The sequence below is a fragment of the Bariatricus sp. SGI.154 genome, assembly GCF_050313795.1.
GTDB lineage: Bacteria > Bacillota > Clostridia > Lachnospirales > Lachnospiraceae > CAMBRQ01.
The window spans coordinates 173,015-288,357 of record NZ_JBNPMC010000001.1 but is presented as its reverse complement, the minus strand read 5'-3'; the positions used below and the strand labels follow the sequence as shown (position 1 = coordinate 288,357).

The following is a 115,343-nucleotide window of genomic DNA, read 5'->3' as shown; positions in this document are numbered from 1 at the left end:
GAATGATTAAGAGTGGAAGAATGGCATCTACCATTGGAACTGCCTGCCATCTGACTTGTGCATTGGATGCGCCGCTGTATGATCCGTCGCTTCGGACGAATACCTGGTGCCATGGCGGGGAGACGTTATGGAGTATCATGGGAGCGCATCTAAGCGGAGGAGTTGCACTTAAGTGGCTTAAGAATAACATTTTGGAGTACGGAAGTTTTGATGATATGACGGCAATTGCAGAGAAGATTCCGGCGGGAAGTGAAGGGTTATTATTCCTTCCATACCTGAATGGTGAACGGACACCGCACAACGATCCGGATGCGAAGGCCGTATATCTTGGAATGACGCTGAAGCATACGAAGGCACATCTGATTCGCAGTACGATGGAGGGAATTGTCTATAGCATGAAGGAGTCGTACGCGATCTTCCAGTCGCTTGGAATTACGGCGGATCGTGTGATTGCAGCGGGCGGCGGGGCTAAGAGCCCGTTGTTCAGACAGATTCAGGCGGATATGTATAATTGCCCGATCTATACGAATCAGGGGAAGGAGCAGGCTAGTATCGGGGCTGCGATGACGGCTGCGGTAGGAAGCGGGTATTTCCGGGATTATGAAGAGGCTTGTGAGAGTATGGTGAAACTGAATGAGGAAGTTACGGAGCCGATTCTTGAAAATGTGAAGAAGTATGAAGAGGAATTTTTAAGATTTAAGGAAATCTATCATGCCAATAAGAGGTTGTTTTAGAGGTTATTTTTATATTTGACAAGTGGACGCAGTTCTGAGAAGCGAGATATTCCACGCAAACGGGATAACATTCCGGCGAACTAACTGCTAACTGCGACTAAAGCACTCAGGAGAGCCTTCGTGCTTAAGTCTTCGTAAGCAGTGGATTTCGCCTCCATTAAGAGCACCCCTGAATTGTTTGCTTAGGAACATCTCGCTTCTCAGAACTGCTGTTTATTAGCAAAGGATATAATAATAACCTTAAAGGGGACAACGAGAAAGAGAGTGTGTGGGGGAGTGGGATTGTCGAGGAAAACTTTGGGGGAGTGGGGAATTGTTTGGAGTGGGGAAGAGTGGTATTATGGGGGAGATAGTATGGGGAGAAGGAGTGGAGCATGTGTATGGATAGAACTGCGTGGAGCAAGCGTATCATGCAGGAGTGCTGCCTGTGTCCGCGAAACTGCAAAGTGAACCGCAGGAAAGGACAGAGAGGATATTGCCAGGAGACAGGGGAACTTGTGGTTGCGAGGGCGGCGCTGCATATGTGGGAGGAGACCTGTATCTCAGGAAAAGAAGGATCGGGGACAGTGTTTTTCTCCGGGTGCAATATGGGATGTGTCTTTTGCCAGAACTATAGCATTGCCAGGTCGAAAGTGGGAAAGCCTATCAGTGTAAAACGGCTTGCCAGGATATTTTTGGAACTGCAGGAGCAAGGGGCAAATAATATCAATCTGGTAACGCCGACACATTATGTCCCCCAGATAACTGAGGCGCTCGATATGGCGAAGCAGGAGGGCTTGAGGCTTCCGATCGTGTATAATACGAGTGGATATGAGAAAACGGAGACGATTCAGATGCTTAAAGGGTATGTAGATATCTACCTGCCGGATTTTAAATATATGGAAGAAGAACTGGCGAAGAAGTATTCTCATGCGCCGGATTATCCTGCATATGCAAAAGAGGCGTTGGAAGAGATGGTAAGTCAGGTGGGAAGCCTGAAGTTCGATGAGAAGACGGGACGGATGAAGCGTGGCGTCATTGTCCGTCATCTCGTGCTTCCAGGGCATGTGAAGAACGCTAAGGCGGTGATCCGGTATCTGTATGAGACCTATGGTGAGCGGATTATGATCAGCATTATGAATCAGTATACGCCTATGGAACAGGTAAAGGATGATCCGTTGCTTGCAAGAAAGGTAACCAAGAGAGAGTACGAACGAGTGGTGGATTATGCCATGGAACTAGGCGTCGAGTGCGGATTCATCCAGGAGGGGGAAGTGGCATCGGAGAGTTTTATCCCGGAATTCGATGGGGAAGGCGTATAGAAGCAGATTCGTAATAGATTACGAATCTGTGTGTGTTATATTTATCGCATGAATTCGTTAATCACATGCAGTACTCCGTCTTCATCATTAGACTTCGTAATATAATCAGCTTTTTCCAACACCGGAGGCTGTGCATTCGCCATCGCTACGCCCAAGCCTGCAGTCTCGATCATAGTAAGATCATTATATCCATCTCCGCAGCAGATCATCTCATCGGAAGTCAGTCCGATACTGGCAAGAAGTTTCAGCAGGGAATGCGCTTTATCAATTCCCGGTGGCATGATCTCCAAGAAAAATGGATCGGAGCAATAGATATACAGGTAAGAGTGGAAGTAATCGATGGCTTCTTCTTTCACGCGTTGGATAATCTGTGGCTCGCCGGTAAGTAGGAATTTATTCGGGGATTTTTCGAAATAAGAAGGAAAGTCTTCCACCCGAATAATCGGCATATGGTTGATTCGGGACTCCAGTTCGCTGTACTGGTTCGGATTGATTCCGGACAGTAGGGAGTCGGAAGTATAGCCGATGATATCGATTCCGGTATATTTCTTCGCAATATGGAACAGAGGGGCGGCAACATTTTCAGGAAGAACTTTATTGTAGATCACCTGACCGCTTCGGCAGTCCGTGATGCGTCCGCCGTTAAAGGACAGGATATAACTTCCGTATTCCTCCAGATGAAGTTCTTTGGCAAGGGGAAGGACGCCGTTCGTGGGGCGTCCGCTTGCAAGTACTACTTTTTTCCCGTTTTTTTGTATATCGATCAATGCTTCTAACGTGGGCCTAGAGATCTCTTTCTTAGAATTGGTAAGAGTGCCGTCTAAGTCCAGTGCGAGAATCTGATAATCCATAGCAATAACTCCTATTACATGTTTTTCAAGGCATCTACAATCTCTGGGAATTCCATGCCATGAGAAGCCTTTACAAGAACATTATCCCCATCTTGGATAATATCATCCGCAGCCGCGAGGAAATCAGCCTTTGTCTCGAACCAGAGTCCCTGAGTGGAGGAGTTGCTTTCGGTCACACCTGCAATCAGGTCTTTTGCAAGGCCGCCAATTCCGCATACGAGATCAATACCTTGTTCGGCAGCGTATTTGCCGACTTCGCGGTGAAGTTCCTGCTCGTTATTCCCAAGTTCGCCCATGTTGCCAAGGATAGCAACTTTACGGCCGATTGCCATATTCAGGACATCAATGGATGCTTTCATGGAGATTGGATTCGCATTGTAGCAGTCATCCAGAATAATCAGTCGTGCAGTCTTAATGATATTGTTGCGTCCTGGAATGGAAGGAAGCCCTTCGATACCAGCTTTTATCTCATCTGGTGTCAGCCCAAGTGTATAGCCGACTGCCGTTCCGGCAAGTGCATTGGATACCATATGGATACCCGGCAGCGGAACAACGCAGTCAAAAGAAGCGCCATCCGGCAGGTGAATGGTACAGGCGGTTCCGCGAAGGCCTAAGGGTTCAATCCGGTCGGCACGGAATTGATTGTTATCGTCAAGTCCGAAGAAGATAGGAGTAACGCCTTTGATAGGACCTGTCTTTGACAGAAGATCATCATCTCCGTTCAGAATGATGGTTCCGCCATCTTTCATGTCCTGGATCATCTGAGTCTTCTCCTGATAGATTCCTTCTCTCGTCTTGAAGAACTCCAGATGTGCAACTCCGATATTTGTAATGACACAGATATCCGGGCTTGATACAGAAGAGAGGCGGCGCATCTCTCCAAAATGATTCACACCCATCTCCAGGATTGCTACCTGATGTTCTTCGTTCATCTCGAAAATGGTAATCGGAAGTCCCCATTCATTATTGAAGTTGCCTAATGTCTTATGTACGTTATATTTCTGAGATACAACAGAAGCGATCATCTCTTTTGTACTCGTCTTTCCAACGCTTCCGGTAATACCGACTACCTTAATGTCGAAGGAGTCACGGTAGAGTTTGGCAATATCGAGAAGTGCCTGCCCGGTAGATTCCACCAGGATATAAGGATAGTCAGTCTCACCAAGATCCTCGTGGGATACTACGCAGAGTGCGCCTTTTTCGATGGTGTCAGGGATGAATTTGTGGGCGTTGAATCTGGCACCGTCAATAGCAACGAAGAGATATCCTGGCTTTACCTTGCGGCTGTCGATTACAACCCCTTTTACTTCCTGACCAAGAAGGCTATCGTTCCCGCGATAGGTGCCATTACAGGCTTTTGTAATATTTTCTAAAGTGAGGTTTTTCATAATGCTGCTTTCCTCCTTGAAATCGTGTATTTTGCGATATTATTTTTAATAAAAATGTCAGACCAAAGAAGTATTCTCACATCTTTGGCCTGTTGTCTGTAAAGGGTTTACTGTAAAGGGTTCAGCGATAGCGTGCCTTGTAGGATTCCTCAATAATCCTGTCGCATAAGTCGCCATACTCAATTCCGGCAGCTCTTGCAGCCTTAGGCATCAGACTTGCCGGTGTCATTCCCGGCAGTGCATTCATCTCAAGACAGTAGAATCTGCCATCGGCATCATCAACGATGAAATCAGCACGAGAGTAAACATCCATTCGAAGTGCTTCGAATGCTTTCTCGCCGGCAGCCTGGATTGCTTTCTGTGTATCTTCGTCTATGGATATCGGAGGGCAGATCTCCTGAGCGCCGCCGTCCTGATATTTGTTCTCATAATCGAAGACGCCATCCTTCGGGATGATCTCAACCAGAGGGAGGGCTTTGCCAGCCAGGATACCGCAGGCGAATTCACGTCCTTTGATGTAAGGCTCAATCACAACTTCGTCCTCGTGGTTCACATCGAAGGATTCATGAATTGCATTCGTATATTCTTCTTCTGTGTGGACAATATATACGCCGATACTGGAGCCTCCGGAGCAAGGCTTTACAATCAAAGGAAGGTAATAGCCAAGTTCGCTAAGAGGAGTATCCTTCGTCTCCTGAGTAAGGGAAGTTCCGCGCGGTGTAGGAACGTCTGCAGATTTGAAGATCTGCTTGGTCACAAGTTTATTCATAGATACGGCACAGCCCAGGGAATTCGGTCCGGTATACTTGATGCCAAGGATATCGAAAGTTGCCTGTAATTTGCCGTTCTCTCCTACGGAACCGTGAAGTCCCATGAAAGTAATGTCTGCCATGCGGCACAGTTCGATGACATTCGGTCCTAAGTAACAGTCAGACTGGTCCGGACGGGATTTTTTCAGTGCTTCAAGGTCCGGAGCAGTTGTCTTGATGCCTTCTGCAATTTCAAGACCGGCACCCGGCAGATCGAAGACTTCTTCCAATTTACCAGAATCATAAGGGAATCCGAAGAAGACATCCATTAAGAATGCCTGATGCCCCTTTTCTCTTAAGGTTCTGCAGATCCCAGCACCTGAGATCAATGATACGTCACGTTCAGGACTGAGTCCGCCTGCTAATACAATAATCTTCATATGATATAGTCTCCTTTTATTCAGTAATACTCATTTGATCTAGTAATGATTTCTTCACTTCGTAAAGTTTTGGCGACAGATCCACGTATACCTGGTGAGGATAGAAGAGTCGTTTGGTTTCCTCCCACAGAGTCTTCTTCTCCTGCTTGCAGTATTCGGCGATCTCTCTCACAGAAGGTGACTTATAGATGCATTCTCCATTCTTGAAGATCGGGACAAGAATCTCCCGCATCGTATAAGAGCCGCCCGGAAGTTTGGTCTTCTTCCATGTCTCGATTGGATCAAACAGAAGTAGATCCTCGCTGGTATCAAATGTCTCTCCTGCGAAACAGATCAGGTCGGCTTTTACTTTGCCCGTTGTTTTATCATAGATCCGATAGATCGTTTTGTTACCAGGATTTGTGATTTTTTCTGTATTTTCGGATATTTTAATCTTCGGTACGAATACGCCTTCTTCGTTCTGGATCGCAGCCAGTTTATATACGCCGCCGAAAGACGGGTTGTCCTTGGAAGTGATCAGATTCGTGCCGACACCCCAGGAGTCGATTGCTGCACCCTGCATCTTAAGGTCGTGCAGAAGATGCTCGTCCAGGTCATTGGAAGCGCAGATCGATGCATCGGTGAAGCCGGCCCCGTCCAGCATCTTACGGGCTTCTTTGGACAGATATGCAAGGTCGCCGCTGTCCAGGCGGATTCCGTACTTCTTAAATGGTTTTCCGGCATCTCTGAATTCCTGGAATACACGGATGGCATTCGGAACTCCGGACTTCAATGTATCGTAAGTGTCAACCAGCAGTGTACAGTTATCAGGATACAGTTCCGCATAGTATTTAAATGCGGTATATTCATCCTTGAAACTCATGATCCAACTGTGGGCATGGGTTCCCATCACAGGCACATCGAAGAGTTTGCCAGCCAGGACGTTCGACGTTCCGACACAGCCACCAATGATGGCAGCTCTGGCACCGTACAGTCCGGCATCCGGTCCCTGGGCTCTTCTTAAGCCGAATTCCATGATTCCGTCCCCGTCGGCAGCGAATACGACACGGGATGCCTTGGTAGCGATCAGAGACTGGTGGTTGACAATATTAAGGATTGCTGTCTCTACGAGCTGGGCTTCCATAATCGGTGCAATGACCTTAAGCAGAGGTTCTTTTGGAAATACGACCGTTCCTTCCGGGATGGCGTAGATATCTCCGCTAAAATGAAAACCGCTCAAATAATGAAGAAAATCTTCGCTGAATATTCCGAGACCTCTCAGATAATCGACATCATCATAAGTAAAATTCAGATTCTTAATATAGTCAATGACCTGTTCCAGTCCGGCACAGACGGAGTAGCCATTGTTACAAGGATTCTGCCGGAAGAATACGTCAAAGATAACTTTTTCGTTCTGTCCTTTGGCATAATAGCCCTGCATCATGGTAAGTTCGTACAAGTCTGTCAGCAAAGTTAGATCTTGTCTGTTCATTTCTTTTTATTACTCCTTTGATTTGGCAGTACAAATGACTGCATAATAGTATGAATGTAAATTCTGTTTTATTATAGCACCAGAACGGATAAATGTAAAAGAAAAAGTAAGACAGGCGCTTATACAAGCGCCTGGTTCTTATGAATGGTTTCCCGAATAATGTTCTGACAGTATTCTCCGATATGTTTCTTTGTCTCTTTGTCAAGATCTTTCATATAGATTGGTTTCCCGTACTCCAATACTACATGAGTCTTTTTGATCCGTGGCAGATGACCTTCGAAGATATCGATGGTATTGTTCATGGACATAGGCACAATCGCACATCCTGATTTCTCCGCAATTTTAAATGAGCCATTGTGGAATGGCAGCAAACTGAGTTCTTCGCCATCGTTGCGGGTTCCTTCCGGAAAGATACAGATGGATATGCCATTCTTCACATAATCAATCGCTTGAAGAATCGTCTTCAATCCCTCTTTCGGATTGTCACGATCAAGGAAGAGACAATAGAGCCGTTTCATCCAGTCACGAAGAAGCGGGTAACGCAGCATCTCTTTCTTGGCAACATATCCGGTCAGGTGCTTGCATCGTGAATAGGTCAGCAGGATGTCAAAATAACTTCTGTGATTCCCGATAAAAAGCACTGGCTCGTCTGGTACATTCTCTTCTCCGATTACAGTTACTTCTACGCCGGCAATCTTAAGAATCACCTTGAATGCCCACTGAACGATGCGAAGGCTCTGATAATCACTGGCTTCTTTGTTGAACCTGCCGATGATCCATTCAATTCCGAGTACCGGAATTCCAAGCAGCAGGAAAAGGAATAAAAATAATGCTACGAATATAATTCTTATCATCGGTATGGTTCCTCCTGTCTAATATCTTCCATATAATCTGGACATATCTTTTAGTTTTTTGGCAAGTTCCGGTGTGAGTACACCTTCTTTATAACGCCAGCTCCAGTTGCCGGCCGCAACGCCCGGCGTATTCATACGTGCAGAGGAACCGTATCCAAGCACATCCTGCATCGGGAAGATGGCATAACGTGCAATACTTCCAAGTGCGGTGCCGATCAGGTCGTGGCTAATGTACGCAACATCCGTGCAATGTGTATAGCGGCATACTTTATCCTGGCATTCTGGATTCAGCGTCATGTACCAGCCAAGCGTAGTGTCATTGTCATGGGTTCCTGTGTAGCATACGCAGTCAGGATTCGTGAACTGGTGCGGAAGGTATGAGCCTTCTCCTGTGGAGTCGAATGCGAACTGCAATACCTTCATCCCTGGGAAATGGAATGCTTCGCGGAGCGCATCCACTTCAGCCGTAATAATACCTAGATCCTCCGCAATGATCGGAAGATCATCACCCAACGCATTCTGAATTGCCTGGAATAATTCATAGCCAGGTGCTTTCACCCATTCGCCATTGATCGCGGTCTCTTCGCCGTAAGGGATAGACCAGTAAGCCTCGAAGCCGCGGAAATGATCAATTCTAAGGATATCCAGTGAACTTAACTGATGGCGGATACGTGAAATCCACCACGCGAAGCCTTCCTGCATATGGGCATCCCACGCATACAGCGGATTGCCCCATAACTGTCCGGTTGCTGAGAAATAATCCGGCGGCACGCCTGCAACTTTTAACGGATAGCCTTTGGAATCCAACTGGAACAGGTGCTGGTTCGCCCATACATCAGCGCTGTCCATTGATACGAAGATCGGAATGTCCCCAATAATCTGAACTCCGTGCTTATTGGCATAAGATTTTAACTGCAGCCATTCATCGAAGAAGATAAACTGCAGGAACTGATAGAAGCCGATCTCATATGACATAGTATCTCGAAGGTGCGCCTTGAATTCTTCTGTAGGGAGGCGGTATTCATCGTCCCACTCCAGCCAGCTCGCACCGTTATTGGCATCTTTGCATGCCATGAATAATGCATAATCATTCAGCCAGTAACGCTCCTCTTCGATAAACTGACAGAAGGCGCGTGCCAGTGGTTCATTGTGATAATCCGGAGCAGCGAAACGTGAATAGGCAGTTTTAAATATGTTCTGCTTCCATGGGATAATGCTTCCGTAATCGATATGCTCTGGGCCCGAGACAGGGCAATCAGCCAGGACGGAAGCGTCGATCAGTTCCAGTTCTTTCAGATGGGAAAGGCTGATCAAAAGAGGCTGTCCGGCAAAGGCAGAGAAACTCTGATAAGGAGAATCTCCGTATCCAGTGTGTGTCAATGGGAGAATCTGCCATAGATGCTGTCCTGCCTCCGTAAGAAAATCTACAAATTCGTATGCTGCTTCGCCCAGGTCTCCGATTCCATATGGGGAAGGAAGGGACGTTGGGTGGAGCAGGATACCCGAAAGTCTTTGGTTGTTCATAATAATTCTCCTTCACATTATTTTCCATAATATAAAAACCATTATACTACAAAATTGGAATTTTTCCTAGAGTCGGTGTGTATGATATTAGGGGAAGAGGTGTGTTTTTTATGTGACAGGGGGAGGCAGTGGAAAAAAACAGCGGTTGGTGGAGTGAGGATGAAAAAGTGAGGCTGAGGGGGATGTTAAAGGATGGATGCTGTTAATTTAGGAGGTGTCAGGTCGTATGGCAAAACGTGGGTTTAAGAAGGTTTTTTGCAGGATGAAGCTGCTGGGAGGGATGGCGATTGTGGTGAGTTGTCTGGGGGTGGCTGGGTGTTCGGTGGAGAAGGTGGAGGCGGAGAAGGTGAGAGACGTGGAGTTTACGGTGGTGGACCGGGAGGATGTGCCGGAGGAACTGCTGGGGGAGATTGAGGAGGCCAAAGAGGAGGAGATGAAGTTAAGTTATGGGGATGACGGGTATCTGTATGTGGCGAGAGGGTATGGATGCCGGGAGACTACGGGGTACAGCGTTGAAGCCACGGAGTGTTATGAGACCAAGGATAGTGTCCGGGTTAAGACCAGGCTTCTGGGACCGGGGAAGGAGGAGAAGATTCTTGACAGGGAGACGTATCCTTATGTGGTGATCAAGATGGAATATGTGGATAAACCGGTGGTGTATGATTGATGGATTGTAAGATCATATGAAGCGAGAGGCATATGAATTGTTCAGGCGATGTTTGAGATCTGACGGTGATAATATAGGAGGTTCAAGAAGATGGAATATGTAACAAAACAGATGCATACTTACAGGACGGGGAAGACGATTACGGATCAGTTCTATATAGATGATGATTATAATGTACCGGATGCCAAGAGCGATGTGAAGAGAGTGATTCTAGGAGAAGGCACTCTGTCTGTAGAGGACATGAAAGTTGTGGAGAATTACATAAGGGTTGCGGGAAAACTGAATTTTAAGGTGTTGTATGTGACGGATGAGGGAGAGGCACGTCTTTCAAGTCTGGAGGGGCGGATTCCTTTTGAGGAAATGGTCTATCTGGAGGAAGAACCGGTGGGGAATCTTTTCATCCAGTCTTCCAGTGTGGATCTGACGGTGACAGCAATTCATTCCAGAAAATTGAATATTAAGACGTTGGCGGAACTTGCCATCTGTTCCGAAGGAAAGCGGGAGGCAGAGATTACGGTGGATGTTGACGGAGATATCTCGTTGTATAAGAGATTCGAGAACAAAGAACTTTTGAAAGTATTTGCGACGAAGAAGGATACTTACCGGATTAAAGAAGAAGTATCGATCGGAGGAACGAAGGAGAATATAGGGACGCTGCTTTGGACGGAAGTGACCAGCAGAAAACTGGATACCAGACTTGAGGCGGATGAACTAAAACTGCAGGGAGAGTTGCTGTTGTTCTGTTTCTATGAATCGCTGGATGGGAAGACGGACTGGATTGAACAGACAATTCCCTATGAGGGACGAATAGAATGTTATGGAGCGCAGGATAATATGTATCATCAGATCTATCCGGAACTTGCAGATGTGAATATTGATGTGAGGATGGACGAAGATGGTGAGATGCGTCTGATTGGAGTGGAAGCAACTCTGGAGGTGCGTTTGATCGTATATGAAGAAGAACGCCTGGATGTGCTTGCGGATGTCTACTCTCTGAAGCAGACGTGTACGCCGAAACTCTCAGAAGAAATGATGGAACAGCTTCTGATGCAGAATCATTCCAAATGCAAGGTGACCGAGCAGTTGTCATTGCCTGAGATTAAGGATGACATTCTGCAGATTTGCCATAACAGTGCAAGAATTCAGATCGAGCACACTGAGGTGGCAGAGGGCGGAATCCAGATAGAAGGGGTGCTGCATATCAGTTTTCTGTATGTGAAAGCGGATGATGAGATTCCGTTTGATACCTGGCAGGGAATGATTCCGTTCTCATACCTGTTGGAAAGCAATGAGACATCGGAGGATATGACTTATGGATTGACCTATGCCGTGGAGCAGCTCTCGATCGGTCTGCTTGGAACAGACAAAATAGAGATCAAGGCGGTGCTGGCGTTCCATAGTTTCTTGAAAAAACCTGTACGACTTAAGAATATCGGAGAGATTGATTTCCAGCCGATTGACATGGAGGAGATGGAGAAACGTCCCGGAATCACAGGATATATTGTGCGGGATGGGGATGTTCTGTGGGATCTGGCGAAAAGATATCATACAACGGTAGAAGGGATCAAAGAGGTAAATGAACTTGACACGGATGAGATAAAATCTGGCGATAGGATATTGATTTTTAAAGAAAATATGAGTATACTATAAGTACACTGTATACAAGATACAGAATGTAAAGTGCAGGATATAGAGCATAAGGCATATTACAAGGAGCGCACATATGGATAAATTAGAATTAAAAGCACTGGGAAAGATCAATCTGGGGTTGGATGTGTTAGGAAGAAGAGAGAATGGCTATCATGATGTACGCATGGTAATGCAGACGGTCTATCTCTACGATCAGATACGGATTGAGAAGACGAAGCAGCCGGGAATCCGTCTGTTTACCAACCTCTTCTATCTTCCTGTGAATGAGAATAACCTCGCATATAAGGCGGCAAGTCTGCTGATGGAGGAGTTTCAGATTAAGGAAGGCGTGAAGATTACGTTGGATAAACATATTCCGGTTGCGGCAGGAATGGCTGGGGGCAGTTCGAATGCGGCAGCAGTCCTGTTCGGAATCAATCGTATGTTTTCCCTGGGACTATCCCAGGAGGAATTGATGAAGCGTGGAGTGGCACTGGGAGCGGATGTGCCTTATTGCATCATGAGAGGAACGGTGTTGGCAGAAGGAATCGGCGAGATTCTGACACCGCTTCCGGCGATGCCGAAGTGCTGCGTGCTGATTGCCAAACCGCCAATCAGTGTATCTACGAAGCTTGTGTATGAGAAACTGGATTCTCACGAGATCACAGATCATCCGGACATTGATGGAATCCTCGCAGGGCTTGAGGAAGAGAATCTGGAACAGATTGCATCGTGTATGGGTAATGTGCTGGAGAAGGTAACCATAGAAGAATATCCGATCATCGAGGAGATTAAGATGGTGATGAAGAAGGAGGGTGCCCTGAATGCAATGATGAGCGGCAGCGGTCCTACAGTATTCGGTCTCTATGATGATAAGCAGAAGGCGAAACATGCAGCACAAAAGATAAAGGAATTACGATTAGCAAAGCAGGCGTACGTAACCAGCGTACATAATGCAAGGAGGAAATAAAAGATGGAACCGAATTTTAAAGTCAATATGAATGAATATCTGCCGCTTAGAGATGTGGTGTTCAATACGCTTCGCCAGGCAATCTTAAGAGGCGAGTTAAAGCCGGGAGAGAGACTGATGGAGATTCAGTTGGCGAACAAACTTGGAGTCAGCCGGACTCCAATCAGAGAAGCAATCCGAAAACTGGAACTGGAAGGTCTGGTGCTGATGATTCCAAGAAAGGGAGCAGAGGTTGCAGACATCACAGAGAAAAGCATGAGGGATGTTCTGGAGGTTCGCAAAGCCTTAGAAGAACTTGCCGTTCAGCTTACCTGTGATAAGATTACCAAAGAACAGATCCGGGAACTGGAGGAAGCAGCAGAAGAATTCAAGAGGATATTGGAAAGCAGTGATGTTACAGAGATTGCGGAAGCAGACGTGCATTTCCACGATATTATCTATAAAGCAACCGATAATCAGAGATTGATTCAGCTTCTGAATAATCTGGGAGAGCAGATGTACCGTTACCGTGTGGAATATCTTAAGAATCCAGAAGCATATCCGCAGCTGGTCGCGGAGCATGAAGAGATTATCCGTCATATTGAGAGAAAAGAAAAAGAGAAGGCAACTGAGATTGTGTGTAAGCACATTGATAATCAGGTAGAAGCGGTGATCGATGTGATCCGTATGAAGAATAATTAATATAAATATGAATAAAAGCCATTTTATATGTCAAGACTCCTGATAACAGTTTAAAGGAGGCGCAGTACATATGAATTGGGAGAAAGAATTTGCAAAGAGATATAGAATCAAGCAGGCGATCTGTGTTATACTGGGAGTCTGTATTGCGTGGCTGCTTACAGTGGTATTGGTGGAACGTGGGATGATGCGGGTGGATGCCAAGATGTCTGCGACTCAGCAGGGACTGGCAGAAGAAGTGTTCCGCTTCCATGTTCTGGCAAACAGTGACAGCGAGGAAGACCAAGCGGTAAAATTGAAGGTCAGAGATGCCGTAATTGCGTATATGAAGGATAGCATGGCGCAGGAACTGGAAGAAGAACCGGATGGGAAGGCAACGAAGGCATGGGCGGGAAGCCATCTGGAAGAATTTGAAGAAGTGGCAGACCGGGTGATCAGGGAGGAAGGGTATTCTTATACTTCCAAAGCCTCTGTGGAGTTCTGTTATTTCCCGGATAAACGATATGGAGATATCGTATTCCCTCAGGGGAATTATGAGGCTCTTAGAATCAAACTGGGAAGTGCCAAAGGGCATAATTGGTGGTGTGTTCTTTATCCGAATCTATGCTTCACCAATGCAACTTGTGCGGTGGTCAGTGAGGAAGGAAAGGAAGACCTGAAAGAAGCGCTGACAGCCGAGGAATATGAGATGGTTACAGCCACGTCAGACTTTAAGATAAGATGGTTTTTCTTTGGAGATGTCGCCAAAGAAGAATAGAGAAAACATGGAGGCAGTTTTTCATGACTGAATTTTTGGTAAGACATTTTGTAAAGGATTATGAAGAGATAGAGAAGGTGTCTGTCAGAACCGCCTATGGAGTGTTGGCGAGTGTGGTAGGCATCTTTTGTAATGTGATTTTATTCATAGTAAAATGGATCATTGGCTATCTGCTGCACAGTATCTCTGTTATGGCAGATGCATTCAATAATCTGTCAGATGCAGGCTCTTCGATCATCGGGCTGGTAGGTGTGAAGATGGCGAGTAAGCCGGCAGACAGAGATCATCCGTTTGGGCACGGAAGAATCGAGTATATCGCGGCGCTGGTCGTAGCATTTTTGGTATTGCAGGTGGGATTTACATTCTTCAAAGATGCGATTGGGAAGATCCGGCATCCGGAGGTGCTGAAGTTCCAGGCTGTGTCTGTCCTGATTCTGGTGCTGTCTATCGGCGTAAAATTATGGATGAGTTATTTTAATCGGAAGTTGGGAAAGAAGATTGATTCCAAAGTGATGCTTGCGACGGCGGCGGATGCTATGGGAGATGTGATCACGACATCAGCAACCATCGTATCGATTATCTTTTTCGGTGTGACCGGGATTAATATTGATGGTTTTGTAGGGCTTGGAGTATCGTTGGTGGTCATGTGGGCTGGCGTTGGAATTGCGAAGGATACACTGGAACCGTTGATCGGAGAAGCGGTGGCACCGGAAGAATATGCAAGGATCTCGAATTTCGTAGAGGGATATAAAGGGATTATGGGAAGCCATGATCTGATTGTACATAATTATGGACCTGGCAGGAGTATGGCTTCGATTCATGCAGAGGTGCCCAATGATGTGGATATTGAGGTGTCTCATGAGATTATCGACCGGATTGAGCGGGATGCAATTAAGAAGTTAGGTATATTTCTGGTGATCCATATGGACCCGGTGGAAACGAAAGATGTGCATGTCATTCAGGTACGTAAGCAAGTAGAGCAGATCTTAGATGCGGTAGATCCGGTGGTAACGATTCATGATTTTCGGATGGTAGATGGGAAAGAACAGATCAATCTGATCTTCGATATGGTGGTGCCTTTTGAATATGATAAGAAAAAACAGGATGAATTACGGACGACACTGATCAAACTGTTGCAGATCGCGGATCAGAGGTATCAGTGTGTCATTACGATAGAAAGGAGTTACGTAGCCAGTGCAAAGGAATAATCAGTATACATTCGACAGCAGAATCCGGTTCAGCGAGGTGGATCATACGAAACGGATCACACTGCCGGGAATCATCAATTATTTTCAGGATTGCAGTACGTTCCATTCAGAGAGCCTGGGTATGGGAATCGATTACTGTACAGAGCATAAGAGGGCGTGGATATTGTCTTCCTGGCAGGTGGTGGTGGAACGCTATCCGGAACTTGGAGAATCGGTTCAGGTCAGCACTTGGGCTACGGATTTCAAGGGCTTGTATGGAATCCGTAACTTCTGTATGAAGGATGAGGCGCATCAGAATGTTGCATATGCCAATTCCATATGGGTTTACATGGATGTGGAGAAGGGAAGACCTGTGAAACCGGATGCAGCAGAGATCGAACTCTACGGCATCGGGGAGCCTCTTGAGATGGAGTATGCGCCAAGGAAGATCACGCTTCCGGAAGAAGTCCGGCAGCTGGATGCATTTCCGGTAAGGAAATATCATATTGACACGAATGAGCATGTGAATAACTGCCAGTATGTGCAGATGGCATTGGAAGTGCTGCCGGGGGAGATGGAAGTTCAGAATCTTCGGGTTGAATATAAGAAGTCAGCGATATATGGGGATATGATTCATCCGAAACTGGCAGTTGAGGATGAGCGGACGGTTGTGGAACTGTGTGATGAGGCAGGGAAGCCATATGCAGTTGTAGAACTGAAATAGATATCAGATACAGTGGAACTGAAAACAGTAGAGAAAGGAAGCAGAGATGGCATTAGCAGATAATTTGGGAAAAAAAGTAAGATTGATGGTAGTAAAAGAGGTGGAATTCGGTGTCTACCTGGGAAATAGCCAGGAGAAGGTTCTCCTTCCAAAGAAACAGGTTCCAAAGGGAATTGAACTCGGTGATCCGGTGGAGGTATTCTTATATAAAGATTCTTCGGACAGGCTGATCGCTACCACTAATGAGCCGAAGATCACTTTAGGAGAACTGGCGGTACTGAAAGTTGCAGATACGGGAAAAATCGGCGCATTCTTAGACTGGGGGCTGGAAAAAGACCTGCTGCTTCCATTCAAAGAGCAGACTGCAAAGGTAAGAAAAGGAGATGAGGTACTGGCTGCCTTGTATATTGATAAATCCGGCAGACTCTGTGCGACCATGAAGGTATATGATAGACTGCGTACAGATTCTCCATACCAGAAGGATGATCAGGTGACGGGAATTGTCTATGAGATCAGTGATAATTTTGGTGTATTCGTGGCAGTGGACAATTGCTATTCTGCATTGATTCCGAAGCGCGAGGCATTCGGGAATCTGAAAGTGGGAGATAAGGTACATGCCAGGGTTGCTAAGGTGAAAGAGGACGGGAAACTAGATCTTGCTGTGCGTGAGAAAGCATTTATGCAGATGGATGCAGACGCGGATATGGTCATGAAGAGAATCGAAATGTATGGCGGCAGGCTGCCATTTACCGATAAGGCAGACCCGGAACTGATTCAGAAGGAATTTGGATTAAGCAAGAATGCATTCAAACGTGCGGTAGGTCGTCTGTTAAAAGAAGGAAAGATAGAAATTTGTGAAAAAAATATTGAAAAACGAAGCAGATAGGTTATAATTAAGGCGAAGGAATGAAATCAAAAAAGGAGACTGTTGAAGATGAAAGTACAGAACATTACGAACATTGATAAGTTTTTTAGCGTAGTTGACGATTGCAAAGGTAAAGTAGAGTTAGTTACAGGTGAAGGAGACAGACTGAACTTAAAGTCTAAGTTATCTCAGTACGTATCTATGGCTAATATCTTCTCTAACGGAGAGATCCCGGAATTAGAGATTATTGCATATGAGAAGGAAGATATCGACAGACTGATTAAGTTCATGGTAAATGGTGATAACTAATTCAGAGTGAATGTGGACCAAGAGAAGGTGTTCCTTATGCGGGAGCACCTTTTTGTGTATCGTAGACGAGCCGAATTATGAATGGCATGTACGAACACTTGTCCAATAACAATTAAGAAGGAGTAATTATGAGTTTTGCACATCTTCACGTCCATACAGAATACAGTCTGCTGGACGGCTCTAATAAGATAAAAGAATGTGTATCCAGAGTAAAAGAACTGGGAATGAACAGCGTGGCGATTACAGATCACGGTGTCATGTTCGGAGTCATCGACTTCTATCGCGCGGCGAAGGCGGCAGGGATTAAGCCGATTCTTGGCTGTGAAGTCTATGTGGCTCCAGGCTCTCGGTTTGATAAAGAAGCAACGGGAAGTGGTGACGACCGATATCACCATCTGGTTCTGCTTGCCGAGAATGATCTGGGATATCACAATCTGATGAAAATCGTATCCAAAGGATTTACCGAAGGCTATTATTATAAACCTCGTGTGGATCTGGAGGTGTTAAAGGAATTCCATGAAGGAATTATCGCATTAAGTGCCTGCCTGGCAGGAGAAGTACAGAAGAATATCCTGCGTGGAATGTACAGTGAAGGCAAAGAAGCGGCGCTGCGTTATCAGGAGATATTTGGAGAAGGGAACTTCTTTCTGGAATTGCAGGATCATGGGATGCAGGAGCAGAAGATGGTGAACCAGTCTTTGCTTCGCATGTCTCAGGAGACAGGGATCGAACTGGTGGCGACCAACGATATCCATTATACTTACGCAGAAGATGAGAAGCCTCATGATATCCTTCTGTGTATTCAGACGGGGAAGAAATTGTCCGATGAGAACCGTATGCGTTATGAAGGCGGGCAGTACTATATCAAATCTGAGGCTCAGATGAGGGAACTCTTCCCATATGCGCTTCAGGCTTTGGAGAATACGCAAAAAATCGCAGACCGCTGTAATGTGGAGATCGAGTTCGGTGTTACGAAACTGCCGAAATTCGATGTGCCGGAAGGATATACCTCCTGGGAATATCTGCAGCATCTGTGTTATGAAGGGCTGGAAAAGCGGTATCCGAATTCGGATTCTTCTTTAAAAGAGCGGCTGGAATACGAATTGTCAGTGATCAAGTCCATGGGCTATGTGGATTATTTCCTGATTGTGTGGGATTTTATCAAATATGCGAAAGATCATGATATTATGGTTGGTCCGGGACGTGGATCGGCGGCGGGAAGTATCGTCGCCTACTGTCTGGAGATTACCAGCATTGATCCAATTAAGTATCAGCTTCTGTTCGAGCGTTTCCTGAATCCGGAGCGTGTGTCTATGCCCGATATTGACGTAGACTTCTGCTTCGAACGCAGGCAGGAGGTCATTGATTACGTGGTGGAGAAATACGGAACCGACCGGGTGGTTCAGATTGTTACTTTCGGTACGCTGGCAGCAAAAGGTGTACTCCGGGATGTAGGAAGAGTTATGGACCTTCCTTATGCTTTCGTGGACAGTATTGCGAAGATGGTGCCAAAAGAATTGAATATCACGCTGGAACGCGCGCTGGAGATGAATTCGGAACTTCGCAAATTGTACCAGGAGGATGAACAGGTACGGGAATTGATTGACATGTCTAAGAGGCTGGAGGGTCTGCCAAGACATACTTCTATGCATGCCGCCGGTGTGGTCATCTCTCAGAAATCAATTGATGAATATGTGCCGTTATCTCTGGGATCGGATGGTGCCGTGACGACACAATTTACCATGACAACGTTGGAGGAGTTAGGGCTTCTTAAGATGGATTTCCTGGGGCTTCGTACTCTGACGGTGATTCAGGATGCCGCGAATCTGGCAAGCGAAAGTGAAGGAAAGAAAATTGACATTCATAAGATCGACTATGATGACAAGAAGGTACTGGAGTCTATTGGAACCGGTAAGACGGATGGTATCTTTCAGTTAGAGAGCGGCGGTATGAAAAGTTTCATGAAGGAACTTAAGCCACAGAATCTGGAGGATATTATTGCGGGTATCTCCCTGTACCGGCCAGGACCGATGGATTTCATCCCGCAGTATATTAAAGGAAAGAACAATACAGAGAGTATTACCTATGACTGTCCGCAGTTAGAGCCAATCCTTGCGCCGACTTATGGATGTATCGTCTATCAGGAGCAGGTTATGCAGATTGTACGTGACCTGGCAGGATATACGTTGGGGAGAAGCGATCTTCTGAGGCGAGCCATGTCCAAGAAGAAGGGCGATGTCATGAAGAAAGAGCGCCAGAATTTCGTATATGGGAATACTGAAGAGGGAGTGCCAGGATGTATCGCCAATGGAATCAGCGAGAAGATTGCTAATAAGATCTATGATGAGATGATAGATTTTGCCAAGTATGCGTTCAATAAGTCGCATGCGGCGGCTTATGCAGTGGTGGCATATCAGACGGCATGGCTGAAATACTATTATCCGGTAGAGTTCATGGCGGCGCTTATGACCTCCGTAATCGATAATCCGGGCAAGGTGTCAGAGTATATCTATACCTGCCGGCAGATGGGAATTGAGATTCTGCCGCCGGATATCAATAAAGGAATGGGTAATTTCTCTGTAGATAATGGAAATATCCGGTATGGACTTGCTGCAATTAAGAGTATCGGAAGACCGGTCATAGGTGCAATCATAGAAGAGCGCAAGATCAGAGGGGAGTTCAAGAATCTGAAAGATTTTATTGAGAGACTCTCCGGTAAAGAGGTCAATAAGCGGACGATAGAGAATTTCATTAAGTCGGGAGCATTTGACAGTCTTGGAGGAACCAGAAAGCAGTTCATGATGATCTATGTGCAGATTGTGGATCAGGTGAATCAGGAGCGCAAGTATTCTATGACGGGGCAGATGTCTCTGTTCGACCTGGTGGGTGAGGATCAGAAGGCAGAATTCGATATCCCTCTTCCGAAGGTGGGAGAGTATGAGAAAGAGACGAAATTGGCATTCGAAAAAGAAGTGCTGGGCGTGTATCTAAGCGGGCATCCTATGGAAGAATATGAAGAGAAGTGGAGAAAGAATATTACCAGAACAACACTTGATTTCCAGTTGGATGATGAGACGGGAAGGACCAAGGTGCATGACGGAGCCAGAGAGATCGTGGGCGGCATGATTACGTCGAAGACCATTAAGTATACGAAGAATAATAAGACGATGGCATTCATTACGCTGGAGGATCTGGCAGGTTCCGTCGAAGTAGTGATATTCCCAAGGGATTACGAGAAGAATCAACAGTATCTGAATGAAGAGGGAAAAGTATTTATCAAAGGAAGGGTATCAGAAGAAGATGAAGCAGCGAGCAAATTGATCTGTGAGACGGTGATTCCATTTGAACAGACCAAGAGGGAACTGTGGCTTCAATATGCTGATAAGGCGGCATATCTTGCCCAGGAGCAAGAACTTTTTGATATGCTTAAAGATTCGGATGGACAGGATACTGTCGTAATCTACTGTAAAAAAGAGAAGGCGGTAAAACGGCTTTCGGCGAACAGAAACGTGAATGCTGACCGGATTCTATACAGCAAATTGACGAATTATCTGGGCGAATCTTGTGTAAAAGTAATCGAAAAACCCATTGAAAACATCTAGTAATTAATGTAAAATGTTGCTCGAGAGAGGTAGATAGTAAATTATCAAACTATGAATACGATGGAGGAATGATCATGGCAGGCAAAGTAATACGAACAATTGGTGTATTGACAAGCGGTGGCGATGCGCCGGGAATGAATGCAGCAATCCGTGCAGTAGTAAGGACAGCATTGGGAAAAGGTCTGAAAGTCAGAGGTATCAGAAAAGGATATCAGGGACTGTTAGACGAAGAGATTATTGATCTCTCCGCAAGAGACGTATCTGATACAATCCAGCGCGGTGGAACAATTCTGCAGACGGCACGCTGTCCGGAGATGCGTACCGAAGAAGGACAGCAGAAAGCAGCAGCAATCTGCAAAAAGTATGGAATTGACGGACTTGTAGTAATCGGAGGAGATGGTTCTTTCGCCGGAGCACAGAAACTGGCTCACTATGGAATTAACACAATCGGAATTCCGGGAACGATCGACCTTGATATTGCATGTACAGAATATACAATCGGTTTTGACACAGCCGTTAATACAGCAATGGAAGCAATCGATAAAGTGCGTGATACATCTACTTCCCATGAGAGATGTTCAATCATCGAGGTTATGGGTAGAGATGCAGGATATCTGGCATTGTGGTGTGGTATTGCCAATGGCGCAGAGAGTATCCTGATGCCGGAAGAGCATGACTTTGACGAGTCTGCAATCGTAGCTGATATTCAGGAATGCAGAAAGCGTGGTAAGAAGAATTATATCATTATCAACGCAGAAGGAATCGGCGGATCTATCGAGATGGCTAAGAGAATCGAAGAAGCAACCGGCATGGAGACCAGAGCAACCATCATCGGACACATGCAGCGTGGCGGAAGCCCGACATGTAAGGATAGAGTATATGCATCTATCATGGGCGCAATGGCAGTTGACCTTCTGATTGCAGGAAAGACAAACCGTGTTGTTGGATACAGACATGGACAGTATGTTGACTTCGATATCGACGAAGCACTTGGCATGAAGAAAGAGATTCCGGAGTATCAGTATGAAGTTGCGAAGGAACTCGCACTGTAGGGTGGAATTTATTGAGATAATGTGATGTTGGGAGCGGACGGCAGAGGGGAATGCGACAGGTGCGTATAGAACCGGAACATTTCGTTAAGAATCCGTTAGCAGGAAAAGAGCCATAACTTGGAAATCGAGTTATGGCTCTTTTCCTGCTAACGGATTCTAAAATTCCCACTTTTACCTTGAAATTATAGGACACAAACGTTACAATGATTAATACGAATGGATAGATAAAGGAGATCATTATCGTGGAGATGAATTCTAAGGGGACGGCTCCTATCGGAGTCTTTGATTCTGGGGTGGGTGGTCTGACTGTAGCAAGGGAGATTATGCGTCAGCTGCCTCAGGAGAATATTGTATATTTTGGGGATACGGCCAGAGTGCCATATGGAAGCAAGTCTAAGGATAATATCATCCGGTTTTCCAGACAGATTATTCGGTTTCTGGAGACGAAGGATGTGAAAGCAATCGTTATTGCCTGTAATACGGCAAGTGCTCTGGCGCTTGATACGGTGAAGGAAGAGTTCGATATTCCGATTGTTGGAGTGATCGTGCCGGGAGCAAGGGCGGCGGTTCAGGCAACGAAGAATGGGAAGATCGGAGTAGCGGGAACAGAAGCCACGATACGAAGCGAGACTTATACAAAGGTGATCCGGCAGATGAAGCCGGAGGCTTCAGTGATTGGAAAGCCCTGTCCACTGTTCGTGCCATTGGTGGAAGAAGGCTTTGCCAAGCATAAGATTACGGAGGAAGTGATTGATATCTATCTGTCGGATATGAGAAAGACGGATATCGATACGATGATTCTTGGGTGTACCCATTATCCGCTGTTAAGATCCAGGATTATGGAATATTTTGGAGAACGGGTACATATTGTGAATCCGGCTTATGAGACCGCAATGGATCTGAAGGCGGTCCTTGCAGAGCAAAATATTGCGAACGAGTCAGGAGAGTCCGCAACTTATGAATTCTATGTAAGTGATGCGGCAGAGAAGTTCGCGCATTTTGCCAATACGATCCTTCCTTATGACGTGACGGCAGCAAAACAGATCAATATTGAAGAATATTAGGTGATTCTATGACGAAAGATGTATTATTGAGTATATCGGGACTTCACTATGATACGGCAGGGATAACAGATGAAGATGAGAATGAGCCGATTGAAGTGATCACCCCGGCGATGTATTATTATAAGAATGGGAAGCATTACGTCATCTACGATGAACTGGTAGAGGGGATGCCAGGAACGATTAAGAATAAGATTCGGATTGCAGAGGACGGCAAACTGGAGATTATGAAAAGCGGTCTGTCCCATGCCCATATGATTTTTGAGAAAGATAAGATCAATATGACTCAGTATGAGACACCTTATGGTGAACTGCTGGTGGGTACTCATACCAAGGATATGCAGGTAGAGGTGACGGAGCAGAATATAGACGTTCATGTGAATTATGCATTGGACGTCAACAGCGAGATGATCGCAGACTGTAATATTACGATGAATATCAAGGCGTTAGAACATTAGACAGAAAAAACGGGTAAGAAACATTAGATGAGTCATCAGTTTCTTGCCCGTTTTAATACTCTTTTAAATCCAGTCTTGTTATTTTACTTATTACGTAATCTTGCGAAGAGGCCTTTTTTCTTCTGTGGTGTCTCAAGCGGTCCTCTTAAGCCTTTCACTTCGGTTATGTAGATACCACTTACAGTTGCCTTTACTTCCTTCTTAACAGGAATCAGTGGATAAATCTGCGCGTCACACATCAGAGTCATGATCTTAGGTCCAACCTTCGCCTTTACAACCGGTACCTTAGAACGACGAAGATACTTCGGTGTATTCTCCAGAACAACGGCCGGCAGATTGGCATCTTTCAGCTTCATCTTGCCTTTATCAATGATCAGCATCGATACAGTCTGTGCAACAGCATCTAACTGAGCCTGTTGTTCGGCCTGCTTTTTCTCTGCTTTTTTTCCTAAGAAATATAACACGACACATGCAATGATTAAGACGATTAAAATAACAAGCATTACAATAGTAACCTTACTCACAGCGAACCTCCTAAAAAACTATTTTTCTCAAATTACATTGTAACATTCTTTCTCAGCAAGTGCAAGAGATTTGCGATTTTAGGGTTACTTTTCCTGAAAAGAAAATGTATACTATATATGTAGGTAATGAACAGTTCATAATAAGGAGGGGGAGAAAGGTGCTTCAGACAATAGTAGGCGGAATTGTTGGAACATATGGATGGATGCTGGATCATCTGTTCCTTATTAATATAGTTTTTACGTTGATCATCATATTCTTTCAGCGGAGGAATCCCACAACGGTGTGGGCATGGCTTTTGCTTCTGTATTTTATTCCCGTATTGGGATTCGTGTTATACCTGATTCTGGGACAGAATTTCCGAAAAGACCGGATGTTCAAGATGAAAGAGATCGAAGGTGAGATTAAGTATGCCGTACGAAGGCAGGAGGAATCCATCTATCGGAAGAAGTTACGGCTTCGAGACCCGGAACTGGATCGCTTCAAGCGGCTGATCCTCTATAATCTGAACGAAGGAGAGGCAGTACTGACCGATAATAATGATATTCGCATCTATACAGACGGCAGGGAGAAATTCAACGCCCTGCTATCCGAGATGGATCATGCAAGGAATTATATCCACATGCAGTACTACATTATTCGCAACGATGAACTGTGGAAAGAGATTGAAGAGGTATTGATTCGCAAGGCAAGACAGGGCGTAGAAGTCAGAGTCCTGTTCGATAGTATGGGATGTAGAGGGATGCACCATTCTGACTGGGTGCGGCTTCGAAAAGCCGGAATTGAAGTGGCAGAATTCTTCCCGGCGGTTCTGGGGAAATTACAACTCCGTGTGAATTATCGTAATCACAGAAAGATTGTGGTCATAGACGGAAGAATCGGATTCGTCGGCGGTTTTAATATAGGGCGCGAATATCTGGGGAAGAACAGGAGATTCGGGTACTGGCGGGATACACATATCTGTATCGAAGGCTCGGCGGTCACATCCCTTGCAGTCCGGTTCGTGCTGGACTGGAATTATGCGGCTGGAGAGAATCTCTTTCTGGAGGACCGACTCTTTGAGATCCCGACATATCTGCGGGGTGGCCGTGATCCGGTGCAGATTATCTCAAGCGGGCCTGACTCCCATAGCCAGGAGATTCGTAACAATTATCTGCGGCTGATCCATATGGCAAGGAAGAGCATCTATATCCAGACGCCGTATTTCATTCCGGACGATGATATCCGGGATGCGCTGGAGATTGCGGCCAAGTCCGGCATTGATGTGCGTATTATGATTCCGTGCAAGCCGGATCATCCATTCGTATACTGGGCGACCTATTCTTATCTGGGAGAGATGATTGAGGCAGGAGCAAGATGCTACACGTATGAGAATGGTTTTCTTCATGCAAAATGCATGTGTGTAGACGGACTGGTTACCTGTATGGGAACAGCCAATATGGATATTCGAAGTTTCAGCCTGAATTTTGAAGTAAACGCGGTGATATACAGTACAAGGACGACAGGGAAACTGATGGAAGCATTTGAAAATGATATTACGAAGAGTACGCTGGTAACCCGCAAAAAATATGAACAGAGGGATTTTATCATCCGTTTTAAAGAGCAATTTTGTAGACTGTTCTCGCCGGTATTGTAAAGAAACGAGAAATTCGTAACAGTTCAGCCCGCGCCATTCGCAAAACGCATCTGCGATGCTTCTCCGCTGCTACGCAGCTCTTTTTGCTCATAAAATGGCGCTCTGCTCATAAGCCGGATTGTGTGTTCATTCATGCAAGCATGATTCGCCCACAATCCGGCTTATGGCTGAACTGTTACGAGAAATTCGTGAAATAAATGTGAAAAGTCTATGAAAGTTCCGGCGAATATGCTATAACATATTAGTATGTAACTATGTAACATGATGAGGTGTAAAAGAATATGAAAAAGAAAATAGTAATGATATTAACAGGCGTTGCAGCATCATCTATGATTCTGGCAGGCTGTTCTAAAAGTGCAGGATTGGAGACGGATGAACTGACAATCTCCAAGTACAAGGGTGTTGAGGTGGATCAGGTAGAGAAGCCGGGAGAGATTACAGATGAAGATGTTGAGAATGCAATCCAGGCAACCCTGCAGACCAATGCGACGACCATAGATGTTACCGATCGCGCAGTACAGGACGGCGATACTGCGACGATTGATTTCGTTGGTAAGATCAATGGTGAAGAGTTCGAGGGAGGATCTTCTACGGATTATCCACTTGTAATCGGCTCCGGAACATTTATTGACGGGTTCGAAGACAGTGTAATTGGTCATAGTATCGGAGAAACTTATGATTGGGCCGGTGCATTCCCGGAAGACTATAGCAATGCCGACTACGCAGGCAAAGAAGTTGTATTTACAATTACGGTAAAATCCATCAGTCAGCAGGAGGTTCCGGAATTGACAGATGAATTCGTGAAAACCGTATCAGAGAAATCTAAGACTGTGAAAGAATACAAGAAGGAAGTTAAAGCGCAGTTAGAGGAAGATGCCAAGACAAACTATAACAGTGATCTTAGCCAGAGTGTATGGCAGGCGGTTCTGGATAATACAGAGGTTAAGAAGTATCCGGATAAGGAAGTAAGTGAGATCTCAGATTCTTTGATCGAACAGTATAAGACGGCAGCAGAGTACTACGGACAGGAATACGAAGACTTTATCCAGACGAATATGGGATATGGTCTTGAAGAGTTCGAGAAGCAGGTGGACGAGGCTGCCAAGGCAAGCGTAAAGCAGACCATGGTAACAACTGCGATTGCGGATAAAGAGAAGATCAAGTTAAGCGATGAGGCATATGAGGAACAGCTTAAGCAGATGGCAGAGGATTATGGCTATGCCGATGTTGATGCATTGAAAGAATCTGCGGAAGAAGATGATCTGAAAGAGATTGCACTGAATAATCTAGTGAAAGAATGGCTGATTGAACATTGTATTCAGGTGGCAGATAAGTAGAATAATAGATAGAAAAGGAGATTACGTGAAAGTAATCTCCTTTTCTATTCTATGAGGAAGTTTTATTTTTGTAAACTATGTATGTAGTTAGTTGTAAATTGCATAAATGTTTGAGCCAATGGAGATACTATAGTTTTTTTTCTGTAAATAAAATCAATATATCGTGTGTAATTAAAATCTGGAATATCAATAATCTTTAATTCAGGTGAATAAAAATACTGATAGTGATCACGTGGAAGCATAGCAATTCCAAGATTTTCTTTTACGGCATTAATCAAAGCAAGTGCACTGCTACTTTCATAAAAAGAGGTTACAGATAGGTTGTGATTTGAAAAATATGCATTTACCATTTCACGTGTAGGACAAAGTTTTTCGCGCAGTAAGAGATTTTCCTGGATTAACATTTCGGCAGTTACATTTTTCTGATAAGCCAAAGGGTGGTCTTTATGACAGACAGCAACAATTGGAGAATGATATACTTCTTGATGTTGAAAGTCTGGTATGTGAGAAGTACCTTCCATAATACATATGTCGATTTCCCCATTTGCTAATAACGGTTCCAATATCTCGGAAGAATCAATAGTTATATTAAAAATACATTGAGGGTTCTGTCTTTTAAATTCTTTGATAATTCTAGGTAAATATAATTTCCCAAATGCAATGCCTGTACCAATGCGAAGAGTAGTATTTATTTTTTTATTGTTAATACTAGTAGTAATATCGTCAATTAAGGACAAAATACGAGTACCATATGCATAAACTTCCTGACCATATTCGGTTAGTGAGAGATGTTTTGATGAACGGTCAAAAAACTGGACGCCATATTCATTTTCAAAGTCTCGAATAGCATTGCTGATGGAAGGTTGAGAAATATAAAGTTTTTGTGCGGCAGCAGTCATAGAGCCATACTGGCATACAGTAATAAAAATAGTTAGCTGTCTGATATTCATAAAATGCCTCTTTTCAAGATAATTTCGATCTGAACTATAACTAAAAGGCTATAGTTCTAATTAAATAATAGTATTTTACATTGAGTTTTGCAAGAAGTAAAATGAAATTAGTTATAACAAGTAAATATTTCAATCAGATTTAGGAGAAAGGAAGGTCGAAAGAGAATGAAGAAACTATTAGCGGTTTTATTGGTAACGGTTATGTTGGTGTGTGGTTGTGGAACTTCGGGAGATTCAGATGGAGCAGACAGTACTGAGGCAAAAGATGAAGCAGCCGTAAGCATTTCAGAAGAAGAACTGTCAGAAGTATGGGATAGTGTTAAACCATACTTTGAGGGGATTGACGCACTTGATGAGGAAGTAACCATTCGATATGGAGATGGAGTAGGATATCAGTTGTCGGTTCCAATCTATGTTGCATGGAAATCAGGAGCATTGAAAGAACTTGGTGTCAATTTGGAATGGTATCCGTCTGCATCAGGTCCATTGCGTGTAGAGGCTATCGCTGCAGATGAAATTGATTTATTTGGTACAGGTTTTGGAGGAATTGCTATTGGATGTGCTCAGGGGTCGATAAAAATGCTTAACTACATTAACGACGACTCTGTTGTCCAAAAGTTTTATGTAAAAAAAGATGATCCGCTTGCCGCTGCTGATTATAATAAAGCGGGATTCAGAGGTTCAAAAGAGGATTGGAAAGGCAGAGAGGTATATATGCAGTCAGGAAGTACTCTTCAGTATCTGCTTGGTGATTCATTAAGTAAGATTGGATTGTCTCTGCAGGATGTTACTCCGGTTTATATGGATCAGCCAAACGTAAATGCAGCAATGTTTGCGGGAAAAGGCGAAACATGGGGAGTATGGAATTTTCAATGTTATGATGCAACTCTTGAAGAAGAAGGTTTTGTGCCGGTTATTGAAGGCTATGATGTGGGAATTAATCTTGTAACAGGTTACGGAACAAGTGAGAAGGCATGGTCTGATCCAAGTATTCGTGCAGGTATCGAAAAAATACTTGAAGCACATTATGCAATATTGGATTGGATGATGGATTCTGATGAAAATATGGAATTTGCTGCAAAAGCCTTGACTTATTGGGGAGAAGCAGAGGGGACAGCTGTGCCGTATGAAGAGAATCTAGCTTATCTGCAAGAGACACATTATTATACCTTGGAAGAAAACCATGAATATTTCACGGAAACAGTAGAGAATAATTATGGAACAATGTTCAAAGCATTAGATATGGCAATGGGAGCAATGGATTTTTATATCAGCCAGGGGAATTATCAGGAATCTGATAGAAAATATATGATTGAACATCAGGAAGATCTTTTTACTGCTGAAGGATTGGAATATGTAAATTCTGTTCGATAAAATTTAAGAAGGGGAAAAAATGAAAGTAAAAAGAAAATTTTTTGAAAAAAATGATCTCAAATATACGCTTATGACGGTGCTTACGTTTGTAGTATTTCTTATGCTATGGCAGGTGTTGGCTATGAATAATCTGATCGTTGGAGAGTATACACCTTCGCCGTCAGAAGTTCTGGAGGCCTTTATTTTCAAAATATATAACGTGGGACCGGATGGCAATCTTCTTATAACCAATATTCTTACAAGTCTGCAGATATCAATGAGTGGATTTGTTTTAGCAGTTATTATAGGTGTTCCGCTTGGACTGTTAATGGGGTGGTATCGTTTGCTTGATAGATTTGTAAGACCTATATTTGAAATTATACGCCCTATTCCGGCGGTATCCTGGATTCCATTGATGATTGTTTGGATTGGCGTTGGTACAGAAGCAAAAGCGGTAATTATTTTTCTTACAGCGTTTATCCCTTGCGTACTCAATTCATATACTGGAATTCGGCAGACCAGTCAGGCATTAATTAATGTTGCGAAGGTATACGGTGCCTCGAATTTTTACACCTTTTTACATGTTGGAGTTCCTTCAACAGTTCCGATGATTTTTGCAGGAATGCGTATCGCACTGGCGAGTTCATGGAGTTGTTTGGTTGCAGCTGAAATGCTGGCGGCTTCTGCAGGTCTTGGATATATGATTAATATGGGGCGTAATTTTGGACGGGCAGACGTGGTGGTTTTAGGAATGATTATAATTGGGTTTATAGGGTATATTTTTACAACAGTTTTTACGGTGATTGAGAAAATTGTTGTACGGGGAGGCACTATATGAGAATAAAAAAGGAAAAAATAAGTACTGAATATAAAATGAAATACAGCATTTGGTATCACGTCCTTCCCTTTCTTAGTATCGGATTGTTAATTGCCGTGTGGTATCTGGGAAGTTCCTCCAATCCTATGATATTTCCGACACCGAATACAGTGCTGCGAAGAATGATTGAATTAAGCCAAAATAAGTTGAGTGGCTATACGTTAATTGGGCATATGGGTGTCAGTTTATTGAGAGTAGCGGTTTCGTTAGGTCTGGCTATTATTATAGGTGTTCCATTGGGAGTTTTGATTGGATGGAGCCGTGGAGTAAGAGCAACAATAGGTGCAGTGTTTGAGTGCATACGTCCAATTCCGATGCTCGCATGGATTCCGCTAATGGTGATGTGGTTTGGAATTGGTGAGAAATCAAAGATTATTATGATTTTTATGGCAGCGTTAATGCCTATCGTAGTGAATTCGTATACAGGGATTAAGATGATTTCTCCTTTATACCTTGATGTGGGAAAGATGTTTAATGCATCTACTGAATGGCAATTGCTTAGGTCCATTGTTCTTCCGGCAGCATTGCCTACGATTTTTGCAGGAATAAGAAATGCGACCAGCATGGCTTTGATGGTGGTATTGGCAGCGGAAATGATAGCAGCGCGGGCAGGTCTGGGATTTTTGATTAACCGTGGAATGGAAGTATTTGATGTATCACTGGTTATGTCGGGCATGGTTGCTATCGGTGTGACGGGGGCACTGGTAGCAGTTTTGACAAACTTTATAGAAAGGAAGTTATGTCCATGGAACAGAAGTATTTGACGAGATTGAAAATATCTAATATTTCAAAATCATTCCCAAATAAAGAAGGAAAAAGAGAATTGGCAGTTGATAATATTTCCCTTGATGTTTATGATGGGGAATTTTTAGTATTATTGGGACCGGGACGCTGTGGGAAAAGTGTACTGCTGAATATGATAGCGGGTCTGATGAAACCAGATGAAGGAAAAGTGGTTCTTGACGGGGAAGAGATTACAAAGCCAAATCCACAGATGGGAATGGTTTTTCAAAAAACAGGACTGCTTCCATGGCTGACAGTAATGGATAATATAACATTTGGTCCAAGACAACGTGGCGAGAGTAAAAAAATATATACAGAAAGAGCGCAAAAGTATATAGATATGGTTGGATTGACCGGGTTTGAAAAAAGTTATCCATATCAGTTGTCCGGAGGTATGAAACAGCGTGTCGGGATTGCACGTGCTTATACGAATGAACCGAAAATTCTTATTATGGATGAACCATTCGGTGCTCTTGATGCACAGACACGCTATAGTATGGAGCAGGAAGTACAGAATATTGTGGAAAAGGATAGACGTACGATTATCTTTGTGACGAATAATATTGAAGAAGCATTGATGCTTGGTGACAGGATTATTTTATTCACGAATTATCCGGCCAGAATTAAAAAGATTTATGATGTAAATATTTCAAAACCTAGAGATACTATGGATCGTACATTTTTGATGTTGAGAAAAGAAATATCAGAAAATACAGATCTCGCTTTGTAAGAAATCGGAAAGGAGTTATATATGGCTGATAAAGTAAAAATAAAAGTTGACCATCTTACAAAAAGGTTTGGAGATCTTTTGGTGTTGGATGATATAAGTTTCGAAGTGAAAAAAGGTGAGTTTATATGTGTGGTCGGACCTACTGGATGTGGAAAAACAACATTTCTTAATCTTTTGACAAGAATCTACCAGCCATCTTCGGGAGAACTTTACATCGACGAAGAACCAGCGGATCCTAAAAAGCATAATATATCGTTTGCTTTTCAGGAACCGTCAGCAATGCCCTGGTTGACTGTAGAAGAGAATCTGGAATTTGGATTAAAGATTAAAAAGATACCGAAGGAAGAAAGAAAAAAACGTGTTGACAGAATTTTAAAATTATTAGGAATGGAGAACCTGCGGAACGCATATCCTAAACAGTTGTCTGTAAGTGAAGAACAGCGAGTAATCATAGGCCGTGCGTTCAGTACGTATCCAGATCTTTTATTAATGGATGAGCCTTATGGCCAAATGGATATTAAGATGCGATTTTACCTGGAAGATGAGGTTTTGAAACTTTGGAAAGAATTCGGAAGCACAGTAATTTTTATTACACATAATATTGAAGAAGCAATTTATTTGGCAGAGAGAGTGCTTATTCTGTCGAATAAACCAGCAAAGATTAAGGAAAATCTGGAAATCAATCTGTCACGGCCAAGAGATGTTACATCAGAAGAATTCATTGAATTAAGAAAATATGTTACAGATCAGATTAAGTGGTGGTAAGCTTATACTTTGGACGCTGACAAAATATTTTTAATAAGGAGAAGACTATGGCTAATCATGACAAAACAAAGCCTAATATTGTATTTGTTTTAACAGATGACCAGGGATACTGGGCTCTTGGATGTAATGGGAATTCGGAAATAATTACTCCTAACATTGATAAACTTGCAGAAGAAGGTGCAAGATTTGAAAATTTTTATTGCGTGTCTCCGGTATGTTCGCCGGCGAGAGCATCGTTGCTGACAGGACGAATTCCGTCACAGCATGGTGTTCATGACTGGATTCGAGAAGGCAATACGGGACCTGGTGCTATTGAGTATTTACAGGGCTTGAGAGGTTATACGGATGATCTGGTAGATGCAGGATATCAATGTGCACTTAGTGGAAAATGGCATTTGGGTGACAGTATAAATCCACAGAAAGGATTTAGTTATTGGTATACACACCAGATGGGAGGCGGAAATTACTATAATGCCCCAATGATTAAAAATGGAGAATTAATTAATGAAGAAGGCTATGTTACAGATGCAATTACAGATAATGCGCTATATTTTATGGAAAAAATGAATGAAAAAGAGGAACCGTTTTATCTGTCTGTACATTATACGGCACCACATAGCCCATGGCTCAATGGGAATCATCCAGAAGAGTTGACAGGTCTTTATAAAGACTGCAAGTTTGAATCATGCCCAAGAGAAGAGTTGCATCCGTGGGCGGTATTTTCTACAGCGCATGATGCAGTAACGAAAGAGCATGTGGCACATCCAGAAGAATGTATAAAGGGATATTATGCAGCGGTTACAGGTGTAGATCGTGGGGTCGGAAGGATTATGGAACAACTAAGGGTATTAGGAATTGATGATAATACTGTTGTGATTTATACGGCAGATAACGGATTCAACTGTGGTCATCATGGTATATGGGGCAAAGGAAATGGTACGTTTCCAATGAATATGTATGATACATCTATTCGTGTACCAATGATTATCTGGCATCCAGATAGAATTAAAGCAAAAACGGTTATAGATCATATGTTGAGTGCATACGATGTACGTCCTACTTTACTGGACTATATAGGCGTTCCAGTTTCAGATGGCCCAACGCTTCCAGGTTCGAGTTTTTTAGATATATTACTTGGAAAAGAGGAGGAAAAAGATAGTGACTGTATGGTTGTTGTGTTTGACGAGTATGGACCAGTACGTATGATACGAACAGAGATAGATAAGTATGTTTGTCGTTATCCGTATGGACCAGATGAGTATTATGATCTTATCCATGATCCTGAAGAAAAGAATAATCTGATAGGCTATGAAAAGTGTCAGGATAGAATATTTGAATTGAAGAGACAAATGGAATTATGGTTTGAAAAATATGTAGATCCTACAAAAGATGGTCGTGTAGAAAGAGTTACCGGGAATGGGCAGTTAGTGATGGCGGGAAAAAATGCTTCACAGTATACCGTATACGAGCCGATTAATTGTCAGTATCAGGTAAAAGCATAATAAAACGATATTACATATCATTAGATAAGGGTGAGAGTTTTGCCATTAAATATTACGTTTAAAGAAACATTAAGTTCTTATAATGAAATGATTATGAAGTCATTTGTGGAAAAATTGGCAGAATATAATAATACTTTAATAGAAATCCGATTGTATGAACCCAGTATAGCAACAGATTTTTCGAATTATTTCTGTAAATTAGAAGGTCTTTTAAAAAGACAATTAGAAAATGGAATAAAAATAAAATATGAGATTTGTACGGCTGGAGTTGGCTTGACGATGAAACAGGCTGGGTTTTTTAGGGAAAAGAACATAACTGTCTGCTTACTTATGGATGGACCGAAAAGTATTCATGAACACAATAATATTCTTTTAAATAGAATGGGTTCCCATGAACAAGCGGTTCATGCAGCCAGGCTTTTGACAACATATAAAGTGAATTTTTATATAGGTATAACAGTCACTTCTGTGGTTGCAATGAATATTCAACGCATTTTTTCATTTTTTATTGAAAATGGGTGGAATTCTCATGCTTACTGGCCTGTCATGTGTGAGATGCATCAGAAAATGCCGACAGAACTATTATCTGTGAGAGAGTATCAGTATTTTTTGGAACAATTGTTTTGGCTTTGGAAAGATAAGCGGATGAATAGGCAGCCTGTATATGTGAGGGAGTTTGAAAATCTTGCGGGTGTCATAAAAGGGTATGCCCCATTAGTTAGCAGTTTATCCGGGCAGTGTCCCTTTCAGAATGTATTTTTTTCTAATGGATATATTTATTCGAGGGGATGTCGGGAAGGGCATACAGAATATTTGTGTAAGCAATTAGAAGAGCAAGGTCTGTTGGTTATGAAAAGTGTTGATGTGAAAACAGAATGTAAGATGTGTAGATGGGTAAGTCTATGTCAGAGCGACCGAATGTGTTGTATGAATTCCTCGGTGTTTTGTGAAATATATAAAGATTTTTATTTGTCTATACTTCCTGAAATATTCGAGTTGCTTCGAAATCTTGGAAAATAGGATGATTTTCGTAAATCAGAAAATATTAGAAAGGCAGAAAATGAGGCAGTTTACAGTAATGATAAAACCGGCATCATCCTTATGCAATATGAGATGTCGATATTGTTTTTATAGCGATATTGCCAGTCGGCGGAAAGTATCTTCTTATGGAATTATGTCTTCGGAAACAGTAACAAGTATGCTCTCGAATATATTTTGCGATTTAGAAGCAATGGATAGGATCACTTTTGCATTCCAAGGTGGAGAGCCGCTGTTGGCAGGAATAGAGTTCTTTAATTTTTTTGTCCGTTCTGTCAATACTTTGCGGGGCGATGTATGTGTAGAATATACGGTTCAGACGAATGGTACGCTTTTAGATGAAACATGGTGTACTTTTTTTAAAAAATATAATTTCCTCGTTGGTCTGTCAATGGATGGTTCTAAAGAATTCCATGATGCAAACCGTGTGGATAAAGATGGAGAAGGAACTTATCAGCGGGTGGTTAAAACGAAAAGCCTGTTAGATGAGTATGGCGTAGAATATAATATTTTAACTGTATTGACGAATGAACTGGCAGAGCAGCCCGAAAAATTCTGGAAAACTATTCGAGAACTGGGAATCTCATATGTGCAGTTGATTCCATGTCTGGATGAGTTTGAGGGAAAAGGGATTCATCCGTTCGTCTTGACACCACAGCGGTTTGCATATTTCTATATCAAATTATTTGAATTATGGAAACGAGATTATAATAATAAGGAGATTGTAAGTGTCAAATTATTTGATGATTTATTAAATTTGCTTGTATATAAGATATGTACTGCTTGCGGCATAGTGGGATATTGTTCTCCTCAATTAGTGATAGAGGCTGATGGCAGTGCGTATCCATGCGATTTTTATGTATTGGATGAGTATAAAATTGGCGATATTACAAATCAGTCATTATTGAAGTTACTTTCGTCACGGCAGGCAAGCAACTTTTTAAAACGACCACGCATGCAGATGAATATGTGTAAATCATGTCGTTATAAACTCATTTGCGGTGGAGGATGTGTGAGAATGCAAAGAGAGGTATGTGGTTCGAAACATAGCATTTTCTGTGGATATAAATGCTTTCTTGATGCCAAAATGAATGAATTATGTGAGATGGCGGAACAAGTGATTGTAAAGCAAGGATAATGAAGTGAATGATTATGAAAATCGTTTATTATATGGCTGCAATTCTAGTGGGTCTACACCTTTTGGAATATTAGAAAGTGAATTGGAAGGTAGGATAAATTTTCAAAATATAATATTGTTTGTTATATGTAACAAGAAAAAAGATAGCGAATATTTTCGGTATCTTTTTTGTTAAATTGGCACGAAGAAATATTACTATGGTATTCTAAAGAAATATTTGTTAGAATAAACAAGATAGTATTCTAAAGAAAGTAATGGAGAGACTTAAGATGAGTAAGAATAATGAGAAAAGCAGAGATGAATTCCGTACCCGGATGGGATTCATTGTTGCATGCATCGGTTCCGCAGTGGGAATGGGCAATATCTGGATGTTCCCGTACCGTACCGGCAAGTTCGGCGGGGCTGCGTTCCTGATCCCGTATTTTATCTTTGTAGTATTACTGGGATTCTCCGGAGTAATCGGAGAGATGGCATTCGGAAGAAGCGCGAAGACAGGTCCGCTGGGGGCATTCGCAGGCGCGATGGAGATGCGTTATGGTAAGAAGGGAAGAACTGTGGGAACGGTCATTGGAATTATCCCGGTGCTGGGTTCTCTGGGAATCGCCATCGGATATTCCGTGGTTGTAGGATGGTTCCTTAAGTATCTGGTCGGTGCATTGACCGGAGGATTGATGAAGGTAGATGATTATGGAAGTTATTTTGGAGGACTGGCAGTAAAGTTCGGAAGTATCGGATGGCAGATGCTTGGTCTGGCACTGACATTCCTGATTATGATTCTGGGAGTAACCAAGGGAATCGAGAAGATGAATAAGATCATGATGCCGGTATTTTTCGTCTTCTTTATCATATTGCTGGTTCGTGTTGTGACCCTTCCGGGAGCAGCGGACGGATACCGTTATATGTTCGTGCCGAAGTGGGAACAACTTGGGGATGTTCGGACCTGGGTATATGCATTGGGTCAGGCGTTCTTCTCACTGTCGCTGGCAGGCTCGGGAACGATCGTATATGGAAGTTATCTGAAGAAGGATGAAGATGTGGTTGCCTGTGCGAAGAATGTGGCGTTCTTTGATACCGTTGCAGCATTGCTGGCAGGTATGGTGGTGATTCCGGCAGTATTTGCATTCGGGCTGGATGTAGCCAGTGGACCGCCGCTAATGTTCATTACACTTCCGGCAGTATTCCAGCAGATGCCGCTGGGAGGAGTATTTGCAATTATCTTCTTTGTTGCAGTGCTGTTTGCAGCGATTACCTCTCTTATGAACCTGTTCGAGACACCGATCGAGGCAGTGCAGAAAGAACTTGGGCTGTCAAGAGGGGCAGCGGTAGGCGTGATCGCGGTTATCTCAACTGCTGTTGGAATCTTTATCGAGAGTGGAGATGCGGTAGGAGCATGGATGGATGCGGTGTCTATCTATATTATACCGTTAGGAGCATTGCTTGCAGGGATCATGTTCTTCTGGGTGTGCCCGAAGGGCTACGCAAGAAGCCAGGTGGAGATGGGAGGCAAGAAGCCCCTTGGCAAATGGTTTGAACCGGTGACGAAGTACGTGTTCGTGGGAATTACGCTGGTAGTGTATGTGCTTGGAATCTTCTTCGGAGGAATTGGCTAGGAAGATATATGTTGAGTGTGTAAGAGGAATGTGTCAGGTCACATTCCTCTTTTCGTTGGTTCGACCAGAGGCGCACGTTTCCAACGGGTGTAAGTTCCGAATCCGCCCGGTAGTGGGAAGGATATAGCCGAAGGCAAGGGTGTCCATCGGAGGTGGAATCTGAAGGAAGCCGAATGTGGGGAATATACTAACCCACGGGCAAATCTCTGGTCTGACGAACAGAAAGCACATATGAGGTTATGCATGAGGGTAAGGCTGCCAAATAGGTGAAATGTGGTTGATACACCTAAGCCAAAAGGGCATGAGGTCAGGGCTGTGGCAGTTACTATGATGCCATGGAGAGAAAGACAGAGAACCTCCGGTCTATAGACAGAATCTAAGTACATCACAATTATTAAGGCGGCGGAACAAGGTAAACCTTATGCGTTCCCATTCATGGGTAGGTGCAATGGAGTATGGATTTAGCATTCTGTGTCGGAGTGATTCGCCACAATGGATACTTGAGAGGGATATAAAAGGCTGTTTTGACAACATCAGCCATGAATGGCTGAAAGAGAATATCCCAATGGATTCCAAAGTACTGAAAGAGTTCATGAAGTGCGGGTATGTATATAATAAAAAGTTATATCCGACTGCCGATGGAACTCCGCAAGGCGGGAGTTTGTCGCCTTTGCTGGCAAACGTCTATCTCAATGAGTTCGACCAAGAGTTTCTAAAGAGAGGTGTACCATGCATCCGATATGCTGATGATATCGTTTTACTCGCAAAAAGTAAACGGGCATCAGAAAGACTCTTGGAAAGCAGTACGAAATATCTTGAGGAAAAACTGAAATTAACAGTGAACCGAGAGAAAAGCCGTACGGTCAGTGTGTTTGCAATCCGAAATTTTAAATTCCTTGGCTTTGCATTGGGAAGGAACGGAAATGGTATTTATATCAGGGTTCATCCAAAGTCATGGAAGAAGTTTAAGTCAAAACTGAAAGACCTATCTTCCCGTAGGTCCGTACAGAGCATCAAGCCAAGTCTTGAGAAAATCAAGGTGTATGCGAGAGGATGGCTGAATTTGTGAGGGATTATAAGAGAAGAAGTCTTGTGCTGATGGAGGCAAGCGTTGTATAATATATTGAAATATGAAATAGAACGTAATGCCTGAGATGACAGATATGAAGGAGATACGTGTAATAGAGGTAAAAAGAAGTATCTTTGAGAACAATAATCAGGATGCAGATCGTCTGCGTAATCAGTTGAAAGAGGAGAAGATGTTTCTTCTGAACCTGATGTCGTCTCCGGGGCTGGCAAGACTACGACGCTATTGGCGCTGCTTAAAAGACTTCGGGATGAGATAAAGATTGGCATTATGGAGGCAGACATTGACTCTGCGGTAGACGCCGAGACATTGATTTCGGAGGGGTATGAATATCCAGTTACATACAGGTGGCATGTGCCATCTGTATGCGGATATGACGCGCCAGGGATTGCATGAGATTGACAGCGAAGAGTACGATATGGTGATTCTTGAAAAGGTTGGTAATCTGGTATGTCCGGCAGAATTCGACACGGGTGCGGTGAAGAATGCGACGATTCTCTCGGTGCCAGAGGGAGACGATAAGCCGCTGAAATATCCACTGATGTATGAAGTATGTGATCTTCTGATCATCAATAAGGTAGATGTATTGCCATATTTTGATTTTAATAAAGATAAAGTTGTAGAGTATGCGAAGAAGCGGAATCCAAAGATTGAGATTATCTTTATCTCAGCGAAGACCGGCGAAGGAGTCGATGAACTTGCGGATTGGATACGTAAGCAGGTGAGGGAATGGGTAAGCCCGGCATAAAAATAGAGAATTTGGAGAAATATATGAAAAAAGTTGAGTTGATCGCCCCCTGTCATTTTGGGCTGGAAGCAGTGCTGAAACGAGAGATACAGGACTTGGGGTATGAGATTGCGGAAGTGGAAGATGGAAGAGTTACATTCTACGGTGATGCGGATGCTGTCTGCCGTGCGAACATCTTTTTGCGTACTGCGGAGAGAATCTTGTGGAAAGTAGGTAGTTTTAAAGCGGTGAGTTTTGAAGAACTGTTCGATAAGACGAAAGAACTTCCCTGGGAAGATTATATTCCGAAGAATGGAAAGTTCTGGGTGGCGAAAGCGGCCTCTGTAAAAAGCAGATTATTCAGTCCTTCGGACATTCAGTCGATTATGAAGAAAGCTATGGTTAAGAGGATGCAGGAACATTACCATATGGAATGGTTTCCTGAGGATGGGGCATCCTACCCGGTGCGCGTATTTCTGATGAAGGATATTGTAACAGTCGGAATAGATACGTCTGGCGTGTCCCTGCATAAACGCGGATATCGGGAAGTGTCCGGCAAGGCGCCGATTACTGAGACGCTGGCAGCCTCGCTGATCATGCTGACACCATGGAGAAAAGACAGGATCTTGGTAGATCCATTCTGCGGAAGCGGAACATTTCCAATCGAGGCGGCTATGATGGCGGCGAATATTGCTCCGGGGATGAACCGTTCGTTTACAGCGGAGGCATGGACGAATCTGATCCCGAGAAAATTATGGTACGATTCGGTAAATGAGGCGAATGATCTGATCGAGGATGATATAGATGTAGATATACAGGGGTATGATGTGGACAGTTCGGTGATTAAGATTGCCAGAAGGAATGCAAGAGAAGCGGGAGTCGAACATTTAATCCATTTTCAGGAGAGGGATGTCAGAGATCTGAGCCATCCAAAAAAATATGGATTCATCGTTACGAACCCACCTTATGGGGAACGGCTGGAAGACAAGGCGGATTTACCACAGTTATACAGAGTATTTGGAGAGAGTTATAAGCGGCTGGATTCCTGGTCGGCATATATGATTACTTCCTATGAAGAGGCAGAGCGGTATTTTGGCAGGAAAGCGGATAAGAACCGCAAGATATATAATGGAATGTTGAAAACGTATTTTTATCAGTTTCTGGGACCAAAGCCGCCGAAACGTACGAAAGACGCATAGAGAACAGCGGGAAAGATTAGCGGATGATGCGCATGGAAAAAGAAAGCAGAAGAGGGAATAAGACAGATGGAGAAGATAATATTTGCGACAGGCAATGAACATAAGATGGTAGAGATTCGAATGATTCTTGAAGATCTGGGGATGGAGATTCTCTCCCAGAAGGAGGCGGGAATCAAAGCGGATGTTGTAGAAGATGGAACGTCATTTGAAGAAAATGCGTTGATTAAGGCGACTGAGATTGCGAAGGTGGCTGCAGATATGCCTGGGTATAGGAATACAGTGATACTGGCGGATGACTCCGGGCTGGAGATCGATTATCTGAATAAAGAGCCGGGAATCTATTCTGCAAGATATATGGGAGAGGATACTTCTTATGATATCAAGAATCAGACGCTGATCGACCGTCTGGATGGAGTGCCGGATGAGCAGCGTACCGCGAGATTCGTGTGTGCGATTGCGGCAGCATTTCCGGATGGAAGCAGCGAAGTGGTCAGGGGGACGATGGAAGGCATCATCGGATATGAGATAAAAGGCGAGAATGGATTCGGCTATGATCCGATCTTTTTCTTGCCGGAATATGGATGCACGAGCGCGCAGTTATCCCCGGAAAAGAAGAATGAACTGAGTCACAGAGGTGAAGGCTTACGAAAGATGCGAGTGATTCTGGAGAAGAAACTGGAATCTGAAAAATAACAGAGTTGAGAGGATTCTTATGAGAGTACTGATTGTAAGTGATACACACAAATCACATAGAAATCTGGAAAAAGTACTGGAGAAGGTGCGCCCGATTGATATGCTGGTTCATCTTGGCGATACAGAAGGCGGGGAAGATTATATTGCTGCGCTGGCAGATTGCCCGTCACATATTGTAAGGGGAAATAATGATTTCTTCTCTGACCTTCCGGGAGAAGAGGAGTTCGTAATTGAGGGGCGTCGCGTATTCATTACGCATGGGCATTATTATTATGTCTCTATGAGTGAAGAGCGGCTGAAAGAGGAAGCGAGGGAGCGTGGCGCGGATATTGTAATGTATGGACATACACATAAGCCAGCCTTAACGAGGGAGCCTGACCTGATTACTCTGAATCCGGGGAGTGTGGCATATCCCAGGCAGCAGGGGCGCAGGCCAAGTTATATGATTATGGAATTGAACGGAGATAGCGACGTGCATCTTTCTCTGGAGTACTTGTAATGCTAATATTTTGTACATATAGGATGCAGTATGCAAATGAGGCATAGAAGGCTTTGCAATCCAATCCGCAAAACGATCCTCAAAAAAGTCCTCAAAAAAGTAGCAAAAAAAACAAAAAAAGTTGTTGACAAGCCGGAACCCTTAATATATAATAACTCTTGTGTCACGGAGATAATGGTTGAAAATGGCACAACAACATAATATCGGGGTGTGGCTCAGCTTGGCTAGAGCGCCTGGTTTGGGACCAGGAGGTCGCAGGTTCGAATCCTGTCACCCCGATAGTTTTATGCGGGTGTAGTTCAATGGTAGAACACTAGCCTTCCAAGCTAGATACGTGGGTTCGATTCCCATCACCCGCTTTCTTAAAGCCTGAAAGGTATTTAAGAAAGTATAGTTCTAAAGAGCTAGTCTTGTGAGTCTGTAGCTCAGCTGGATAGAGCAACGGCCTTCTAAGCCGTAGGTCGAGGGTTCGAATCCCCCCAGGCTCGTTAGAACCACGAAAAACTGAATAAGGTGATACTTAGTTGGACAAGTAGTTCGATAAGTAATATATATGGTGGGTATGGTGCAGTTGGTTAGCGCGCCAGATTGTGGTTCTGGATATCATGGGTTCGAGTCCCATTACCCACCCTTTTTTCTTTTATTGGGCTATCGCCAAGCGGTAAGGCACAGGACTTTGACTCCTGCACTCGTTGGTTCGAATCCAACTAGCCCAGTTATTATGGGCGTGTAGCTCAGGTGGTAGAGCACTTGACTTTTAATCAAGTTGTCCGGGGTTCGAATCCCCGCACGCTCATTGTTTTTAGGTATCCGAGGAAGATGATTCCCCGGATATTTTTTTTGCACAAACTTCGTATTTCCGGGCTTCGTGGGCAATGAACTTTTTTTCCTTGCTAAAAGCAGGTGTTATAGAAGTGTTAGATTTTCTGATTATACTTGATTATACTTTAGGATATTAAAGCGTTTTCAATCAAGTTTGCTTTTTGGAAGTCGGTATTGTGGTCAAAATAGTAATTTCCACTTTAGCAAGGATTTGAATAATTGAATTGTAGAAAATGCAAAAGTGTACTATAATAAAATAAGATGTGAAACGTATGCAACAAGGGCAGAAAATCCCTTGTAAGAATAGAAAAATAGTTACTTATTAAGGAAGGAGATCGTAAAATGTCTTACGAAAAACTGAACGAGAAAATGCTTGAAATGAAGGATGAGATCATGCAAAGCATCAAAGAAAATGTTGCTATCTACAGTCTGAAGGCAGAACCGGAAGAGAATGCACCATACGGGAAAGCAATCAAAGAATGTCTGGATCAGACGCTGGCTTTAGGGGAGAGACTTGGATTCAAGACCGGCAATGTAGATAATAAAGTAGGATGGATTGAATTTGGCGAAGGTGAAGAGATGGTTGGAGTTCTTGGACATCTGGACGTTGTACCGCTAGGCGAGGGATGGGATTATGATCCGCTTGGATGTGAGATCGTAGATGGCAAGATGTATGGCCGTGGAGTACTCGATGACAAAGGACCTACGATTGGAGCAATCTACGCTATGAAAGCAATTCGTGACTTGGGACTTCCAATCGGCAGAAGAATCCGCGTGCTGTTCGGATGTGATGAGGAGAATGGATCATCCTGCGTACAGCACTATATTGAAGTTGGTGGAGAACTTCCGACAATTGGTTTCACACCAGATGCAGAGTATCCGGTTATCTTCTGCGAGAAGGGACAGACATTCTGGGAAGTGACCAAGAAAGTAGAGAATCCATCAGCCATTAAGGTCCTTTCTATTGAAGGTGGCACAGCCAAAAACGTTGTAACGCCAAAATGTACCATGGTTGTAGAAGGAGATCTTGATTTTAAAGCAACAGATGCAATCGCTGTTTCAAAAGAAGATGGAAAAACAATTCTGATTTCTAATGGAAGAGGTGCACATGGAAGCACGCCTCATCTTGGCGTGAATGCAGCAATCCAGTTATTTGCAGCATTGAAAGAGCAGGGAATCGATCTTGGTGGAGACCTTCAGAAGATGGCAGATTTTGTATTAGAGAAGATTGGTTCAGAGACAAAGGGAGAGTCTCTCGGTGCTTGCTGGGAAGATGAGGAAACTGGCGATACAAGCTGTAACTTTGGCGTAATCAAATGTACACCGGAAGAGTTATTCTTTACGCTGGATATTCGCTATCCACAGAATGCTGATCAGCAGCTTCTGGTGGAAAATGTGAAGAAAGCAGCAGCGGAATATGGATTGACAGCAGAGATTGAGCAGACTGGAAGACTCGTATATGTTCCGAAGGATTCTGAACTGGTACAGAAACTGATGAAAGTATATCGAGAAGAGACTGGCGGTACAGAGGAACCTCTTGCAATCGGCGGAGGTACATATGCAAAAGCATTTGATAATATGGTAGCATTCGGACCGATCTTCCCGGGAGATCCGGAAGTGATTCATCAGCCGAATGAGTATGCGGAAGTGGATAAATTGATGACATCTTTCCAGATTGTAGCAGCAGCAATGTATGAATTAGCACAGAAATAGCAGCAGATGGGGACGTGGTAAAATGCACTTTTACTACGTCCCCATCTGACATGAGGGGTGTACCTAATTGACCTAATTGATATATGGGGTGTACCTGAAAATTATCATTGACAAGTGTAGCGGAAATAGTGTATATTATATAAGGTTCGTATGCGGATGTGGCGGAATTGGCAGACGCGCTAGACTTAGGATCTAGTGGGATTCCCGTGCAGGTTCAAGTCCTGTCATCCGCATTGGTACGAGTGGCGATACAGAACTTTTTGAAAAACCCAGTAATATCAATGGTTTTCGGGCATCCGAACAGAAAAATATCTTGTATATCCCCCCACATTAGGGCGACTGTTTTAAGGCAGCCGCCCTTTTTTACGCCTAAAATTTAGTGTGCCAATTAGGGGCGAAAATCCCTCTATTTTCTTCCTGTGCTGCCTGTTGGAAAGCAGGCGCAGGTGATTTGTCCTTCGGGTATCCGTTGGATACAGAGGTCATCTTTTCCCCGAAAACGAACACTTTTCCAGATCGCCGGAGGGAGGTGAGATTATGGCGGTATTTCGCATTGAGAAAACCCGCGACTACACGGTGATGGCAAACCATCATCTGCGGAACACGGCACTGTCGCTGAAAGCGAAGGGGCTGCTGTCCCTCATGCTATCCTTGCCGGAGGATTGGGACTACACCACCAAAGGCCTTGCCCGGATATGCCGGGATGGAGTGGACAGCATTTGTGCTACGGTTCGGGAGCTGGAAGATGCGGGGTATATTATCCGTGAAAGAGTCCGTAACGCCAACGGGCGGCTCGGCAGCATCGAGTACACGATCCTGGAGCAGCCCAGGCCACCGGAACCTAAACCGGGAAAACCTGAACGGGAAAATCCAGTTCAGGTAAAACCAGTCTTGGATTCTCCTGTCTTGGGAAAACCTGAACAGGAAAACCCCGCACAATTAAATACTAAAGGATCAAGTAACCAAATATCAAATACTGATTCATCAAGTACGGAAGGATCAAATCCTATCCAATCAAGCCCCCAAACCCCCGCAGGGGCCAAACGGACCGGACGGGACTGGATGCGGGAGCGGGAGAACTATCGGGAACTGATTTTGGAGAATATCGAGTATGACTATCTATGCCGGGATGACCGGCTGGATCGGGATATGCTGAATGAGTTGGTGGAGCTCATGGTGGATACCGTCTGTTCCCGCAGGGAGACGATCCGCATTGCCGGAGACGACTATCCGGCGGAGGTGGTCAAATCCCGGTTCCTGAAGCTGAATAGTTCTCACATCGAGTATGTGTTGGACCGTATGCGGGAGAACACCACCTATGTCCGTAACATCAAGAAATATTTGCTGGCTGCCCTGTATAACGCCCCGGCCACCATCGACAGCTACTATGCGTCCCTGGTGAACCACGATCTGTACGGCAGCGGAGAAAGGAGGTAATCACTCATGCAGGAAGAAGTCACCCAGCGCACCGTTGCCCTCTGTGTGGAGGCCACCAAGCTCTCCGCCGGGATGCTGCAACAGGCCATGAAAAAAGTGCTGGACGAGATGCAGAAGGGCGTGACCGGCCACAAGACCAAGCTGCACCACGGCAAGCAGACCCTCCGGCAGCTTATGAAGCACAATACCGGCGTTTCAAACATCGAGATCACCGACCAGAACATCCGGGCCTTTTCCGCCACCGCCAAGAAGTACGGCATTGACTTCGCGCTGAAAAAGGACACCAGCGGCGATATACCCCGCTACCTGGTGTTCTTCAAGGGCCGGGATGCCGACGTTATCACGGCGGCCTTTCGGGAGTTCTCCGCAAAGAACCTGGAGAAAGAGAAAAAGCCCTCCATCCGCAAGGAGCTGGAGCAGGCAAAGCAGCAGGCCAAAGCACAGCACCGCCAGCGGGAGAAGGTCAAGACCAAAGACCGGGGTGTGGAATTATGACGGTTGACTGGAAGAAAAAGCTGCTCCCCAACCTCCCGTATCTGCTGTTCGTGTATCTCTTTGACAAGCTCTGCCAGGCGGTGCGCCTTGCGCCCGGCCTTGACGCCTCTGAAAAGTTCCTGCATTTGAGCCAGGGCTTTACGGAGGCGTTTTCTTCTGGGCTACCAAGTCTGCATCCGCTGGACCTGCTGGCGGGCATCGCCGGGGCGGTCATCGTCCGGCTGGCGGTGTACGCCAAGAGCAAGAATACAAAGAAATATCGCAAGGGCATTGAGTACGGCAGCGCCCGGTGGAGTGCATAATTTTAAGTGTAAAGGAAGCCTATATGGACGCACAGGAGGTTATGCACATGACTGATTATAGTAAAATTACAGCCCTTTACTCCCGCCTTTCCGTGGGCGACGAGGACAGGGACGGCGGTGAGAGTAACTCGATACAGAACCAAAAAATCTTTTTGGAGAACTACGCCAGAGGGCAGCACTTAACCAATATCCGGCACTACATTGACGATGACGAAAGCGGCAGATTTTTTGACCGTTCTGCCTACTCCCGCATGATGGACGATGTAGAGAACGGGAAAATCGGTGTCTGCATTATGAAAGACCTGACACGCTGGGGGCGTGACTATCTCCAAGTCGGCAATGCGATGGAGATATTCAGACGGAACAATGTGCGCTTTATCGCAGTCAACAACGGGATAGACAGCGAAAAGCCCGATACATTGGAGTTTGCGCCCTTTATCAACATCATGTCGGAGTGGTACGCAAAGGACATCAGCAAGAAAGTAAAGACCGGCATTAAGACGAAGGGCATGAGTGGAAAGCCGATTGCCACCGAAGCCCCCTATGGCTATGTCAAATCCCCGGACAACAAGGATTTTTGGATTATCGACGAGGAAGCCGCCGGAGTTGTTCGTTTGATTTTTCGCCTGTTTCTGGACGGAAAAAACCGAAACCAAATTGCCGTATATCTCACGCAGGCGCAAATCCCAACGCCCACATTCTACATGAAAGAGCGCGGGCGGGGAACCTGTAAAAACAGGGCGCTCAATGAGGCCAACCGCTATAAGTGGAACAAAGCCACCCTGACCCATATCCTCACACGGCAGGAGTATTGCGGTGATGTTGTCAACTTCAAGACCACAAAGCACTTCCGCGACAAGCGGAACCACTATGTAGACCGGAGCCAATGGCAGATAACCGAAAATGTGCATGAGCCGATTATTGACCGCACCGACTTTGAAACCGTACAGCGGATTTTGGAAAATGCGCCCGTCAAACGCCCCAACGGGGACGGGGAAATCCACCCTTTGTCGGGCTTGCTTTTCTGTAAGGATTGCGGTGCGAAAATGCACATTCGCATAGATTATCGGAATGGCGGCAAGCGTCATGTTGCCTATTGCAGCGAGTACCACAAGGGAAAAGCCAAAAACCCCAAATGCAATTCCCCGCACATCATTGACGCGGATTTGCTCATGCAGACCATCGCGGAAGTGCTGAAGAAAATCGAGGACTATTCTATCAGCAACTGGGCGGAATTTGAAGCCTTAGTGAAAAAGAACCTTGCCATGCAGCAGACCGACAAGACCAAGAAACAGCAGAAGCGTATCCCGCAAATCACGACGCGCCTTGAACAGATTGACAAGGTGCTGAACAAGCTCTATGAGGACAACGCCCTCGGCACGATCCCGCAAGACCGCTATGAGCAAATGTCGCAGAAGTATTCAGAAGAATACTATGCGCTGAAAGCGGAGCTTGCCGAGCTGCAAGAGCAGCTATCCGCTTTTGAGAACGCGGGCGGACGGGCGCAGAAGTTTTTGAAGCTGACGGAACGCTACGCTGCCTTTACCGACCTGACCCCCGCCATTCTCAACGAGTTTATCAGCCGGATTGAAGTGCATGAGCGCGACAAGAAAAGGGCAAAACAAGCCATTCAGCACATCGGGATATATTTCAACTATATCGGCAAATTTGAGAACGAAGTGACACAGCTTACAGAGCCAACGGAGCAGGAAATCCGGCAAATGCGGGAGAAAATCGAGGAAGCCCAAAAGGAAAAGAGCCGCGCCTACCACCGGCAGTATTCAAGGGAGTACCGGGCGCGTAACCTTGAAAAGCGACGGGAGTATGACCGCATGAAAGCACGGGAATACCGGGCAAAGAAAAAGGCACAGGAAGCCGCCGCAGCACCCGCACAGTAAAACCGAATACTGACAACCAAGAGGGATTTTCCGGGCTACGGGAAATCCCTCTTTTGCACCCAGAGAAAGGAGCCGCCTATGGCAGAACAGAACGGGACACCTCAATCCCCCGACAGTGTTATCACGACACAGAGGGACGGACAGACCATCGTTGCGGAGTTGTTTTTCAACCACAGCGGCACAGAAACATTCCGCGACAAGCTGCTCAAAGTGATACTTGCCGACAGCTTGCAGGACGGTCAAGAGCCGGAAAAAACGAAAATCACGCGATAGGAACCGCCCGGACGAAGAATGGTTCGCCGGGGCGGTTTCTATTTGAAAATCCCCATTTTCCCCAAGTCAAGAGCCGGGAAAATTCCCTCAAAAATGCCCCTCTCTCCAAACGAGGGCGCAGAAAGGAGAGTTTATGCGAACAGGGCTTCCCAAGCAAAAAAAGATCACAGACATCTGGTTTGATGAGAAAGACCCGTTGATCCATATCCGTACCCACAACACCGACTTGAAGAAGCGGCTTGCCGCCTATGCCGAGCAGCACCCCGATGTGTGCCGCCAGACCGACGCAGACCCGGAAACGGGCTGCATGGAGTTTGACATTGAGAAAGGCCGCTTCTCTTTCCGTCTGACCGCCCCATACAGCGAGGAACGGCGGGAAGCGGCGCGGCGGTATGCCAGAGAGAGCAACGTCGCCGACAGGCTGAAATAGAGTTGAAATGTTCATAGTTTTGTGCTATACTTTTTCTAAAAGCAGAGTAATACTGCGGAATTGATTGGAGGACAACACAATGGTTACATTTATGAGATTAAGATAAAACCGCGAGTTATGTTGCGGTTATCCGTATTGCATAACTCGCTTATTGAAGCAGAGATGTAATTACGGAGGAAAAACAAATGAATAATAATTTATCACGCTTTGCAGACAGCAAGGTTTATTTTCAATGCCCAATTTGCACAAAATCAATGGATATACAAGGCAATAGCCTAATTTGTAGACATGGACATTGCTTTGATATTTCAAGATATGGGTATGTAAATTTGTTGTTAAAATCATCGCCCAAAACCAACTACAGCAAGCGGTCTTTTGACAACCGGCACCAAATTTTGGAGTATGGCATGTATGATGTTGTGTTGGAGAAAATCATACAGTTTATTTCTGATACGCCATCTATAAGAAACATTTTAGATGTTGGTTGCGGCGAGGGTTTCTATGCAAGGCAGATACAGCAAAGAACAGAACGAAACATCTTTGCCTTTGACTTGTCAAGGGAGGCAATACAGATTGCATCAAAAAAAGACAAGCGCAAAGCAGTGAAGTGGTTTGTTACTGACTTATCAAAAATCCCTTTGAAAGACGGAAGTATGGATTGTATTTTAGACATATTTTCGCCTGCACACTACAAAGAATTTCAGCGATTGCTATCTCCTAACGGATATGTTGTGAAAGTAATTCCTACGAAAAATCATTTGAGGGAAATCAGGACTAAAGTGCAAGCACACTTGAAAAATCCAGATTATTCAAATGAGTCTGTCGTTGAATATTTTGAGAAATATCTTAAAACCATTTCAAGAGAAACGGTTTCAGCCACCGTACAGTTGTCATCAGAACAAAGAATGTCGTTTATTGAAATGACGCCGCTTCTCTTTTGCGTTGAAAAAGATTGCGTTGATTGGCGTACTCTCACACATTTGACAATCGAAGCTGATGTTTTAATAGGAATGTATTAAAGGGCGTATTGATATTTAATATTCCCATTTATTGAGCAGAACGGAGTAAACCAAACACCCTAATCAAAAGGACAGCCGAGGAAATCGACTGTCCTTTTTCTATGCCGACAGGTAGAAAGGAGTGACCACCCATGACGAAACCGAGAGAAAAAAAACGCGAGGAATTGCAAGCCGAGATTGAGGACGGGAAGAAGAAAATCCGGCAGCTTGAAAATCGGGAAAAGGTGTTGCGGCAAAAGTTATCCCAAGAGGAACGCAGGACGCGCAGCCATCGGCTGATCGTCCGGGGTGCGGTCTTTGAGAGCATTGTGCCAGAAGCAAAGACCATGACCGACGAAGAAGCCGCCGCCTTTCTCCGGCTTGCCCTGACGAGCGAGGAAGCGCGGGGCTATCTGAAAAAACGCACCGAGGGCGGGAAAAGCGAATAATCCCTTTGGTACAAAGGGCGCACTTATACACCCTTACGGGTGCGTGCGCTCTGCCGAGGGCTTGTCGGCACAGAGAGAAAGCCGCTTGCTTCCCTCTCTGACCGACATTGGCGGCTTTGCCGCAACAAGGGGCTGCACCCCTTGCGCCGCTTACGCGGCTATCCCTGCACACCCACAAAAACAGTATACCAGCCTTTGGCGTCTGTACCATTTTTGCGGGTTTTCATTTTATCCGGGAGGTGATACCCATAGCCATCTATCATTGTAATATCAGCATTGTCAGCCGGGGCAAGGGCAAATCAGCCGTTGCCGCAGCCGCCTACCGAAGCGGCGAAAAGCTGACAAATGAGTGGGACGGAATGACACACGACTACACCCGCAAAGGCGGTGTTGTCCATACGGAAATTATGCTGCCACCCCACGCCCCGCCCTCTTTCTCTGACCGTTCAACCTTGTGGAACAGCGTGGAGCTTTACGAGAAAGCCGGGAACGCCCAGCTTGCCAGAGAGATTGACGCGGCGCTCCCCATAGAGTTATCCAGAGAGGAACAAATCCGGCTTGTCCGGGAATACTGTTCCTCTCAATTTGTTTCCAGAGGAATGTGCGTTGATTATGCCATTCACGACACCGGCAAGGGCAATCCCCATTGTCACATCATGCTTACCATGCGCCCCCTTGACGAGCGCGGCGCATGGGCGGCAAAGTCCCAAAAGGAATATGACCTTGATGAAAACGGCGAGCGTATCCGCTTGCCAAGCGGCAGATACAAGACGCACAAAGTTGACCTGACCGGCTGGAACGACAAGGGCAACGCCCTCTTGTGGCGTAAGGCATGGGCGGATATTTCAAACGCCTACCTTGAACGAGCCGGAAGCCCGGAGCGTATCGACCACCGCAGCAACGCCGAGCGCGGCATTGGCGAGATACCCACCGTCCACATGGGCGTGGCGGCTTGCCAGATGGAGAAGAAAGGTATTGCCACCGAGAAAGGCGAACTGAACCGGAATATCCAAAAGGCAAACCGCCTTATACGGGAAATCCGAGCGCAGATTGGAAAGCTCAAAGAATGGATTGCCGACCTGTTCAAAGCGTGGGAAACCGCCCCGGAACAGCCGCAACAATCCCCCGGCCTTGCAAATCTGCTGATGAAGTATTTGAGCGTTCAGAGAGAAAAGAGCCGGAAGTATTCGCAGCGTTGGCAACAACAGCACACAGCCGATGAACTGAAAACCATAGCGGCAGCGGTCAACTATCTGACCGAGCATGGTATCTCTACCCTTGATGAGCTGGACGCAGCCCTTTCCTCTGTCAGCGAACAGGCCGACACTATCCGGGCAGGAATGAAAACCGCCGAGGAACGCATGAAGAAGCTGCAAAAGCTGATTGAATACGGGAAGAACTACACCGAGTACAAGCCCGTTCACGATGAGCTGAAAAAGCTGCAAAACGGCTGGACAAACAAGCGCGACAAGTACGAGGAAGCCCACCGCGCCGAGTTGACCCTATGGAACGCAGCAAGCCGCTATCTCCATGCAAATCTGCCGAAAGGAACAAAGACCTTGCCTATTGCGGAATGGGAACAGGAATATGCCGACCTCAAAACACAGAGGGACAGCGATTATGCCAAACTGAAAGATACCCGCGCCGATGTTTCCGAACTTCAAAAAATCCGCAAATGCGTGGATATTGCACTCCGCGCCGACCAGCCGGAGCAGACACAGACCCGCACAAAGCGGCACGACATAGACCGATGAAAGGAGTGAGTTTTTTGTACTACACCCAAGAACAGATAGACCGGGCGAACCAAGCCGACCTTGTTTTGTTCCTGCAATCGCAGGGGGAACCGCTGGAACGCGCCGGACAGGAATACCGATGGAAACGGCACGACAGCTTGACCGTCCGGGGCAACAAGTGGTATCGCCACAGCCAGAGCAAGGGCGGCGGCCCCATTGATTTTGTCATGGAGTTTTTTGGCAAGAGTTTTACCGAAGCCGTTGAACTTCTCACAGGAGAAAAGGGAGCCGCACCGCCGCCGGATAGACCAAGCTCCGCGCCCCTCTCCGACTTCCGGCTACCGCCCCGCAGCCCCGACAACCGAACAGCGAGGAACTACCTCACAGCCGCCCGCCGCATTGATGAAGATGTGACGGGCTTTTTCTTTGCCAGCGGCGATATTTACGAGGACGCAGCCCACCACAACGCCGTATTTGTGGGGCGGGACGAGGACGGAATACCGCGCTACGCCCACAGCAAGGGAACGGCGGGAAACTTCCGCCTTGATGTGAAAGGCAGCGACAAAGCCTTTAACTTCTGCTACCGGGGCGAGGGCGAAAGAGTGTTTGTCTTTGAAGCCCCCGTTGACCTGCTTTCTTTCCTCTGCCTGTTCAAAAAGGATTGGCAGAAGCAAAGCTACCTGTCATTGGGCGGCGTGGGAGAAAAAGCCCTGCTCCGCTTTCTCTCTGACCGTCCGAACATCAAGACCGTTTATCTCTGCCTTGACAGCGACGAAGCCGGAAACGACGCTTGCAGCCGCCTTGTGAAGCTCATGCCGGAGGGCTACACCGTCCACCGGCTTATCCCTCTTTTCAAGGATTGGAACGAGGTATTGCAGCACCGGGCAGAAATCACAGACGGGAAGTATTTGCGAGAAGCGGTCTACGGCTTGAAAGGGCCGCCGCAGGAAGAAACCGTTGAGATTATCCGCATGAGCGAGGTGGACACGCAGACCGTCGAATGGTTATGGGAGCCGTATATCCCCTTTGGGAAAGTAACCATTGTGCAGGGCAACCCCGGCGAGGGCAAGACCACCTTTGCCCTACGCCTTGCCGCCGCTTGTACCAACCGCAAGCCGTTCCCCCACATGGCAGTGCATGAGCCGTTCAATGTGATTTACCAGACTGCCGAGGACGGTTTGGGCGACACCATCAAGCCCCGCCTTATGGAAGCCGAAGCAGACCTTGACCGCATTCTTGTCATTGACGAGAGCAAGCAGGGGCTTTCCCTGTCCGATGAGCGCATAGAGAGAGCTATCCGACAGACCGGGGCGCGGCTGATTATCCTTGACCCCATACAGGCGTATGTGGGCGAGAAAACCGACATGAACAAGGCCAACGAGATACGCCCCATGTTCCGCCGCCTTGCCGAGATTGCCGAGCGTACCGGGTGCGCCGTTATCCTAATCGGACACCTCAACAAAGCCGCCGGAGGACAGAGCGCCTACCGGGGTTTAGGCTCCATCGACTTCCGCGCCGCAGCAAGGAGCGTCCTGCTGATCGGGCGCGTGAAACGGGAACCGAATGTGCGCGTTATCGTCCATGACAAATCTTCTCTTGCGGCGGAGGGTAAGCCCATAGCCTTTTGCCTTGACCCGGAAACGGGCTTTTCGTGGATAGGCGAGTATGACATTACCGCCGACGAGCTGCTGTCCGGCGCGGGCGGCAACACCGCCACCAAGACCGAACAGGCGGAACGGCTGATACTTGACCTGCTTGCAGACGGGAAAGAGCTTGCCAGCGAGGACCTTGTAAAGGCCGCAGCCGAAGCCGGAATATCCGAGAGGACGGTACAGAACGCCAAGCGCAACATGGGCGGTGTTTTGGGCGCAAGGCGCGTCGGCGGTCAATGGTACAACTTCATCAAGAAGAAGCAGCCGCCCGAACCCGCAAGCTGAAAACGCAAAGTGCAGACCCTTTGCGCTTTGCACTTTCGCGCTTTCGCCTTGATTGTGCGTCAATAACTCCAAATAACACTTGACAAAACGCTTCATGGGGCACGGCGGCCGACATTGCCCCCTATGTCGATCCGGTCCCTGACCGCAACATCCCTTTGACCCAGACGGAAAAGCTCACCATGTCCAGCCGCCCGAAAAATCCCAAGTACGCCCGGAACAAGAACATCCTGGTCATCGGCGGCAGCGGCAGCGGCAAGACCCGTTTCTTCGTCAAGCCCTCCCTCATGCAGATGCACAGTTCCTATGTGGTCACCGATCCCAAAGGGCAGCTTTTGTCCGAGGTGGGGACCATGCTGCGGCGGGGCGCCCCCAAGCTGGACGAGAACGGAAAGCCCATGCTGGACGCCCACGGAAAGGTCATCTATGAGCCGTACCGCATCAAGGTCCTCAACACCATCAACTTCAAAAAAAGCATGAAATACAACCCCTTCGCCTACATCCGCAGCGAAAAGGATATTTTGAAGCTGGTGAACGTCATCATTGCCAACACCAAAGGCGACGGGGAAAAATCCTCCGAAGATTTTTGGGTGAAGGCTGAGCGGCTTTTGTACTGCGCCCTGATCGGTTACATCTGGTACGAGGCGGAGCCGGAGGAAAAGAACTTCCTCACGCTGCTGGAGCTCATCAACGCATCCGAGGCCAGAGAGGACGACGAGGAATTTCAAAGTCCCGTTGACCTGCTCTTTGCAAAGCTGGAGAAGGAGCACCCGAACCACTTCGCTGTGAAGCAGTACCGCAAATTCAAGCTGGCTGCCGGCAAGACCCTGAAATCCATCTTGATTAGCTGCGGCGCCCGCCTTGCTCCCTTCGATATAGCGGAGCTGCGGGAAATCATGTCCGACGACGAACTGGAGCTGGACACCCTGGGCGACCGAAAAACGGCGCTGTTCCTCATTATGAGCGACACGGACACCACCTTCAACTTCGTTATCGCCATGCTGCAAAGCCAGCTATTCAATCTCCTTTGCGACAAGGCGGACGATGTGTACGGCGGCAGGCTGCCCGTCCATGTGCGGTGCCTCCTGGACGAGTTCGCCAATATCGGGCAGATACCCAACTTCGACAAGTTGATCGCCACCATCCGGAGCCGGGAAATCTCGGCTTCTATTATTTTGCAGTCCCAAAGTCAGTTAAAGACCATCTACAAGGACGCCGCAGACACCATTGTGGGCAACTGCGACACCACCTTGTTTTTGGGAGGCAAGGAGAAATCCACCCTGAAAGAAATCTCGGAGCTGCTGGGTAAGGAGACCATCGACAGTTTCAATCAATCCGAAAACCGGGGCAGCCAGGTTTCCCACGGCCTCAACTATCAGAAATTAGGAAAGGAGCTGATGACTCAGGACGAGATCGCGGTGATGGACGGAGGCAAGTGTATCTTGCAGCTTCGAGGGGTGCGGCCGTTTTTCAGCGACAAGTTTGATATAACGAAACATCCCCGCTACAAGTACCTTGCCGACGCCGATAAGAAAAACACCTTTGACATTGAACGGTACATGAAACGCAGACCGGCCATCGTGAAGCCGGACGAGCCTTTCGATCTGTACGAATTGAAAGCCACCGACCTTCAAACCCAACAATTCAACTGAACGAAAGGAAATGTGAATATGAGCTTTTTTACTAACGCTATCGACGTTTTGCAGACTCTGGTCATCGCCCTGGGCGGCGGCCTGTGCGTGTGGGGCGGCATCAACCTTCTGGAAGGTTACGGTCAGGACAACCCTGCCTCCAAGAGCCAGGGCATCAAGCAGCTCATGGCGGGCGGCGGCGTTGCCCTCATCGGCATCACCCTGATCCCCCTGCTGTCCGGTCTGCTGTCCACCACCTAATGATTCTCCAAAACCGGCGGGGGCTTTCGCTTGATAGCGGGAGCCCCCGCAAAGGAGGTGATCTCCCTTGATATTGGATATGATCCAGGAGTGGTTCAAGGAACTGCTCATTGACGGTATCATTTCAAACCTGACCGGGATGTTTGATACCCTGAACACAAAGGTGGGCGAGATCGCCGGAGAGGTCGGCATGACGCCCGCCGCCTGGAACAGCAGCATCTTCAACATGATCCGCAACCTCTCGGAGACGGTGATCGTCCCCATTGCGGGTATTATCCTCACCTTCGTCATGTGCTACGAATTGATCCAACTGATCGTCGAGAAGAACAACCTCCACGACTTTGACACCTGGATTTTCTTCAAGTGGATTTTCAAAACCTTCTGCGCGGTGCTGATCGTCACCAACACCTGGAACATCGTCATGGCGGTGTTCGATGTGGCGCAGAATGTGGTCAGCCAGTCGGCGGGGGTCATCATTTCGGACGCGGGCATTGACATTTCCGGCGTGGTGGGCGATCTGGAGACCCAGCTTGCCGACTGGAGTGTGGGCGCCCTGCTGGGGCTGTGGTTCCAGAGCGTGTTCGTGGGGCTGTGTACGCAGATTCTTTCCATCTGCATCTTCCTGGTGATCTACGGCAGAATGATTGAGGTGTATCTGGTGACCTCCATAGGACCGATTCCCTTTGCCACGATGGTCAACCGGGAGTGGGGCTCTACGGGGCAGAACTACCTTCGCTCTTTGCTGGCCCTGGGCTTCCAGGCCTTCCTCATTATGATCTGCGTGGGCATCTATGCGGTGCTGGTGGAGGGCATTTCCACATCCGGCGACAACATATCCGCTGCCATCTGGGGTTGCATGGGCTATACGGTTCTTCTGTGCTACACCCTGTTTAAGACCGGCAGCCTTGCAAAATCCCTGTTCGGCGCCCACTAAAGGAGGCAGATATTTGAAAGTAGGCCTTATTGATGTGGACTCACATAATTTTCCCAACCTGTGCCTGATGAAGCTCTCGGAGTATCACACCAGACGCGGGGACCGGGTAGAATGGTGGGACCCTGCAAAGCAATATGACCTTGTTTATAAAAGCCGGGTATTTACAGACACCTATTCCAAAGACACCATACAGGTGAACAATGCGAATAAGGTCATCCAGGGCGGTACAGGTTACGGCCTCGGCAAAAACCTCCCGCATGAGATTGAGCATATTCGGCCGGACTATTTTCTATATCCGCGGTTTTTAGGTACAGCCTATGGCTTTTTAAGTCGTGGCTGTCCAAGGAACTGCGGATTTTGTATTGTCAGCAAAAAAGAAGGGCGCAGGAGCGTCCGGGTGGCTGATCTTTCCGAGTTTTGGAATGGTGAGGAAGAAATCAAACTGATGGACCCGAACCTGCTTGCCTGTCCCGACCATGAAAGGCTCATTGAGCAGCTAATTGAGAGCCGGGCGCTGGTGGACTTTACCCAGGGGCTCGATATTCGCCTTATCAGCCGTGATAATGTATCTCTGCTGAACAAAGTGCGGACAAAAGCGGTGCATTTTGCATGGGATAACCCGGACGAGGACCTGACGGAGTATTTCCGTCGCTTTCGTGAACTTACTTCCATAAAGAGCGACCGAAACCGCCGTGTCTATGTCCTGACCAATTACGGCAGCACCCATGAACAGGATTTGTACCGGGTAAACACCTTGCGGGCATTGGGATATGATCCCTATGTGATGATCTATGAGCGTCCCACGGCTCCACGCATTACCCGCCATCTGCAAAGATGGGTAAATAACAAACGGATTTTTCATTCCGTATCAGATTTTAAGGACTATGCGCCGATGAAAAAGGAGGTGTAAAACATTGGCTTATGTAACGATCCCGAAGGACCTGAGCCGGATACAGAGCAAGGTCCTGTTCGGGCTGACCAAACGACAAGTGATCTGTTTCGGAGCGGCGGCGCTGGTAGGCGTACCGCTTTTCTTTTTGGCAAAGGCGAGCCTGGGAACCACCACGGCGGCGCTGTGCATGATCCTGGTGATGCTGCCCTTTTTCCTGTTCGCCATGTACGAGAAGAACGGGCAGCCGCTGGAAGTGTTCCTGGGGCATCTGATCCAGAACAAATTCATTCGGCCGAAGGTACGCATCTACCAGACAAACAATCTCTATTCCGCCCTGGTGCGGCAATCCCAACTGGAACAGGAGGTGAAGCGGATTGCGAGAAAAGGCAGAAAAACCGGCAAAGCGTAAGCTCACCCGTGCCGAGCGCAAGCAGATCGAGGCGGTGATCCGGCAGGCGAAGGGCGACGGGAAAAACCATACGGTGCAGGACAGCATCCCGTTTCAGAATATGTTCCCCGATGGCCTGTGCAGGCTGGAGGGCGGGACTTTCTCCAAGACCATTGCCTTTGAGGATGTGAATTACCGCCTGGCGGGGCCGGAGGACCAGCGGAGCATCTTTGAAAGCCTCTGCGACTTCTACAACGGCTACGACCCCTCCATTGGCGTGCAGGTTTCTTTGGACAGCCGCAGCGGAGGCAGCGCCGCCGATGAACTATTCGGCATCACCAGACAGGGCAACGACCTGGACCCCATCCGGGACGAGGCGGTTGACATTCTGCGGATGCAGTACAAACGGGGCAACAACGGCTATGTGAAAACCAAGTATGTGACCCTGACCATCGAGGCGGAGAACCTTCCCGCGGCGAGGGCCCGGTTTGCCCGCATTGAGACCGATACCCTCAACCGCTTCAAGGTCATGGGGGCAGCGGCTCATGTGCTGGACGGAAAGGAACGGCTGGAGCTGCTTTACAACATCCTCCACCCGGAGGGCGGACAGTTCGCCTTTGAATGGGACTGGCTCCCGGCCAGCGGACTTTCGGTGAAGGACTTCATTTCTCCGTCCTCCTTCCACTTTGGGGAGACCCGCACCTTCCGCATCGGCAAACGGTACGGGGCGGTGTCCTTCCTGCAAATTCTGGCGCCGGAGATGCACGACCGCATCCTCACCGACTTCATGGAGGCGGATGGGAATATCATGGTGACCATGCACATCCGGGGCATCAACCAGAACGAGGCCATCAAAATGGTCAAGCGGAAGATCACCGACCTGGACGCCATGAAGATACAGGAACAAAAGCGGGCTGTGCGCAGCGGCTACGATATGGACATCCTTCCCTCCGACCTCTCCACCTACGGCGGCGCAGCGAAGGACTTGCTCACCGACCTGCAATCCCGCAACGAGAGAATGTTCAACATGACCTTCCTGGTGCTGCACACGGCGGAGACCCGCCAAAAGCTGGAGATCGCCGTATCCCAGGCGGCCAGCGTCGCCCAGACCTACAACTGCCTTCTGACCCGGCTGGACTTTCAGCAGGAGGACGGGCTTATGAGCAGCCTTCCCCTGGGGCTCAATCGCATCAAGATCGAACGGAGCCTGACCACATCGGCTCTGGCGGTGTTCGTCCCCTTTGTCACCCAGGAGGTATTCATGGGCGGCGACGCCATGTACTACGGGCTCAACGCCCTTTCCAACAACATGATCCTGCTGGACCGCAAGCAATCCCGCTGTCCCAACGGCCTTGTGTTCGGCACGCCCGGCAGCGGCAAATCCATGAGCTGCAAACGGGAGATCACCTTTATCATGCTGATGACCCAGGATAATGTCATCATATGCGACCCGGAGGACGAGTATTCGCCCCTGGTAAAGCGATTGGGCGGTCAGGTGATCCGGCTGTCCCCGTCCAGCACCGACTATGTGAACCCCCTGGACATCAACCTCAACTACTCCGAGGAAGAAAACCCGCTGGCGCTGAAAAGTGATTTTGTCTTATCCTTCTGCGAGCTCATCATGGGCAGCAAGACGGGGCTGGAGGCCATCGAGAAAACGGTCATCGACCGGGCGGTGCAGATGATCTATCAGCCCTACTTTGCCGACCCGCGGCCGGAGAATATGCCGATTCTGGGAGACCTGATGAACGCCCTGCTGTCCCAGCACATCCCGGAGGCTGACCGAGTGGCCCAGGCATTGGACCTGTATGTGAACGGTTCGCTGAACTTCTTCAACCACCGTACCACCGTGGACATCTCCAACCGTCTTGTCTGCTTTGACATCAAGGGCCTGGGCAAGAACCTGAAAAAGCCGGGGATGCTCATTGTCCAGGACGCGGTGTGGAACACCGTCACCATCAATCGGGCGATTGGCCGGTCTACCTGGTACTTCGTGGACGAGTTCCACCTTCTGCTGAAGGAGGAACAGACAGCAGCGTACAGCGCCGAGATTTGGAAACGGTTCAGAAAATGGGGCGGCATCCCCACCGGGGCGACCCAGAACCCCAAGGACCTGCTTTCCTCCCCGGAGATCGAAAACATCCTGGAGAACAGCGACTTCATCTATATGCTCAACCAGGCGGCAGGCGACCGGAAGATACTGGCGGAGCGGCTGAACATTTCATCGGAGCAGCTTGCCTATGTGACCAACTCCGAGCCGGGCCATGGGCTGCTGTTCTTCAACAATGTCATCCTGCCCTTTGCGGATGACTTCCCGAAAGACACCGAGCTCTATAAATTGCTCACCACCAAGCCCAGCGAGGTTGCACACGAAACTGTGGACGACGAAAAGGAGGACCAGAATGGATAACAAGATGGCGGTTTTCAATAACCGCGAATTTGGCAGCATCCGAGTGATCGAGCAGAACGGCAATTATCTGTTTTGCGGAAAAGATATTGCAAAAGCGCTCGGATACCAACGCACGGCTGATGCCATTTCAGCCCATTGCAAAGGGGTCTGCGTTTTACCGACCCCTTCTAATGGCGGGATTCAACAGATGAAATTCATTTCCGAGGGTGATGTGTACCGCCTGATCGTTCATAGTCGGCTGCCTGGTGCGGAACGCTTTGAAAAATGGGTGTTTGACGAAGTTCTCCCCATGATCCGCAAGACGGGCGGATATATGACCGCCTCCCTTTTGGAGCAGGCGGCGGAAAAGCCGGAAATACTGCTGGCTTTTGCCGACCAGCTTCTTGCCGAGCATGAGAAAAACCGGCAGCTCTCCGGCGAGGTGGAACGGCTGCGGCCGAAAGCAGATTTCTATGATGCCTTTGTCCATGAAGAAAACTGCACCAATATCCGGGCTACGGCGAAGGAACTGCAAATCGGGGAGCGTGCGTTTTGCCGTTTCCTGATGGACGCGGGATTTCTGTACCGCTGCCCGGCCGGATACCTTCTGCCCTATGCCAAGCCCTCCAATGACGGGTTGTTCCGTGTGAAGGACTTCTGGAAATACGGGCATTTTGGACAGCAGACCTTGATTACGCCCCAGGGCAAAAATGTGATCCGTCTGCTGCTGGATGATGGGCAAATGCGGCTGGAATGGAAGGAAAGGATGGGATAAGGATATGGAACAGGAAAAGCTGTATGTCATCGAGGAAAAGACCTATGAGGCACATATCGACGAGGAAGTGCATCTCTATGGGCTGCTTCATCAGCTTGCCTTCCTTGCCGGAAAAATCAAGGACCGGGAGGATGTGGAGGCGTTCATTGCGGCGGCGAAGCGGTACGGCCAGATCGCCGATGACAAGTTTGACGTCTGGAACATTCCCGGCCGTTACCTGGTGTTTGGCGACAAGGCGGACCTTGCCGGGATGAAGGCGCGGGAGCTGTGCGAGCTGGACGCCTTCTATGTGGAGTGTGAGAACGACGAACCCGAACCGGGCGGCGGCCGCCAGGAGGAACACTATCTGATCCCCGGCAGCGGATTCCGGCTGCTGGTGAGCGAGCTGCACATGTTCCTGGTGACCTGGTACAGCATCGCCAAGTGTCTGTCGCAGGCGCAGAACGAGAAGGATTTTCTCCGCCTGCAAAAGAAATACGGGAACTATGAAAAGACGCTGAACAGGCTGCGCCGCAAGTTGGGTCTTTCCGCTGACAGTAACTTTTGTCAGGATGAATTGGAGGCGGCGGTCATCAAGCGGTTCCGGGCGGAGCTGATCCCTGGGGAGCAGATCAGCCATGAATAAGCTCACCCATGTCAGCCTCTTTTCCGGCATCGGCGGGCTGGACCTGGCGGCAGAGGCGGCGGGCTTTGAAACGGTTTGTCAATGCGAGTGGGCGGACTATCCCTATTCCATCCTGCAAAAGCATTGGCCGGATGTGCCGAAGTTTCGGGACATCACCACATTCACGAAGGAGGCGTTTTTTGAGAAAACAGGACTTGAAACCATCACCATCCTCTCCGGCGGATTCCCGTGCCAGCCCTTCTCCACCGCAGGAAAGCGGCGGGGCTTTGCGGATGAACGCTACCTGTGGCCGGAAATGTGCCGCGTTATTGCCGAACTGCGGCCCCGTTGGGTGCTTGGGGAAAATGTTGCTGGCTTCATCAATATGGGGCTCGACAAAACGATTTTTGACCTGGCAAAAGCGGGATACGCTGTTCTCCCATTCGTATTTCCGGCTTGCGGCGTCGGCGCATGGCATGAGCGCCAGCGAACTTTTATCGTCGCGGCTGATGTTTCCCACACCCCTTGCCTCCGACAAATCCACCGGGCGGGACGCTGCCAACCTGGATGTGTTCCTGTCGGACAATGGGATATTCCGCAAACGGAACAAGGACGGGTCGATCTGGAGCCTGTCCCTGTCGGCAGCGGTGTTCTATCTGACCCCGGCAGCATCGGAGGGCTACCGTTCCACCCTGAAACCGGCGGCCTTCCGGGACAAATCCCCGACCTCCAACCTGTCGGCTCAGGTGATCCGGCAGGAGCAGCCCCGTTCCGAGAAAGCGGCGCTGAACCCGGATTGGGTGGAATGGCTTATGGGATTCCCCCCGAAATGGACGGACGCATCCTATGGCGTGCCGAGCCCGAAGGAGTCCCCCGCATGACCGAGGACACCGACAACCGGGCGCTGCGGCTGAAAACCCTGGGGAACGCGGTCTGCCCGCCCCAGGCCTATCCCATTTTCCAGTACATCGCCATGATCGAAACGGGGGCCTGTGTCAACATCTGCCCCTATGGAACAGGAGGTGACGCACCTTGAAAGAATGGAAAGCCCCCGAAAAGGAGGCGCAGAAGATGACCCGTGACGGGGCAGTATCCGTCAATCTGGTCACAGGCGAAACCACCTATCCCGACCACCGGGAGCCGGAGCAGGACCATTCCGTATCCGGCGATACGACGGGTGCCGCCGGGAAAGCGGTGGATCGTGCGGAACTGTACCGGGAACAGGCAGCAGCCAAAAAGAATCGTCGGAAACAGCGCAGGGCCTATCGGGAGGGCGAGGCGGCGGCAAGCCGCCCATCCTCCCGATTGCAGTTTTCCGAGGCAGACCAGGCCAAGCCGGAGCTGCAAGGGGCCATCCGCAAGTCGGACAAGGCGGCGGACCGGCTGGACGCGGCAAAGGCTGCTGTTCCGTCCAAACCGCCATCCCCCCAGCATACCAATCCGCTGTCCCGCCCCATCCAGGAGGCAGGCGCCGCCATCCACGGCAAGGTCCGGGAGGTGGAGCAGGAAAATTCCGGCGTCCAGTCGGGCCACTTGGGAGAACGCGGCATTGAGAAGGCTGTGGGCTACGGAAACCGCCGTGTCCAGAACTGGCGGGCGGAACGCAAGCTGAAACCCTGGCGAGACGCGGCAAAGGCGGAGCAGGCGGCGGTCAATGCCAATGCGGATTTCTACTATCGGAAAGCTATGGCGGAGAACCCCCAGCTTGCATCCAATCCCATCTCCCGCCTGTGGCAGAAACGGAAGCTGCAAAAGCAATATGCGGCGGCGTACCGGGCGGCGGGCAAGACCGCCCAGGCCGGGAAAACAGCGGAGGCCACGGCAAAGGCGGCCAAGAAAACCGCCCAGGAGTCCAAGCGCACCGCCCTTTTCCTGAAACGGCATTGGAAGGGCGCGCTGATCGTGGGCGGCATCGGCCTTCTGCTGGTGATGCTGCTGGGCTCCCTGCAATCCTGTTCCTCCATGTTCGGCGGCGGTGTATCCAACATCATGGCGTCCTCCTATCTCTCCGAGGACTCCGATATGCTGGCGGCGGAAGAAGCCTACTGCGCCAAAGAGGATGAATTGCGGGAGTACCTGGACACCTACGAGGCCACCCACGACTATGACGAGTATCACTTCGACCTGGATGAGATCGAGCATGACCCCTATGTGCTGATCTCCATTCTGTCGGCTCTCCATGATGGGGTGTTCACCATCGACCAGGTACAGGGAGACCTTCAAACCCTCTTTGACAAGCAATACATCCTCACCGAAACCGTGACCACGGAGACCCGCTATCGGACGGAAACAAGGACGGACAGCGAGGGCAATGAGTATGAGGTGGAAGTTCCGTACACCTGGTATATCTGTACCGTGACATTGGAGAACTTCGACCTGTCCCATGTCCCCGTTTACATGATGGGCGAGGAACAGCTTTCCTTGTACGCCACATATATGTCCACCCTGGGCAACCGCCCCGACCTGTTCCCGTCCTCCGGGTATGTGAACAAGTACATCGACAACCCGCCCACCGCCTGGGAGATTCCCGCTGAATACCTGACGGACGAGCGGTTCAACACCCTTATCAGCGAGGCAGAAAAGTATTTGGGCTATCCCTATGTGTGGGGCGGCAGCAGCCCCAGCACCTCTTTTGATTGCAGCGGCTTCGTCAGCTATGTGCTGACCAACAGCGGCCTGTGCAATACCGGGCGGCTGGGCGCCCAGGGGCTCTACAACATTTCCACCCCGGTATCCGACCCCCAGCCCGGCGATCTGGTGTTCTTCGTGGGGACCTACGACACAACCGGCGTATCTCATGTAGGCATCTATGTGGGCGACGGGATGATGCTGCATTGCGGCGACCCCATTCAATATTCCAACCTGAACACGAGCTACTGGCAGTCTCATTTCTACGCATACGGCAGACCGCCGTACAACTGATGGAGGTGATGAAGCATCAATATGGTTTCCTACGGGGGCGGCGCCAACAGCACCGCCCTTTTGATTGGGCTGCACCAGCACCGTATCCCGGTGGACCTGATCCTCTTTGCGGATACGGGGGCGGAGCATCCCCACACCTACGCCTATCTGGATGTGATGGATCGCTGGCTGAAGGACCACGGGATGCCACCCATTACCAGAGTGTATAAGACCACCCGTGACGGGAAACGGCTGACGCTGGAGGATGAATGTCTGCAAAGTTGCAGCCTTCCATCCATTGCTTACGGCTTCAAGCGGTGTTCCCTGAAACACAAGATCGGGCCGCAGGAAAAGTTCTGCAACCATTATCCGCCATGCCGCCGAACCTGGGAGGCGGGCAAACGGGTGGTCAAATTCATCGGCTACGACGCGGGCGAGGGCTACCGCAGCGACAAGGTGCTGCTGGGCGACCTGGCCGACCGAAAATACAGCAAGTGGTATCCCCTGATGGAATGGGGATGGACGCGGGACGATTGCATCCGGCAGATCGAGGCGGCAGGGCTGCCCCAGCCGGGAAAATCGTCCTGTTTTTTCTGTCCCAGCATGAAACCCGACGAGATCACCGCCCTGCGGGAGCAGCATCCCGATTTGTTTCGCCGCGCCCTGGCGTTGGAGGACAACGCCAGGCAAAATCTGAAAACGGTCAAGGGCCTGGGGCGGAACTATTCCTGGAGAGAACGATTTGGAAAGGAGTTTTGCACACATGGCAACGGTTGAAAAAATCCGCAAGGACATCGAAAAGACGAAGGAGAAGATTTCCGTCCAGCAGAAGCGCCTTCGGGAACTGGAGGCGCAGCTCACCGAGGAAGAAAACCTGGAGATCGTCCGCATGGTCAAGGCGGTGCGCATGGACAACAAGGAGCTGACCGCCTTCCTGAAGGCCTACGCCAGCGGCCTTATCACCCTGCCCGACGGGATGATGGAGGCGGAAGCAGCGGCGGACCCTGACGACGAGGATATGGAGGACAGCGACCATGAAGAATAAGAAAGTGATCCGGCTGTTTACGGCGATGCTGGCGGTGGTCCTGTGCATGACCGCTTTCTCCGTCACCGCCTTTGCGGGCGGCGGGGATGGCGACTATTACACCGGGGAGCCCGCCGAGACGACGCCGGAACCCACCGAGGAACCCGCCACCGGGGGCGTGGAGCCGGAAGGCCAGCCCCTTACCCCGGAAGGCAACGCTACGCTGGTGGACGATTATTACGGCGACAAACAGCTTATCACCGTGACCACGAAAGCGGGCAACTATTTTTACATCCTGATCGACCGGGCCAACGAGGACAAGGAAACGGCCGTTCACTTCTTGAACCAGGTGGACGAAGCCGACCTGATGGCGCTGATGGAAGATGGACAGGCGGAGGAAAAGCCCGCTGCTTGTACCTGCGCTGAGAAGTGCCAGGCCGGTGCGGTGAATACCGCCTGTCCGGTCTGTTCGGTGAATATGAGCGAGTGCGCTGGGAAAGCGCCGGAGGTGGAGCCGGAGCCCGAACCGGAGCCGGAGAAGGAGTCCGGCAGCGGCGGAGCCCTGGTGCTGATCCTGCTGCTGGCGGCCCTGGGCGGCGGCGGAGCCTTCGCCTACATCAAGTTCATCAAGCCCAAGCAGGGCGCAAAGGTCAGCGCCGATCCGGACGACTATGAGTTCGAGGACGAGGAATACGAAAACGAGGACGATCCTGAACAGAAAGAACAGGAGGACCAGAATTGAGCAAATTGGTGATCTGCGAAAAACCGAGTGTAGCAAAGAATATCGCGTCGGCCCTGGGTGTCACATCCAGGGCCGATGGCTATTTTGAGGGCGGCGGCTGGCTGATTTCCTGGTGCATCGGGCATCTGGTGGGGCTGGCGGACGCGGCCGCCTATGATGACCGCTACAAAAAGTGGCGGTATGAGGACCTGCCCATCCTGCCCGACCCATTCCGCTATGTGGTGTCCGAGGAAAAGGCTGCACAGTTCCATATCTTGCAATCGCTGATGGAACGCCCCGATGTGACGGAGCTGGTCAACGCCTGCGACGCGGGGCGCGAGGGTGAATTGATTTTCCGGCTGGTCTATGAGGCCGCCGGATGTTCCAAGCCTTTCTCCCGCCTCTGGATTTCTTCGATGGAGGACGCGGCAATCCGGGAGGGATTTTCCGACCTGCGCCCCGGCGCGGACTATGACCCGCTGTATCAATCGGCACTTTGCCGCCAAAAGGCGGACTGGCTTGTTGGTATCAATGCCTCACGGCTCTTTTCGGTGTTGTATCATCGAACGTTAAATATTGGGCGGGTGCAGACACCCACCCTGGCGATGCTGGCCGACCGGGACGGTAAGATCGTCCTGTTCCGCAAGGAGAAATACCATCATGTGCGACTGGCGCTGGAGGGAGCCGAGGCGGTCAGCGACCGCATTGTTTCCCCGGAGGACGCCCAGGCCATCCGGGATGCCTGTGATGGTAAAAGAGCAACCTGTATATCCGTGGTGCGGGAGGAAAAGACGGAGAAGCCGCCCAAGCTGTACGACCTGACCACCTTGCAGCGGGAGGCAAACCGGGTGTTCGGCTACACGGCCAAGCAAACCCTGGACTACGCCCAGTCGCTCTATGAAAAGAAGCTGCTGACCTATCCCCGCACGGACAGCCGGTATCTGACGGTTGACATGGCGGAGACCGCCTCCGTGGTCCTGCATCTGGCGGCGCGGGTGCCGCCCTTCGACACCTGCCCGGAGTTTTTTCCCGATGTTCTGGCGCTGGTGAACAACAAGGAGGTATCCGATCACCATGCCCTGATTCCCACCCTGGAACTGGAAAAGGCGGATGTCCCTGCGCTGCCTGTGGGCGAGCGCAATATTCTTCTGCTGGTCTGCTGCAAGCTGCTGTGTGCGGCGGCAGAGCCTTTCGTGTATGAGGCGGTCACGGCCACCTTTGACTGCGGCGGACATACCTTCACGGCAAAAGGAAAGCAGGTGCTTTCCCAGGGCTGGCGCGCCATCCAGGAGGTGTTCCGTTCCTCCCTGAAGGAGAAGCCGGAGGATGAAGATGCCGAGGGTGTTCTTCCCGCCTTGACCGAGGGGCAGGTCTTTGAGCCGGTCTCCGCCTCCGTCACCGAGCACTTCACTTCGCCCCCCAAGCCCTACACGGAGGACACCCTTCTGTCGGCCATGGAGAATGCGGGCAAGGAAGATATGCCGGACGAGGCAGAACGCAAGGGCCTGGGCACCCCGGCGACAAGGGCGGCCATCATTGAAAAGCTGGTGTCCGGCGGGTTCGTGGAGCGCAAGGGCAAGAACCTGATCCCTACAAAGGCAGGCGTTAACCTGGTCACGGTGCTGCCGGAGCTGCTGACCTCTCCCAAGCTCACAGCGGATTGGGAGCAGCGGTTGAACGAGGTGGCAAAGGGCCAGGCGTCGCCGGAGGACTTCATGGACGGGATCGAGGCAATGGCGGCGGAGCTGGTGCGGAAATACTCCCACATTTCCGAGGATGGGCAAAAGCTGTTCCAGCCGGAGAAAGAGACGGTGGGCCTCTGCCCCCGCTGCGGCAAGCCGGTCTATGAAGGCAAGAAGAATTTCGCCTGTTCGGACCGGGCCTGCCAGTTTGTCATGTGGAAGAATGACCGTTTCTGGACCAGCCGCCGCAAGGAAATGACCCGGAAGATGGCGGCCGACCTTCTGAAAAAAGGCCACACTTCCGTCAAGGGGATGTGGTCGGAGAAGAAAGGTTCCACCTATGACGCCGTGGTGATCCTGGACGATACCGGCGGCAAGTATGTCAATTTCAAGTTGGAGTTTCCCAAACGAAAGGATGGTGTGCATGGCAAAAAGTAAAACCGAGGTCAACTTCATGGAGCATTTGAAGCCGCTGCTCCCCGCAGGCGGTGACGCAAGCGAACTGGAGGCAGCGGCCCAGGCGCTTGCCGGACTTTCCCCGGAGGACCGTGACCTCCTGGCCACTGTCCAGGAGTCTCCCTTCCGACTGACCACCCTGGAGCAGTTCCGGGAGTTTCCCGCGAATACCGAGTATTTCATTCTGGAGCCCAACATCAGCAAGGTGGAGGATGTGGGCTGGCGCTATCTGGCGCAGCATTTGGATGTCCTTCTGCCCCCGGAGCTGCTGGACGCCATTGATCCCGTTCCTTTCGGCAACCACGCCATGCGGGAGGAACAGGGGTGCTTCACCAGTAAAGGGTATCTCACCCTTTCCGGCGACGAGTGGGAGCATGAGCGTCCCAGGGAGAGGCAGACGGAGAAAAAGCCCTCCATCAAGGAGCGGCTGGAGCAGAGCCGGAAGGAATGTGCCAATCAGAGCAAGGCGCAGCCCCATCGGGAAAAGTCTGCGCCGGAACTGTAAGGAGGTGTCGTTATGCCCCATTATGACTATGACAAAGATTATCCCTTTGCCGCTTTCATCACCAACCTGGGCAAATATAACGAGGGTGCCCTTGTGGGCGAATGGGTGAAGTTCCCCACCACGGCGGAGGAACTGAAAAAGGTCTTTGAGCGTATCGGGATCGGTGCGAAGGACGACTTCGGGCAGACCTATGAGGAATGGTTCATCACGGACTACGACTGCTATGTGGACGGCCTCTATGACCTGCTGGGTGAGTATGCAAACCTGGACGAGCTGAACTACCTGGCTTCCAAACTGGATGATATGAGCCAGGATGAATATGAGCGGTTTCAGGCGGCTATGGAGATCGGCGATCACACGGGCAGCATCCAGGAGCTTATCAACCTGACGGAAAACCTGGACTGTTACGATGTTTACCCCGACATCCATGACCACGATGATCTGGGCCGGTATTATATCGAGGAACTGGACGCCATGCAGGTGCCGGAGCATCTGCGCAATTACATCGACTATGAAGCCTACGGGCGGGACATCGCCCTGGAGGAAAGCGGCCAGTTCACCGACCTGGGCTATGTGCGGGATACCGGGGACAGCTTCCATGAGTATTACGATGGTGAGCGCGGTAGCATCCCGGAGGAATACCGGGTAATGACCTTCCAGGATGACATCCCCGAAGAAGAAATTTCGGAATGGGCCATGGACCTTGCCTACGATATGGACGAGTTTTTCCGGCAGAACGATCCGCAGTATGCCGCCGAGCACCCGGAGGAACACGCGGCAAAGGAAGAAATCTACGAAAACCTGATGGCCGGGCGCATCTCCGCCCTGGACGAGAAACTGGCCGCCCTGGGGCAGACCCAGGAGGACTATCTGCCTTCGGAGATCGAGAAGTTCAAGGACGCCACCGGCTATGAGGAATTTCTGGATGTGGACCCCCAGGCGATCCGGGAGGCCATTGAAAACCCGGATCAGTCCCATGTGGACGAGATGCTGTCCTTTGCGGAGCAGGCAAACCGGGAGTATGAAGCGGAGTTGTACGGGCAGCAAGCGGCGCCCACCCCGGATGACCGAGAGACCGGCGAGACGGTGCGGACTCCCAGGGGCACCTTCCATGTGACGGATATGAGCCGGGAACAGATGGAGGCGGCTGGATACGGTTTTCACCACGAGTCCGAGGACGGAAAGTATCTCATCATGGCCAACGGCAGCCGCGCCTTTGCCATCCCCAGCGGAGACGCACCCGAACATACCGCGCCGGAGAAGTTGACTGTCCTGGTGGTGGAGCCCATGAAGGAACCCTATGTGAAGGAAATCGACCCCGGCCTCCATGCGCTGCAAGCGGAGGTGGGCGGCGACATTGCCGCCTCCTATCCCTTTGACGATCCGGTGGGGCTGGTGCTGAACGATGAGGGCAAGCTCATCGGTCTGGACCTGAACCGCTCTCTCCGGGACGAGCATGGGGAGATTTACGACATTGTGGCAGGCACCTTCTTGGTGGTGGGCCTGGGGCCGGAGAGTTTTGCGTCCCTGCCCCCGGACATGATCCAGAAATACACCGAGCAATTCAAGCGGCCGGAGCTGTTCGCCAGCATCAACGGGCAGATCGTATCCGTTCCCGTGGAGCCGGAAAACCCGCTGCGCACGGCGGAAATGACCCTGGAGGATGACTACGGCATGATCGACGGGATCATCAACAACGGCCGCCGTGGTGAGGAATTGGAGAAAGCCCAGACCGAGGCGCGCAGGACCACGCCGGAGAAAAAGCCTTCCATCCGGGAGCGACTGGAGGACGCAAAACGGGAGTGCGCGGAACGGAAAAGCCCGGACAAGCCTGCCCCGCAGAAGAAGCCCCCGGAGCTGGGCGACTTATGAGCCGGAGCAAGAAATGGCGTCTGGAATGGGCGTTCTTCCTGGGCGAGAACGGCAGACGCCAGTATAACAAGCTATGCAAGGGCTGTATCCATCCCTGCAAGCAGAGTTTCCGGGCGGTGGTGTTGTCCTGTCCGCACTATCTTTCCCTCCGTTCCAAAAAGTGCGGGAATTAGGGTTCAAAACAGTCAAAGAAACCGGCTGTGACGGCTTTTCCGTGTAGGGGCAGTATGATTTCCCATGTGGAGCGGCAGGGCGTTTCTGCATAGGAAAAACGCCGGATTTTCACCTTTTATCAAGCAAAATGGGAGCGTCAACATCGGATGCAGTTATCCGAGGTTGGCGCTCCCATTCTTTTTTTGTTCTGGCTGCGTCGCAGTCGATCAGTCATCCTCTAACAGCTTGGAGGGCGGGATTTTCAGCACTTGGGCGATCTTGAACAATGTTTCAAGAGATACGCCACGAACCGTACCTGTTCCTTCTACCTGACCAACGAAGTTGACACTTTTCCCGATCCTCTCCGCAAGGACCTCCTGTGTCATCCCCGCCTTTTTTCTGTAATATGCGATCTTCAAGCCCAAAGTGATATAGCGTTCTGGAAACTCCGTTTGCATAATATCACCTCCTGATATTATGCTACCAACAAAACAGGTAAATTATAATTGATACCAATTAAATGATTATTTACTTTAAGTCAATGTGTGTATATAATAAGAAGTGGATTGTTTACTTTGTTGGAGGGACTGGCTTGAAAATGGCGAAGATAGAACCGTGAACATATTTACTGTTAGTTTTTTTGGACACCGGATCATCCCGGAGTTTCGTGAGGCGGAGGATCGTGTGGAGGCGCTGGTTCATGCGCTGCTTTTGGAAAAGGAGTATGTGGAGTTCCTGGTCGGACGGGACGGAGATTTTGACCAGATCGTTTCCTCCGCTGTCAAACGCCAGCAGCGACTTGTTCGGGATGACAACAGTTCCTTGATTTGGATACTGCCATATCCCACGGCGGAGCTGCGCAACAATATGGAAAACTTTGAAACCTATTATGATGAAATCGAGATATGCGGCAGCGCGGCCAGCAGCCATCCAAAAGGCGCTTTTCAAATTCGCAACCGGCAGATGGTGAAGCGAAGCGATCTCGTTGTATTCTATGTGGACCATACAGGCGGCGGAGCTTATCAGACCATGCGCTATGCGCAGAAAGAAAAAAAGAATATACTAAATCTTGCTGGGGAAGGATACGGAGAAAAAGAATGAGCGCCATCATCTTTCGGTGATGGCGCTCATTTTCAGTAGCAGTAGTAGGCGCTGTGGGAATGTGTGTAAACGGTCAAAGGGGCGGCGCTGTGGGAAACAGTGTTTGCGGGCTGTGGGAAAGCTGACAGCTTTTCCATCAGGTCGTAAATATTTGTTTTCCATCGGTGGAGCGGCCGTTTTCCACATTTCCATAGTGCTATTCTGGAATATAGGAAGTCCCTCTTGTTATGAACAGTCGATAGATGGTCAAGGGAATATACCAGGCAGCCACCAGCAGTCGCCAGACCAGGACGAAACCGCCGATCACTCCGCCAATAATAAAGTTCAGCAGAAACAACGGAAGGGCGGTTCCCAAAGAGCCGCCGGGCACGAACCAGGCAAACATCCGTGGGATACCAAAAGGCAGGCCGCAAAGGATGAACAGCCATACATAGTCGGTGACTCCATCTTTTGTGCAGGCGGATTTGAAAATGCAGTACAGCAAAGCCGCCACCGCCACGGGCAGCACGCTCTTTTTGAAAAACTCTTTGATTACTTCGGATTTCGTCACAGTCAGCACCTCCATTCCTGGTTCCATTATATCAGCCGGATAACCATGCGCCCAGGGGTTTTGCAAAGACTGTAAAAAGCGCCCAATCCCCGTTACTCCAAGTCGTTGCTCCGCTGCCGCTGCTGTTCCTGTTCCTTCGGCCTTTCCAGCAGGGCGTCCACATTCTGGCGGAGGGTGTCATATTCCTTTTCCTCCCGCCGTATTTTCCGAAGTTCCGTTTGCAGGGCGGTCTTGCGGGCGGAGAGTCCGTCCAATTCTGCTTTCACCTTATCGGAGGAAGGAAGTTTGGTGAGCCCGGCCTTTTTGATTTCCCTGGCGGCCGCCTCGAATAAGATAATCTCGCTCTCAAAGCCGCGCAGGAATTTTTCCTTGTCCTTTGATGCCTTGTATCGGTCATAGACAGGTTTCAGCTTGCGGTAGGTGTCGATCTGCTTTCCCAGGAGGGCAAGGTCGGCGATCCGCTGTTCCGTATCCCGCAGACTTTCCCTGGTACGGATGGAGGCGGCGGCAACGGCGTCACACCGTTCCACCAATTCCTCATAGTTGCCGATGCCGTGTTCGGTGAGAAAGTTCATGGTGGCGGCCGCCCGTTTCAGATTCTCGATGGTTGCCCACCGCTGGTATCCGGCACTCTGCTGGGCCTTGATATTGTTCTGAATGTCAATGAGCAGGCTGACCTTCCCGCTGCGCTGTTGGGGCTGTCTGGAGGGCCTGGGACCTCCGGCAATGCGGGAGACAACGGCTGCTTCCGTGTAATCGGCGCCCAGGGTTTTGAGCCGGGTGAACCTCTCCTGGTCCGGCGCCCTGGCGGAGATATACTTTCCCCGCTTGATTTCGTATCCTTCCCGCTGCAACCGGGCAAGCAAATCTTCCAGGCTGGAGGATACGGGGATCAGCCGGTCGATGGCGGCTTTCAGCTTTGCCTTGTAGCTGGTGCCGTTCTGTGCGGCCTGATGCTCAATGTAGCTCTTGCCCTTATCCCGGCCAGGGACGATGACGGACAAGCCGTGTTCTTTGCACAGCCGGTCGCTGGCCCGGCGTATCTCGTGATAGCTGCGCTTGTTGGAATGGTAATGCTTGTGATCGGTGAAGCTGACCGCATTGAAAATCAGGTGATTATGGACGTGATCCTTGTCAATGTGAGTGGTGAGGACAAATTCATATTTGCCGCCCAGGACCTCCCGTGCCAGTTCCATGCCGATCCGGTGGGCTTCCTCTGGCGTGACCTCCCCTGGCTCAAAGGCTTGGATCAGGTGGCGGCCTAGGTGCGTGCCCTTGTCAATGGCATGGCGGCGTGTCCATTCAAATTCAATGTCGGCGGTCTCGGCGGCGCAGCCGAAGGAGGACACCAGCAGTTTCCCATCCGTCTTGTCGGGGTTGCAGATATAGTCAATCGCCGCTTTCAGCGTTGACTTAATAGGATGCGTCTTTGTAACTGCCATATCTGATCCAGCCTTTCCCGGATTTCCTCTATATCGGCCTGATAGGTGGGGCCTCCGGCGTTGACCCGCTTGGCAATCTGATTGATGTTCCGGCCAATGGCGGACAGAAGTTTGTTCATCTCCTTAATGTCCCTGGTGTCCACCTGGATGATATATCCGTCAATCGCCATCTTCCGCAGGTAGGCGCCGATCCGCTTTGTCTGGAGCTGGGCCATCTTCTGTTCCATCAGTTCCTTTTCCTCGGCGGTCACATAGAACTTCACCTGGATATTCCGTTTTCGGTTTGCCATCGTGGTATCTCGCCTCTTTTCGTATCAGGGTTTGGGATGTTCCCAACAAGCATTTTTCGGGTTTAGGGGGAGGGTTCCCTAAAGCCAAAAATCGCAAGCGGGTACTCGCTTGCTGTGCTTGCTATCGTTTCTCTCTCCGTACCTAAGTAATCCGAAACTCATGCCTTTGGCAACCATGAAAGCAAAGAAAAACGCTACAAACGGCATCCGTTCATAGCGTTTTCTAATCATTATTCAGTTGCATCAACCACATCATTTTTCTTCCTCCGCTCTGGCATCCAAGATAGCCTGTGCGGTGGCAATGACGATTTTCAGTTCAGCTTCGGTCATTCCATCAAGCAAGGGATCAAGCTGTCTGCGTGCCGTGGACTTACTCTCTGTTGCGTCTCCAAAGAGTAGCTGATCTACGGAGATATGGTAACGGGTCACGAGTTCAAAGAAAATCTGGAGACTCGGATGCTGCCCTTTGTTTTCGATATTGGCAAGATAGCGGGGAGACAGAAACATTTCATTCCCGACTTTGTTGCGGGACTCCTTCTGTTCGTTTCTTGCCGATTTGATTGCCTTTCCAAAAGGCGTAAAATCATATTTTTTGACTGGTCGTTTTGCCATATTGATTCACCCTATTACATTTTACTGTTCACCTTTCTTTCTGAATATGTCTATATAGTTCCCATAGATGGCCTATATAATTCATTATTTATTTCTTGTATTCTTCGAAGAAATGAAATATAATGGAGTAGATTGTTGGAGGTGTGAACATGGATTACATGACGCTCAAAGAGGCAAGCGAAAAATGGGGCGTTTCGTCCCGACAGATAAATTACTATTGCACCGATGGACGAATCTCCGGTTCCGTCAAAATGGCTGGTGTCTGGCTAATTCCCAAGGATGCAGACAAACCCGCAGATAGACGATACAAACAATCGAAAGAGATCGATAAAAAATGAAGATAGGAGTGTGAAATAATGGGATTACCTTTTCGGCTTTTTACCGCCGCATATACCTTTGTTATGATGTCGATTGCACTATTCATCCTAACCTGTGGTATATTGGGGAAGAAAATAAAAGGACGACCATTGGTGGTATTTTGCGTTGTTAGTCAGGTATTACAGTGGTTAGGATTCTTATGGCCAATCCTCTTGTATTTTTTGGGCGCAAATGATGAACTTGAGATGGCGTCAGCTTTTGACATTGTGACTTATACACCAGTGGTCTTATTCTTGGGTTGGCAACTGGCACACACATTTCGGATGCCCTTTCTTCATACTTTCACAGCGGCAGTGCTTGCCTCTTTTATTGGCAATACATCCAATAGCGTAATGGCACTGGTGGTAGAACGGTACAGTCCCTTATTTGACCGTCAGTATATTCTCGCTTTTGTTCTCCTGTATATTCCATATACTCTCACTATCGGTGTGGCATGGCTTGCATCTTTTATTCTTCGCCGTTCGGAATTTTACCGCTATTTCTCGGCACTATTTCGCAGCCGCACCCGTGCCGTGTTAACCTTTCTGATATGTTATGGCTTAATGTGCATGATGCCCATTTTGCACACCCTTTTTCCGGGTATTGACCCCAATGCCGAGTACGGCGTTCTTATTTTTTCATTTATCATTGTTGGACTTTTCTGCATCCAGTTTGTCGCTATGTATACAGCAGGGCAGGATCGGATTAAAGCGCAGGAGGAAACAATTCTCCAGCAGCAAGCACACATGGCTCTGTTGGAAGAATTACAACAGGAAATTCGAGCATTTCGTCATGACTTCACCAATCTGTTCTCCGGTCTAACTTTACAGGCACAGGAAGGCGATCTTGCTGGTATCCAAGAGTTTATGAAGCGAACCAGTGGCTACTTTGATGAAAAGCTCGGCAACGAGATTGCACAGATGGACGGACTTAGTAATATTGAGCTGTATCCTCTGCGTAGCCTGTTAACTACAAAATTGGCAAAAATGCGTCAGCAGCATATTAAGGGTGTACTGGAGGTTATTCGCCCTGTAAATCGCGATCAGACCATGGACGCCGATGATCTACTGCGGGCAGTAGGCATCCTATTGGATAATGCTATCGAGGCTGCTGCAAAGAGAAATGGCCTTGTTCGTGTGGTGCTGTTGCAGGAAGAAAAGCAACTGTATCTTGCCATAGCTAATAATTACGATGTCACACCAGATATGGCTGCCCTTGCCCGCAAAGGCTATACCACCAAAGGAAGTAGCCATGGCACCGGCCTTTCGAGCTATCGACGCATCGTAGCCCGATGCCGAGGCTGTGCTATGCGCACTTATCTGAAAGATGGGATGTTTGTGCAAGAGTTACACATCCCCACTATTTGATGCAAAGGAGGGAATGCCTATGATTCCCGTTTATATCTGTGACGATGAAGCGCCTATTTGCCAAAGGCTGGAGCAGATCGTGGCAGGGCAGATTATGATTCTGGACAGCGATATGGGGCCTGTGCGGACTGTGGAGGAACCGGACGAGTTGCTTCGACTGCAAAAGGAAGATGCTGTTCCTGCTGTCTACTTTTTGGACATAGACTTCCCTGGTAAGATCAGCGGGCTGGAACTGGCTCAAAAACTGAGGCAGTATGACCCGCGAGGATTTATTGTGTTTATTACCGCCCACAATGACTTGGCTTTTGAGACCTTCCGCCTGCGGCTGGAGGCGTTGGACTATATCGTAAAGGGAGACGCAGCTTCCATGACTACACGGGTTCAAAGCTGTCTGGAAAGTATTCGGGAACGGATGCTCTCCCAGCGCCCTGGACAGGGCAGCTACTGTACGGTCAAGATTCTCGATACAGTGCGCCATATTCCCACTGACAATATCCTCTACCTGGAGGCGGTGGGCTATCGCCATACGCTGCGGCTACATTTGGACAATGAATTACTGGAATTCAACAGTAGTCTGAACCACTTTGCTGCTCAGTTGGGCGATGGCTTCTGGCGCTGTCACCGGGGCTTTCTGGTGAACCGAAACCGCATCCGTTCGGTGCATCTGAAGGAACAGATAGTAGAGATGGACAATGGTGAGACCTGCTTGCTTTCCCGCAAAGCAAAAAGCGAGTATCAAGCGCAGACATAGACCACGGCATATATCTAAAGTAAATTACAACAAGGGGCAGAAGAAAATTTCTTCTGCCCCTATTTTTGTATGGTCAATTATTACTTTACCATTGGCGAAGCCTTTTGAACCATTGGCGAAAGATTTGGTTGTCAGTGCAATTTCTCTGCTATACTCAAGTCAACAAAAAACAACAAGGAGGGCTTTAAAAATGCCTGCTGAAAAATTTGTCCATGATTTTGTAAAAGAAGCTGGATACACCCCCATTCCTGACCGCGCTATCATCGTCACCTATGCGCCTGCCGACATGAGCGAGAAAATTGCTCGCTTTTTCTCCAATGAGTTCTTTGCGCTGCAAATGTGCGAAAACGCTCTGGTGCTGCTGCCCTTTGGGCGGATGTCCATGGTTCTGAAAAAGGATGTGGTATTGGAGATTCCCTACGACCATATCCGCAAGGTAGAAGTGCGGGAAGATATGCTCAATTACCGCATCGTGCTGGATACCGATGATGGCCTTATCGCCCTTTCTGCCCAGCAAAAGAGCTTCAACGCCCTGCGCCATTCCGGTACACTGTCTGTTGGTATGAGCGGCTTCGGCTCAGGCGTGACCAGTGAAGGAATTACCAAGAAAGACAACTGGCACCGCGCCAACCTGGACGCAACACTGGCGGCTTTGAAGGCACTAAACCGCTGAGTAGGGAGCGTTTCGGATGGATGTCCGTAATCAGATCGCTCGGTTTGTAGCTGATGGCTGGCATTATCAGAATTATACATTTTCCTGCCGCCAAGCATATCTCTGGGGGATGCTGATTGCCCTACCTTTTGTAGCTCTTGCTGGTGGGGCATATCGGATATTCCTGCTGAATCGAGCGGTGTTATTGAATCATACCGGTCTCATTCTACTGGTTGTCATTGTGGTAAGTTTGCCTCTCCATGAGCTGTTTCACGGCCTTGGCTGGAAAGTGGCTGGGCGATTGGAAAATTATGAAATTAAGTACCTGTTTAAACATGGAATGCCCATGTGTTCCTGCCTGGCGGTGCTTTCCACTAAGGCTTACCTTACCGGCGTATTGCTACCGTTTCTGATGTTGGGCGGAGGAAGCATAGTGTTCCTGGTTGCATATCCAGGCACCATTTCCGTACTGGCAGCAGTTGTCAATCTACTGCTGCCTGGGGCTGATTTGCTGATTGCCTGGAAAATCTTGCGCAGCGGAGCAGCCAAGATTGCCAATCAGCCGGAGCAGGTTGGTTTTATTGGGTTGTATTTTCCACAGAGTAAAAGAGAGGCATATTGTAATAGCCAAAGAAGGATTTATTGAAGTCTACTCGCAAGGCATAACGAACACTTACAGAACCCTGGTAGATACAGAAATCGGTGTCATATTGTCTACCATCAGCGATAAACACTAAATATCTTTCAACTGCCGGACGACGGCAAAGAAAAAAAGCCGTCGTACAGCAGCCCATTCCCCATGCTCGATTGAATATACGGCGGCTTTGAACAATCAAGGCCGCCGTTCTTTTATGCCCTCATTAGGAACGACGCCCTGACGCTGGCGAGATCGGCGGCCCACGGAGGGAGTCGCCATGAAACAAAAAGTGTTTCGACTTAAAACGACAAACGCCATCTTGTCAAAAAAAGTCTGTTCCCATTTTCGGGATATTCTGACCATGAAGATGAACAAACAAATCATGTAAATGCTTCTATTAGTTCCTCTGCGCCTGTCCGCATTTTGCGGATGGGCGCTTTTTGCTGTTTATGTGGGCCTTCGTTACCTAACGGAGCCTTTCATAAAAATTTCTTTCCTTTTCAGGTTGCCAAAATTGCAAGTCTTGGATTACTAAGGCGAAAGGGAGGAAATCACCACCCCGCACCCGTTGCGGCGCGAAGGGAGGTGAGAAAATGAAAGACTCCTATGAGCAGCGTATTCAAAATCAGTTTGGCGCTTTCTGTGTCAAGGTTTTGAAGAATGAGGCTTTGCATATCCAACGGGATTATGCAGGCCTTCGGGATCAGGAAAAATCCTTCGGAGAGCTAACCACCTCCGAGCTGGAGCAAACCGCTGTGTGGGACAAGCACTTTATGAGAGAGCATGTCTTTGAAGTGCTGGGACTTCCGGTGGTCGTGACCGGCGATCTTTTGGCTGATGCCTTGGCGCAGCTGCCGGAAGGCAAGCGGGATGTGATCCTGCTGTCCTATTTCCTGGGGATGACGGACCGTGAGATCAGCGAGAAGCTGAATATCGTCCATCAGACCGTATCCAAGCGGCGGCTCGTTACGCTGAAAGAATTGCGCGAATATCTGATGAAGGAGGGATTTGAATGGTCGGACAAGTGAAACCGATCCCGGTGCCGGTAATCTTGGCAGCCGTAAGCGGTGACGAAAATGCCCTTGCCGCCGTGGTCGCTCACTATCAGAAGTACATTCGGGCTCTTGCCACCAGACCTGTGAAGGATGAGTATGGGAACGAGTACCTGTATGTGGATGAAGATATGCGGCTCAGGCTGGAAACGAAGCTGATACATAGCATCGTGACAAGTTTCAAAGTGCTGACAGTCTAAAAATGTCCGGGGCAAGTTTCTCTCCCTTTCCTTGCCCTGGCAATCTGGCAGCAGAGTTCAAAGCTCCTTGACAAAGAAAGCCCGGCGGGAGGCCTCCGGCGCAGCATAAGGCAGACGGATACGATCTGTCTGTGTGGAGCCGGTCGGCCGGTGCGCCATGACCCTGTTGCAAGTCCGCAGGACGGGACCCCTACCAAACAGGTGAGCGACAAAACCAGGCCGCAAAACAGGTATGGCAGCCTGTGGGCGAGGATGCGCAGGCAGGATAATGATACTCCCGCGTTGAACGCCCTCAAAGCATTGCGCGGCGCACCCATCAGCATGGGCCGGGGTGAGATTCCCGTGGAGCTGCGGCCAGCAGCCGTCCGTTTTTTGCCTCTTTCGTTTTCGACTATACGCAAATGAAAGGGGATTATTATGCAAGATCGTAATTCTGTTTCAAGCGGTAAAAAGCCGCAAGAAAACCCTTTGAAAGAAAAAACGACCTATCGCTTCGGCAATAGGTCGTTTGTCGTAGAGTCTGTTTTCAAAGAGGAAAGCCCGGATACCTTGGGTAGTGTCCTCCTTCGATTGATGAAGGCCGAAAATGAGAAAATGTAAACTTTCCATACTCGGCTGACACGGGCAGAGGACAGCGGTATAATTGTATTGGGAATACAAGATATGCGCTGTTCGGCTGTCCAGAAAGGAGGACTTATGAGACAGTCGAATAACAAAAAATCCCGTGATGTGACCGCTTTCCTCTACGAGCGGCTTTCCCGTGACGATAATCTGGAAGGTGAGAGTTACAGCATCGGCAATCAGAAAAAGCTGTTGACCAAAGTGGCAAAGGAGAAAGGCTACACCAACCTGGTCCATTTCCTGGACGATGGCATTTCCGGCGTCACGATGGACCGCCCTGGTTTTGTGGAGATGATTCAGCAGCTTGAACAGGGGCGGGCCGCCGCAGTATTTGTCAAAGACCTTTCCCGCCTGGGCCGTAACTACATCGAGGTCGGCAGGCTGACCGAGGAATTTTTCCCGGAGCATGACATTCGCCTGGTGGCGGTATCCGATAACATCGACACCGCCGAGGGCGAGAATGAGTTGGCACCGATCCGCAACCTGTTCAATGAGTGGTACGCCCGCGACATCAGCAAGAAGCGGCGTATCAGCAACAAAATCAAGGGAAATGCGGGTGAGCCAATGGGCCAGCCTCCCTACGGTTACATCAAAGACCCCGACAATCCGAAGCGTTGGATCGTGGACGATGAAGCCGCCCAGGTGGTTCGGCGGATTTACAGCATGACCCTGGAGGGTTACGGAACGGAGCAGATTGCAGCCCAGCTTGAAAAGGACGAAATCCTTACCCCGCGTGCCTATTGGCTAAAGAAGGGCATCAAGCGGCCCGGAAAGGGCAAGCAGCAGCCCGCTACCAAGTGGAACAGTTCCACCGTGACCAAAATCCTGTCTTTGCAGGAGTATTGCGGCGACATTCTCAACTTCAAGACCTATTCTAAATCCTACAAGAACAAAAAGAGGTTGGAGAATGACCGTGAAAATTGGGTCATCTTCAAGGACGTTCACGAGCCGATCATCGAACGGTCCATATTTGAGCAGGTACAGCAGAAGCGGGGAAAAATTCGCAAGCGCCGCACCAACGAAGGCGAGCACAACATGTTCTCCGGTCTGCTGGTCTGTGCCGACTGCGGCAGTAATCTTCATTTCCACTTCAATCAGGGAAACCCGGAGATCAAGTATTTCAACTGCTCCAACTATAAGGGAAACCGTGGGAGCTGTACTTCCACCCACTATGTCCGAGTGGATTTTCTGGAACAGGTGGTGCTTGGTGAAATCCGTCGTCTGACGAAGTTCGCTAGTCTCTATGAGGACGAATTTCTGAAAGCAGTGATCGGGCACTCCCAGCAAGCGGCGGAGACCGACCGCAAGCTGAAGGAGAAGGAATTGAAGGCTCTGCTTGCCCGTGACGAGGAACTGGACGGGCTGTTTGAACGCATCTATGAGGACAATGTTTCCGGCAAACTCTCCGACGACCGTTTTGCGAAAATGTCCAGACGGTATGAGGACGAGCAAAAGGAACTGGCGGAGAAAATCAAAAAGCTCCACTCCGAAATCGAGAAGCAGAGCAGTCAGGCCATGACCACGGATATGTTCATCTCTTTGGTGCGAAAGTACACCCGCGCACGCAAACTCACGCCCCGGATGCTCAACGAATTGGTTGAGAAGATCGAGGTTTATAATGCGGAGAAAATTGATGGTGTATGGGAGCAGCGGCTTCGCATCCATTATAACTGCGTGGGAGAAATCACAATCCCTAAAATGCTGCCCCTGCCCATCCCTGATGTGACCGTCAATACCCGGAAGGGCGTGTTTGTCAACTACATCCCAGCCGAAATCGCCGGATGAAAACAATAAAAAAAGACGAGTGTTCTTACAGCTTTTCAAATGCTATAAGAACACTCGCCATGGAGAAAGGTCTCAATTCCTTGGAATCCAAGGAGTTGGGACTTTTGTTTTAAAATTTCAAGAAGATAGAAGTGATTAGAATGAGGGCAGGGAAATATGTAGTCCGGTGTCTTCTATGGGCAGTATTACTAGCATGTGTCATATCTGCCCCGATACTTTATGCAGCCGAAAATGCTGAAAATACAGAAGCAAAACAGGATGCTGCTGAGAGTTCCCCGAATGTGTCTGACCAGAAGGTGCTGGAGTATGTTGCCCTGGGAGACAGCATACCGAATGGATATTTTGCGGCAGATGAGATGGAGGTAACCGGATATCCGCAATTGGTCGCGGATGATCTTGGGGCTATGGGAGAAAGTCAGGTCAATCTCTCCTGCTATACCAAGAACGGGCTGACGACTGGTAAACTATATGAGAGGTATCTGGCAGACTCGGAGGTAAAAGAGCAGTTGAAGAAAGCGGATATGATTAGCCTTACCATTGGGGCAAATGATCTTCTCATTGAGTTTCGGAGTGTTTCGCAGGAGATTCTGAATATTGATACAAAGTTCCGGGATGCGAATTCCGCTCTTACAGGGCTTAAGGAAGGAATTGCGGATAATCCGCTGCTTCTGGTTAAGGTGGCAGCTGCAATTGGCGGATGGGATTATGAATCATTTGAACATGACTGGATTCAGGCGATGGAAAGTATTGAACAGAATCGGAAAGAGAATGTGCAGATGGTCGTTACCACGATTTATAATCCGGTCAGCAATATGGAGTTGCCAGGAACGCTGAATATAGTAGTCGATACGGTCATTAATGGAATGAATGATATTATTATTGAGTATGCAGATGAATATGATTATCAGGTAGCGGATCTATTTGCTTCAGATATAGGAGTGAATACACAGTCGGATGGGCTTCATCCGAATCAGGAGGGGCAGGAACTGATTAAGGAATTAGTTGAAGAGCAACTGGATATCGGGAAATTGGTTACGCTATCAGAAGAAGAAGGCGAGCAACTTCAAGAGGCGGAAGAGATGAAGGCGGAGCAGAGAGCGAAGGAGAAGCAAGAAGGGTACAGAAAGACAGGCGTGCGTATCATTCTGTCGGCGGTCTTGATTATTGGATTAGGAATCTGCCTGTATCGATATCGTAGAACAGTCCGCCGTCAACAGCGAATAGAGAAAGAATAATTCATTAGGGAATAGAATAGAAGCGGAGATATAAGGGGAGGCAGAATTCTGTCTCCCCTTGCTATACCCAGGTATTTGGATTATAATAAGCAATAGCTTAAAAAATACAGAAGTAAAAGGAGCTGACATTATGCTTGAAGTTAAGAACCTGACATTCAAAGTGAATGAGAATGGAATAGAGAGAAGCATCGTTAAAGATATCTGTTTTCAGGTTGGTGATGGCGAGATGCTTGTGATAACAGGACCGAACGGCGGCGGCAAATCTACGCTTGCCAAGGTGCTGATGGGAATTGAAGAAGCGGATGAAGGACAGATCATACTGGACGGAGAAGACATCACTTCTTATGATATTAATCACCGGGCGAATGCAGGGATTGGGTTTGCATTCCAGCAGCCGCCGAGATTCAAGGGAATGACTGTTGATAAATTATTATCACTGGCGGCAGGACGTAAATTGACAGAGGAAGAATGCTGCGCTCTGTTAAGCGGCGTGGGATTGTGTGCGCAGGAATATCTTAAGAGAGAGGTAGATGCAACGCTCTCAGGAGGAGAGATGAAGCGTCTGGAGATTGCTACGGTGCTTGCAAAACCACACAAATTATGTATCTTTGATGAGCCGGAGGCGGGGATTGACCTGTGGAGTTTCTCTATGCTGATCCAGCAGTTTGAAAAGATTCATAATAAGAAGGCAGAGAGTTTGATTCTGATCTCCCATCAGGAGAGAATCATTCAGATGGCAGACCGGATCATGGTGATTGAAGATGGAACTATCGGCGCAATCGGATCAAGGGATGAGATTCTTCCGACATTGCTTAATAAGGGCGACAGCTGCGCCTGCATGAATCGACAGTAGGAGGGATAACGGATATGGCAACTTTAGATCAGATTACACAGAGAATATTGAAGCAGATAGATGAATCAGGGTTCAAACAGAAGGGCGCTTTTAACCTGCGCCATAATGGAATTGCGCTTTGTCATGGCGACAGCGAGCATATTAAGATTAAGAAGAAGACGGATAAGCAGGGAATTGATATCTATATCGATGGAGAGACGAAGGGGGAGCAGGTGCATATTCCGGTTGTGGTAGATGCCTCCGGTATGAGGGATGAGGTCTACAATGATTTCTACATCGCAGATGGTGCAGATGTGACGATTGTGGCAGGCTGCGGCATCCATAACAGCGGCTGCAATGAGAGTCGTCATGATGGTATCCATTCTTTTCATGTGGGAAAAGGTACGAATGTACGCTATGAAGAAAAACACTATGGTGAGGGTGAAGGAACAGGCACTAAGGTGCTGAACCCGGTTACGAAGATCTATATGGATGAGGATTCGATATTTACGCTGGATACGGCACAGATTAAAGGCGTGGATTCTACTGTCCGTGAAACTGAGGTTGAGATGGGGGCGGGCTCCAAATTATATGTGATCGAGAAATTGATGACGCATGATAATCAGATTGCGGAGTCTAACATGGAGATTCGGATGAATGGTGAAGGAAGTTCGGCGCAGATTATCTCACGATCTGTAGCGAAAGGAACTTCAAAGCAGGTATTCCATCCGAAGGCTGTTGGCAATGCGAAGTGCCATGCGCATGTGCAGTGTGATTCGATCATTATGGATCACGCTGAAGTTAGTTCTATTCCGGAAATCAACGCGAGACACCTGGATGCCGCTATCATCCATGAGGCAGCCATTGGACGAATCAATGATGAGCAGTTGGTAAAATTACGTACCCTGGGAATGACAGAAGAAGAGGCGGAAGGTATTATTATCGATAACTTCCTGAACTAATGCGAGAGAATATATGAAGATTACAAGAAAACTAAAATTAATGAAAAAAGCACTGGCAATGGAACGAAGAGAGCATCGAAGTTCTTATATTGTATACGTTGTGCTTAGAATGTTGGTTATAATAACAATGATTCGTCAGGTGTTTAATCAGAACTATGAGAATGTATTCTTATGTCTGCTTACATTGATCTTGCTGATAATGCCAAGTTTTATCCAGGTGAATCTGAAGATTGAATTGCCTACGGGGCTGGAGATTACGATCCTGATGTTTATATTTGCGGCGGAGATTTTAGGAGAGATACAGGCTTATTACATTAAGTTCGAGTTTTGGGATACGGCGCTTCATACGTTGAATGGATTCCTGGCAGCAGCTATTGGATTCGCGCTGGTGGATATTCTGAATCGGAGTGAGCGGTTTTCAATTCAGTTATCTCCGGTATTTGTGGCGATTGTGGCATTCTGCTTTTCTATGACGATTGGTGTACTGTGGGAATTCTTCGAATGTGGGATGGATCAGTTGTTCGGTCTGGATATGCAGAAGGATACGATTGTGTACAATATTAATTCGGTCATGTTGGATCCGACGAACAGTAATATTCCGGTGGGAATAGATAATATTACGGATGTGACAGTGAATGGGCAGGATCTGGGACTTGGAGGCTATCTGGATATAGGGCTCCTGGATACGATGAAGGATCTGTTTGTGAATTTTATTGGTGCGGTGGTATTTTCCATTATAGGATATTTCTATGTGAAGAGCCGGGGAAAAGGGAAGTTCGCGGATCGGTTCATTCCGCGCCCCAAGGCTGAAGATGCGGATTTCCTGCAGCAGGTTAAGGACGAAGAAGCAGCGATGCAGGGACAGCAGATAAGCAAGAAAGATTCTGTGGATATAGGATGAATGATAGCGGTCTGCCAGATTCGGATGTCTGGAAGACCGCTGTATTTAGCAGTTGAAAAAAACTAGCGAATGAGGAATCTGCGTACCAGGCAACTGATGACGCCAGCGGTGCAAAGCGGAAGCAGTGCAGAACACAGAGAGCCGTATACAAAGAGCGCACCCTGTACCCCCTGAAGCGGTGCCGGAGATGCTGGTATCAGTCCATTCAACATAGAAGCCAGATAGGCACCTGCGTAGATGAATATAAAGGAGAACAGACCTTTGCCTGTGTCCTGATAGCGACCTTTGCGGCCGCTTTTTTTACTGCCTGATAAGACCATAAAGAACGCGATCAGTTCAAACAGCAGCAGGAATGCAGCGACTCCGGCGTATGCGCCAAGGATGTAATTCTTATCCGAAACTGCACGGAGAATGTCTCCGTACGCACTGTGATTCTTCCAGAAATTAATTGCCAATGTGTAAGCAACTGCTGCAATTAAGATCAGTGTCGCAGCCCGAAGGAGCGTGTTGACCACGTTATAGATTGCCTTGCCTCCGGCTTTGGCAGTCTTGGCAACCGGGGACACAAGGTTAGGCATCTTGATATGGCTCTTGCTCTTCTTCTTTTCGGAGGAGGAAACGGCATCCTCGTCTCGGGTATTTGTATTCGTGTCATATTTTCGTGCGCTTTTTCTATAATATCCGGTACGGTTCTTTTCAATATAATCGGTGTCGTCCATTTCGGATAGGTTTGATAAGACATCTTTATAATCATCGTATTTTCTCTCGGTCATCTCTTCTCGTAAGAGATCAGAGAAATCCTCTTCCTGGTAGATGACTTCGAAGTCATCATCGAAGAGGTCTGTTGGTTTTTTCATTGATTTTGTATTATTTATACTCATAGTAATGATATCCTCCCTAAAACATTTTCTTATTTTAGTATGTTTAGTCGCAATACTCAAGAGATATCACAGAAAGTTCACGAAGACATAAGATTTTCTTTAGAAATGGGGGAATACAATGAGGTGATTAGATTTGTATAGAAAAAAGCCCTTGAAAATCAAGGGCTTTTAAACCATGCGGAGAAAGGGACTTGAACCCTCACAGGATTGCTCCCACTAGAACCTGAATCTAGCGCGTCTGCCATTCCGCCATCTCCGCTGATAAAAAACATTCTATCACAGTATTACAGATTTTGCAAATACTTTTTGCAAATTTTTTAATTTTTCGGTAACAGTTCAGCCTCCCGGTTGAACTGAATAGAAAAAAAGTGCCGAAAATTTTATGAGTTTCGCTGTCGAGTTATTCACAACAAGAATCAGATCAGGGATCATCGGAGACTCACAAAAGCCCTAGATATGTTTATTGTGGATAACTTCTGCGGTTCCGCTGGTTTTCTTTAAAAATATCCGCTCCGGATCCACATCAGCGACGAAATGAAAAAAGTTGTCCACCGTCATTATGACGAAACTGGAGTTCTTCCTGATTCGCTTTTTTTCCTGATTTCTGGTATATTCTTTATATCAGAATTAAAGGAGGCGACCATAAATGGCAGGGAATTATGAAAAAAGCATTTATAACCAGCTCATGGATGTTATGGCCCGCCTTGATGCAGTGGAACAGGATCTTCATACAGAAAAAATAGAACACAAAGAGGATGTTGACCGTTTGAATGCTAAAATTGATGGACTGACACAGGAGAATCAACTTCTGAAAGATGACAATGCCCGTTTAAAAGCATCCTCAATAACGACAGTTCCAATAGCTCACAGCCGCCTTCTACAGACCAGAAGGGCGGAAAACCGGCGAATACTTACAACGGAAGACAAAAAACCAGCCGGAAGGCCGGTGGGCAGAAAGGACACAAAGGCACGACACTGACAAAAGCAGAGGTGGAGTTGCGGCTGGATTCAGACAAATTAAAAGCAAAATCGGCATTTTTAGCACAGAGGTTGAAAGATATACGTGTATGTGAGAATGCGGAAACTTTATTGGGCTTAGAAGGAGAAGCTGCATCTGTGTATTTTTCAGTGTTTGATGATTTGATTTTACAACAGAAAGAGGTATTCTGTTTCCAAGGAAGAAATCGAAGACCACCATTGGACAATGTAAATGCGATGCTTTCGTTTGCGTATTCATTGTTGGCTGGTATGTGTGCATCTGCGTTGGAAACGGTAGGATTAGATCCGTATGTAGGATTTTTCCACACAGACAGACCAGGAAGAGCATCGTTGGCACTGGATATGATGGAAGAGCTTCGTAGTGTAGTGGTAGATAGATTTGTATTAACTCTGATAAATAAAAAGATGATTGACGATAGCGGATTCATAAAAAAGGAAAGTGGAGCTGTAGTCATGGAGGAAGAAACCCGGAAGAGTTTTTTGGTACAGTGGCAGAATAAAAAGAAAGAGACAATCACTCATCCATTTTTAGGAGAGAAAATTGAGTGGGGATTGGTGCCATATGCACAGGCAATGCTTCTTGCCAGGTATATTCGAGGTGATTTGGATGAATATCCACCATTTTTGTGGAAGTAGGTGAGAAGATGTTGGTGCTAATAACTTATGATGTTAATACGGAGACGGAAGCGGGAAAAAGACGTCTCAGAAAAGTGGCGAAACAATGTGTGAATTATGGTCAGCGGGTACAGAATTCGGTATTTGAATGTCAGTTAGATGCAGTGAAATATCGGCAGGTGAAGGATGTCTTAGAGAAAATTATAGATAAGGAAGTAGATAGCCTAAGATTTTATAATTTGGGAAATAATTATAAAACCAAGATAGAACATATTGGTGCAAAAGCGGGATATGATGTGACAGAGCCGCTTATATTCTAGTGCGAATGTGATGTGAACATAAAAGTGCAGGGGGATTCGCACTGAGACGAAGGCGGTGATTTGTGAAATATGTAGGTGAAAAGTAATATAAGGGAGTAATAATTGATGTAAAAAGTGCAAGTTGCATATAAATGGCGAAAATATAAGGAGGATTTATGTGTAAAATTGCTGTCTCCTTCCACGGCGAAGGAGTGGATTGAAATATAAGTCGGCATACAGTAAAAATCTCTTTCCATAGGGAAAAATAACACAATTAAGCACGCCGGTTGGCGTACTCCGTTTTTGTAGGAATCAACTTATAAAGTGATTAGTGCAATATAAGGTGATTTGAGGATAAAATTATAGTAAAAGTAACGTTATAAATTAATATCCAAGGAGGGTTCCATATGAGAAATCATGAAGTAACATCCCACGATAACCTATTAACTTCCGCCGGGCATTTACGAGAACCTGGCTGGTCGAGACAATTATGTCAAATCTATAGAAGAAACGACATCAAAGCCCCGAAATTCCGAATCAAAGAATGGGACTATTATCTGGTACTCAATGAAGATTTTGCTGGTGCATTCACCCTTTCAGATGATGGTTACATCGGTCTTCAGTCAGTATCTCTTCTGGATTTTAAAGAAGGATGGGAGCATACCGAGACAATTCTGAATGCATTCCCAATGGGCAAGTTCAAACTGCCGGAAAGTTCGAAAAAGGGCAACATCATATATCGTGATAAACGCTTACACATGGCATTTACAGTAAAGAATGGCGAACGGCGTATCCAGTGTGCATTCGGGAATTTCTATCAGGGCAAGCCATTTTCCTGTGATATTATCTTAAAGCAGCCGCCAATGGATACCATGGTAATTGCGACGCCATTTAAGGAGAATAAAAAAGCATTCTACTATAATCAGAAGATGAATTGTATGTCAGCATCTGGTTATATGAAATACGATGGAAAAATATATCGTTTTAATGAGAATACGGATTTTGGTACTTTGGATTGGGGACGGGGCGTATGGACTTATGACAACCGATGGTATTGGGGTTCAGGGAATACAATGATAGATGGAAAACCGTTTGGTTTTAATATAGGTTATGGATTTGGCGATACGTCTGCAGCTTCGGAGAATATGCTGTTCTATGATGGTGTTGGTCACAAACTTGATGATGTTACATTCCATATTCCGAAGGATAGTTATATGAAGCCCTGGAAATTCACCTCCAGCGATGGGCGGTTTGAGATGGATTTTGTTCCGGTGCTTGACCGGGCTGCAAAAACTTCCGCAATTATTATTGAGACTGACCAGCATCAGGTGTTTGGTAAGATGAGTGGAGTGGCGGTTCTTGATGATGGACGTAAGATCCATGTGAAAGATATGATGTGTTTTGCGGAGGATGTACATAATCGGTATTAACTAGAACTGCCAAGGCATACAGATGACTCCGTAGGATTGGAGATGGATGGAAAAGGGTATAATGAAAACAAGGAGGCATAAAAATGGGACACTTGACAACAAAAGACGCATATAAGAACTTAGAAGAACGAATCAACTGGTTTACCCAGGGCGCCCCTCCGTCCGAGACCTTATATAAGATTCTTCAGGTCCTGTACACCGAAAAAGAGGCAAAATGGGTAGCATTACTTCCAGTTCGCCCCTTCACATTGAAAAAAGCAGCAAGAATCTGGGGAACCACCGAAGCCAATGCGGAGAAACTATTGGATCACCTTTGTGAGAAAGCCTTGCTGGTAGATTCTGATTATCACGGCGAGCGTCAGTTTGTTATGCCGCCTCCGATGGCAGGATTTATCGAATTTGCACTGATGCGTACCAGAGGAGATATTGACCAGAAATATCTGGGCGAATTATATTATCAATACATGAATGTAGAAGAGGACTTCGTGAAAGATTTGTTCTTTGCGACGGAGACCAGGCTTGGGCGTGTCTATGTGCAGGAACCGGTACTTACCAATGATAAAACCAATCATATATTAGATTACGAGCGTGCGACACATATCGTAGAAGAGGCGAAATACATCGGACTTGGTACTTGCTACTGCCGACATAAGATGTACCATGCAGGTCATCCTTGCGAGATCAATGCACCATGGGATGTGTGTCTGACTTTCGACAATGTGGCACGCTCTCTTGCAGAACACGGCGGCTATGCCAGATTGATTTCTAAAGAAGAGGCGAAAGAAGTTCTGGAGTTGTCTTATGAAAGCAATCTGGTACAGATTGGAGAAAATGTCCGTGAACATCCGGCGTTCATCTGTAACTGCTGCGGATGCTGCTGTGAGGCGTTACAGGCGGCACGGAGATTCAGCCCGATGCAGCCAGTGGCAACCACCAATTATATCCCGAAAGTTTCTCCGGATAAATGTATTAGTTGTGGAAAATGCGCCAAGGTATGTCCAATTCTGGCAATAGCGATGGAAGAGAAAGATTCCGCGGATTCAAAGAAAAAGAAGCATCCGGTTATCGATGAAGAGATCTGTCTTGGATGTGGTGTGTGTGCAAGAAATTGCCCGACAAAGGCGATCAATCTGGAACGGAGACCGATACAGGTCATTACGCCGGTGAACAGTACACATAGGTTCGTGCTTCAGGCAATTGAAAAAGGGACGCTGCAGAATCTGATATTCGATAATCAGGCATTTGCCAATCATCGTGCCATGGCAGCAGTATTTGGTACGATACTGAAGTTGCCGCCGCTTAAACAGGCATTGGCAAGTAAGCAGTTTAAGTCAATTTATCTGGACAAACTGTTATCCATGTATCAGAAAAAGGTGAAGTAAAGTTCATCTGCAGGTGTAATAACGATTGCTGAGGGGCTTATAAATGGATGAAGATGTAGGTTCATCCATTTCAAGTCACTTGTTTTACTAATGCATTACACAAGAAATAATGTGGTATACATCGTTATTTGACATTCCCAATGTTTTTCTTCTGATAAATAGCCGTCGCGCTAGCGACTTGGTACAATGTCAACAGACATTATACCTGTGCATAAGCAGTTTCTGCGGAATTGCAGAAATTGAAATCATTATAAACAGCAGAAAGGAAAAATATGAGCGAGACAACGAATAAACACCTAAAACATCTTACCCTCCTTCACTCCAACGATCTTCACGGAGATTTCATGGCAGAGGAACTGGATGAGCGCCTGGTTGGCGGCGTATCCATGCTCTCAGGTTATATCAACAAGACCAGAGAGGAAGTTCCCAATACACTTTATATGATTGCGGGAGATATGTTCCGGGGTTCATTAATTGATTCCGAATTTCAGGGCATCTCGACGATCGAGATTATGAATGCATTGGGACCGGATGTGGTTTCTCTAGGCAATCACGAGGTAGACTATGGGATTGCACACCTGCTGTTTTTGGAGAGGTGCTGTAAGTTCCCGATTGTCAATGCCAATATTTATATTAAGACAAATGGTATGCGTCTGTTTAACTCGCATAAGATTATTCGGATGGATGGGATGAATATTCTGGTCATTGGAATTGTGACGGAAGAAATCATGGGACGTGCGAAGAAGGATACGCTGCTCGGAACATTTGTTGATGTAAATGATGCGGCAGAAGAGGTTAGCGCTATTGTAAATGGTTATAAGGGTGCAGACATTGATTTTACAATTCTATTGACACACATTGGTTATGAGAATGATATTGAATTGGCAAAGCAGCTGGACCCGGAATTGGGAGTGGATGTGATCATCGGCGGTCATAGCCATACGTTACTGGAAAAGCCTGCTGAAGTGAATAACATTCTGATTGTTCAGGCGGGAATTGGTACGGATCAGATTGGAAGGATGGATATCGAGATAGACACTGACAGGAATGCGGTTGACAGCTATACGTGGAAGACGGTTCCGATTGATGCCGGACATTGTGAGAAAAACACGGCAATCGAAGAACTAATTCTGAATTATAAGAGGATTACAGATGAAAAGTACGGTGTTATTCTGACAACGATGACAGCACAGGCAACCCATCCGTTCCGTTATCAGGAGACTTCTGTGGGGAATCTATTCTGTGATATGCTGAAAGAACGGTATCAGGTGGATCTGGTTATGCTGGGATCGGGGAGCCTTCGAAAAGAAGCGATCGGTCCAGTCATCACAGCAGGTGATCTTCTGGATATGTACTCGTTTGATGAGAAACTTGTGCAGATTACTCTGACCGGTGTGGAGATTAAGTCAGCAATGCTCCATGTCCTTGGGGAAGCGCCGATATCTGGAGCGGGGCATAGCGAGTATTATCAGATTAGTCAAGGTTGGCATTTTGTCTATGAGAGAGAAACGGAAAGTCTTGTGGAAACAACTTATCAGGGAGAGCCGATTGCGGATGAGCGGCTGTTTAAGGTGGGAATCGAAGGGTATCATCTGGATAACCTGTCCAAGTTCCTAGGGATTGATGCAGAGAAGATACGTGATAGAGGAGAAGCGCGGCTGATTACTGGTAATATCCGTGTTGCGCTTGATGAATATATGAGAGAGCAGATTCACCTTACGCCGAGAATTGAGGGGCGTACGGAGTTCTTATAGAAGACTGTGACTGTTAAAAATTAAAAATAGAAGAGGTTAATTTTAAAGGGTTGTGGTACAGCGTATTGGCTAGTGTTATGACCCATTTTTGTACTTCTAAAGTATCCGAAGAGACTGAGTAAAAAAGAATTTTATTAGTAAAATATTGACAATTAACTAGTAAAATGATAATGTTTTATTGCAAAGAAGAAACGGAGGAAACCGCAAATGTCAAGAACAAAAAAGCGTTGGGAAGATGAAGAACTGTTACATATTAACCGTCGAGAACCTCATACAGATTACAGAAGAAAGAACCAGTCAGAATATCAGATGTCCCTGAATGGCGACTGGAAGTTTTGCTACCTTGAAGCACCCGAATATTCACCGGAAGGATTCTCTAATGCAGACTTTTGTGATAACGGATGGGATGAGATAGAAGTGCCGTCCTGCTGGGAGTTAAAAGGATACGGCAAGATGCATTACACAGATGTATGGTATCTCTTCCCAATCAACCCGCCATTTGTGCCTTCTGAGAATCCGACCGGAATCTATCGGCGGAAGATTGAAGTGCCGGATGCGTGGAATGGTAGGAAGAATATCCTCCGCTTCGATGGTGTAAGCAGTGCTTTTGATGTCTGGGTGAATGGGGAATATGTGGGCTATAGCAAAGTCAGCCGCCTTTCCTCCGAGTTCGACCTTACATCGCTTCTCCATCCGGGAGAGAACCAGATTACGGTCAGAGTATACCGCTGGTCAGACGGAACCTATCTTGAATGCCAGGACATGTGGTGGTATAGCGGAATCTTCCGTGATGTGACACTGATCAGTGAACCGGAATCTTCGATTGAAAATTATGTTGTAGATGCCGGATTGGATGAAAACTGCAAGAATGGAATTCTGGTACAGAAGATAACGGCCTCGAAAAATGCAGACTATGTAGAGTGGACGCTGCATGATGCAGATGGAATGGTAGAGATGTGTGGCAGAGAGACACTGCTGGATGGCTATGCCGAGATGACAGAAGTGATTGGAAAAGTACAGCCTTGGAGTGCGGAGATTCCGTATCTTTATGAACTGGCTCTTAAATTATATGAGGATGGAGACATAGTGGACGAAGTGACTGTCCGTACTGGGTTTCGAAGGATTGAAGTAAAAGGCGCTAATTTTTTAGTAAATGGACAGCCAATTATGATAAATGGAGTCAATGTGCATGACTTTAGTCCTACTGGTGGTGCAACGGTACAGCGCGAGGTGGTGGAAAAGGATCTGCGTCTGATGAAACAGTATAACATCAATGCTATTCGCTGCTCTCATTATCCGAAGATGCCGTATTTCTACGAACTGTGTGACAGATATGGCTTCTATGTGATTGATGAGGCGGATTTGGAAACCCATGGGTTTGAATGGATTCAGAGATATGAATGGCTGAATAATGAGCCGAGTTGGAGGGCGGCATATTGTGACCGGGTTACCCGCATGGTAAAGGAGCATCGGAATCACCCGTGTATTCTCATGTGGTCTTTGGGAAATGAGTCCTCGGTTGGAGTGAATTTTACCGAAGCGGCAGAGGCAGTGCGAAGCCTTGATGCATCCAGATTGGTTCATTACGAGAGTGACTTTAATGCAGATATTACGGATATTTATTCAACGATGTATACCAGACTTGACGGATTAAAACGTATCGGGGAGAGTAATGATTGCCATGGGAAACCACATATTCTATGCGAATATGCACATGCTATGGGCAATGGTCCTGGCAATCTGGAAGAATATCAGGAGTTGTTCCGGCGCTATGAGAGACTTCAAGGCGGTTTTGTGTGGGAATGGTATGACCATGGGATCGAGCAGAAAGATGGAAATGGAAGGAAGACATACTGGTATGGCGGAGACTTTGGAGATTGTCCGAACAATTCTAATTTCTGCATGGATGGACTGCTTCGTCCGGACGGAGTGGCTTCAACCGGATTAAAGCATTACAAGCAGGTGATAGCCCCGGTAAAGGCAGAGGCTATAGATTTGGCAAAAGGAATCGTTGAGATTCAGAATCTGTTTTATTTTAAAGATCTTAGTGATATTGCGGTGGACTATCAGATTGTGCATGATGAGACAATTGATGGGGAAGGACGGATTGAGAATCTGGATGTGGCGCCGAGGCAGACGGTTCGTGTTAGGATACCTTGGATGATAGAGTGCATAGAATCGGGATGCGATTATTATATGAATCTGTCATTTGTGTATAAGTATGATAACGAATTCGCATCAGCAGATATGGAGATTGCAAAAGGGCAGTTTTTACTTCCTGTTTACCAGAATGTGATGAGTCATGGCTCTTGCGAAGAGTTGGAAGAAATAACAATGGCGGAAACTTTTGAAAAACTTCAAGTTACAGAGACGACAGCATATGCAGAAATATCCAATGATCATGTGAAAGTAATTTTCAACAAAATAACTGGTAAACTTCTGGCCTGCGAGACGGACGGCAAATGCCGGATTACGGATGGTCCATCGCTGAATCTATGGAGAGCCGCTATTGATAATGATATGTACAAGGTAACCGACTGGAGAGAAAAGTATTTCCTGTATCGGCAGCAGGAGCAGTTAGAGGATTTCTCTATTCAGGAGGAAGAAGAGTCTGTCACGGTTCATGTGCATACACATTTTTCACCACTGAGCATGGCATTTGGATTCAAAGGACACTATATGTACCGTATCTGCCGAGATGGTCAGATGGAACTTGAACTTAATATGAATGGCTTCAAATACAGTGATTTTGTTCCGGAGTTCATTCCACGTATCGGTATCGAGATGAAACTTCCGGGACAGATGCGCCATGTCACATGGTATGGTCTGGGACCGGATGAGAATTACAGTGACATGAAGTCGGCTGCCATGATGGGAGTTTACCGAAAAGAAGTGGATAAGATGCATGTGGACTATGCTATGCCGCAAGAAAATGGACACCGTGAACAGGTCAGATGGCTGGCAGTTGGAGATGATACGGAGAGTCTTCTGATCTGTTCCGAACATGAAGTCGGGATAGATGTACATGACTATACAATTGAAGCATTGGAAAAAGCCAGACATGTGGGTGAACTTGAGCATTGTCAGGAGACAGTGATACACATTGATGCAAAGCATTCCGGTGTGGGAAGCAACTCTTGCGGTGAGGAGCAGACCTATGCGAATAAGACGAGACTGAATGATTATTCTATGAAACTAATATTCAGATGTGTAAAGAACGAAGCGGTTATTGAGGAAAGCAGGAGGAAATGATGGCAACGATAAAAGACATTGCAGCAAAAGCGGGCGTATCAATTGCAACGGTATCCAGGGTGCTGAATCATGATGAGACGCTGAATGCACAGGAGGAGACGAAGAAGAGAATCTTCGAGATTGCAGAAGAACTGGAATATGAATTGCGTCCTCAGAAGAAACGGAAGAAAAAGTTCAAAATCGGCGTATTCTACTCTTATTCACCACAAGAGGAATTGGAAGATCCCTATTATCTGTGCATCCGGCTTGCAATTGAGAAAACCCTTGAGGAAGAGGGATACCGCAAGCAGATTGTGACACTGGAAGATACGCAGGAATCTCTGGCGGGGATTGATGGAATCATCTGTGTTGGAACATTTGGCCGTTCGATGGTAGAAAGCATTGAACATTGGGAAAAGCCAGTTGTGTTCATAGATGCCTGTCCAGACCCGGGGCGGTTTGATTCCATCGTAACAGATTATCGTCAGGCAGTTGCCGGAATCCTGGATTATCTGATTGCAAATGGGCACACGGAGATTGGAATGATTGGCGGACTGGAAGTAGACGAAGATGGAGAAGAAGTATTGGATCAGAGGCTGGCTGCTTTCCGGGAATACCTAAGTGAGAAAGGCCTGTATCGACAGGAATATGTAAAAAAAGGACCTTATCACGCGCATTATGGTTATCGTTTGCTCAAAGAAATGTATCGAGATAGTCAGTTGCCGACCGCGCTTTTTGTGGCAAATGATTCCATGGCAGCAGGATGCTATAAGGCAGTATACGAGTTGGGCTTGTCGATTCCTGATGACATTAGTATCGTTGGGTTCAATGATGTACCTGCGGCAAAATACATGATTCCACCGCTTACCACGGTACGGCTCTACATGGAATTCATGGGTGAACATGCTGTTCGTATGCTGGAGGAGCGGATTATGAATGGCAGGGAGATCTGTGTCAAAGTAACCGTTCCTACGAAACTGTATATCAGAGACAGCGTGAAAGAGAATTAGGATCTTTTACCAGAGTTGCCGGATGCTATCTGGACAGAGAAGGAGAGATTGACGGTACGTTTAATATACATTTTCTGAAACTATCAGGCAGTGAGAAGAAGGCGAATCTTGAGATTGCCAAGACCATTCCCTATTCAAAGACCAATAAACAGTTAAAAGAATATAGATTTCCACACGAGGCAAAGAAGCCGGGGAGTATGTGGCAGTTGTTGGAGGCAATGAAGCAGTGTGGACTTAAGAATGATGCGCTGATGGAGATATTTTATGAGCAGGTGGCGGCCCATTATCAGGCGGCGCATGATTATGCCATCTATGTGTTCCATGACAGATATGATGTGCCGGTGAAGGGGAATGATAAGGAGCGGCAGTGGGAATCAAGATCATGTTGCGGTTTTTAATGCAGATCAGGATCATCCGCATATGGAATTATTGGAGAAGGTACTGGGAATTGTCGGAGAAGATATCTAATAAATAAGAGATACATATCAAAGAGGATTGCTCGTATAGAACGAACAATCCCTTTTGTTAGACTTTGTCAAGTAAAGTGTTATCTCAAGACCTTTGCGTTTGAATCTTACTGCAGTTTCTCTCCAGTCAGCATCTCATAACCCTGAAGATACTTATCAATCGTCTTTTCCACGATATCTTCTGGCAGTGTCCAGTCATTATCCGGATTGGCCTTCAGCCAGTCGCGGGCAAACTGTTTATCGAAGGATGGCTGGCCATGACCCGGCTCATATCCTTCTGCCGGCCAGAAACGAGAACTATCTGGTGTCAGCATCTCGTCACCGATTACAATGTTGCCCTCTTCATCCAAACCGAATTCGAATTTGGTATCTGCGATAATGATGCCGCGGCTCAAAGCATAATCAGCACATTTCTTATAAAGAGCGATTGTATAGTCGCGAAGTTTTGCAGCGTATTCCTCACCTTTTCCCGGGAAATATTTCTCCAGGTGAGCGATGCTCTGCTCATAAGAGATGTTCTCATCGTGATCGCCAATCTCAGCCTTGGTAGAAGGAGTATAGATTGGTTCTGGCAGTTTGTCAGACTCTTTCAGTCCTTCCGGAAGAGTGATGCCGCATACGGTACCATTTTTCTGATAACTTGCCCAGCCACTTCCGGTGATGTAGCCACGAACGATACACTCGATTGGAAGCATCTCAAGTTTTTTGCACATCATACTGTTGCCGTCAAACTGTGGCTGATGGAAGAATTCTGGCATGTCTTTCACATCTGCGGAGATCATGTGATTCGGGAGGATGTCCTCTGTCATATCGAACCAGAACTTGGACATCTGTGTCAGGACGGCTCCTTTTTTAGTTACGTTATTTTTCAGAATCACATCAAAACAGCTGATACGGTCGGTAGCAACCATAATAAGGTTATCGCCGTTATCATAGATTTCACGTACTTTACCTTCTTTGATAGGTTTCATCTTTACACCTCGCTAAATTATTTTTCATAAACAAAGCAATCATTGCGGATTGTGGCAGATAGGATTACCCGAAAATCATTGATAATAGCCACAAGCGAATGAATTGTAACTCTATAGTACTACAAAAATGTGATAAGTGACAGGATTTTTTTCAGATTACGGAGAAATTTTACGAGAATAAGTTTATAATGGATGAAAGTGGAGTGCGATGATGGATGAACTGAGGACAGCGGGATTTTAAATGAAAGGAGTGAAAAGATTCATGAAAAATATTTTGTGCTTTGGAGATTCTAATACATTCGGCTATGACATGGCCAATGATAGACGTTTCCCCTGGGGAGTGCGCTGGACAAGTATTGTGCAAGAGACGCTTGGACCAGAATATCATATTATAGAAGAGGGACTTTGCGGCAGGACTACGTTATGGGATGATCCGATTGAAGAGCGGCAAAGTGGGAAGTCTTATCTACTATCTTGTCTGGAATCGCACTGGCCTTTGGATTTGGTGATTATCATGCTTGGTACGAATGATCTGAAGACCAGATTTGGGCTTGGCACTCATGATATTGCAGCTGGGGTTGAGACTCTGGCACTAATGACAGGAGAATATATGAAGAAAAAACCAGTAAAAGAACCAAAGATTCTGATTATTTCTCCGATTGAAGTGGGCGAGACGATCGCAGAAAATCCATATGGCATCTATATGGGAGGTCAGACGGCAGTAATACGTTCTAGACAATTTCCAAAGTATTATAAAGAGATTGCGGATAAGCATGGATTTGAATTCATGGCAGCATCGGATTATGCAAAGCCATGTGATGCAGATCCTATGCATATGGATGCGGAGAATCATCGTGAATTGGCGAAGGCAATTGGGGATAAGATACTGGAGATATTGGGGTAGATTCGTTATGCAATTATATGAAATATACAATCCTATCACTTCCACTCCGTTTGCAAGATGCGAATCTTACATGGAATTCCCGCCTTGCGAAGAACTTAAACCCTACATCAAGTGTTTCTGGGGAAGCGAAAGACCCTACCAACAGTTCAAAACAGCGACTCCGCTCCAAAGTATCGTTACTCCGGACTCTTGTATGGACATTATATTTACCGTAGATTATACCAACAATCAGATTCATGGGAAATTCTGTGGTATTGATAATCGTTCGTTTGTAGCACAGCGCATCACAAATGAAGAAAGAATGTTGTCCACATTTGCCATTCGTTTCTATCCCTGGAGTGCGATTTTCTTTTCTGAGGAATCCATGTGTGATACGAAGAATGCGTTTTACGATTTGGATTGTCATTTTTCAAAATTAAAAAGCGAGATAGAGCCATTACTTTTTGATGTTACGCATATGCGGGACAGAATTCGGCTGACGGAACGGTATCTGCTGAATCATATCCATGCATCGCGAAATAATACGATTCTAATGGATGCCATTGCACAGATATTAGTAAAAAGAGGAAATGTTAAGATTGAATGTCTTGCAAGGGATATTCATACAAGTAATCGTCATTTGGAAAGAATTTTCCATGAGAATATAGGGATTTCTCCAAAGCAGTTGTCTTCGTTGGTTCGGTATCAGTATGTGTGGAATGATGTCCTTTTTCGTCCGGGCTTCCAAGTGCTCGATGCAGTGGGACAGTATGGATATACGGATCAGTCCTATCTTCTACGTGATTTCAAACGTTTTCATACGATGAATATGGCAGATGCCAGGCGTCATGCCATGCAACATGTCGCATTTTTACAAGAAGAGATTCGATGAGATGATGTATAGTGAGAATATACCTATGTATAGCAGAATTTTATAACTGGAGGAGAAGAGATGGTTCATTTGGTATATTGTGACAATGCAGGAAAGAAAGGTGAAAAAGTTCTTGATAAGATTCTCGCAGGAACAAAGACTATGGTGGTCAGAGGGGCGGCAGGGCGTAAGATTCCTCACAGCCGGGTATTTGCGGGAGAAGAACTCTTTTTTATGAAAAAGGGAAGTGGTAAGATTACTGCAAAGGCGAAGATCTGTGATGTGAAGAACTATGTGAAACTTACCGAGGATGAGATCGCGAAAGTCTTAGAAGAGAATCAGCCGAAATTGAATCTGTCAGAGAAGCAGAAGGTACGGTGGCATAAGAAATGTCTTTGCCTGGTGGAGTTCGGGCAAGTGGAGGAGATCGAAGCGCTGGAGTTCGACCACCAGGGGAATATGGATGACTGGCTGATTATTGAGAAGATTGAAGATGTAGTTGTAGGGACAAGCATTCCGTATAATTATGAGAAGTCGCGTTTTAGTTGATTTTATAAAGAATATGCTATGTGATAATACAGAACGACAGATATCAACCTGAAAAATGAAATTGCATTAGAAGATATGAAGATAGGAGAATGGGACATGCGTTTGGATGGATTCGGAATCATTCTTTTGGATATACAGATCAGATCAATGGGCATTATGAGATTGCATTGGGCGTGGAGAATTATGCTGCAGTGGATGCTACGTTTCAGGAGATTGTTGCCAAGGGAGCGGTGCCGGTGATGGAGCCTGCGACTATGGAATGGGGACAGAGAACCTGTTATGTTGCGGACCCGGAGGGGAATCTGGTAGAGATTGGAACTTTTGTAGAATAGATTTACCATAAGAGACGTTTTATCAAGAAAATTAAACGGAACTCAAATCTTAATTTTTGAATTTGAGTTCCTTTTTAGTTTTAGGAAGATATAATGGAAAGAACTTAAAGAGTATTATTATAAATGAAATATGAAATGATTAGGAGAGAGTATGGCAGTAGAAAATGGTGAATGGATTATGCACGGTTTGGAGTGGGACAATCCCTATCGAATCCGTACATATGTAGAGTTAATTAACTGGGTAGATGAGATTGGATTTTTGCCCTTATTTAAGAATGAGATTGAAGGATTTTCCGCAGAAGAACACACGTCAGATCAGTTCTGGTGGACAGGTGATCCCGAGCAAGACCCATGGAAATGGCGGGAATTGATTGCAAGAAGTGGGAGGGTCGCTTATGGGAAGTTTTTCAATAAGAAAGCAGGTTTCATATCCAAAGAGTGGTTTCCTTATTTTGCAAATTATAGACGGGACGGATATGATTTTGAGGCTAGATGGGATGAGGAACTTGCAAGTGCCAGAAGTAAGAAGATTGTAGAACAGTTTGCTAATCATGAGGAATTATATTCTTTTGAATTAAAGAAATTGGCGGGCTTCGGGAAGAACGGAGAGAAGAACTTCGAAGGAGTTGTCACGGAATTACAGATGCAGACGTATCTGGTTGCCCGGGATTTCAGGCAGAAGGTGAATAAGAAAGGTGTGAAATGCGGCTGGCCGGTGGCAGTCTATTCCACACCGGAGCAGTTGTGGGGATATGAGGTGGCAGCAGGAGCATATGCGGAGGAACCGACGACATCCAAAGAGAGAATATTTGAACAGGTGAGGAGGAATTTCCAAGGGGCAACGGAAAAACAGTTGATGAAAGTGTTGAGGTAGGGAGTGTATACCGGGATGAGACATGATATTTTTCATGAGGATTGTTGTGAAGAGTCTTTATGAGAATCTATACCAATATGTTGTGGAGAGGATAATGACATTGACATAACAAAGATTGTATTTCAATGTTGGATGAAGTATAATGAAATCAATTTTATAGGAAGAAAATAAATGGTATAGAGAGCTTATAGTAAAGGATGATTCCAATGATTGTATATGATGGAATAAAGTCGGATTTTCTTGATAGTGTAGTAAATGATACAATTGCAGTAGAAATAGAACATAATATTTACCATAAGATGAAACATCGTACGGCGAGAAATGAATTTCGTGCCTGGGAGAATTCTATGCAATATATGTATAAGGTTTTGTGTGATGAATCGATTCCCGATAATGCAGGAATTGCAATAGAATACAATATTCCTCAGACTTCTAAGAGGATTGATTTCATCATATCCGGTTATAACCGGGAGGAAAAACCGAATGTTGTAATCATAGAATTAAAGCAGTGGGATATGCTGAATACAGTCGTCAGTGAAGAGGCAGTGGTTGAAACATATGTGGGAAGCGCGCTAAGGAAAATGGTGCATCCCTCTTATCAGGCATGGTCTTATGCAATGTTGATCAGAGACTATAATCGGGCGGTACAAGACAAGAGGATAGAACTGTATCCATGCGCATATTTGCACAATTATCGAAGAAATAAACCAGATCCTTTAGATTATAAACAATATCAGACATATTTGGAGGAAGCACCGGCATTTACGCGTGGCGAGGTGGTGAAGTTAAGGAAATTTATTAAAAGATGTGTGGCAGTGGGAGATGACAAAGAAGTTCTCTATATGGTTGATAATGGGAAGATACGACCTTCCAAGAGTTTACAGGATTCTATTGCCAGTATGCTAAAAGGCAATCAAGAATTTATTATGATTGATGAACAGAAAATTGTCTATGAAGGGATACTTACATTGTCCGAGAAGTGTGTACTGGATGGAAAGAAACGAACGATTATTGTTCAGGGTGGTCCGGGGACTGGAAAGACTGTTGTGGCGATTAATTTGCTTGCCGAATTAACAGCGAGAGGCCATTTTGCACAGTATGTCTCTAAGAATGGAGCGCCCCGTAATGTTTATCTTAAAAAATTAAAAGGGCAAATTAAGAAAAGCAGTGTCGACAATATGTTTAAAAGTTCCGGAATATATACAGATGCGGACAGAGATATTGTTCAGATTGTTCTTGCGGATGAGGCCCATCGCCTAAATGCAAAATCCGGTCTTTATCAAAACATGGGCGAAAATCAGATAAAAGAGATTATTCACGCTGCACAGTGCAGTGTATTTTTATTGATGAGAGTCAGCGAGTTACAATCAGCGATATAGGCAGTGTTGCTGAGATTGAAAAATGGGCGGAACATGAACAATCAGAAGTGTATCATATGGAATTATTATCCCAGTTTCGATGCAATGGATCTGACGGTTATTTGTCATGGCTTGACAATGTGCTGGAGATTCGGGAGACTGCTAATTATGATCTGACGGATATAGATTATGATATCCGGATATGTGACTCTCCACATGAAGCGTATAAGATTATAGTGGAGAAAAATAAAGCGGCAAACCGTGCCAGAATGCTTGCAGGATATTGCTGGAATTGGCCTAAAAAAGAGAGAAATGATACAAAGGCCCATGACATAAAGATAGGCGATTTTGAGATGAGTTGGAATCTGGGAAATACAACGACATTTGCGATAGATGAAAATTCAATTAATGAAGTAGGATGTATCCATACATCTCAAGGACTTGAGTTTGATTATGTTGGTGTTATTATCGGAAATGATATGCGATATGAAAATGGAAGAATTATTACTGATTATAGAAAGCGTGCACATACAGATTCGTCTTTAAAAGGGATTAAGAAACTAGATAAAGAGAATCATGAAGTAGCCAGAAAAATCGCAGACGAAATCATTAAAAATACATATCGTACCTTGATGACGAGAGGGATGAAAGGATGCTATGTATATTGTGTGGATGAGGCATTAGGAGAATATTTAAAAGGACGGATAGGTAGAGATGGACAATAAAGCGACAGTAGATGAATTAAAAGAAGAAGTGCAAATGTTTTGCGAGGAACGCGATTGGGATCAATTTCATAATCCTAAGGATTTGGCAATAGGAGTTTCAACAGAGGCAGGCGAACTGTTGGATATCTTTCGGTTCAAAACGGAAGCGCAAATGAAAGAACTTTTTGAAAATCCGAAGTCAAAAGAGCATATAGAGGAAGAAGTAGCAGATATCTTATTCTTTTTATTACGTTTTGCACAGATGAATCATCTGGATCTAAGTGAATGTATCCATAATAAAATCCAAAAGAATAGCAAGAAATATCCGGTAGAGACAGCGAAAGGGAATAATCTGAAATATGCAGAAGTGAAAGAAACAAAGTTGTGAAATAGAAGGGAAAGATTATGAAGATACTCGTGGATGCAGATGCGTGTCCTGTTATAAGAATTGTAGAGACGATTGCCCGCGAACAAAATATCCCGGTTGTTTTGTTGTGTGACACAAATCATGTGCTATCTTCTGATTATAGTGAAGTCAAAGTAATAGGTGCCGGGGCGGATGCGGTGGATTTTGCTTTGTTGAATCAATGCAGCAAAGGCGATATCGTGGTAACACAGGATTATGGTGTGGCAGCAATGATTCTTGGAAAGGGTGCTTATGGGATTCACCAGAGCGGGAAATGGTATACGAATGAGAATATTGATCAGATGCTGATGGAGCGCCATCTGGCAAAGAAGGCAAGGATGGGGAAAGGGAAACATCATTTGAAAGACCCGGCGAAGAGGACGGAGGAAGATGACAGGAGATTTGAGGAGTCATTGAGGAAGTTGATTGAAAAGGTGTGGAGATGAGGAATTTTGGATTTGAATCTATGATGACATTAACAGGCAGAGGTATTTGAACGTATAAAAAAGAATCAATCTATTTATTGTGGCACAATATAATAAATGATATAATTAATCCATTAGATTAAACTTTAACATAAGGTGTATTTGAATATAGAAATAATTGAGGAATAGGTTGGATAAACTATAACATATGATGTATTTGAAGTGATGTGTTTTTATGGATTTGAAAATGTTAGTGAGATATAGATTAATACAAAAATCAATAGATATAATTGAGAATAATAGTGTTGACAAACTATATAAGTGAGTATATTATATAAGCATAGGTAAAGAGAGAAGAAGTATATGTCAGGAAAGAAAACGCTATATCGCGGAAGCCAAACGCAAGTTAAATACAGTGAAATTCGAAAGGAGTTATGAAGTTCATGGCAAATAAAAATAATAACTCTCTGTTCTATACATGTAGTCTGATTGAATATATTGGTCGAAAAATGAAACGAAAGAGAAGAGAGATTGTAGAATCATTAGGAAAAGAAGCAATTACCCGAATCTATGAATATGCTGATGTGTTTCATTGCGAGCCAATTGAAAAAGTTGCAGAAGAGTTTGTTGAACAATATAACATACAAACGGGAATATTTGATAATGAGGATTCTTGCCAGTATGAAATCCCTGATTATTGGACAATAGGTGAGGTTTATGAAAGACTAATAGAAGATGTTGCTCCTGAAGAAAGAATAGTAGATATTCTGATGGAGGTTTATTGTTCTTGGATGGATGATTTATTGAGTGATTATAATATAGCGGTATATTATCAATCGAGAGAATATATAGCTGCATGTTACAGAGAAGGACAGATATTATAAAGGAGATAAGGAATGCAAGTATACCAGATTCGAATAAAATTGTACATGCTGACGGATGTTGCCTTAAATCGGATACAGTCAAACTTAACAGCATTTATAGACAAAGGCTTTCTGGAGAATGAAGAATTGTTACAGATGCATGAAGAGAATAGATTTAAAAATTATTGTTATGATCTGCCATATCCTATAGAAAAAGATAAGATCTATAAGAAGGGAAAGATATACACAGTAACCATTCGGACGATAGATCCGAAGTTAGCAAAGTATTTTCAAGAAGTGTGCGTAAATAGTTACACAGATGAAGTAAAGGGACTTACATCAGAGATTCGGATTATACCTAAGAAAGTTATAGATTCTCTATACACGTTGACTCCGGTGATTTTAAAAGATGATAAAGGATACTGGAGAAAACATATGCAGTTGGCAGAGTTTGAAAATCAGTTGAAGGCGAATTTGATCAAAAAATGGAATGCTTTCACGGGCGAAAAATTATCAGAAGATTTTTGTCTATACACACTGTTAGAGTTCTTGAATGAAACACCGGTACCAATGGAATATAAAAGTATAAAATTGCTGGGTGATAAGATCAGGCTTCAGATTGCAGACAATGAGACTGCCCAGAAAATTGCTTATATGGCATTGGGAACAGGGCTTTTGAGCATGAATTCCCGTGGGGCCGGATATGTAAATTACCGTTGGCTATAGGAGGTGAATACATATGCTAAGAGAATGTCTGGAAGTATTTGAATACGAGTTGAAGAGAGGCGGAGAAGGAGATAAGTTAATCTTAGATTCCTACATTCCGGCGGATGGGACATATTTGATCGTAGACAAGAACGGGAATCCAGGAGAACCTATTGATATTAAGTTGGACAAGAAAACACGGACAGTTAATAGAACCAGTCCATATTTCAAAAAGATTTGCTTTTACGATTATCATAGCCAATTGATTTCGATGAATAAGCCAATGGATGCCAAGAAAGTAATTCATTCTAATAATTATCTATCGTTCTGGGTGAAGAAAGACAGTGTTGTATCAGGGAAACTGACGAACGATATCATAGATGGTTACTATGAAGTCTTAAAAGATCCTGTCGGTAAGAAATATAAAAATTCAAAAGAAGCGAGTCAAATCTATGAATTATTTGAAGCGGAGGAAGGGAAAGCTGACGGGACTTCGATAGAGCGGAATAAGAACTGGATCAAGGAGCATATCTTTTCTTTTAATGATGTGGATATGGAGAAAAAAGATTATCTAAAGATTTTCTTTGAAGCAGAGGATAGCGATTTTGAGCGAGAGGGACGACGTTATTTTCTCCCGAATATTTATAATAGTAATGATTATAATATTGTGATTAATGATGTAGTCTACGGATTGCCGGATAATAATCTTGGAATGAATGCAAAGAAACCGTTTTTATCTATCAAATCCCGAAAATATCCTGCGTCGTACTTATTGGATGGCAATGAGGTCCTGTTTCAAAAGAAGTTCTTTGATTATCTTATGAATCTTGTTTCGGCTGGGAAATATCACATCTATGTTGACACAGAAAGGAAAAAGATCATAGGCTGTAGAAGTGGTGAGGCACCACAGGAAATAGAATCTGGCTGTTATTTAAGAATAAAAAAGGGAAAGACGGAAGCAGAGATTTGGGGATATGATAATATTGCAGGTTATAGCCAGAAATTAGAGAAGAATTTTGAATTTAAAAATTTTGTAAATGCAAAGCATAAGTTGCATAAAGAATATATGGATTTTTATCAAAGGTATGATAATAGGCTCCAGGTAGGACGACTGATAAATGAAGTGTTTTTCTCGAATTGGCTTGCTGGTAATTATACTACAGATGCGGGAGATATAAGTGTTACAGATGGAACAATAAAGCAGAATATCCTATTATCCCGGGATGCTATTTTTGCGTGGGTGTTTAAAGGAAATGATGTGGGGTTTGAGAAGATTCTTAATAAAGTTTCGTTAGAATTGATAAAAAATACATTATTAAATGATAATCGAGAACGTGCGTTGTGGCAGTTGAATCTACGGATGTCATTCAAAGAGTATTTTACAGAAGGAGGAGAAAGAAGTATGGGAGAGATTATAACTGAACTGCAGACAAATATGAAAACGAAAGTACTTGCGAATACAGTGATACCGCTAGAGAATGATCAGGAATATTATTATGCAGTAGGGCAGCTGGCGGCGTATTTGATATCTTTAAGTAAGGCAAAGGATAAGGAAAAGAATCATTCATTATTGAATCCATTTTTGAATGCAAAATCAGATGAAATCATTAAAAGGCGGCTTTTGCAGATATACAAAAAATATAACTATAATATCCCTAATAGTTATAAGAGAGTAAGGAATCTATTGGCAATGGTTGAAGGATATGTGCCAGATGGAAAAATTGATCAGGAAAAAATGATATTGGGTTATGCCAGTGATAGTTTGATCTATGCGAAGGAGGAAAATGAAAATGAATAAAAGAGTGTATGGTGTATTGGGAATCTCTTCAATAATGGCGAACTGGAATGCAGATTTTTCAGGCTATCCAAAGACTACCAGTGATGGAGAAACTTTTGGAAGTGATAAGGCTTTGAAATATCCTATGAAGAAGATGTGGGATAATGAAGGCAAGAAAGTGCTGTATATTAAGTCTATGAGACTTCAGGAGAATAGTAAAAAAGGTGAAGTTACATTGGTTCCCAGAACCTTAAAAGAAAGATATGAACATATCTTTGGGATTGAAGATCTGAAAGATTCCAAGGACATCAAAGAAGTGTTGACAAATCTCATGTCTGCAGTGGATGTTAAGAATTTTGGGGCAACGTTTGCGGAGGCCGGCAGTAACATCTCGATTACAGGTGCGGTGCAGATTGGACAGGGATTCAATAAATATGACGGAACGAATCCGGAAGAGCAGCAGATTCTGTCCCCGTTTAAAGATGCAAAGGACGAAGATGCGAAGAATTCCACATTGGGAACCAAGATTGTAAGTAATGAGGCGCATTATTTTTACCCATTTGTTATCAATCCGATGGCATATAAGGAGTTGGTAGAACTTGGAGTAACAGAAGGATATACGGAGGAGGATTACCAGACTTTCCGTAGAGCGGCGCTTGTATCGGCAACTTCTTTTGCGACAAATTCTAAAGTAGGATGTGAAAATGAGTTTGCTCTTTTTGTTGAGACAAAAGCAGATGCATATTTGCCAAATCTATCAGAATATATAGAATTTGAAAAGAACGGAGATAAGAATATTATTGAATTACAGTGTGCAGATTTGCTGACAAAATTAGGTGATGTTGTTGAGAAAGTAGATGTTTACTATAATCCGCACACAACGGAATTAAAAGGAATGGCAGGGACAATGAGAATCTATGACATACGAACACAAAAAGAGGTGTAGTAGATGGAGATACTGAGGTTCACATTAAGTGGAAAGAACGCATTTTTCAAAAAGCCTGAAGTAAATTCTTATTGTTATTATACCTACGGCAATATACATAAGGTGGCACTGTTGGGGATGTTGGGTGCTGTCTTAGGTTATGGCGGATATACACAGATGCAGGGATTTGATAAGGCAAAGAAGAAGGCAGGACTTTCCGAAGGATTTCCTGAATTCTATGAACGGTTGAAGGATTTGAAGATTTCGATTCTTCCGGATTCGGAGCATAAAAAAGGATATATTCTTAAAAAAGTGCAGACATTCAACAATTCTGTAGGTTATGCTTCAAAGGAGTTAGGGGGCAATCTTATTGTTAAGGAGCAATGGTTAGAGAATCCGGGCTGGGAAATATGCCTTTTAATAGATTCTGAAGAAGCGGGGAACGTACGAGATGCATTTTTAAATGGGACTTGTGTTTATTATCCGTATCTTGGTAAGAATGATCATCCAGCTGATATTTCAGCGGTAACAGTGGAGGATGCGAAAGCAATTGAGTTTGATATAGGCAGACTAGACTGTTTTGCTCCAAAGGAAGAGGTGCAGGTTACGGATCTGGATTTTGATGAGTTGGAAGAGATGAACGCATTTAGTGAGTTTAAATATGAAGAAGCACTCCCTGTTGGCATGGATAGTTGGACAAATCAATATAGTTTAAAAACATTTTTATATACGGATGCATTAGTAGAAGTAGGTGATGCAGAAGTATATCAACTGAAAGACGGTAAGAAAATAGTGTTTTACTAGAAGCAAAGAAGGAGACCTGATAGTTTGAGAGTAAAGGGTCTCCTTTTCTGATACTAAGTGTATGGGAAAGATAAACGTCTGATGGATGTTTATTGCGATTTGAAGGAGGATGTATGGAGATAAAAGAACTAAGGACTTTAATTTCGGATATTGATTGTTATGAGGCGCATATTGTGGAAGATGATAATCATGAGATTGTGAAGCGTGAGACATTACAGTCACATATAGAACTGACATTAAAGTATTTTCGGTTTATCTGGGAAGAAAAGCAAGCAGGAGGAATGCTGGATCGCCTCCTCCAGCAGATCTGGGCAGATATTACACTGGAAGCGCGAAGGTTTTTGGAAGACATGATTTTTGGAATTCCTGTTTTTCATGATATGGGAAAGATAAATCCTGAATTTCAAAATCGCAAACTTCATAACAGTAAGATAGAAAAAAGTGATATTTTTGCATGTGTTGCAGGAAAGCATTCTCTCATATCATCTGTCTTATATATGGACTATTACTTAGAAAAATTGAAAGATTCTATCAGTGACCGTGAGGAAAAGAGAAGACTTAGAGTATTTTTGCTATTCCATGCATGCATTATCGAGCGCCATCATAGTGATCTGGCGGAATTTGAGAAGTTTTTGGAATCTTTAAAGGAAGGACGGGGAAAAGATATTGCCGAGATATTTAGTGGAGGGAAATGTACGGCATGGCTGACTGGTTTTTCGTTGCATGAGCGAAAAATGAAAAGTCTGATTAAAGAGTTTAATAAACAGTATTCTGAGGAATGTGATTTTGCAGAAAGTGTTGGAATCTATACTTATGTGAGAATGTTGTATTCTCTATTGGTGGCAAGTGATTATTATGCCACGACAGAATTTATGTCAGAGGTGCAGATAAGCCAGTTAGGAAGTCTGGATGAGATCCAGAAATGGATGGAGGTGTATGAGAATACGGAATTGATGCGAAAGATTCGAACGTATCAAAAGGAAGAGTATCCGCAAGATGAGCAGACACTACGGCAGGAAAAGGACATTAACAGGCTCCGTACAGAGATGTTATGTGATGCGGAGAAAGTATTAAAGGAACATTTGTCAGACAATCTGTTTTATCTGGAAGCACCTACGGGAAGCGGAAAGAGTAATACAGCACTGGATCTGAGTTTTCAGATGATGAAGCATGATGATTGTCTAAAAAAGATATATTATATCTATCCTTTCAATACGCTTGTTGAGCAGAACGTAAAGAGTCTGAAAAAAATATTTGGAGATAGACCGGATATTCTTGATGATATTGCAGTCGTGAATTCCCTTACTCCGATTAAGATGACTAAGAAGGCAAAGGTAGAAGAAGAGCAATCAGAGCAGACGATGTATTACCAAAAAGCGCTATTGGATCGACAATTTTTGAATTATCCAATGATTCTGTCAACCCATGTGAGTCTGTTTGATACGATGTTTGGAGATACAAAGGAGTCGGCATTTGGTTTCCATCAGTTGATGAACAGTATAATTGTGTTAGATGAAATTCAAAGTTATAAGAATACAATTTGGACGGAAATTATACAGTTCTTAAAAGAATTTGCCTATCTGTTTCACATGAAAGTGATTATTATGTCAGCAACACTTCCGAACTTGGATGTGGTGTCAAAGAATTCCTATGAAGCGATTGCGTTATTGAAAAATAAAGAAAAGTATTTTTCTAATCCGTGTTTCCGAGAACGTGTGCATATATCCTATGAGTTGATGCAGAAAGAAAATATAGAAGAGGAGTTGCTGGAGCATGTAAAGGCTTCGGCAGCATGTAAGAAGAAAGTATTAGTGGAATTTATTAAAAAAGATACGGCTTATCATTTCTTTGAAAGCTTAAAGGAGGATGATGAGGTCATTTGCCAAGTGGAGTATATGTCAGGAGATGATAGTTTGATGGAACGAAGTAGAATCCTGAACGTAATTAAGGAAGTGGATTCCATTATACTTGTGTCAACCCAGGTCATTGAGGCGGGGGTAGACATTGATATGGATATTGGCTATAAAAATATTTCTAAATTAGATAGCGAGGAGCAGTTTTTAGGGCGGATTAACCGTTCATGTCTAAGAACAGGTATCGTATATTTCTTTAAAATAGATGATGGAAAAAGGATATATGGAGAGGATATCCGCATAGAGAAAATGTTTACTCTGGAAAATGAAGAGATGCGGGCATATCTTGTGAACAAAGAGTTTCAGAAATATTACGAATGTATTTTGGAGGTGTTAAAGGCGAATTATAATGAGCGATCAGGCGAAGGCGGGTTAAAAGATTTCTTTGATAATGAGGTGAGAAGGCTTGAATGGCCTGGAGTCAGAGACAGGATGAGATTAATTGCGGAAGATACCTGGAGTATGTTGGTGTATCTGGCGAGAATCTTAGAGGATGAAAATGGTAATCAGATTGATGGAAGAGAAGTTTGGAGAAAATATGTGGAACTTTTGAATGATTTCAGTATGGATTATTCGACAAAGAGAGTAGAACTTTCTAAAGTTACCAGTCAGATGAATTATTTTATATATCAGATAAAGCAAAATCATAATCTGATATATAACGACAAGGTTGGTGAAATCTTCTATATCGAAGAGGGAGAACAGTATTTTGATGATGGAAAATTGAATCGAGAGAAGATACAGGGTGAGATTGGAGAATTTGTAGATTTTATTTAGAGGTGGACGAGATGAAGGTGAATGGGACATTGATGAATTATTATTTCCATTGTAAGAGACAGTGTTATCTGTTCGGAAATAGGCTGAATCTGGAAGATAATAGTGAAGAAGTTAAGATTGGAAAAGCAATCCATGAAGAGCGTGCAGAGAAAGAGAATACGGAGATAGCCATTGAGAATATTAAACTGGATAAATTGACGGCGGAATATCTGACAGAAGTGAAAAAATCAGATGCAGATATTGAAGCGTCGAAATGGCAATTGATATTATATCTGAAAGTGTTAAAAGACAAGGGGATCGATAGAAAGGGAAAGTTGGAATTTGTAGAAAAAAATAAGAGTAGTAAGAAGACAATGATCATAGAATTGACTGATGAGGTTGAAAAAGAATTGAATCAGTATATACGAGAGATAGAAGCGTTGCTGCAGGGAGAAGAGATTCCGCCGGCATTAGATAAGCCAAAGTGTAAAAAATGTGCGTATTATGAATATTGCTACATATAGAGAATAAGGAGGATGACATGGGAAGTACAAGATATATTACGTCAATGGGAGAATTGACAAGGAAAGACAATTCCCTTTGTTTTAGAAAAGATGGGAAGAATGTGTATATTCCGATTGAAAATACAAAAGAAATCTATTGTATGAATGAAGTTAGTATTAATAGTAAGTTGTTGGATTTTCTTGGACAAAATCATGTGGTCGTACATTTCTTTAATTATTATGGAGGATATAGTGGTACTTTTTATCCCAAAGACCAGTATATGAGTGGAAAACTACTGGTAAAACAGGTTGGGAAATATGAGAATGAGCGGTTGAAAATCGCTAAGGCTATTGTGAAAGGAATCGGAGTTAATATATACGAGGTGCTATATCATTATTATAAGCATGATAAGAAAGAGGTTAAAGAGACTATTGATTGGATCAGGAAGGAGTTTTATGCAGATGTAGAGAAGGCAGATAATATAAAGTCGTTGATGTCGGCGGAAGGTGAATTGTGGATGAGGTTTTATGATGATTTTCAATATTTTTTACCAGAAGATTTTATCATGAATAAGAGAGTGAAAAGGCCGCCGGATAATCCGATTAATGCAATGATATCTTTTGGGAATACGTTGCTTTATACAAAAACTATCTCTGCCATTTATAGGACTCACTTGGATCAGAGAATTAGTTATCTGCATGAACCATCTGAAGGTAGATTTTCGCTGAGCCTAGATCTGAGTGAAGTATTTAAACCTGTAATTGTGTATCGGACAATCTTTGATCTAGTAAATAATAGGAAGATTCAGGTGGGAAAGCATTTTGATAAAAAGGTAAATTATTGTTTGTTGAATGAAGAGGGAAGAAAAATATTTATTGAAGCATTTGAGGGAAGGATGGAATCGGTATTTCAACATCCC

106 protein-coding genes, 8 tRNA genes and 9 pseudogenes (2 of these 123 running past the window's edge) are annotated in these 115,343 nt (G+C 46.3%); 107 read left to right on the top strand and 16 right to left on the bottom strand.

From position 1 onward, the window contains the following. Together xylB and ACQRBN_RS01445 are read left to right on the top strand one after the other, a co-directional pair. Positions 1-734, top strand: the final stretch of a protein-coding gene (gene xylB, locus ACQRBN_RS01450) for a xylulokinase (protein ID WP_427737133.1). Its footprint begins 745 nt before the window's first position; the window shows 734 of its 1,479 coding nt (coding positions 746-1,479); the start codon falls outside the window, past its left edge; its stop codon occupies positions 732-734. Positions 735-1,114: 380 nt separating this feature from the next. Beyond that, positions 1,115-2,035 (top strand): radical SAM protein, encoded by a 921-nt coding sequence (locus tag ACQRBN_RS01445; RefSeq protein ID WP_427737132.1) that lies wholly within the window; start codon positions 1,115-1,117, stop codon positions 2,033-2,035. 41 nt (positions 2,036-2,076) lie between these two features. Here the strand turns inward: ACQRBN_RS01445 and ACQRBN_RS01440 are convergent, their stop codons facing one another. The 6 genes from ACQRBN_RS01440 to malQ form a co-directional block, all read right to left on the bottom strand. After that, the gene (locus ACQRBN_RS01440; RefSeq protein ID WP_427737131.1) at positions 2,077-2,886 is read right to left on the bottom strand and encodes a Cof-type HAD-IIB family hydrolase; all 810 of its coding nucleotides are present in this window, start codon (positions 2,884-2,886) and stop codon (positions 2,077-2,079) included. 14 nt (positions 2,887-2,900) lie between these two features. Beyond that, positions 2,901-4,274 carry a UDP-N-acetylmuramoyl-tripeptide--D-alanyl-D-alanine ligase gene (locus ACQRBN_RS01435; protein WP_427737130.1) on the bottom strand — a complete coding sequence of 458 codons (1,374 nt, stop codon included), beginning with the start codon at positions 4,272-4,274 and terminating at the stop codon, positions 2,901-2,903. A 121-nt stretch (positions 4,275-4,395) separates the two neighbouring features. Next, positions 4,396-5,463: a D-alanine--D-alanine ligase family protein gene (locus ACQRBN_RS01430; RefSeq protein ID WP_427737129.1), complete on the bottom strand. Its 1,068-nt coding sequence runs from the start codon at positions 5,461-5,463 to the stop codon at positions 4,396-4,398. 16 nt (positions 5,464-5,479) lie between these two features. Continuing rightward, a complete protein-coding gene (locus tag ACQRBN_RS01425) occupies positions 5,480-6,934 on the bottom strand; it encodes a nicotinate phosphoribosyltransferase (protein WP_427737128.1) in 1,455 nt (484 codons plus the stop codon). Positions 6,935-7,053: 119 nt separating this feature from the next. After that, the gene (locus tag ACQRBN_RS01420) at positions 7,054-7,788 is read right to left on the bottom strand and encodes a lysophospholipid acyltransferase family protein (RefSeq protein WP_427737127.1); all 735 of its coding nucleotides are present in this window, start codon (positions 7,786-7,788) and stop codon (positions 7,054-7,056) included. Between the two features lie 18 nt (positions 7,789-7,806). Further along, positions 7,807-9,312 (bottom strand): 4-alpha-glucanotransferase, encoded by a 1,506-nt coding sequence (gene malQ / locus ACQRBN_RS01415; RefSeq protein WP_427737125.1) that lies wholly within the window; start codon positions 9,310-9,312, stop codon positions 7,807-7,809. Between the two features lie 226 nt (positions 9,313-9,538). Here malQ and ACQRBN_RS01410 point away from each other — a divergent pair, with 226 nt between their 5' ends. The 13 genes from ACQRBN_RS01410 to ACQRBN_RS01350 all read left to right on the top strand — a co-directional run bounded on the left by ACQRBN_RS01410 (position 9,539) and on the right by ACQRBN_RS01350 (position 23,271). Next, the gene (locus ACQRBN_RS01410; RefSeq protein WP_427737124.1) at positions 9,539-9,979 is read left to right on the top strand and encodes a protease complex subunit PrcB family protein; all 441 of its coding nucleotides are present in this window, start codon (positions 9,539-9,541) and stop codon (positions 9,977-9,979) included. A 90-nt stretch (positions 9,980-10,069) separates the two neighbouring features. Then, positions 10,070-11,629: a DUF3794 and LysM peptidoglycan-binding domain-containing protein gene (locus tag ACQRBN_RS01405; RefSeq protein WP_427737123.1), complete on the top strand. Its 1,560-nt coding sequence runs from the start codon at positions 10,070-10,072 to the stop codon at positions 11,627-11,629. Between the two features lie 73 nt (positions 11,630-11,702). Further along, on the top strand, positions 11,703-12,578 hold the full coding sequence (gene ispE, locus ACQRBN_RS01400; RefSeq protein ID WP_427737121.1) for a 4-(cytidine 5'-diphospho)-2-C-methyl-D-erythritol kinase: 876 nt from the start codon (positions 11,703-11,705) through the stop codon (positions 12,576-12,578). A gap of 3 nt (positions 12,579-12,581) precedes the next feature. Further along, a complete protein-coding gene (locus ACQRBN_RS01395; RefSeq protein WP_427737120.1) occupies positions 12,582-13,259 on the top strand; it encodes a GntR family transcriptional regulator in 678 nt (225 codons plus the stop codon). A gap of 70 nt (positions 13,260-13,329) precedes the next feature. After that, positions 13,330-14,013 (top strand): stage II sporulation protein R, encoded by a 684-nt coding sequence (gene spoIIR / locus ACQRBN_RS01390; protein ID WP_427737119.1) that lies wholly within the window; start codon positions 13,330-13,332, stop codon positions 14,011-14,013. 23 nt (positions 14,014-14,036) lie between these two features. Further along, positions 14,037-15,221, top strand: a complete 1,185-nt coding sequence (locus ACQRBN_RS01385; RefSeq protein ID WP_427737118.1) for a cation diffusion facilitator family transporter — start codon at positions 14,037-14,039, stop codon at positions 15,219-15,221. Further along, complete coding sequence (locus ACQRBN_RS01380; protein ID WP_427737117.1) at positions 15,208-15,924, top strand: acyl-[acyl-carrier-protein] thioesterase; 717 nt, start codon at positions 15,208-15,210, stop codon at positions 15,922-15,924. The genes ACQRBN_RS01385 and ACQRBN_RS01380 overlap by 14 nt, the downstream gene beginning before the upstream one ends. Positions 15,925-15,970: 46 nt before the next feature. Further along, positions 15,971-16,810 (top strand): CvfB family protein, encoded by an 840-nt coding sequence (locus ACQRBN_RS01375; protein WP_427737116.1) that lies wholly within the window; start codon positions 15,971-15,973, stop codon positions 16,808-16,810. A gap of 48 nt (positions 16,811-16,858) precedes the next feature. Continuing rightward, entirely contained in the window at positions 16,859-17,098 is a 240-nt protein-coding gene (locus tag ACQRBN_RS01370; protein ID WP_427737115.1) for a polya polymerase, read from the top strand. 128 nt (positions 17,099-17,226) lie between these two features. Then, complete coding sequence (locus ACQRBN_RS01365; protein WP_427737114.1) at positions 17,227-20,700, top strand: DNA polymerase III subunit alpha; 3,474 nt, start codon at positions 17,227-17,229, stop codon at positions 20,698-20,700. A gap of 74 nt (positions 20,701-20,774) precedes the next feature. Next, entirely contained in the window at positions 20,775-21,752 is a 978-nt protein-coding gene (gene pfkA / locus ACQRBN_RS01360; RefSeq protein WP_427737113.1) for a 6-phosphofructokinase, read from the top strand. A 248-nt stretch (positions 21,753-22,000) separates the two neighbouring features. Next, the gene (murI, locus tag ACQRBN_RS01355) at positions 22,001-22,816 is read left to right on the top strand and encodes a glutamate racemase (protein ID WP_427737240.1); all 816 of its coding nucleotides are present in this window, start codon (positions 22,001-22,003) and stop codon (positions 22,814-22,816) included. A gap of 8 nt (positions 22,817-22,824) precedes the next feature. After that, entirely contained in the window at positions 22,825-23,271 is a 447-nt protein-coding gene (locus ACQRBN_RS01350; RefSeq protein ID WP_427737112.1) for a DUF1934 domain-containing protein, read from the top strand. Between the two features lie 83 nt (positions 23,272-23,354). Here the strand turns inward: ACQRBN_RS01350 and ACQRBN_RS01345 are convergent, their stop codons facing one another. Beyond that, positions 23,355-23,795, bottom strand: a complete 441-nt coding sequence (locus tag ACQRBN_RS01345) for a hypothetical protein (protein WP_427737111.1) — start codon at positions 23,793-23,795, stop codon at positions 23,355-23,357. A 203-nt stretch (positions 23,796-23,998) separates the two neighbouring features. Here ACQRBN_RS01345 and cls point away from each other — a divergent pair, with 203 nt between their 5' ends. Together cls and tig are read left to right on the top strand one after the other, a co-directional pair. Then, entirely contained in the window at positions 23,999-25,429 is a 1,431-nt protein-coding gene (cls, locus tag ACQRBN_RS01340; RefSeq protein ID WP_427737239.1) for a cardiolipin synthase, read from the top strand. A 281-nt stretch (positions 25,430-25,710) separates the two neighbouring features. Continuing rightward, complete coding sequence (gene tig / locus ACQRBN_RS01335) at positions 25,711-26,766, top strand: trigger factor (RefSeq protein ID WP_427737110.1); 1,056 nt, start codon at positions 25,711-25,713, stop codon at positions 26,764-26,766. Positions 26,767-26,828: 62 nt separating this feature from the next. Here tig and ACQRBN_RS01330 read toward each other — a convergent pair whose 3' ends face one another. Then, the gene (locus tag ACQRBN_RS01330) at positions 26,829-27,716 is read right to left on the bottom strand and encodes a LysR family transcriptional regulator (RefSeq protein WP_427737109.1); all 888 of its coding nucleotides are present in this window, start codon (positions 27,714-27,716) and stop codon (positions 26,829-26,831) included. Positions 27,717-27,881: 165 nt separating this feature from the next. On the opposite strand from ACQRBN_RS01330, the gene ACQRBN_RS01325 reads away from it, so the two are divergent. The 51 genes and pseudogenes from ACQRBN_RS01325 to ACQRBN_RS01075 all read left to right on the top strand — a co-directional run bounded on the left by ACQRBN_RS01325 (position 27,882) and on the right by ACQRBN_RS01075 (position 71,409). Then, the gene (locus ACQRBN_RS01325; RefSeq protein ID WP_427737108.1) at positions 27,882-29,090 is read left to right on the top strand and encodes an ABC transporter substrate-binding protein; all 1,209 of its coding nucleotides are present in this window, start codon (positions 27,882-27,884) and stop codon (positions 29,088-29,090) included. Positions 29,091-29,109: 19 nt separating this feature from the next. Beyond that, complete coding sequence (locus ACQRBN_RS01320) at positions 29,110-29,907, top strand: ABC transporter permease (protein WP_427737106.1); 798 nt, start codon at positions 29,110-29,112, stop codon at positions 29,905-29,907. After that, complete coding sequence (locus ACQRBN_RS01315; protein ID WP_427737105.1) at positions 29,904-30,710, top strand: ABC transporter permease; 807 nt, start codon at positions 29,904-29,906, stop codon at positions 30,708-30,710. The genes ACQRBN_RS01320 and ACQRBN_RS01315 overlap by 4 nt, the downstream gene beginning before the upstream one ends. Next, positions 30,692-31,459, top strand: a complete 768-nt coding sequence (locus ACQRBN_RS01310) for an ABC transporter ATP-binding protein (protein ID WP_427737103.1) — start codon at positions 30,692-30,694, stop codon at positions 31,457-31,459. The genes ACQRBN_RS01315 and ACQRBN_RS01310 overlap by 19 nt, the downstream gene beginning before the upstream one ends. A gap of 21 nt (positions 31,460-31,480) precedes the next feature. Further along, on the top strand, positions 31,481-32,224 hold the full coding sequence (locus ACQRBN_RS01305; RefSeq protein WP_427737102.1) for an ABC transporter ATP-binding protein: 744 nt from the start codon (positions 31,481-31,483) through the stop codon (positions 32,222-32,224). Between the two features lie 47 nt (positions 32,225-32,271). Further along, positions 32,272-33,726, top strand: coding sequence for a sulfatase-like hydrolase/transferase (locus ACQRBN_RS01300; RefSeq protein ID WP_427737101.1), 1,455 nt, complete (start codon positions 32,272-32,274; stop codon positions 33,724-33,726). Between the two features lie 39 nt (positions 33,727-33,765). Beyond that, positions 33,766-34,746 (top strand): hypothetical protein, encoded by a 981-nt coding sequence (locus ACQRBN_RS01295; RefSeq protein WP_427737100.1) that lies wholly within the window; start codon positions 33,766-33,768, stop codon positions 34,744-34,746. 1 nt (position 34,747) lies between these two features. Further along, the gene (locus ACQRBN_RS01290; protein ID WP_427737099.1) at positions 34,748-35,902 is read left to right on the top strand and encodes an SPASM domain-containing protein; all 1,155 of its coding nucleotides are present in this window, start codon (positions 34,748-34,750) and stop codon (positions 35,900-35,902) included. 269 nt (positions 35,903-36,171) lie between these two features. Continuing rightward, positions 36,172-37,512, top strand: a complete 1,341-nt coding sequence (locus ACQRBN_RS01285) for a sodium-dependent transporter (protein ID WP_427737098.1) — start codon at positions 36,172-36,174, stop codon at positions 37,510-37,512. 421 nt (positions 37,513-37,933) lie between these two features. Further along, positions 37,934-38,575 (top strand): annotated as a pseudogene (locus ACQRBN_RS01280) (reverse transcriptase domain-containing protein); the annotation flags it as partial. 100 nt (positions 38,576-38,675) lie between these two features. Further along, positions 38,676-39,347, top strand: a pseudogene (gene hypB, locus ACQRBN_RS01275) (hydrogenase nickel incorporation protein HypB). Between the two features lie 23 nt (positions 39,348-39,370). Further along, positions 39,371-40,525, top strand: a complete 1,155-nt coding sequence (locus ACQRBN_RS01270) for a THUMP domain-containing class I SAM-dependent RNA methyltransferase (RefSeq protein ID WP_427737097.1) — start codon at positions 39,371-39,373, stop codon at positions 40,523-40,525. A 66-nt stretch (positions 40,526-40,591) separates the two neighbouring features. Next, complete coding sequence (gene rdgB, locus ACQRBN_RS01265) at positions 40,592-41,218, top strand: RdgB/HAM1 family non-canonical purine NTP pyrophosphatase (RefSeq protein WP_427737096.1); 627 nt, start codon at positions 40,592-40,594, stop codon at positions 41,216-41,218. 19 nt (positions 41,219-41,237) lie between these two features. After that, positions 41,238-41,717, top strand: a complete 480-nt coding sequence (locus ACQRBN_RS01260) for a metallophosphoesterase family protein (protein ID WP_427737095.1) — start codon at positions 41,238-41,240, stop codon at positions 41,715-41,717. Positions 41,718-41,921: 204 nt separating this feature from the next. After that, positions 41,922-41,996 (top strand) — tRNA-Pro (locus ACQRBN_RS01255). Positions 41,997-42,005: 9 nt separating this feature from the next. Further along, positions 42,006-42,076, top strand: a tRNA-Gly gene (locus ACQRBN_RS01250). 55 nt (positions 42,077-42,131) lie between these two features. Then, positions 42,132-42,205: transfer RNA gene (locus ACQRBN_RS01245), tRNA-Arg, on the top strand. A gap of 68 nt (positions 42,206-42,273) precedes the next feature. Further along, a tRNA-His gene (locus ACQRBN_RS01240) sits at positions 42,274-42,347 on the top strand. Positions 42,348-42,361: 14 nt separating this feature from the next. Continuing rightward, positions 42,362-42,433, top strand: a tRNA-Gln gene (locus ACQRBN_RS01235). Positions 42,434-42,440: 7 nt separating this feature from the next. Next, a tRNA-Lys gene (locus ACQRBN_RS01230) sits at positions 42,441-42,513 on the top strand. Positions 42,514-42,881: 368 nt separating this feature from the next. After that, the gene (gene pepV / locus ACQRBN_RS01225; RefSeq protein ID WP_427737094.1) at positions 42,882-44,252 is read left to right on the top strand and encodes a dipeptidase PepV; all 1,371 of its coding nucleotides are present in this window, start codon (positions 42,882-42,884) and stop codon (positions 44,250-44,252) included. Between the two features lie 152 nt (positions 44,253-44,404). Beyond that, positions 44,405-44,485, top strand: a tRNA-Leu gene (locus tag ACQRBN_RS01220). Positions 44,486-44,789: 304 nt separating this feature from the next. After that, on the top strand, positions 44,790-45,689 hold the full coding sequence (locus tag ACQRBN_RS01215) for a DUF6017 domain-containing protein (protein ID WP_427737093.1): 900 nt from the start codon (positions 44,790-44,792) through the stop codon (positions 45,687-45,689). Positions 45,690-45,695: 6 nt separating this feature from the next. Continuing rightward, positions 45,696-46,184: a PcfB family protein gene (locus ACQRBN_RS01210; protein WP_340405739.1), complete on the top strand. Its 489-nt coding sequence runs from the start codon at positions 45,696-45,698 to the stop codon at positions 46,182-46,184. Further along, positions 46,181-46,477 (top strand): annotated as a pseudogene (locus tag ACQRBN_RS01205) (VirD4-like conjugal transfer protein, CD1115 family); the annotation flags it as partial. The gene ACQRBN_RS01210 and the pseudogene ACQRBN_RS01205, both read left to right, overlap by 4 nt. Positions 46,478-46,533: 56 nt before the next feature. Beyond that, positions 46,534-48,384, top strand: a complete 1,851-nt coding sequence (locus ACQRBN_RS01200) for a recombinase family protein (protein ID WP_206538840.1) — start codon at positions 46,534-46,536, stop codon at positions 48,382-48,384. A 78-nt stretch (positions 48,385-48,462) separates the two neighbouring features. After that, positions 48,463-48,657 (top strand): transposon-encoded TnpW family protein, encoded by a 195-nt coding sequence (locus ACQRBN_RS01195; protein WP_022030172.1) that lies wholly within the window; start codon positions 48,463-48,465, stop codon positions 48,655-48,657. 133 nt (positions 48,658-48,790) lie between these two features. After that, on the top strand, positions 48,791-49,087 hold the full coding sequence (locus tag ACQRBN_RS01190) for a hypothetical protein (RefSeq protein WP_022030173.1): 297 nt from the start codon (positions 48,791-48,793) through the stop codon (positions 49,085-49,087). 185 nt (positions 49,088-49,272) lie between these two features. Next, entirely contained in the window at positions 49,273-50,106 is an 834-nt protein-coding gene (locus tag ACQRBN_RS01185; RefSeq protein ID WP_002584969.1) for a methyltransferase domain-containing protein, read from the top strand. Between the two features lie 131 nt (positions 50,107-50,237). Further along, the gene (locus tag ACQRBN_RS01180) at positions 50,238-50,534 is read left to right on the top strand and encodes a DUF3847 domain-containing protein (RefSeq protein WP_022030174.1); all 297 of its coding nucleotides are present in this window, start codon (positions 50,238-50,240) and stop codon (positions 50,532-50,534) included. A 116-nt stretch (positions 50,535-50,650) separates the two neighbouring features. Beyond that, a complete protein-coding gene (gene mobQ, locus ACQRBN_RS01175; RefSeq protein ID WP_002584967.1) occupies positions 50,651-52,288 on the top strand; it encodes a MobQ family relaxase in 1,638 nt (545 codons plus the stop codon). Between the two features lie 14 nt (positions 52,289-52,302). Continuing rightward, a complete protein-coding gene (locus ACQRBN_RS01170; RefSeq protein WP_058351587.1) occupies positions 52,303-54,204 on the top strand; it encodes an AAA family ATPase in 1,902 nt (633 codons plus the stop codon). An 86-nt stretch (positions 54,205-54,290) separates the two neighbouring features. Next, positions 54,291-55,853 (top strand): annotated as a pseudogene (locus ACQRBN_RS01165) (VirD4-like conjugal transfer protein, CD1115 family); the annotation flags it as partial. A gap of 18 nt (positions 55,854-55,871) precedes the next feature. Beyond that, positions 55,872-56,093, top strand: coding sequence for a Maff2 family mobile element protein (locus ACQRBN_RS01160; RefSeq protein WP_087374121.1), 222 nt, complete (start codon positions 55,872-55,874; stop codon positions 56,091-56,093). 79 nt (positions 56,094-56,172) lie between these two features. Further along, positions 56,173-57,027: a VirB6/TrbL-like conjugal transfer protein, CD1112 family gene (locus tag ACQRBN_RS01155; protein ID WP_412289973.1), complete on the top strand. Its 855-nt coding sequence runs from the start codon at positions 56,173-56,175 to the stop codon at positions 57,025-57,027. A gap of 13 nt (positions 57,028-57,040) precedes the next feature. Next, on the top strand, positions 57,041-57,937 hold the full coding sequence (locus tag ACQRBN_RS01150; RefSeq protein WP_427737091.1) for a radical SAM protein: 897 nt from the start codon (positions 57,041-57,043) through the stop codon (positions 57,935-57,937). 4 nt (positions 57,938-57,941) lie between these two features. Beyond that, positions 57,942-58,328, top strand: coding sequence for a PrgI family protein (locus ACQRBN_RS01145; protein WP_059004499.1), 387 nt, complete (start codon positions 57,942-57,944; stop codon positions 58,326-58,328). Further along, on the top strand, positions 58,294-60,717 hold the full coding sequence (locus tag ACQRBN_RS01140) for a VirB4-like conjugal transfer ATPase, CD1110 family (RefSeq protein ID WP_427737090.1): 2,424 nt from the start codon (positions 58,294-58,296) through the stop codon (positions 60,715-60,717). Before ACQRBN_RS01145 ends, ACQRBN_RS01140 begins: the two co-directional genes overlap by 35 nt. Continuing rightward, complete coding sequence (locus tag ACQRBN_RS01135; protein ID WP_059004497.1) at positions 60,710-61,471, top strand: BRO family protein; 762 nt, start codon at positions 60,710-60,712, stop codon at positions 61,469-61,471. The genes ACQRBN_RS01140 and ACQRBN_RS01135 overlap by 8 nt, the downstream gene beginning before the upstream one ends. Positions 61,472-61,475: 4 nt before the next feature. Beyond that, positions 61,476-62,096, top strand: a complete 621-nt coding sequence (locus tag ACQRBN_RS01130; RefSeq protein WP_427737089.1) for a hypothetical protein — start codon at positions 61,476-61,478, stop codon at positions 62,094-62,096. Then, complete coding sequence (locus tag ACQRBN_RS01125; protein ID WP_427737088.1) at positions 62,089-63,111, top strand: DNA cytosine methyltransferase; 1,023 nt, start codon at positions 62,089-62,091, stop codon at positions 63,109-63,111. The genes ACQRBN_RS01130 and ACQRBN_RS01125 overlap by 8 nt, the downstream gene beginning before the upstream one ends. Further along, positions 63,108-64,997, top strand: a complete 1,890-nt coding sequence (locus ACQRBN_RS01120; protein ID WP_427737087.1) for a CD1108 family mobile element protein — start codon at positions 63,108-63,110, stop codon at positions 64,995-64,997. Before ACQRBN_RS01125 ends, ACQRBN_RS01120 begins: the two co-directional genes overlap by 4 nt. Before the next feature lie 21 nt (positions 64,998-65,018). Then, positions 65,019-65,753, top strand: a complete 735-nt coding sequence (locus ACQRBN_RS01115; protein ID WP_427737086.1) for a phosphoadenosine phosphosulfate reductase — start codon at positions 65,019-65,021, stop codon at positions 65,751-65,753. Beyond that, entirely contained in the window at positions 65,740-66,021 is a 282-nt protein-coding gene (locus ACQRBN_RS01110; protein ID WP_340405734.1) for a DUF4315 family protein, read from the top strand. Before ACQRBN_RS01115 ends, ACQRBN_RS01110 begins: the two co-directional genes overlap by 14 nt. Beyond that, positions 66,011-66,742: a DUF4366 domain-containing protein gene (locus tag ACQRBN_RS01105; RefSeq protein ID WP_427737085.1), complete on the top strand. Its 732-nt coding sequence runs from the start codon at positions 66,011-66,013 to the stop codon at positions 66,740-66,742. The genes ACQRBN_RS01110 and ACQRBN_RS01105 overlap by 11 nt, the downstream gene beginning before the upstream one ends. Continuing rightward, positions 66,739-68,841 carry a DNA topoisomerase 3 gene (locus ACQRBN_RS01100; protein WP_427737084.1) on the top strand — a complete coding sequence of 701 codons (2,103 nt, stop codon included), beginning with the start codon at positions 66,739-66,741 and terminating at the stop codon, positions 68,839-68,841. The genes ACQRBN_RS01105 and ACQRBN_RS01100 overlap by 4 nt, the downstream gene beginning before the upstream one ends. Further along, positions 68,828-69,364, top strand: coding sequence for a hypothetical protein (locus ACQRBN_RS01095; protein ID WP_427737083.1), 537 nt, complete (start codon positions 68,828-68,830; stop codon positions 69,362-69,364). The genes ACQRBN_RS01100 and ACQRBN_RS01095 overlap by 14 nt, the downstream gene beginning before the upstream one ends. A 12-nt stretch (positions 69,365-69,376) precedes the next feature. Further along, positions 69,377-69,931, top strand: a pseudogene (locus tag ACQRBN_RS01090) (antirestriction protein ArdA); the annotation flags it as partial. Between the two features lie 483 nt (positions 69,932-70,414). After that, positions 70,415-70,594: pseudogene (locus ACQRBN_RS01085) on the top strand (hypothetical protein); the annotation flags it as partial. A 45-nt stretch (positions 70,595-70,639) separates the two neighbouring features. Then, positions 70,640-71,236 (top strand): DUF3846 domain-containing protein, encoded by a 597-nt coding sequence (locus tag ACQRBN_RS01080; RefSeq protein ID WP_330423552.1) that lies wholly within the window; start codon positions 70,640-70,642, stop codon positions 71,234-71,236. After that, positions 71,233-71,409 (top strand): hypothetical protein, encoded by a 177-nt coding sequence (locus tag ACQRBN_RS01075; RefSeq protein ID WP_166462245.1) that lies wholly within the window; start codon positions 71,233-71,235, stop codon positions 71,407-71,409. Before ACQRBN_RS01080 ends, ACQRBN_RS01075 begins: the two co-directional genes overlap by 4 nt. Before the next feature lie 207 nt (positions 71,410-71,616). Here ACQRBN_RS01075 and ACQRBN_RS01070 read toward each other — a convergent pair whose 3' ends face one another. Next, on the bottom strand, positions 71,617-71,847 hold the full coding sequence (locus ACQRBN_RS01070) for a helix-turn-helix domain-containing protein (RefSeq protein WP_059004488.1): 231 nt from the start codon (positions 71,845-71,847) through the stop codon (positions 71,617-71,619). A gap of 157 nt (positions 71,848-72,004) precedes the next feature. Between ACQRBN_RS01070 and ACQRBN_RS01065 the strand changes: the two genes are divergently transcribed. Further along, positions 72,005-72,490: a hypothetical protein gene (locus ACQRBN_RS01065; protein ID WP_289519219.1), complete on the top strand. Its 486-nt coding sequence runs from the start codon at positions 72,005-72,007 to the stop codon at positions 72,488-72,490. Positions 72,491-72,686: 196 nt separating this feature from the next. Here the strand turns inward: ACQRBN_RS01065 and ACQRBN_RS01060 are convergent, their stop codons facing one another. The 4 genes from ACQRBN_RS01060 to ACQRBN_RS01045 form a co-directional block, all read right to left on the bottom strand. Continuing rightward, positions 72,687-73,040, bottom strand: a complete 354-nt coding sequence (locus ACQRBN_RS01060) for a DUF6050 family protein (RefSeq protein ID WP_427737082.1) — start codon at positions 73,038-73,040, stop codon at positions 72,687-72,689. A gap of 92 nt (positions 73,041-73,132) precedes the next feature. Then, a complete protein-coding gene (locus ACQRBN_RS01055; protein WP_427737081.1) occupies positions 73,133-74,482 on the bottom strand; it encodes a relaxase/mobilization nuclease domain-containing protein in 1,350 nt (449 codons plus the stop codon). Next, the gene (locus ACQRBN_RS01050) at positions 74,443-74,772 is read right to left on the bottom strand and encodes a plasmid mobilization protein (protein ID WP_427737080.1); all 330 of its coding nucleotides are present in this window, start codon (positions 74,770-74,772) and stop codon (positions 74,443-74,445) included. The genes ACQRBN_RS01055 and ACQRBN_RS01050 overlap by 40 nt, the downstream gene beginning before the upstream one ends. A 252-nt stretch (positions 74,773-75,024) precedes the next feature. After that, complete coding sequence (locus ACQRBN_RS01045; protein ID WP_427737078.1) at positions 75,025-75,384, bottom strand: transcriptional regulator; 360 nt, start codon at positions 75,382-75,384, stop codon at positions 75,025-75,027. Between the two features lie 149 nt (positions 75,385-75,533). On the opposite strand from ACQRBN_RS01045, the gene ACQRBN_RS01040 reads away from it, so the two are divergent. The 13 genes from ACQRBN_RS01040 (at position 75,534) to ACQRBN_RS00980 (ending at position 86,736) form a co-directional block, all read left to right on the top strand. Further along, positions 75,534-75,722 (top strand): DNA-binding protein, encoded by a 189-nt coding sequence (locus ACQRBN_RS01040; protein WP_427737077.1) that lies wholly within the window; start codon positions 75,534-75,536, stop codon positions 75,720-75,722. Positions 75,723-75,740: 18 nt separating this feature from the next. Beyond that, positions 75,741-77,108, top strand: coding sequence for a sensor histidine kinase (locus ACQRBN_RS01035; protein ID WP_427737076.1), 1,368 nt, complete (start codon positions 75,741-75,743; stop codon positions 77,106-77,108). A 19-nt stretch (positions 77,109-77,127) separates the two neighbouring features. Further along, positions 77,128-77,859 carry a LytR/AlgR family response regulator transcription factor gene (locus ACQRBN_RS01030; RefSeq protein WP_427737075.1) on the top strand — a complete coding sequence of 244 codons (732 nt, stop codon included), beginning with the start codon at positions 77,128-77,130 and terminating at the stop codon, positions 77,857-77,859. Between the two features lie 190 nt (positions 77,860-78,049). Continuing rightward, positions 78,050-78,532, top strand: coding sequence for a hypothetical protein (locus ACQRBN_RS01025; protein ID WP_427737074.1), 483 nt, complete (start codon positions 78,050-78,052; stop codon positions 78,530-78,532). Positions 78,533-78,548: 16 nt separating this feature from the next. After that, a complete protein-coding gene (locus ACQRBN_RS01020; RefSeq protein WP_427737073.1) occupies positions 78,549-79,157 on the top strand; it encodes a DUF3267 domain-containing protein in 609 nt (202 codons plus the stop codon). A gap of 584 nt (positions 79,158-79,741) precedes the next feature. Continuing rightward, positions 79,742-80,176 carry a sigma-70 family RNA polymerase sigma factor gene (locus tag ACQRBN_RS01015; RefSeq protein WP_427737071.1) on the top strand — a complete coding sequence of 145 codons (435 nt, stop codon included), beginning with the start codon at positions 79,742-79,744 and terminating at the stop codon, positions 80,174-80,176. Then, entirely contained in the window at positions 80,161-80,400 is a 240-nt protein-coding gene (locus ACQRBN_RS01010) for a helix-turn-helix domain-containing protein (RefSeq protein WP_427737070.1), read from the top strand. Before ACQRBN_RS01015 ends, ACQRBN_RS01010 begins: the two co-directional genes overlap by 16 nt. Positions 80,401-80,817: 417 nt before the next feature. Then, positions 80,818-81,000 carry a hypothetical protein gene (locus tag ACQRBN_RS01005; RefSeq protein ID WP_427737069.1) on the top strand — a complete coding sequence of 61 codons (183 nt, stop codon included), beginning with the start codon at positions 80,818-80,820 and terminating at the stop codon, positions 80,998-81,000. Between the two features lie 96 nt (positions 81,001-81,096). Continuing rightward, on the top strand, positions 81,097-82,806 hold the full coding sequence (locus tag ACQRBN_RS01000; protein WP_427737068.1) for a DUF4368 domain-containing protein: 1,710 nt from the start codon (positions 81,097-81,099) through the stop codon (positions 82,804-82,806). Positions 82,807-82,946: 140 nt separating this feature from the next. Then, positions 82,947-84,041: an SGNH/GDSL hydrolase family protein gene (locus ACQRBN_RS00995; RefSeq protein WP_427737067.1), complete on the top strand. Its 1,095-nt coding sequence runs from the start codon at positions 82,947-82,949 to the stop codon at positions 84,039-84,041. Positions 84,042-84,171: 130 nt separating this feature from the next. Continuing rightward, positions 84,172-84,894: an ABC transporter ATP-binding protein gene (locus ACQRBN_RS00990; RefSeq protein ID WP_427737066.1), complete on the top strand. Its 723-nt coding sequence runs from the start codon at positions 84,172-84,174 to the stop codon at positions 84,892-84,894. A 14-nt stretch (positions 84,895-84,908) separates the two neighbouring features. Next, positions 84,909-85,835: a SufB/SufD family protein gene (locus tag ACQRBN_RS00985; RefSeq protein WP_427737065.1), complete on the top strand. Its 927-nt coding sequence runs from the start codon at positions 84,909-84,911 to the stop codon at positions 85,833-85,835. A 13-nt stretch (positions 85,836-85,848) separates the two neighbouring features. Beyond that, entirely contained in the window at positions 85,849-86,736 is an 888-nt protein-coding gene (locus tag ACQRBN_RS00980) for a hypothetical protein (RefSeq protein ID WP_427737064.1), read from the top strand. Positions 86,737-86,798: 62 nt separating this feature from the next. On the opposite strand, the gene ACQRBN_RS00975 is transcribed toward ACQRBN_RS00980, so the two are convergent. Next, a complete protein-coding gene (locus tag ACQRBN_RS00975) occupies positions 86,799-87,617 on the bottom strand; it encodes a hypothetical protein (RefSeq protein WP_427737063.1) in 819 nt (272 codons plus the stop codon). Positions 87,618-87,793: 176 nt separating this feature from the next. Next, positions 87,794-87,876, bottom strand: a tRNA-Leu gene (locus ACQRBN_RS00970). 387 nt (positions 87,877-88,263) lie between these two features. Between ACQRBN_RS00970 and ACQRBN_RS00965 the strand changes: the two genes are divergently transcribed. From ACQRBN_RS00965 to ACQRBN_RS00925, 9 genes and pseudogenes are all read left to right on the top strand, one after another. Continuing rightward, positions 88,264-88,596 (top strand): hypothetical protein, encoded by a 333-nt coding sequence (locus ACQRBN_RS00965; RefSeq protein WP_427737062.1) that lies wholly within the window; start codon positions 88,264-88,266, stop codon positions 88,594-88,596. Positions 88,597-88,613: 17 nt separating this feature from the next. Beyond that, positions 88,614-89,252, top strand: a pseudogene (cas1, locus tag ACQRBN_RS00960) (CRISPR-associated endonuclease Cas1); the annotation flags it as partial. A gap of 8 nt (positions 89,253-89,260) precedes the next feature. Continuing rightward, positions 89,261-89,551, top strand: coding sequence for a CRISPR-associated endonuclease Cas2 (gene cas2 / locus ACQRBN_RS00955; protein ID WP_427737061.1), 291 nt, complete (start codon positions 89,261-89,263; stop codon positions 89,549-89,551). Between the two features lie 386 nt (positions 89,552-89,937). Beyond that, complete coding sequence (locus tag ACQRBN_RS00950) at positions 89,938-90,960, top strand: DUF2804 domain-containing protein (protein ID WP_427737059.1); 1,023 nt, start codon at positions 89,938-89,940, stop codon at positions 90,958-90,960. 83 nt (positions 90,961-91,043) lie between these two features. Beyond that, positions 91,044-92,342: an ATP-binding protein gene (locus ACQRBN_RS00945; protein ID WP_427737058.1), complete on the top strand. Its 1,299-nt coding sequence runs from the start codon at positions 91,044-91,046 to the stop codon at positions 92,340-92,342. 272 nt (positions 92,343-92,614) lie between these two features. Continuing rightward, positions 92,615-94,096 carry a bifunctional metallophosphatase/5'-nucleotidase gene (locus ACQRBN_RS00940; protein ID WP_427737057.1) on the top strand — a complete coding sequence of 494 codons (1,482 nt, stop codon included), beginning with the start codon at positions 92,615-92,617 and terminating at the stop codon, positions 94,094-94,096. 207 nt (positions 94,097-94,303) lie between these two features. Then, positions 94,304-97,348 carry a glycoside hydrolase family 2 TIM barrel-domain containing protein gene (locus tag ACQRBN_RS00935; protein ID WP_427737055.1) on the top strand — a complete coding sequence of 1,015 codons (3,045 nt, stop codon included), beginning with the start codon at positions 94,304-94,306 and terminating at the stop codon, positions 97,346-97,348. Further along, positions 97,348-98,337, top strand: a complete 990-nt coding sequence (locus ACQRBN_RS00930) for a LacI family DNA-binding transcriptional regulator (RefSeq protein WP_427737054.1) — start codon at positions 97,348-97,350, stop codon at positions 98,335-98,337. The genes ACQRBN_RS00935 and ACQRBN_RS00930 overlap by 1 nt, the downstream gene beginning before the upstream one ends. Positions 98,338-98,339: 2 nt before the next feature. Beyond that, positions 98,340-98,714, top strand: a pseudogene (locus ACQRBN_RS00925) (DUF4317 family protein); the annotation flags it as partial. A 197-nt stretch (positions 98,715-98,911) separates the two neighbouring features. Here the strand turns inward: ACQRBN_RS00925 and ACQRBN_RS00920 are convergent. Then, a complete protein-coding gene (locus tag ACQRBN_RS00920) occupies positions 98,912-99,775 on the bottom strand; it encodes a phosphoribosylaminoimidazolesuccinocarboxamide synthase (protein ID WP_427737052.1) in 864 nt (287 codons plus the stop codon). Positions 99,776-100,037: 262 nt separating this feature from the next. Here ACQRBN_RS00920 and ACQRBN_RS00915 point away from each other — a divergent pair, with 262 nt between their 5' ends. The 16 genes and pseudogenes from ACQRBN_RS00915 to cas1b form a co-directional block, all read left to right on the top strand. Then, on the top strand, positions 100,038-100,679 hold the full coding sequence (locus tag ACQRBN_RS00915; RefSeq protein WP_427737051.1) for an SGNH/GDSL hydrolase family protein: 642 nt from the start codon (positions 100,038-100,040) through the stop codon (positions 100,677-100,679). A gap of 7 nt (positions 100,680-100,686) precedes the next feature. After that, a complete protein-coding gene (locus tag ACQRBN_RS00910) occupies positions 100,687-101,550 on the top strand; it encodes a DUF6597 domain-containing transcriptional factor (protein WP_427737050.1) in 864 nt (287 codons plus the stop codon). Between the two features lie 60 nt (positions 101,551-101,610). Further along, positions 101,611-102,078: a hypothetical protein gene (locus tag ACQRBN_RS00905; RefSeq protein ID WP_427737049.1), complete on the top strand. Its 468-nt coding sequence runs from the start codon at positions 101,611-101,613 to the stop codon at positions 102,076-102,078. Between the two features lie 89 nt (positions 102,079-102,167). Next, positions 102,168-102,410 (top strand): VOC family protein, encoded by a 243-nt coding sequence (locus ACQRBN_RS00900; RefSeq protein WP_427737048.1) that lies wholly within the window; start codon positions 102,168-102,170, stop codon positions 102,408-102,410. Between the two features lie 151 nt (positions 102,411-102,561). Next, positions 102,562-103,284: an AlkZ-related protein gene (locus tag ACQRBN_RS00895; protein ID WP_427737047.1), complete on the top strand. Its 723-nt coding sequence runs from the start codon at positions 102,562-102,564 to the stop codon at positions 103,282-103,284. A gap of 197 nt (positions 103,285-103,481) precedes the next feature. Next, positions 103,482-105,367 (top strand): annotated as a pseudogene (locus ACQRBN_RS00890) (DNA/RNA helicase domain-containing protein). Continuing rightward, entirely contained in the window at positions 105,357-105,734 is a 378-nt protein-coding gene (locus ACQRBN_RS00885; protein ID WP_427737046.1) for a nucleotide pyrophosphohydrolase, read from the top strand. Before ACQRBN_RS00890 ends, ACQRBN_RS00885 begins: the two are co-directional and overlap by 11 nt. A 17-nt stretch (positions 105,735-105,751) precedes the next feature. Continuing rightward, positions 105,752-106,198, top strand: coding sequence for a YaiI/YqxD family protein (locus tag ACQRBN_RS00880; protein WP_427737045.1), 447 nt, complete (start codon positions 105,752-105,754; stop codon positions 106,196-106,198). Positions 106,199-106,620: 422 nt separating this feature from the next. Next, the gene (locus ACQRBN_RS00875; protein WP_427737044.1) at positions 106,621-107,061 is read left to right on the top strand and encodes a hypothetical protein; all 441 of its coding nucleotides are present in this window, start codon (positions 106,621-106,623) and stop codon (positions 107,059-107,061) included. A 12-nt stretch (positions 107,062-107,073) separates the two neighbouring features. After that, positions 107,074-107,766 (top strand): CRISPR-associated endoribonuclease Cas6, encoded by a 693-nt coding sequence (gene cas6, locus ACQRBN_RS00870; RefSeq protein WP_427737043.1) that lies wholly within the window; start codon positions 107,074-107,076, stop codon positions 107,764-107,766. Between the two features lie 13 nt (positions 107,767-107,779). Further along, positions 107,780-109,543 (top strand): CRISPR-associated protein, encoded by a 1,764-nt coding sequence (locus tag ACQRBN_RS00865; RefSeq protein WP_427737042.1) that lies wholly within the window; start codon positions 107,780-107,782, stop codon positions 109,541-109,543. Next, entirely contained in the window at positions 109,536-110,468 is a 933-nt protein-coding gene (locus ACQRBN_RS00860) for a type I CRISPR-associated protein Cas7 (RefSeq protein WP_427737041.1), read from the top strand. Before ACQRBN_RS00865 ends, ACQRBN_RS00860 begins: the two co-directional genes overlap by 8 nt. 3 nt (positions 110,469-110,471) lie before the next feature. Continuing rightward, positions 110,472-111,251 carry a type I-B CRISPR-associated protein Cas5b gene (gene cas5b, locus ACQRBN_RS00855; RefSeq protein ID WP_427737039.1) on the top strand — a complete coding sequence of 260 codons (780 nt, stop codon included), beginning with the start codon at positions 110,472-110,474 and terminating at the stop codon, positions 111,249-111,251. Positions 111,252-111,364: 113 nt separating this feature from the next. After that, positions 111,365-113,941, top strand: coding sequence for a CRISPR-associated helicase Cas3' (cas3, locus tag ACQRBN_RS00850; protein ID WP_427737038.1), 2,577 nt, complete (start codon positions 111,365-111,367; stop codon positions 113,939-113,941). Positions 113,942-113,952: 11 nt separating this feature from the next. Next, positions 113,953-114,444: a CRISPR-associated protein Cas4 gene (locus ACQRBN_RS00845; protein WP_427737037.1), complete on the top strand. Its 492-nt coding sequence runs from the start codon at positions 113,953-113,955 to the stop codon at positions 114,442-114,444. 17 nt (positions 114,445-114,461) lie between these two features. Beyond that, positions 114,462-115,343, top strand: the 5' portion of a protein-coding gene (cas1b, locus tag ACQRBN_RS00840) for a type I-B CRISPR-associated endonuclease Cas1b (RefSeq protein WP_427737035.1). 117 nt of this gene lie beyond the right edge of the window; the window shows 882 of its 999 coding nt (coding positions 1-882); it begins with the start codon at positions 114,462-114,464; its stop codon lies beyond the right edge, outside the window.

Coding starts and splice junctions, on each gene's coding strand:
- ACQRBN_RS01445 (WP_427737132.1), top strand. CDS start 1,115: ATGGATAGAACTGCGTGGAGCAAGCGTATCATGCAGGAGTGCTGCCTG.
- ACQRBN_RS01440 (WP_427737131.1), bottom strand. CDS start 2,886: ATGGATTATCAGATTCTCGCACTGGACTTAGACGGCACTCTTACCAAT.
- ACQRBN_RS01435 (WP_427737130.1), bottom strand. CDS start 4,274: ATGAAAAACCTCACTTTAGAAAATATTACAAAAGCCTGTAATGGCACC.
- ACQRBN_RS01430 (WP_427737129.1), bottom strand. CDS start 5,463: ATGAAGATTATTGTATTAGCAGGCGGACTCAGTCCTGAACGTGACGTA.
- ACQRBN_RS01425 (WP_427737128.1), bottom strand. CDS start 6,934: ATGAACAGACAAGATCTAACTTTGCTGACAGACTTGTACGAACTTACC.
- ACQRBN_RS01420 (WP_427737127.1), bottom strand. CDS start 7,788: ATGATAAGAATTATATTCGTAGCATTATTTTTATTCCTTTTCCTGCTG.
- malQ (WP_427737125.1), bottom strand. CDS start 9,312: ATGAACAACCAAAGACTTTCGGGTATCCTGCTCCACCCAACGTCCCTT.
- ACQRBN_RS01410 (WP_427737124.1), top strand. CDS start 9,539: ATGGCAAAACGTGGGTTTAAGAAGGTTTTTTGCAGGATGAAGCTGCTG.
- ACQRBN_RS01405 (WP_427737123.1), top strand. CDS start 10,070: ATGGAATATGTAACAAAACAGATGCATACTTACAGGACGGGGAAGACG.
- ispE (WP_427737121.1), top strand. CDS start 11,703: ATGGATAAATTAGAATTAAAAGCACTGGGAAAGATCAATCTGGGGTTG.
- ACQRBN_RS01395 (WP_427737120.1), top strand. CDS start 12,582: ATGGAACCGAATTTTAAAGTCAATATGAATGAATATCTGCCGCTTAGA.
- spoIIR (WP_427737119.1), top strand. CDS start 13,330: ATGAATTGGGAGAAAGAATTTGCAAAGAGATATAGAATCAAGCAGGCG.
- ACQRBN_RS01385 (WP_427737118.1), top strand. CDS start 14,037: ATGACTGAATTTTTGGTAAGACATTTTGTAAAGGATTATGAAGAGATA.
- ACQRBN_RS01375 (WP_427737116.1), top strand. CDS start 15,971: ATGGCATTAGCAGATAATTTGGGAAAAAAAGTAAGATTGATGGTAGTA.
- ACQRBN_RS01370 (WP_427737115.1), top strand. CDS start 16,859: ATGAAAGTACAGAACATTACGAACATTGATAAGTTTTTTAGCGTAGTT.
- ACQRBN_RS01365 (WP_427737114.1), top strand. CDS start 17,227: ATGAGTTTTGCACATCTTCACGTCCATACAGAATACAGTCTGCTGGAC.
- pfkA (WP_427737113.1), top strand. CDS start 20,775: ATGGCAGGCAAAGTAATACGAACAATTGGTGTATTGACAAGCGGTGGC.
- murI (WP_427737240.1), top strand. CDS start 22,001: ATGAATTCTAAGGGGACGGCTCCTATCGGAGTCTTTGATTCTGGGGTG.
- ACQRBN_RS01350 (WP_427737112.1), top strand. CDS start 22,825: ATGACGAAAGATGTATTATTGAGTATATCGGGACTTCACTATGATACG.
- cls (WP_427737239.1), top strand. CDS start 23,999: ATGCTGGATCATCTGTTCCTTATTAATATAGTTTTTACGTTGATCATC.
- tig (WP_427737110.1), top strand. CDS start 25,711: ATGAAAAAGAAAATAGTAATGATATTAACAGGCGTTGCAGCATCATCT.
- ACQRBN_RS01330 (WP_427737109.1), bottom strand. CDS start 27,716: ATGAATATCAGACAGCTAACTATTTTTATTACTGTATGCCAGTATGGC.
- ACQRBN_RS01325 (WP_427737108.1), top strand. CDS start 27,882: ATGAAGAAACTATTAGCGGTTTTATTGGTAACGGTTATGTTGGTGTGT.
- ACQRBN_RS01320 (WP_427737106.1), top strand. CDS start 29,110: ATGAAAGTAAAAAGAAAATTTTTTGAAAAAAATGATCTCAAATATACG.
- ACQRBN_RS01315 (WP_427737105.1), top strand. CDS start 29,904: ATGAGAATAAAAAAGGAAAAAATAAGTACTGAATATAAAATGAAATAC.
- ACQRBN_RS01310 (WP_427737103.1), top strand. CDS start 30,692: ATGGAACAGAAGTATTTGACGAGATTGAAAATATCTAATATTTCAAAA.
- ACQRBN_RS01305 (WP_427737102.1), top strand. CDS start 31,481: ATGGCTGATAAAGTAAAAATAAAAGTTGACCATCTTACAAAAAGGTTT.
- ACQRBN_RS01300 (WP_427737101.1), top strand. CDS start 32,272: ATGGCTAATCATGACAAAACAAAGCCTAATATTGTATTTGTTTTAACA.
- ACQRBN_RS01290 (WP_427737099.1), top strand. CDS start 34,748: ATGATTTTCGTAAATCAGAAAATATTAGAAAGGCAGAAAATGAGGCAG.
- ACQRBN_RS01285 (WP_427737098.1), top strand. CDS start 36,172: ATGAGTAAGAATAATGAGAAAAGCAGAGATGAATTCCGTACCCGGATG.
- ACQRBN_RS01270 (WP_427737097.1), top strand. CDS start 39,371: ATGAAAAAAGTTGAGTTGATCGCCCCCTGTCATTTTGGGCTGGAAGCA.
- rdgB (WP_427737096.1), top strand. CDS start 40,592: ATGGAGAAGATAATATTTGCGACAGGCAATGAACATAAGATGGTAGAG.
- ACQRBN_RS01260 (WP_427737095.1), top strand. CDS start 41,238: ATGAGAGTACTGATTGTAAGTGATACACACAAATCACATAGAAATCTG.
- pepV (WP_427737094.1), top strand. CDS start 42,882: ATGTCTTACGAAAAACTGAACGAGAAAATGCTTGAAATGAAGGATGAG.
- ACQRBN_RS01215 (WP_427737093.1), top strand. CDS start 44,790: ATGGCGGTATTTCGCATTGAGAAAACCCGCGACTACACGGTGATGGCA.
- ACQRBN_RS01210 (WP_340405739.1), top strand. CDS start 45,696: ATGCAGGAAGAAGTCACCCAGCGCACCGTTGCCCTCTGTGTGGAGGCC.
- ACQRBN_RS01200 (WP_206538840.1), top strand. CDS start 46,534: ATGACTGATTATAGTAAAATTACAGCCCTTTACTCCCGCCTTTCCGTG.
- ACQRBN_RS01195 (WP_022030172.1), top strand. CDS start 48,463: ATGGCAGAACAGAACGGGACACCTCAATCCCCCGACAGTGTTATCACG.
- ACQRBN_RS01190 (WP_022030173.1), top strand. CDS start 48,791: ATGCGAACAGGGCTTCCCAAGCAAAAAAAGATCACAGACATCTGGTTT.
- ACQRBN_RS01185 (WP_002584969.1), top strand. CDS start 49,273: ATGAATAATAATTTATCACGCTTTGCAGACAGCAAGGTTTATTTTCAA.
- ACQRBN_RS01180 (WP_022030174.1), top strand. CDS start 50,238: ATGACGAAACCGAGAGAAAAAAAACGCGAGGAATTGCAAGCCGAGATT.
- ACQRBN_RS01160 (WP_087374121.1), top strand. CDS start 55,872: ATGAGCTTTTTTACTAACGCTATCGACGTTTTGCAGACTCTGGTCATC.
- ACQRBN_RS01155 (WP_412289973.1), top strand. CDS start 56,173: ATGATCCAGGAGTGGTTCAAGGAACTGCTCATTGACGGTATCATTTCA.
- ACQRBN_RS01135 (WP_059004497.1), top strand. CDS start 60,710: ATGGATAACAAGATGGCGGTTTTCAATAACCGCGAATTTGGCAGCATC.
- ACQRBN_RS01130 (WP_427737089.1), top strand. CDS start 61,476: ATGGAACAGGAAAAGCTGTATGTCATCGAGGAAAAGACCTATGAGGCA.
- ACQRBN_RS01125 (WP_427737088.1), top strand. CDS start 62,089: ATGAATAAGCTCACCCATGTCAGCCTCTTTTCCGGCATCGGCGGGCTG.
- ACQRBN_RS01115 (WP_427737086.1), top strand. CDS start 65,019: ATGGTTTCCTACGGGGGCGGCGCCAACAGCACCGCCCTTTTGATTGGG.
- ACQRBN_RS01110 (WP_340405734.1), top strand. CDS start 65,740: ATGGCAACGGTTGAAAAAATCCGCAAGGACATCGAAAAGACGAAGGAG.
- ACQRBN_RS01105 (WP_427737085.1), top strand. CDS start 66,011: ATGAAGAATAAGAAAGTGATCCGGCTGTTTACGGCGATGCTGGCGGTG.
- ACQRBN_RS01095 (WP_427737083.1), top strand. CDS start 68,828: ATGGCAAAAAGTAAAACCGAGGTCAACTTCATGGAGCATTTGAAGCCG.
- ACQRBN_RS01075 (WP_166462245.1), top strand. CDS start 71,233: ATGAGCCGGAGCAAGAAATGGCGTCTGGAATGGGCGTTCTTCCTGGGC.
- ACQRBN_RS01070 (WP_059004488.1), bottom strand. CDS start 71,847: ATGCAAACGGAGTTTCCAGAACGCTATATCACTTTGGGCTTGAAGATC.
- ACQRBN_RS01055 (WP_427737081.1), bottom strand. CDS start 74,482: ATGGCAGTTACAAAGACGCATCCTATTAAGTCAACGCTGAAAGCGGCG.
- ACQRBN_RS01050 (WP_427737080.1), bottom strand. CDS start 74,772: ATGGCAAACCGAAAACGGAATATCCAGGTGAAGTTCTATGTGACCGCC.
- ACQRBN_RS01045 (WP_427737078.1), bottom strand. CDS start 75,384: ATGGCAAAACGACCAGTCAAAAAATATGATTTTACGCCTTTTGGAAAG.
- ACQRBN_RS01040 (WP_427737077.1), top strand. CDS start 75,534: ATGGATTACATGACGCTCAAAGAGGCAAGCGAAAAATGGGGCGTTTCG.
- ACQRBN_RS01035 (WP_427737076.1), top strand. CDS start 75,741: ATGGGATTACCTTTTCGGCTTTTTACCGCCGCATATACCTTTGTTATG.
- ACQRBN_RS01030 (WP_427737075.1), top strand. CDS start 77,128: ATGATTCCCGTTTATATCTGTGACGATGAAGCGCCTATTTGCCAAAGG.
- ACQRBN_RS01025 (WP_427737074.1), top strand. CDS start 78,050: ATGCCTGCTGAAAAATTTGTCCATGATTTTGTAAAAGAAGCTGGATAC.
- ACQRBN_RS01020 (WP_427737073.1), top strand. CDS start 78,549: ATGGATGTCCGTAATCAGATCGCTCGGTTTGTAGCTGATGGCTGGCAT.
- ACQRBN_RS01015 (WP_427737071.1), top strand. CDS start 79,742: ATGAAAGACTCCTATGAGCAGCGTATTCAAAATCAGTTTGGCGCTTTC.
- ACQRBN_RS01010 (WP_427737070.1), top strand. CDS start 80,161: ATGGTCGGACAAGTGAAACCGATCCCGGTGCCGGTAATCTTGGCAGCC.
- ACQRBN_RS01005 (WP_427737069.1), top strand. CDS start 80,818: ATGCAAGATCGTAATTCTGTTTCAAGCGGTAAAAAGCCGCAAGAAAAC.
- ACQRBN_RS01000 (WP_427737068.1), top strand. CDS start 81,097: ATGAGACAGTCGAATAACAAAAAATCCCGTGATGTGACCGCTTTCCTC.
- ACQRBN_RS00995 (WP_427737067.1), top strand. CDS start 82,947: ATGAGGGCAGGGAAATATGTAGTCCGGTGTCTTCTATGGGCAGTATTA.
- ACQRBN_RS00990 (WP_427737066.1), top strand. CDS start 84,172: ATGCTTGAAGTTAAGAACCTGACATTCAAAGTGAATGAGAATGGAATA.
- ACQRBN_RS00985 (WP_427737065.1), top strand. CDS start 84,909: ATGGCAACTTTAGATCAGATTACACAGAGAATATTGAAGCAGATAGAT.
- ACQRBN_RS00980 (WP_427737064.1), top strand. CDS start 85,849: ATGAAGATTACAAGAAAACTAAAATTAATGAAAAAAGCACTGGCAATG.
- ACQRBN_RS00975 (WP_427737063.1), bottom strand. CDS start 87,617: ATGAGTATAAATAATACAAAATCAATGAAAAAACCAACAGACCTCTTC.
- ACQRBN_RS00965 (WP_427737062.1), top strand. CDS start 88,264: ATGGCAGGGAATTATGAAAAAAGCATTTATAACCAGCTCATGGATGTT.
- cas2 (WP_427737061.1), top strand. CDS start 89,261: ATGTTGGTGCTAATAACTTATGATGTTAATACGGAGACGGAAGCGGGA.
- ACQRBN_RS00950 (WP_427737059.1), top strand. CDS start 89,938: ATGAGAAATCATGAAGTAACATCCCACGATAACCTATTAACTTCCGCC.
- ACQRBN_RS00945 (WP_427737058.1), top strand. CDS start 91,044: ATGGGACACTTGACAACAAAAGACGCATATAAGAACTTAGAAGAACGA.
- ACQRBN_RS00940 (WP_427737057.1), top strand. CDS start 92,615: ATGAGCGAGACAACGAATAAACACCTAAAACATCTTACCCTCCTTCAC.
- ACQRBN_RS00935 (WP_427737055.1), top strand. CDS start 94,304: ATGTCAAGAACAAAAAAGCGTTGGGAAGATGAAGAACTGTTACATATT.
- ACQRBN_RS00930 (WP_427737054.1), top strand. CDS start 97,348: ATGGCAACGATAAAAGACATTGCAGCAAAAGCGGGCGTATCAATTGCA.
- ACQRBN_RS00920 (WP_427737052.1), bottom strand. CDS start 99,775: ATGAAACCTATCAAAGAAGGTAAAGTACGTGAAATCTATGATAACGGC.
- ACQRBN_RS00915 (WP_427737051.1), top strand. CDS start 100,038: ATGAAAAATATTTTGTGCTTTGGAGATTCTAATACATTCGGCTATGAC.
- ACQRBN_RS00910 (WP_427737050.1), top strand. CDS start 100,687: ATGCAATTATATGAAATATACAATCCTATCACTTCCACTCCGTTTGCA.
- ACQRBN_RS00905 (WP_427737049.1), top strand. CDS start 101,611: ATGGTTCATTTGGTATATTGTGACAATGCAGGAAAGAAAGGTGAAAAA.
- ACQRBN_RS00900 (WP_427737048.1), top strand. CDS start 102,168: ATGGGACATGCGTTTGGATGGATTCGGAATCATTCTTTTGGATATACA.
- ACQRBN_RS00895 (WP_427737047.1), top strand. CDS start 102,562: ATGGCAGTAGAAAATGGTGAATGGATTATGCACGGTTTGGAGTGGGAC.
- ACQRBN_RS00885 (WP_427737046.1), top strand. CDS start 105,357: ATGGACAATAAAGCGACAGTAGATGAATTAAAAGAAGAAGTGCAAATG.
- ACQRBN_RS00880 (WP_427737045.1), top strand. CDS start 105,752: ATGAAGATACTCGTGGATGCAGATGCGTGTCCTGTTATAAGAATTGTA.
- ACQRBN_RS00875 (WP_427737044.1), top strand. CDS start 106,621: ATGGCAAATAAAAATAATAACTCTCTGTTCTATACATGTAGTCTGATT.
- cas6 (WP_427737043.1), top strand. CDS start 107,074: ATGCAAGTATACCAGATTCGAATAAAATTGTACATGCTGACGGATGTT.
- ACQRBN_RS00865 (WP_427737042.1), top strand. CDS start 107,780: ATGCTAAGAGAATGTCTGGAAGTATTTGAATACGAGTTGAAGAGAGGC.
- ACQRBN_RS00860 (WP_427737041.1), top strand. CDS start 109,536: ATGAATAAAAGAGTGTATGGTGTATTGGGAATCTCTTCAATAATGGCG.
- cas5b (WP_427737039.1), top strand. CDS start 110,472: ATGGAGATACTGAGGTTCACATTAAGTGGAAAGAACGCATTTTTCAAA.
- cas3 (WP_427737038.1), top strand. CDS start 111,365: ATGGAGATAAAAGAACTAAGGACTTTAATTTCGGATATTGATTGTTAT.
- ACQRBN_RS00845 (WP_427737037.1), top strand. CDS start 113,953: ATGAAGGTGAATGGGACATTGATGAATTATTATTTCCATTGTAAGAGA.